At 68.8% G+C, this 114334-nt stretch carries 104 protein-coding genes, 3 tRNA genes and 2 pseudogenes (1 of these 109 cut by a window edge); 56 read left to right on the forward strand and 53 right to left on the reverse strand.

The window, feature by feature from the left end:
- Positions 1-100 precede the first annotated feature (100 nt).
- Positions 101-184, reverse strand: a tRNA-Leu gene (locus tag ACFSE6_RS11620).
- 395 nt (positions 185-579) lie between these two features.
- Between ACFSE6_RS11620 and ACFSE6_RS11625 the strand changes: the two genes are divergently transcribed.
- Genes ACFSE6_RS11625 through pknB form a run of 7 tightly spaced genes read left to right on the forward strand, consistent with a single transcriptional unit; the run spans position 580 to position 9418 of the window.
- The gene (locus tag ACFSE6_RS11625) at positions 580-1290 is read left to right on the forward strand and encodes an FhaA domain-containing protein (protein ID WP_388006896.1); all 711 of its coding nucleotides are present in this window, start codon (positions 580-582) and stop codon (positions 1288-1290) included.
- Positions 1291-1293: 3 nt separating this feature from the next.
- Positions 1294-1764 carry an FHA domain-containing protein FhaB/FipA gene (locus ACFSE6_RS11630; RefSeq protein WP_388006899.1) on the forward strand — a complete coding sequence of 157 codons (471 nt, stop codon included), beginning with the start codon at positions 1294-1296 and terminating at the stop codon, positions 1762-1764.
- A gap of 12 nt (positions 1765-1776) precedes the next feature.
- Entirely contained in the window at positions 1777-3105 is a 1329-nt protein-coding gene (locus ACFSE6_RS11635; protein ID WP_388006902.1) for a PP2C family protein-serine/threonine phosphatase, read from the forward strand.
- Positions 3105-4559, forward strand: coding sequence for an FtsW/RodA/SpoVE family cell cycle protein (locus ACFSE6_RS11640; RefSeq protein ID WP_388006905.1), 1455 nt, complete (start codon positions 3105-3107; stop codon positions 4557-4559). The genes ACFSE6_RS11635 and ACFSE6_RS11640 overlap by 1 nt, the downstream gene beginning before the upstream one ends.
- Positions 4556-6016 (forward strand): peptidoglycan D,D-transpeptidase FtsI family protein, encoded by a 1461-nt coding sequence (locus ACFSE6_RS11645; RefSeq protein WP_388006908.1) that lies wholly within the window; start codon positions 4556-4558, stop codon positions 6014-6016. The genes ACFSE6_RS11640 and ACFSE6_RS11645 overlap by 4 nt, the downstream gene beginning before the upstream one ends.
- Complete coding sequence (locus tag ACFSE6_RS11650; protein ID WP_388006911.1) at positions 6013-7506, forward strand: serine/threonine-protein kinase; 1494 nt, start codon at positions 6013-6015, stop codon at positions 7504-7506. Before ACFSE6_RS11645 ends, ACFSE6_RS11650 begins: the two co-directional genes overlap by 4 nt.
- A complete protein-coding gene (gene pknB, locus ACFSE6_RS11655) occupies positions 7499-9418 on the forward strand; it encodes a Stk1 family PASTA domain-containing Ser/Thr kinase (RefSeq protein ID WP_388006914.1) in 1920 nt (639 codons plus the stop codon). The genes ACFSE6_RS11650 and pknB overlap by 8 nt, the downstream gene beginning before the upstream one ends.
- 92 nt (positions 9419-9510) lie before the next feature.
- Here the strand turns inward: pknB and ACFSE6_RS11660 are convergent, their stop codons facing one another.
- Together ACFSE6_RS11660 and ACFSE6_RS11665 are read right to left on the reverse strand one after the other, a co-directional pair.
- On the reverse strand, positions 9511-10140 hold the full coding sequence (locus ACFSE6_RS11660; RefSeq protein ID WP_388006917.1) for an aminodeoxychorismate/anthranilate synthase component II: 630 nt from the start codon (positions 10138-10140) through the stop codon (positions 9511-9513).
- 67 nt (positions 10141-10207) lie between these two features.
- Complete coding sequence (locus ACFSE6_RS11665; protein WP_388006920.1) at positions 10208-10948, reverse strand: DUF881 domain-containing protein; 741 nt, start codon at positions 10946-10948, stop codon at positions 10208-10210.
- A 132-nt stretch (positions 10949-11080) separates the two neighbouring features.
- Between ACFSE6_RS11665 and ACFSE6_RS11670 the strand changes: the two genes are divergently transcribed.
- The gene (locus tag ACFSE6_RS11670) at positions 11081-11383 is read left to right on the forward strand and encodes a cell division protein CrgA (RefSeq protein ID WP_388006923.1); all 303 of its coding nucleotides are present in this window, start codon (positions 11081-11083) and stop codon (positions 11381-11383) included.
- Positions 11384-11667: 284 nt separating this feature from the next.
- On the opposite strand, the gene ACFSE6_RS11675 is transcribed toward ACFSE6_RS11670, so the two are convergent.
- The gene (locus tag ACFSE6_RS11675; RefSeq protein WP_388006926.1) at positions 11668-12507 is read right to left on the reverse strand and encodes a rhomboid family intramembrane serine protease; all 840 of its coding nucleotides are present in this window, start codon (positions 12505-12507) and stop codon (positions 11668-11670) included.
- Between the two features lie 10 nt (positions 12508-12517).
- Positions 12518-13039, reverse strand: coding sequence for a peptidylprolyl isomerase (locus ACFSE6_RS11680; RefSeq protein WP_388006929.1), 522 nt, complete (start codon positions 13037-13039; stop codon positions 12518-12520).
- A 165-nt stretch (positions 13040-13204) separates the two neighbouring features.
- Here ACFSE6_RS11680 and ACFSE6_RS11685 point away from each other — a divergent pair, with 165 nt between their 5' ends.
- Complete coding sequence (locus ACFSE6_RS11685; RefSeq protein WP_388006932.1) at positions 13205-14095, forward strand: hypothetical protein; 891 nt, start codon at positions 13205-13207, stop codon at positions 14093-14095.
- A 106-nt stretch (positions 14096-14201) separates the two neighbouring features.
- On the opposite strand, the gene ACFSE6_RS11690 is transcribed toward ACFSE6_RS11685, so the two are convergent.
- From ACFSE6_RS11690 to dnaA, 11 genes are all read right to left on the reverse strand, one after another.
- Positions 14202-14274 (reverse strand) — tRNA-Ala (locus ACFSE6_RS11690).
- Positions 14275-14307: 33 nt separating this feature from the next.
- The gene (locus ACFSE6_RS11695; RefSeq protein WP_388006935.1) at positions 14308-14448 is read right to left on the reverse strand and encodes a DLW-39 family protein; all 141 of its coding nucleotides are present in this window, start codon (positions 14446-14448) and stop codon (positions 14308-14310) included.
- Between the two features lie 144 nt (positions 14449-14592).
- Positions 14593-14666 (reverse strand) — tRNA-Ile (locus tag ACFSE6_RS11700).
- A 129-nt stretch (positions 14667-14795) separates the two neighbouring features.
- The gene (locus tag ACFSE6_RS11705) at positions 14796-15392 is read right to left on the reverse strand and encodes a DUF3566 domain-containing protein (protein ID WP_388006938.1); all 597 of its coding nucleotides are present in this window, start codon (positions 15390-15392) and stop codon (positions 14796-14798) included.
- The gene (gene gyrA / locus ACFSE6_RS11710) at positions 15389-17986 is read right to left on the reverse strand and encodes a DNA gyrase subunit A (RefSeq protein WP_388007651.1); all 2598 of its coding nucleotides are present in this window, start codon (positions 17984-17986) and stop codon (positions 15389-15391) included. The genes ACFSE6_RS11705 and gyrA overlap by 4 nt, the downstream gene beginning before the upstream one ends.
- Positions 17987-18235: 249 nt before the next feature.
- Entirely contained in the window at positions 18236-20272 is a 2037-nt protein-coding gene (gene gyrB / locus ACFSE6_RS11715; RefSeq protein WP_388007654.1) for a DNA topoisomerase (ATP-hydrolyzing) subunit B, read from the reverse strand.
- A 278-nt stretch (positions 20273-20550) separates the two neighbouring features.
- Positions 20551-20940: a DciA family protein gene (locus tag ACFSE6_RS11720; RefSeq protein WP_388006941.1), complete on the reverse strand. Its 390-nt coding sequence runs from the start codon at positions 20938-20940 to the stop codon at positions 20551-20553.
- A 253-nt stretch (positions 20941-21193) separates the two neighbouring features.
- Positions 21194-22423 carry a DNA replication/repair protein RecF gene (gene recF, locus ACFSE6_RS11725; protein ID WP_388006944.1) on the reverse strand — a complete coding sequence of 410 codons (1230 nt, stop codon included), beginning with the start codon at positions 22421-22423 and terminating at the stop codon, positions 21194-21196.
- A 24-nt stretch (positions 22424-22447) separates the two neighbouring features.
- Positions 22448-23380: a phosphogluconate dehydrogenase (NAD(+)-dependent, decarboxylating) gene (gnd, locus tag ACFSE6_RS11730; protein WP_388006947.1), complete on the reverse strand. Its 933-nt coding sequence runs from the start codon at positions 23378-23380 to the stop codon at positions 22448-22450.
- Positions 23381-23417: 37 nt separating this feature from the next.
- Positions 23418-24557: a DNA polymerase III subunit beta gene (gene dnaN / locus ACFSE6_RS11735; protein WP_388006950.1), complete on the reverse strand. Its 1140-nt coding sequence runs from the start codon at positions 24555-24557 to the stop codon at positions 23418-23420.
- A 476-nt stretch (positions 24558-25033) separates the two neighbouring features.
- The gene (gene dnaA / locus ACFSE6_RS11740; protein ID WP_388006953.1) at positions 25034-26488 is read right to left on the reverse strand and encodes a chromosomal replication initiator protein DnaA; all 1455 of its coding nucleotides are present in this window, start codon (positions 26486-26488) and stop codon (positions 25034-25036) included.
- A gap of 380 nt (positions 26489-26868) precedes the next feature.
- Between dnaA and rpmH the strand changes: the two genes are divergently transcribed.
- The 8 genes from rpmH (at position 26869) to ACFSE6_RS11780 (ending at position 36244) form a co-directional block, all read left to right on the forward strand.
- On the forward strand, positions 26869-27006 hold the full coding sequence (rpmH, locus tag ACFSE6_RS11745) for a 50S ribosomal protein L34 (RefSeq protein ID WP_388006956.1): 138 nt from the start codon (positions 26869-26871) through the stop codon (positions 27004-27006).
- Between the two features lie 7 nt (positions 27007-27013).
- Positions 27014-27400 (forward strand): ribonuclease P protein component, encoded by a 387-nt coding sequence (gene rnpA, locus ACFSE6_RS11750; RefSeq protein ID WP_388006959.1) that lies wholly within the window; start codon positions 27014-27016, stop codon positions 27398-27400.
- Positions 27397-27762, forward strand: a complete 366-nt coding sequence (gene yidD / locus ACFSE6_RS11755; RefSeq protein ID WP_388006962.1) for a membrane protein insertion efficiency factor YidD — start codon at positions 27397-27399, stop codon at positions 27760-27762. The genes rnpA and yidD overlap by 4 nt, the downstream gene beginning before the upstream one ends.
- Positions 27763-27775: 13 nt before the next feature.
- A complete protein-coding gene (gene yidC, locus ACFSE6_RS11760; protein WP_388006965.1) occupies positions 27776-28999 on the forward strand; it encodes a membrane protein insertase YidC in 1224 nt (407 codons plus the stop codon).
- Between the two features lie 130 nt (positions 29000-29129).
- Positions 29130-29603 carry a Jag family protein gene (locus tag ACFSE6_RS11765; protein WP_388007657.1) on the forward strand — a complete coding sequence of 158 codons (474 nt, stop codon included), beginning with the start codon at positions 29130-29132 and terminating at the stop codon, positions 29601-29603.
- 5 nt (positions 29604-29608) lie between these two features.
- On the forward strand, positions 29609-30247 hold the full coding sequence (rsmG, locus tag ACFSE6_RS11770) for a 16S rRNA (guanine(527)-N(7))-methyltransferase RsmG (protein ID WP_388006968.1): 639 nt from the start codon (positions 29609-29611) through the stop codon (positions 30245-30247).
- 3664 nt (positions 30248-33911) lie between these two features.
- Positions 33912-34841 (forward strand): ParA family protein, encoded by a 930-nt coding sequence (locus tag ACFSE6_RS11775; protein WP_388006971.1) that lies wholly within the window; start codon positions 33912-33914, stop codon positions 34839-34841.
- Positions 34841-36244: a ParB/RepB/Spo0J family partition protein gene (locus ACFSE6_RS11780; RefSeq protein WP_388006974.1), complete on the forward strand. Its 1404-nt coding sequence runs from the start codon at positions 34841-34843 to the stop codon at positions 36242-36244. The genes ACFSE6_RS11775 and ACFSE6_RS11780 overlap by 1 nt, the downstream gene beginning before the upstream one ends.
- A 149-nt stretch (positions 36245-36393) precedes the next feature.
- On the opposite strand, the gene ACFSE6_RS11785 is transcribed toward ACFSE6_RS11780, so the two are convergent.
- From ACFSE6_RS11785 to ACFSE6_RS11815, 7 genes are all read right to left on the reverse strand, one after another.
- Positions 36394-37365, reverse strand: coding sequence for a D-alanine--D-alanine ligase family protein (locus ACFSE6_RS11785; RefSeq protein WP_388006977.1), 972 nt, complete (start codon positions 37363-37365; stop codon positions 36394-36396).
- Between the two features lie 11 nt (positions 37366-37376).
- A complete protein-coding gene (locus tag ACFSE6_RS11790) occupies positions 37377-38747 on the reverse strand; it encodes an aminotransferase-like domain-containing protein (protein ID WP_388006980.1) in 1371 nt (456 codons plus the stop codon).
- A 174-nt stretch (positions 38748-38921) separates the two neighbouring features.
- Positions 38922-39248 (reverse strand): thioredoxin, encoded by a 327-nt coding sequence (gene trxA, locus ACFSE6_RS11795; RefSeq protein WP_388006983.1) that lies wholly within the window; start codon positions 39246-39248, stop codon positions 38922-38924.
- A gap of 73 nt (positions 39249-39321) precedes the next feature.
- Positions 39322-40353: a thioredoxin-disulfide reductase gene (gene trxB / locus ACFSE6_RS11800; protein ID WP_388006986.1), complete on the reverse strand. Its 1032-nt coding sequence runs from the start codon at positions 40351-40353 to the stop codon at positions 39322-39324.
- A 118-nt stretch (positions 40354-40471) separates the two neighbouring features.
- Positions 40472-44923: a lipid II flippase MurJ gene (locus tag ACFSE6_RS11805; RefSeq protein ID WP_388006989.1), complete on the reverse strand. Its 4452-nt coding sequence runs from the start codon at positions 44921-44923 to the stop codon at positions 40472-40474.
- Positions 44920-47238, reverse strand: a complete 2319-nt coding sequence (locus tag ACFSE6_RS11810) for a DUF6049 family protein (RefSeq protein WP_388006992.1) — start codon at positions 47236-47238, stop codon at positions 44920-44922. Before ACFSE6_RS11810 ends, ACFSE6_RS11805 begins: the two co-directional genes overlap by 4 nt.
- A complete protein-coding gene (locus ACFSE6_RS11815; protein WP_388006995.1) occupies positions 47235-47759 on the reverse strand; it encodes an NUDIX hydrolase in 525 nt (174 codons plus the stop codon). Before ACFSE6_RS11815 ends, ACFSE6_RS11810 begins: the two co-directional genes overlap by 4 nt.
- 29 nt (positions 47760-47788) lie before the next feature.
- Between ACFSE6_RS11815 and ACFSE6_RS11820 the strand changes: the two genes are divergently transcribed.
- Positions 47789-49306: a CCA tRNA nucleotidyltransferase gene (locus ACFSE6_RS11820; protein WP_465254146.1), complete on the forward strand. Its 1518-nt coding sequence runs from the start codon at positions 47789-47791 to the stop codon at positions 49304-49306.
- Positions 49307-49489: 183 nt separating this feature from the next.
- Here the strand turns inward: ACFSE6_RS11820 and ACFSE6_RS11825 are convergent, their stop codons facing one another.
- The 3 genes from ACFSE6_RS11825 to ACFSE6_RS11835 all read right to left on the reverse strand — a co-directional run bounded on the left by ACFSE6_RS11825 (position 49490) and on the right by ACFSE6_RS11835 (position 52756).
- A complete protein-coding gene (locus ACFSE6_RS11825; RefSeq protein ID WP_388007001.1) occupies positions 49490-50797 on the reverse strand; it encodes an MFS transporter in 1308 nt (435 codons plus the stop codon).
- A gap of 226 nt (positions 50798-51023) precedes the next feature.
- On the reverse strand, positions 51024-52115 hold the full coding sequence (locus ACFSE6_RS11830; RefSeq protein ID WP_388007004.1) for an inositol-3-phosphate synthase: 1092 nt from the start codon (positions 52113-52115) through the stop codon (positions 51024-51026).
- The gene (locus ACFSE6_RS11835; protein WP_388007007.1) at positions 52112-52756 is read right to left on the reverse strand and encodes a PadR family transcriptional regulator; all 645 of its coding nucleotides are present in this window, start codon (positions 52754-52756) and stop codon (positions 52112-52114) included. The genes ACFSE6_RS11830 and ACFSE6_RS11835 overlap by 4 nt, the downstream gene beginning before the upstream one ends.
- Before the next feature lie 176 nt (positions 52757-52932).
- Here ACFSE6_RS11835 and ACFSE6_RS11840 point away from each other — a divergent pair, with 176 nt between their 5' ends.
- From ACFSE6_RS11840 to rplI, 7 genes are all read left to right on the forward strand, one after another.
- The gene (locus ACFSE6_RS11840; protein ID WP_388007010.1) at positions 52933-54318 is read left to right on the forward strand and encodes an 8-oxoguanine deaminase; all 1386 of its coding nucleotides are present in this window, start codon (positions 52933-52935) and stop codon (positions 54316-54318) included.
- Between the two features lie 8 nt (positions 54319-54326).
- Positions 54327-54998 (forward strand): nucleotidyltransferase family protein, encoded by a 672-nt coding sequence (locus tag ACFSE6_RS11845; protein WP_388007013.1) that lies wholly within the window; start codon positions 54327-54329, stop codon positions 54996-54998.
- Between the two features lie 182 nt (positions 54999-55180).
- Positions 55181-57469, forward strand: a complete 2289-nt coding sequence (locus ACFSE6_RS11850; protein WP_388007016.1) for a transglycosylase domain-containing protein — start codon at positions 55181-55183, stop codon at positions 57467-57469.
- A 262-nt stretch (positions 57470-57731) separates the two neighbouring features.
- Positions 57732-58022: a 30S ribosomal protein S6 gene (gene rpsF / locus ACFSE6_RS11855; RefSeq protein ID WP_388007019.1), complete on the forward strand. Its 291-nt coding sequence runs from the start codon at positions 57732-57734 to the stop codon at positions 58020-58022.
- 43 nt (positions 58023-58065) lie between these two features.
- Positions 58066-58608 carry a single-stranded DNA-binding protein gene (locus tag ACFSE6_RS11860; RefSeq protein ID WP_388007022.1) on the forward strand — a complete coding sequence of 181 codons (543 nt, stop codon included), beginning with the start codon at positions 58066-58068 and terminating at the stop codon, positions 58606-58608.
- 59 nt (positions 58609-58667) lie between these two features.
- On the forward strand, positions 58668-58904 hold the full coding sequence (gene rpsR / locus ACFSE6_RS11865; RefSeq protein WP_388007025.1) for a 30S ribosomal protein S18: 237 nt from the start codon (positions 58668-58670) through the stop codon (positions 58902-58904).
- Between the two features lie 17 nt (positions 58905-58921).
- A complete protein-coding gene (gene rplI, locus ACFSE6_RS11870) occupies positions 58922-59377 on the forward strand; it encodes a 50S ribosomal protein L9 (RefSeq protein ID WP_388007028.1) in 456 nt (151 codons plus the stop codon).
- 235 nt (positions 59378-59612) lie between these two features.
- Here the strand turns inward: rplI and ACFSE6_RS11875 are convergent, their stop codons facing one another.
- A complete protein-coding gene (locus ACFSE6_RS11875) occupies positions 59613-60983 on the reverse strand; it encodes an MATE family efflux transporter (RefSeq protein ID WP_388007031.1) in 1371 nt (456 codons plus the stop codon).
- Positions 60984-61284: 301 nt separating this feature from the next.
- Between ACFSE6_RS11875 and dnaB the strand changes: the two genes are divergently transcribed.
- From dnaB to ACFSE6_RS11895, 4 genes are all read left to right on the forward strand, one after another.
- Positions 61285-62646, forward strand: a complete 1362-nt coding sequence (gene dnaB, locus ACFSE6_RS11880) for a replicative DNA helicase (RefSeq protein ID WP_388007034.1) — start codon at positions 61285-61287, stop codon at positions 62644-62646.
- Between the two features lie 317 nt (positions 62647-62963).
- Entirely contained in the window at positions 62964-63092 is a 129-nt protein-coding gene (locus ACFSE6_RS11885) for a hypothetical protein (RefSeq protein WP_388007037.1), read from the forward strand.
- Entirely contained in the window at positions 63085-63477 is a 393-nt protein-coding gene (locus tag ACFSE6_RS11890) for a tyrosine-protein phosphatase (protein WP_388007039.1), read from the forward strand. The genes ACFSE6_RS11885 and ACFSE6_RS11890 overlap by 8 nt, the downstream gene beginning before the upstream one ends.
- A gap of 14 nt (positions 63478-63491) precedes the next feature.
- A complete protein-coding gene (locus ACFSE6_RS11895) occupies positions 63492-63791 on the forward strand; it encodes a tyrosine-protein phosphatase (protein ID WP_388007042.1) in 300 nt (99 codons plus the stop codon).
- A 444-nt stretch (positions 63792-64235) separates the two neighbouring features.
- Here ACFSE6_RS11895 and ACFSE6_RS11900 read toward each other — a convergent pair whose 3' ends face one another.
- The 9 genes and pseudogenes from ACFSE6_RS11900 to ACFSE6_RS11945 form a co-directional block, all read right to left on the reverse strand.
- The gene (locus ACFSE6_RS11900; RefSeq protein WP_388007045.1) at positions 64236-65684 is read right to left on the reverse strand and encodes an ABC-2 family transporter permease; all 1449 of its coding nucleotides are present in this window, start codon (positions 65682-65684) and stop codon (positions 64236-64238) included.
- Complete coding sequence (locus ACFSE6_RS11905) at positions 65681-66445, reverse strand: ABC transporter ATP-binding protein (RefSeq protein WP_388007048.1); 765 nt, start codon at positions 66443-66445, stop codon at positions 65681-65683. Before ACFSE6_RS11905 ends, ACFSE6_RS11900 begins: the two co-directional genes overlap by 4 nt.
- A 24-nt stretch (positions 66446-66469) precedes the next feature.
- The gene (locus ACFSE6_RS11910; protein WP_388007051.1) at positions 66470-66853 is read right to left on the reverse strand and encodes a hypothetical protein; all 384 of its coding nucleotides are present in this window, start codon (positions 66851-66853) and stop codon (positions 66470-66472) included.
- On the reverse strand, positions 66850-67722 hold the full coding sequence (locus ACFSE6_RS18975; protein ID WP_465254147.1) for an ABC transporter ATP-binding protein: 873 nt from the start codon (positions 67720-67722) through the stop codon (positions 66850-66852). Before ACFSE6_RS18975 ends, ACFSE6_RS11910 begins: the two co-directional genes overlap by 4 nt.
- Positions 67723-67733: 11 nt before the next feature.
- Complete coding sequence (locus tag ACFSE6_RS11925; protein WP_388007054.1) at positions 67734-68498, reverse strand: hypothetical protein; 765 nt, start codon at positions 68496-68498, stop codon at positions 67734-67736.
- Positions 68495-69121 (reverse strand): hypothetical protein, encoded by a 627-nt coding sequence (locus tag ACFSE6_RS11930; protein WP_388007057.1) that lies wholly within the window; start codon positions 69119-69121, stop codon positions 68495-68497. Before ACFSE6_RS11930 ends, ACFSE6_RS11925 begins: the two co-directional genes overlap by 4 nt.
- 65 nt (positions 69122-69186) lie before the next feature.
- Positions 69187-69774, reverse strand: a complete 588-nt coding sequence (locus ACFSE6_RS11935) for a hypothetical protein (RefSeq protein ID WP_388007059.1) — start codon at positions 69772-69774, stop codon at positions 69187-69189.
- Positions 69775-69973: 199 nt separating this feature from the next.
- Positions 69974-70498: an RNA polymerase sigma factor gene (locus ACFSE6_RS11940; RefSeq protein ID WP_388007062.1), complete on the reverse strand. Its 525-nt coding sequence runs from the start codon at positions 70496-70498 to the stop codon at positions 69974-69976.
- A gap of 85 nt (positions 70499-70583) precedes the next feature.
- Positions 70584-71168: pseudogene (locus tag ACFSE6_RS11945) on the reverse strand (NUDIX domain-containing protein); the annotation flags it as partial.
- 135 nt (positions 71169-71303) lie between these two features.
- Here ACFSE6_RS11945 and ACFSE6_RS11950 point away from each other — a divergent pair.
- From ACFSE6_RS11950 to ACFSE6_RS11960, 4 genes and pseudogenes are all read left to right on the forward strand, one after another.
- On the forward strand, positions 71304-72764 hold the full coding sequence (locus ACFSE6_RS11950) for an ArnT family glycosyltransferase (RefSeq protein ID WP_388007065.1): 1461 nt from the start codon (positions 71304-71306) through the stop codon (positions 72762-72764).
- Between the two features lie 111 nt (positions 72765-72875).
- Positions 72876-73002 (forward strand): annotated as a pseudogene (locus ACFSE6_RS18980) (YnfA family protein); the annotation flags it as partial.
- 214 nt (positions 73003-73216) lie between these two features.
- A complete protein-coding gene (locus ACFSE6_RS11955) occupies positions 73217-73882 on the forward strand; it encodes a class I SAM-dependent methyltransferase (protein WP_388007068.1) in 666 nt (221 codons plus the stop codon).
- 33 nt (positions 73883-73915) lie between these two features.
- A complete protein-coding gene (locus tag ACFSE6_RS11960; RefSeq protein ID WP_465254150.1) occupies positions 73916-74458 on the forward strand; it encodes an AAA family ATPase in 543 nt (180 codons plus the stop codon).
- 108 nt (positions 74459-74566) lie between these two features.
- On the opposite strand, the gene ACFSE6_RS11965 is transcribed toward ACFSE6_RS11960, so the two are convergent.
- Entirely contained in the window at positions 74567-75199 is a 633-nt protein-coding gene (locus ACFSE6_RS11965) for an EamA family transporter (protein WP_465254148.1), read from the reverse strand.
- A 224-nt stretch (positions 75200-75423) separates the two neighbouring features.
- Positions 75424-75951, reverse strand: a complete 528-nt coding sequence (locus tag ACFSE6_RS11970) for a MarR family winged helix-turn-helix transcriptional regulator (RefSeq protein ID WP_465254149.1) — start codon at positions 75949-75951, stop codon at positions 75424-75426.
- A 124-nt stretch (positions 75952-76075) separates the two neighbouring features.
- Here ACFSE6_RS11970 and ACFSE6_RS11975 point away from each other — a divergent pair, with 124 nt between their 5' ends.
- Both ACFSE6_RS11975 and ACFSE6_RS11980 read left to right on the forward strand, forming a co-directional pair.
- Positions 76076-76747, forward strand: a complete 672-nt coding sequence (locus ACFSE6_RS11975; protein WP_388007080.1) for a TetR/AcrR family transcriptional regulator — start codon at positions 76076-76078, stop codon at positions 76745-76747.
- On the forward strand, positions 76744-77613 hold the full coding sequence (locus tag ACFSE6_RS11980; RefSeq protein ID WP_388007083.1) for an arylamine N-acetyltransferase family protein: 870 nt from the start codon (positions 76744-76746) through the stop codon (positions 77611-77613). Before ACFSE6_RS11975 ends, ACFSE6_RS11980 begins: the two co-directional genes overlap by 4 nt.
- Before the next feature lie 66 nt (positions 77614-77679).
- Here the strand turns inward: ACFSE6_RS11980 and ACFSE6_RS11985 are convergent, their stop codons facing one another.
- The gene (locus tag ACFSE6_RS11985) at positions 77680-78291 is read right to left on the reverse strand and encodes a TetR/AcrR family transcriptional regulator (RefSeq protein ID WP_388007086.1); all 612 of its coding nucleotides are present in this window, start codon (positions 78289-78291) and stop codon (positions 77680-77682) included.
- Positions 78292-78313: 22 nt separating this feature from the next.
- Here ACFSE6_RS11985 and ACFSE6_RS11990 point away from each other — a divergent pair, with 22 nt between their 5' ends.
- Entirely contained in the window at positions 78314-79597 is a 1284-nt protein-coding gene (locus ACFSE6_RS11990) for a cytochrome P450 (protein WP_388007089.1), read from the forward strand.
- A gap of 89 nt (positions 79598-79686) precedes the next feature.
- Here the strand turns inward: ACFSE6_RS11990 and ACFSE6_RS11995 are convergent, their stop codons facing one another.
- The 3 genes from ACFSE6_RS11995 to ACFSE6_RS12005 form a co-directional block, all read right to left on the reverse strand.
- Positions 79687-80139, reverse strand: a complete 453-nt coding sequence (locus ACFSE6_RS11995) for a GNAT family N-acetyltransferase (RefSeq protein ID WP_388007092.1) — start codon at positions 80137-80139, stop codon at positions 79687-79689.
- 124 nt (positions 80140-80263) lie between these two features.
- Positions 80264-80599 (reverse strand): YnfA family protein, encoded by a 336-nt coding sequence (locus ACFSE6_RS12000; RefSeq protein WP_388007095.1) that lies wholly within the window; start codon positions 80597-80599, stop codon positions 80264-80266.
- Positions 80596-81321, reverse strand: coding sequence for a MerR family transcriptional regulator (locus tag ACFSE6_RS12005; RefSeq protein WP_388007098.1), 726 nt, complete (start codon positions 81319-81321; stop codon positions 80596-80598). Before ACFSE6_RS12005 ends, ACFSE6_RS12000 begins: the two co-directional genes overlap by 4 nt.
- Positions 81322-81527: 206 nt before the next feature.
- Between ACFSE6_RS12005 and ACFSE6_RS12010 the strand changes: the two genes are divergently transcribed.
- Positions 81528-82127: a TetR/AcrR family transcriptional regulator gene (locus tag ACFSE6_RS12010; RefSeq protein ID WP_388007663.1), complete on the forward strand. Its 600-nt coding sequence runs from the start codon at positions 81528-81530 to the stop codon at positions 82125-82127.
- 8 nt (positions 82128-82135) lie between these two features.
- Positions 82136-83026 (forward strand): alpha/beta fold hydrolase, encoded by an 891-nt coding sequence (locus tag ACFSE6_RS12015; RefSeq protein ID WP_388007666.1) that lies wholly within the window; start codon positions 82136-82138, stop codon positions 83024-83026.
- Between the two features lie 55 nt (positions 83027-83081).
- Here ACFSE6_RS12015 and ACFSE6_RS12020 read toward each other — a convergent pair whose 3' ends face one another.
- Positions 83082-84224 (reverse strand): acyltransferase family protein, encoded by a 1143-nt coding sequence (locus tag ACFSE6_RS12020; protein WP_388007101.1) that lies wholly within the window; start codon positions 84222-84224, stop codon positions 83082-83084.
- Between the two features lie 144 nt (positions 84225-84368).
- Between ACFSE6_RS12020 and ACFSE6_RS12025 the strand changes: the two genes are divergently transcribed.
- Entirely contained in the window at positions 84369-84980 is a 612-nt protein-coding gene (locus tag ACFSE6_RS12025; RefSeq protein ID WP_388007104.1) for a TetR/AcrR family transcriptional regulator, read from the forward strand.
- Between the two features lie 309 nt (positions 84981-85289).
- On the opposite strand, the gene ACFSE6_RS12030 is transcribed toward ACFSE6_RS12025, so the two are convergent.
- Positions 85290-85463 (reverse strand): hypothetical protein, encoded by a 174-nt coding sequence (locus ACFSE6_RS12030; protein ID WP_388007107.1) that lies wholly within the window; start codon positions 85461-85463, stop codon positions 85290-85292.
- A gap of 126 nt (positions 85464-85589) precedes the next feature.
- On the opposite strand from ACFSE6_RS12030, the gene ACFSE6_RS12035 reads away from it, so the two are divergent.
- Positions 85590-86264 (forward strand): WD40/YVTN/BNR-like repeat-containing protein, encoded by a 675-nt coding sequence (locus tag ACFSE6_RS12035; protein ID WP_388007110.1) that lies wholly within the window; start codon positions 85590-85592, stop codon positions 86262-86264.
- A 366-nt stretch (positions 86265-86630) separates the two neighbouring features.
- On the opposite strand, the gene ACFSE6_RS12040 is transcribed toward ACFSE6_RS12035, so the two are convergent.
- The 5 genes from ACFSE6_RS12040 to ACFSE6_RS12060 are packed head-to-tail and all read right to left on the reverse strand — an operon-like array spanning position 86631 to position 91935.
- The gene (locus ACFSE6_RS12040) at positions 86631-88130 is read right to left on the reverse strand and encodes a sulfatase-like hydrolase/transferase (protein WP_388007113.1); all 1500 of its coding nucleotides are present in this window, start codon (positions 88128-88130) and stop codon (positions 86631-86633) included.
- Entirely contained in the window at positions 88127-88786 is a 660-nt protein-coding gene (locus tag ACFSE6_RS12045; RefSeq protein WP_388007116.1) for a DUF624 domain-containing protein, read from the reverse strand. Before ACFSE6_RS12045 ends, ACFSE6_RS12040 begins: the two co-directional genes overlap by 4 nt.
- On the reverse strand, positions 88744-89643 hold the full coding sequence (locus ACFSE6_RS12050) for a carbohydrate ABC transporter permease (protein WP_388007119.1): 900 nt from the start codon (positions 89641-89643) through the stop codon (positions 88744-88746). Before ACFSE6_RS12050 ends, ACFSE6_RS12045 begins: the two co-directional genes overlap by 43 nt.
- Positions 89633-90586, reverse strand: coding sequence for a carbohydrate ABC transporter permease (locus ACFSE6_RS12055; protein WP_388007122.1), 954 nt, complete (start codon positions 90584-90586; stop codon positions 89633-89635). Before ACFSE6_RS12055 ends, ACFSE6_RS12050 begins: the two co-directional genes overlap by 11 nt.
- Entirely contained in the window at positions 90583-91935 is a 1353-nt protein-coding gene (locus tag ACFSE6_RS12060) for an ABC transporter substrate-binding protein (RefSeq protein ID WP_388007125.1), read from the reverse strand. The genes ACFSE6_RS12055 and ACFSE6_RS12060 overlap by 4 nt, the downstream gene beginning before the upstream one ends.
- A 193-nt stretch (positions 91936-92128) precedes the next feature.
- Here ACFSE6_RS12060 and ACFSE6_RS12065 point away from each other — a divergent pair, with 193 nt between their 5' ends.
- A complete protein-coding gene (locus ACFSE6_RS12065) occupies positions 92129-92818 on the forward strand; it encodes a GntR family transcriptional regulator (protein WP_388007128.1) in 690 nt (229 codons plus the stop codon).
- A gap of 42 nt (positions 92819-92860) precedes the next feature.
- Here ACFSE6_RS12065 and ACFSE6_RS12070 read toward each other — a convergent pair whose 3' ends face one another.
- On the reverse strand, positions 92861-93730 hold the full coding sequence (locus tag ACFSE6_RS12070; RefSeq protein WP_388007131.1) for a CPBP family intramembrane glutamic endopeptidase: 870 nt from the start codon (positions 93728-93730) through the stop codon (positions 92861-92863).
- Positions 93731-94022: 292 nt separating this feature from the next.
- On the opposite strand from ACFSE6_RS12070, the gene ACFSE6_RS12075 reads away from it, so the two are divergent.
- Positions 94023-94631 carry an Lrp/AsnC family transcriptional regulator gene (locus ACFSE6_RS12075; RefSeq protein ID WP_388007133.1) on the forward strand — a complete coding sequence of 203 codons (609 nt, stop codon included), beginning with the start codon at positions 94023-94025 and terminating at the stop codon, positions 94629-94631.
- Here the strand turns inward: ACFSE6_RS12075 and ACFSE6_RS12080 are convergent.
- Together ACFSE6_RS12080 and ACFSE6_RS12085 are read right to left on the reverse strand one after the other, a co-directional pair.
- Positions 94547-95932: a cytosine permease gene (locus ACFSE6_RS12080; protein ID WP_388007136.1), complete on the reverse strand. Its 1386-nt coding sequence runs from the start codon at positions 95930-95932 to the stop codon at positions 94547-94549. The two genes, ACFSE6_RS12075 and ACFSE6_RS12080, sit on opposite strands and share 85 nt — an antisense overlap.
- A gap of 44 nt (positions 95933-95976) precedes the next feature.
- Positions 95977-96123 carry a hypothetical protein gene (locus ACFSE6_RS12085; protein WP_388007139.1) on the reverse strand — a complete coding sequence of 49 codons (147 nt, stop codon included), beginning with the start codon at positions 96121-96123 and terminating at the stop codon, positions 95977-95979.
- Between the two features lie 269 nt (positions 96124-96392).
- Between ACFSE6_RS12085 and ACFSE6_RS12090 the strand changes: the two genes are divergently transcribed.
- Genes ACFSE6_RS12090 through ACFSE6_RS12110 form a run of 5 tightly spaced genes read left to right on the forward strand, consistent with a single transcriptional unit; the run spans position 96393 to position 102660 of the window.
- A complete protein-coding gene (locus ACFSE6_RS12090; RefSeq protein WP_388007141.1) occupies positions 96393-98531 on the forward strand; it encodes a hydantoinase/oxoprolinase family protein in 2139 nt (712 codons plus the stop codon).
- A gap of 43 nt (positions 98532-98574) precedes the next feature.
- Positions 98575-100770, forward strand: a complete 2196-nt coding sequence (locus ACFSE6_RS12095) for a hydantoinase B/oxoprolinase family protein (protein ID WP_388007144.1) — start codon at positions 98575-98577, stop codon at positions 100768-100770.
- A 44-nt stretch (positions 100771-100814) separates the two neighbouring features.
- Positions 100815-101303: an acetone carboxylase subunit gamma gene (locus tag ACFSE6_RS12100; RefSeq protein ID WP_388007147.1), complete on the forward strand. Its 489-nt coding sequence runs from the start codon at positions 100815-100817 to the stop codon at positions 101301-101303.
- Positions 101300-102193: a beta-keto acid cleavage family enzyme gene (locus tag ACFSE6_RS12105; RefSeq protein ID WP_388007149.1), complete on the forward strand. Its 894-nt coding sequence runs from the start codon at positions 101300-101302 to the stop codon at positions 102191-102193. Before ACFSE6_RS12100 ends, ACFSE6_RS12105 begins: the two co-directional genes overlap by 4 nt.
- Positions 102190-102660, forward strand: a complete 471-nt coding sequence (locus ACFSE6_RS12110) for a thioesterase family protein (protein WP_388007152.1) — start codon at positions 102190-102192, stop codon at positions 102658-102660. The genes ACFSE6_RS12105 and ACFSE6_RS12110 overlap by 4 nt, the downstream gene beginning before the upstream one ends.
- Positions 102661-102663: 3 nt before the next feature.
- Here ACFSE6_RS12110 and ACFSE6_RS12115 read toward each other — a convergent pair whose 3' ends face one another.
- Entirely contained in the window at positions 102664-103527 is an 864-nt protein-coding gene (locus tag ACFSE6_RS12115; RefSeq protein WP_388007155.1) for a helix-turn-helix domain-containing protein, read from the reverse strand.
- Positions 103528-103626: 99 nt separating this feature from the next.
- Here ACFSE6_RS12115 and melA point away from each other — a divergent pair, with 99 nt between their 5' ends.
- From melA to ACFSE6_RS12160, 9 genes are all read left to right on the forward strand, one after another.
- Positions 103627-105003 (forward strand): alpha-galactosidase, encoded by a 1377-nt coding sequence (melA, locus tag ACFSE6_RS12120; protein WP_465254151.1) that lies wholly within the window; start codon positions 103627-103629, stop codon positions 105001-105003.
- Between the two features lie 97 nt (positions 105004-105100).
- Positions 105101-106405 (forward strand): ABC transporter substrate-binding protein, encoded by a 1305-nt coding sequence (locus tag ACFSE6_RS12125; RefSeq protein WP_388007161.1) that lies wholly within the window; start codon positions 105101-105103, stop codon positions 106403-106405.
- Positions 106389-107339: a carbohydrate ABC transporter permease gene (locus tag ACFSE6_RS12130; RefSeq protein WP_388007164.1), complete on the forward strand. Its 951-nt coding sequence runs from the start codon at positions 106389-106391 to the stop codon at positions 107337-107339. The genes ACFSE6_RS12125 and ACFSE6_RS12130 overlap by 17 nt, the downstream gene beginning before the upstream one ends.
- Positions 107336-108163, forward strand: coding sequence for a carbohydrate ABC transporter permease (locus tag ACFSE6_RS12135; RefSeq protein ID WP_388007167.1), 828 nt, complete (start codon positions 107336-107338; stop codon positions 108161-108163). Before ACFSE6_RS12130 ends, ACFSE6_RS12135 begins: the two co-directional genes overlap by 4 nt.
- 475 nt (positions 108164-108638) lie before the next feature.
- Positions 108639-109778, forward strand: a complete 1140-nt coding sequence (locus tag ACFSE6_RS12140; protein ID WP_388007170.1) for a P-loop NTPase family protein — start codon at positions 108639-108641, stop codon at positions 109776-109778.
- A complete protein-coding gene (locus ACFSE6_RS12145; protein ID WP_388007173.1) occupies positions 109775-111499 on the forward strand; it encodes an ABC transporter ATP-binding protein in 1725 nt (574 codons plus the stop codon). Before ACFSE6_RS12140 ends, ACFSE6_RS12145 begins: the two co-directional genes overlap by 4 nt.
- Positions 111500-111560: 61 nt before the next feature.
- Positions 111561-112055, forward strand: a complete 495-nt coding sequence (locus ACFSE6_RS12150; protein WP_388007176.1) for a hypothetical protein — start codon at positions 111561-111563, stop codon at positions 112053-112055.
- Positions 112055-113071 (forward strand): hypothetical protein, encoded by a 1017-nt coding sequence (locus ACFSE6_RS12155; protein ID WP_388007179.1) that lies wholly within the window; start codon positions 112055-112057, stop codon positions 113069-113071. Before ACFSE6_RS12150 ends, ACFSE6_RS12155 begins: the two co-directional genes overlap by 1 nt.
- A gap of 899 nt (positions 113072-113970) precedes the next feature.
- Positions 113971-114334 carry the start of a PepSY-associated TM helix domain-containing protein gene (locus ACFSE6_RS12160; RefSeq protein ID WP_388007182.1) on the forward strand. It continues 1055 nt past the right edge of the window, so only the first 364 of its 1419 coding nucleotides appear in the window; the start codon lies at positions 113971-113973; its stop codon lies off the right edge, out of view.

Below are 114334 nucleotides of genomic sequence, written 5' to 3' on the forward strand. Positions count from 1 at the left end.
CAACTATCAGCCACAGACAACACCACTACCGAAATGACGAATGGCCCGAACCCACAAACCGTGGGTCCGGGCCATTCCGATGTCCTGAGACATCACAACGTGCGCGAGGGGGGAGTTGAACCCCCACGTCCTCTCGGACACACGGACCTGAACCGTGCGCGTCTGCCTATTCCGCCACTCGCGCATGCGTGAACAGCAGAGAAAACGGTAGCACGCAGCCCGCCGCATCCACGACGCCCGGACAGACCACAGCCGGGTGATCCCGGACACGCCCGCGTCCGGGCCCGCGAGCCGGGCAGGACGGCAGACATCTCTTCTGACACGGCGCGGACAAGGCCCGATCCACGTCGACGAGAACGGTCAGTACGTCGAGTGGCAGCGGGTCCAGGGGTGACGCCGCGCTGATCGGCCGCGCCACCCGAGAGAATGCGGCCACGATCGTTACGATCGTCCTGCTGGGCGCATGCCTGCCGTTCGCCCAGCCCGGACACCAGTCCGGCACGGACGGACGGGACCTGTGCCCGCAGAGCCGGCGCCAGCCGGACACGATCCGGGCCTCGCCCCGGGAAGGAGTACTCGATGGGTGTCCTCGATCGCTTCGAGAAGGGCGTGGAACGCTTCTTCTCGGCGGCGTTCGCCAAAGCCTTCCGCAGCGAGGTCAAGCCTGTCGAGATCGCCTCAGCCATCCGCCGTGAGATGGACGATCGCGCCGCCCCCGTCTCCCGGGGACGTACGGTCGTGCCCAACGAGTTCACCGTCGAGCTGTCGAACGCCGACCACCAGCAGGTCACCGACTTCGGCGCCGACGCTCTCGCGGACGAGATGGTAGACGTCGCCACCGAGCATGCCGCCTCCCAGCGCTACTCCTTCGTCGGGCCGGTCGAGGTCCACTTCATCGAGGACGAGGCCCTGTCGACCGGCCGCTTCACCGTCCGCTCCGCCACCCGCCGCGGAGCCGTGGCGCCGGCCACGGCCGCCAAGCCGTCCTCCCGGCATCCGATCATCGACATCGACGGCGAGCGCTACCTGCTGACCGGCCCGGTGACCGTCATCGGCCGCGGCAGCGAGGCCGACGTCGTCGTCGACGACACCGGCGTCTCGCGGCGGCACCTCGAGATCAAGGTGACCCCGGCAGGCGTCATCGCCACCGATCTCGGATCGACGAACGGTAGTTACGTCGAGGGTCACCGCATCGACGCCGCCACCCTGGTCGACGGCAACACGATCACGGTCGGCCGCACGAAGATCATGTTCTGGACCGGCGCCGACCCCGATGACGACGGCGGGTGAGCCGTGAGCGAACTGATCGTCACCCTGCTGCGTCTCGGGTTCCTGGTCCTGCTGTGGCTGTTCGTCCTCGCGGCCCTCAACGTGCTGCGCAAGGACCTGTTCGGCACACGCGTGAATTCACGGGGGCCCGGACGGAGCCGGTCCTCGCGCCGGGACAACGGTGGGGCGCGGCCGGCACGCAACGCACCCACGCGCCTGGTCGTCACTCAGGGGCCGCTGGCCGGCACCACCATCCCGCTGGGGCCGTCCGCGATCCTGGTGGGCCGCTCGCCGGGCTGCACCCTCGTCCTCGACGACGACTACTCCTCCAACCGCCACGCGCGGTTCTTCCCGCAGGACGGCGGCTGGTGGATCGAGGATCTCGGCTCGACCAACGGCACCGTGGTCGGCGATCAGCGACTGACGGCGCCGGTGCAGGTGCCGCCGGGCACGCCAGTCCGCATCGGGCAGACCGTCCTGGAGCTGCGGCGGTGAGCGGGTGAGCGCATGAGCATCCAACTGCGCTTCGCGGCCCGCTCGGACGTCGGGCTGGTGCGTTCGGTCAACCAGGACTCCGGGTACGCCGGACCGCACCTGCTCGTCCTCGCGGACGGCATGGGTGGCCCGGCCGGCGGTGACATCGCCTCCTCGGTGGCCGTCGCCCACCTGGCTGAGCTCGACGACGCCCATGGGGCGGACGACCTCCTCGATCTGCTGCGCACCGCCATCAACGACGCGCACGACGAGCTGATGGCCCGCTCCGAGGCGGACCCCGAGCTCGCCGGCCTCGGCACCACGTGCATCGCGATCCTGCGCTCGGGGAACAAGCTCGCCATGGTCCACATCGGCGACTCCCGTGCCTATCTGCTCCGGGACGGCGACCTGGCCCAGGTCACGGAGGATCACACCTTCGTCCAGTACCTCGTCTCCACCGGCCGCCTGACCGAGGAGCAGGCCGAGCAGCACCCCCAGCGCAACGTCATCCTGCGGGCCTTGGGCGACAGCGAGGGCGAGGTCGACCTCGACGAATCGCTGCGGGAGGCCGTCGCGGGAGACCGGTGGCTGCTCGCGTCGGACGGGCTCTTCGGGTTCGTCTCGCACGAGACGATCGCGGAGACGCTCGAGGGCGTCGCTGAACCCGGCAGCTGCGCCGAGGCCCTCATCGAGCTGTCCCTGCGCGCCGGCGCTCCGGACAACGTCACCTGCGTCGTCGCCGACGTCGTCGACGAGGACGGGCCGGCCGAGGGTGACACGACCCCCCAGGTGGTCGGTGCCGCGGCCAACGCGCGCATGCGCGCCAGCCGCGGCGGCTCGTCGGCGGCCGCCCGTGCCGCGGCGCTGACCGCGTCCCCGGCCGAAACCGCGGAGGACGACGACGAGCTGGACCGGCCGAGCCGCGGACGCCGCTGGGTCGGTCGCATCGTTGCGACGGTGCTCGTGCTCGCTGCCCTCACCGGCCTGGGCTACGCCGGCTACTCGTGGACCCAGACGCAGTACTTCGTCGCCACCGACGGCGCCTACGTCGCCGTCTACCGCGGCATCCCCCAGGAACTCGGCCCGCTCCGACTCGCCTCCCTGCACGAACGGACCGATCTGCGCGTCGACGAGCTCCCTCCGATCGCCCAGGACCGGCTCACCACACCGATCACGCGGTCCTCTCTCGAGCAGGCCGAGCAGGTCGTCGAGACCCTGCGTGACTCCGTCCCGGAGCCCACGCCGACACCCGACGACGAGACGCCCACAGACGGGGAGAGCCCCACCGACGGCCGTTCGCCCGGTCGTTCGCCCACCGCCGAGAGCTCCTCACCTGACGAGTCGACGACGGGGGCGGGCTGATGGCCGTCGTCACCCACGAACGCCCCCGCACCGGCCGAGCCGCCGAGCTGGGCCTGCTCGTGATCGCACTGCTCATCGCCGTCGGCGCCTACGCCCAGGTCGCCCTGGCGATCGACGGCGAGCTGCCCGCGGACCTGGCCACCCGCGCCGGCGGCCTCGCCGTGCTCGCCGTCGTCATCCACCTGCTGGTGCGCTGGAAGGCGCCGTACGCCGATCCGGTCATCCTGCCCGTGGTCGTCGCCCTCAACGGGCTCGGCCTGGCGATGATCTACCGGATCGATCTCGCCACGGGCGAGTCCGGGGCGGCGGACCGGCAGCTCATGTGGACGTTGGTGGGCGCTGCCGCCGCCGTCGCGACGCTCTGGGTGATCCGCGACCACCGCGTGCTGCGCCGCTACACCTACACCGCGATGGTCGCGGGACTGGTGCTGCTCGTCCTCCCGCTGCTGCCGCTCATCGGCACCACCATCAACGGAGCACGGATCTGGATCCACCTGGGCCCGCTGTCCTTCCAGCCCGGTGAGATCGCCAAGATCGTGCTCGCCGTCTTCTTCGCCGGGTACCTCGTCACCAAACGCGACACCCTGACCCTGGCCGGCCCGCGGATCCTCTGGCTGCAGTTCCCTCGCATCCGTGACCTCGGGCCGATCCTGCTCGCGTGGGGCACCTCGATCGTCATCCTGGTGGGCCAGCGCGACCTCGGCACTTCGCTGCTGTTCTTCGGGCTGTTCGTCGCCATGCTCTACGTGGCGACCGAACGCTTGAGCTGGATCCTGCTCGGCCTGGTCCTCTTCGCCGCAGGCGCGGTGGCCGCCTCGCAACTGTTCGGTCACGTCGGCGCGCGCTTCGACGGCTGGCTCAACGCCTACGACCCGGAGGTCTACAACCGCTCACCCGGCGGGTCCGGCCAGTTGGTCAGCGGCCAGTTCGGCATGGCCTCCGGCGGGCTCATGGGCACCGGCCTCGGCCAGGGATATCCGGAGACGGTGCCCTACGCGAGCTCGGACTTCATCATCGCCGCGCTCGGCGAGGAGCTCGGTTTGGTGGGGCTGCTCGTCATCCTGCTCCTGTACCTCATCGTCGCCGAGCGCGGCATGCGCGCCGGGATCGGCGTGCGCGACGGGTTCGGCAAGCTCTTCGCCTCCGGGATGGCGTTCGTTTTCGCCTTCCAGGTCTTCGTCGTGGTCGGCGGCATCACGCGGATCATCCCGGTCACCGGGCTCACCGCCCCGTTCCTGGCGGCCGGCGGCTCCTCGCTGGTCTCCAACTGGATCATCATCGCCTTGCTGCTGCGGATCTCGGACTCCGCGCGGCGGCCCGCGCCCCCGCTGGAGCCGATCACGGACGACGGCGGGCGCTGCCCGGACGACGGCGCAGACGGGCCGGGTGAGCCCGGGCGACGCGGCGGGCCCGGTCCCGGTGACGACAGCAGGACAGAGGTGGTGCGGCTGTGAACCGCCCGATCCGACGTCTGGCGACCGTTGTCGTCGTCATGTTCCTCGCGCTCATGATGGGGGCGACGTCGGTCCAGTTCTTCCAGGCCGACCGACTCAACGCCGATCCGCGCAACGTGCGGACGGTCTACCGCGAGTACGGCCGCGACCGCGGACCGATCGTCGTCGCCGGTGAGGCGGTCGCCCGTTCCGAGCCGGTCGATGACAACTACGAGTACCAGCGCGTCTATCCGCACGGTGAGCTCTACGGCCACGTCACGGGGTACTTCTCGACGGCGCACAACCGACTCACCGGGCTGGAGATGAGTGAGAACGAGGTGCTCAACGGCACCTCCAGCTCGCTGCTGCTCCAGCGGATCCAGACGCTCGTCACGGGCAACCAGCCTCAGGGCGGGGCCATCGAGTTGACGATCGACCCGAACGCCCAGCGTGCCGCGGCCGACGCACTCGGGGACCGGCGCGGCGCCGTCGTCGCCCTGGACCCGGAAACCGGAGCGATCCTGTCGATGGTCTCCACGCCGGGGTTCGACCCGAACGCCCTGGCCACTCACGTGCGTGAGGACGCCGACGCCGCCTACGAGCAGTACACCTCGCAGGATGCGGGTAGCCCGTTGACCAATCGGGCGATCGGCGGCGACCAGTACCCACCCGGCTCGTCGTTCAAGGTCATCACGGCGGCTGCAGCCCTCGAGTCCGGCGAGGTGGCCGGCCCCGACGCGATGGTTCCGGGCCCGACCACGTTGGACCTGCCTCAGACGAGCCACGTGATCTACAACCCCGAGCGGCTGCCGTGCGGTGACGGCTCCGGCGAGGTCACGCTCACCCAGGCGTTCCGGCAGTCCTGCAACACGACGTTCGGTCAGCTCTCCATGGACATGGGCGAGGACACGCTGCGCGAGCAGGCGGAGGCGTTCGGTTTCGGTGAGGACCTCGACGTCCCGCAGTCGGTGACGCCCTCGCGCTTCCCGGACGATCCCACACCGCCCGAGCTCGCGATGTCGGGGATCGGCCAGGCCAGCGTGCGGGTCACGCCGATGCAGATGGCCATGGTCGCGGCCGCTGTCGCCAACGACGGCACCCAGATGCAGCCCTACCTCGTCGCCCGCGAGCTCACGGCCGACCTGGAGGAGGTGTCCTCGACCCAGCCGCGCACTCTGCGCGAGTCGGTCTCGCCGGAGACCGCGGACGCCCTGTCCACGATGATGGTCGAGGTCGTCGAGAACGGCACCGGCACCGCCGCCCAGATCCCGGGTGTGACGGTGGCCGGCAAGACGGGCACGGCGCAGGTGAGCGAGGGCGTCGAGGCACATTCGTGGTTCATCGGGTTCGCCGACGCCGGGGACGGGCCGGAGGTCGCCGTCGCGGCCCTGGTCGAGAACGGGGGCGACGGCGGTTCGACCGCGGGCCCGATCGCGCGCGAGGTCATGCAGGCTGTCCTGTCAGGGGGGTCAGGATGAGCGTGGACAACTCCATCAGGCCGGCCGCGCACCGAGCCGCCCCGGACGGGCCGCGGGCGCGCGGCTCGGCCGCCGCGCCGACTCCGCAGATCGGCCTCGTCCTCGGTGCGCGGTACGAGCTCACCGAGCGCATCGCCGTCGGCGGCATGGGAGAGGTCTGGAAGGCGCTGGACCGGCGCCTCGGCCGCGTCGTGGCCGTCAAGGTGCTCCGGCCGGAGCTCGTCGGTGACGAACAGTTCCTCGCCCGACTGCGGACGGAGGCACGCAACACGGCCGGTCTGCGGCACACCAACCTGGCGATGCTGCTCGACCACGGCGAGGCGGACGGATCCGGATTCCTCGTCATGGAACTGGTGACCGGCGAGACACTCGCGGAGCGGTTGCGCCGTGAAGGCACGCTCTCATCCGAGGAGCTGCTGCCCCTCCTCGCCCAGGCCTGCCGCGGACTGCACGCCGCCCACACCGCCGGGGTCGTCCATCGCGACGTCAAGCCGGCCAACGTGATGATCACGCCCGACGGCGTGGTCAAGCTGACCGACTTCGGCATCTCTCTGGCAGCGAACCAGGCCCCGATGACCTCGGCCGGCATGGTCATGGGCACGGCGCACTACCTGCCGCCCGAGCAGGCCACCGGCCGGCCCGCCACGCCGGCGGGTGACGTCTACGCCCTCGGCGTGCTGGCGTACGAGTGCCTGACCGGCGAGCGTCCGTTCACCGGCGCCAGCCAGGTCGAGATCGCCTTCGCGCACGTCAACGAGCCGGTCCCCGATCTACCCGGCTGGGTCCCGGAACCTGTCGGCGCCGCCGTCACCCGCATGCTCGCCAAGGACCCGGGGAATCGGACCGCCTCCGCGCTCGCCTGCGCCCATCAGCTCGAGGAGGTCCTCTCCGAACTGACGGGCGACGTCCCGCATACGCCGGCGGCGCGCCCGGCAGCACCACAGACACCACCGGCACATGAGCCGTCCCGGAGGCCCGCGGCGCACCGCGGCACCGAGGACCCGCGGCGCGGACCAGACGCCGCGGGTTCACGGCACGCCGCCGCCCCGGGCGCGGCGCGGCCGACAATGCCGCCCACAAGCCGAGCGACCACGCCACCGGCGACGCCGCGGCGACGCGCGCCCGGCCAGGGCGCTCTCGCCGTCGTCCAGCGCCTGGCCCTGCCGGCGGGGGTCTCCCGGCACAGTTCCGGTCGACGCGCCGCCGCTCCGGCCCGGCCCGAGCCACGGAACCGCCGACAGGCGCCCGGCCGGCCGGCTCGAGGACAGACGCGGCGTCGGCTGCTGGGCGGTCGCCTCCCGACGTGGCGCGAACTCTCGGCGGACCGGGTGTGGCTGGTCACGATGACCGTGGTGGTCACCGTGCTCTTCGTCATGCTGGTCCTCGTGGCGGTCACGGGCGCAGGTAGCCTGGTCGGCGCCGATCGCGACGGCGCCGGACCGCCGAGCATGATGTTCACCCCCAGCACCGTGAGGACGACTAGTGGCTGACGAGATACCCCGGGTTCTCTCGGGGCGCTACGAGGTCGGCGAGCTGATCGGGCGCGGCGGCATGGCCGAGGTCCACATCGGCTACGACAACCGCCTCTCCCGCACCGTCGCGATCAAGGTGCTGCGCTCCGACCTCGCCCGGGACGCCACCTTCCAGGCCCGGTTCCGTCGCGAGGCACAGTCCTCGGCCGCGCTGAACCACCCGGCGATCGTCGCGGTCTACGACACCGGCGAGGAAGAGGTCGCCGACGCCCACGGCAACAAGGTGGCGGTGCCGTTCATCGTCATGGAGTACGTCGAGGGCCACACCGTGCGCAACCTGCTCGCCGGCGGAGACCCGGTGCCGATCGACGAGGCGGTCGAAATCACCACCGGCGTGCTCTCCGCCCTGGAGTACTCCCACCGCGAAGGGATCGTCCACCGGGACATCAAGCCGGGAAACATCATGCTCACCCCCACCGGACAGGTGAAGGTGATGGACTTCGGCATCGCCAGGGCGATGGCCGATTCCGCGGCGACGATGACCCAGACCCACGCCGTCGTCGGCACCGCGCAGTACCTGTCGCCGGAACAGGCGCGCGGCGAGGTCGTCGACGCTCGCTCCGACCTGTACTCCACCGGATGCCTGCTCTACGAGCTGCTCACCGGGCAGCCGCCGTTCTCCGGCGACTCCGCCGTGGCCGTCGCCTATCAGCACGTGCGGGAGATCCCGAAGGCGCCCTCGGAGGTCACCCCGGACATCCCGGAGGTGCTCGACCGGGTGGTCCTGAAGTCGCTCGCGAAGGATCGCACCGACCGCTACGACGACGCTGCGCACATGCGCAGCGACCTGCTCGCCGCGGTCCGGGGCGGTTCCGTCGAGGCGCCCGCCACGGCCGTGTGGTCCGCGGCGGCTGCCGCGCCCGCCGCCGCGGCGACCCCGGCCCAGGCCACCCGCGCCATGAGCAGGACGCCCACCACGGGGGTGGCCACGCAGCAGCGGACCGATCCGGAGGAGGACGAGGAGAAGAAGTCCCGCTGGTGGATCTGGCTCCTGGCCCTGCTCGGGATCGCCGCAGCCGCGGGCATCGCCTGGTTCCTCCTCGATCCGACGGCGGAGGAAGAGCCGCCTCCACCGACGATGGTCGAGGTGCCGGATATGACCGGCATGGACCAGGTCGACGCCCGTCAGGAGCTGGAGTCGGTCAACCTCCAGGCCGCCATCGAGGAGCCGCAACCCTCGGACGACGTCGAGGAAGGGCTGTTCCTCTCCTCGGACCCCTCGGTGGGTGAGTCCGTCGAGGAGGGCAGCACGGTCCGGCTGGTCTTCTCCTCAGGGCCGGAGGACGTCGACGTGCCGGACATGATCGGCATGACGTCGGACCAGGCCCGCACGGCCCTGGAACAGGCGGGCCTGACGCTCGGCGGCGAGGAGTCGGGGGAGGATCCGGATCGCGAGCCCGGCACGGTCATGGCCACCGACCCCAGCGCCGGATCCACTGTGCCGCCCGGGACGGCGGTGACGCTGACCATCGTGAGCAACCTCGTCGAACTGCCCGATCTGACCGGGATGAGCGAGGAGGAGGCGATCTCCGAGCTGGAGTCCCGTGATCTGCAGTACGAGACCCAGGAGCAGGAGTCCGGTGACTTCGACCCCGGAACCGTGCTCGAGCAGTCCCATCCTGCGGGCATCGTCGAGCGGGGGACCACGGTCACGCTGACTGTCGCCGTCGAGCCGGAGGAGCCGACGGACGAGCCCACCGACGAACCGACAGACGAGCCGACGGACGAGCCCACCGGCGGCAACGGCAACGGCGGGAACGGGAACGACGGCGGCGGCAACGGCGACGGCGGCGGCAACGGCGGTGACGGGAACGGCGGGAACAACCCGACGAGCCCGGGCAACAGCCTGCTCGGACCCGGCGACGGCTGAGCACCGCTGCGACCCGACTCGGACACCTGACTGAACCGGGACACCTGCCTGATCGGGAGTCCGGACGGGTACCGCGGCCCGGGGCGCCCTGGTTAACGGCGCACGAGCGGGGCGAGGCCCTCGGATCGGGCCACCGCGCGCTCGTCGCCGGTGACCGCGAGCCAGTTCGCCAGCAACCGGTGACCGCCCTCGGTGAGGACGGCCTCCGGGTGGAACTGCACACCGGACAACGGCAGCGAGCGGTGCTGCAGGCCCATGACGATGCCGCCGCCGGTACGGGCTATGACCTCCAACTCCTCCGGCACGGTCTCGCGGACGACGGCGAGCGAGTGGTACCGCGTGGCGGTGAACGGACTGGCCAGACCGTCGAGCACGCCCGTGCCGTCGTGGACCACCTGCGAGGTCTTGCCGTGCATGAGCTCCGGCGCGTGGGTGACGACCCCGCCGAAAACCTCACCGAGGGCCTGGTGCCCGAGGCAGACGCCGAGCATGGGAACGCCCGCGGATGCGCACGCCTCGATGACCTCCATCGAGGCACCCGCCTCCTTGGGTGCTCCTGGACCGGGCGAGACGAGGACGCCGTCGTAGCGCCGGACTGTGCCGGAGACGTCCTCGACGGCATCGTTGCGCACGACGGTCGTCTCGGCGCCGAGCTGCTGCAGGTAGCCGACGATGGTGTAGACGAAGCTGTCGTAGTTGTCGACCACGAGGATGTGGCTCATCGGGACGCTCCACAGGCAGGGACGGTGCGGCAGAGCCCCATTCTCGCACCGGACCCCCGGCGGTGCGTCAGTCGGTCACCGGCTCCGCATGCTGGAACGCCAACGGGCCGGTGTACGCGGGCAGTTCGATCTCCGACTGTTCCGTGACCGACCAGCCGAGGCCGACCGCCTCGACGTACTGGAGATACACCTGGACCCCGGGGGAGGACTCCAAGCCGTCGCGCAGCTGCTCGGGCTCACCGACGGCCCGGATGACGTAGGGCGGGGAGTAGGTCCGGCCCGCGATGTGCAGGACGTTGCCGACGCAGCGCACACCGGTGGTGGTCACCACCCGGTGGCCCTGCACCGACATCGCCTCCGCGCCACCTGCCCACAAACCGTTCATCACAGCCTCGAGATCCTGCTGGTGCACGACGAGCGCGTCCGCGGCGAAGTCGCCGGAGTCCTCGTCCGGCAGTGGCGGCGCGTCCCAGAGCTGAACCTCGAGGCCCGGTCCCGCCACGGCTTCCAGCCCGGCGGATGCGGCCGAGACCTCCTGGTCACCGGGACCTGCCGCGTCCGTCCCGTGACCGGCGACCGCCTCGAGCTCGTCCCGTAGTTCGGCGTTCTCCGCCTCGATCTGCTCCAGACGCTCGGTCTCGGCCCGCGCCAGTCCCTGGAGGTCCTGCGGCTCGCGCGAGGTGTTCTCGCCGGCGAAGATCGAGGCGTTGGTGGCGACGAGCAGCCCGGCGAGCAGCCCGACGACGCCGGTGCCTACGGAGATCCGGCGCCTCCGTGGCCGCGGCGCTCCGGGAGCAGACTCGCTCACGCTTCCCCTCCCCGCGCGGCCGAGACCGTGCCACCGCGCTGGTGAGACTACGCTAGGTCACCGATCCCGTAGCCGGACAGGTGCACCACTCGCCGGAGTGTGCGTGCCGTCCGACCCGTGAGGAGTAGGTGCATGCCCGAGCCCAAGAAGCGCAAGAAGCCCACGTCCGAGGCCAAGGAGCGGCCTGCGGCGACCAAGGCGGCGCGTGAGGGCGGCGACAAGCGGCCCCGCAAGGCGCCGACGTCGGCCCCGATGCACAGCCCTCGCTGGTGGGCGCCGACGATGGTCACCCTCATGGTCATCGGCCTGATCTGCGTCGTCCTCACCTATCTCCTGCGTGGTGAGGCCCCGGTTCCCGGCATCGGAAACTGGAATCTCGCCATCGGATTCGGCGTGATGCTCATTGGGTTCTTCATGACCTTGAAGTGGCGCTGAACGGCGATCCTCAACCCCGTCGTCGACCGCTCGTCCACACCCCGCCGCGCGACCGCGGCGGGGTGTGCTGTATGTACCGCGGGACGGCCGGACCATGACCCCGCTCCGCTGTAGCCCTCTGACCTGCGCCTTCGCGCGCCCCAGGGCGGCCACGCGACGAATATCAACCGTGTAGTTCTCCACATGTGTGTCCACACCTGGGGATGGAGGGCATGACGGCTGTCCACAGGTGTGCACACAGCCGTGGAAAATCACATGGATGTGGTTCGCCCGGATGACGAGGCTCAGAGAGCGGCGTAGCGGAGTACCACTAGGCCGAGAAGAAGCACGGCCATGACGGCTGTGGCCGCGACGCCGAGCGCGGTGCGGTTCTCCCGTGGCGCGTAGGCGTAGACCACCGCGAGGAGTGCGCCGACGACGGCGCCGCCGAGGTGGGACTGCCAGGAGACGTTCGCGATGATGAACCCGAGGACGAAGTTGATGACGAGGAGGATGAGGATCTGGGTGGCATCGCGACCGAACCGCCGCATGACGATGAAGATCGCGGCGAACAGACCGAAGACCGCCCCGGAGGCACCGACGACGTACGTGCCCCACGACTGCTCCACCGGGTTGGCCAGCAGCAGCACGGCGGTCGAGCCGCCGAGCGCGGAGAGGAGGTAGAGGGCGGTGAATCGCCATCGGCCGAGAACCGGCTCGAGCGCCGTGCCGATGATCCACAGGGCGTACATGTTCAGCGCGAGGTGGAGGGTGCCGCCGTGCAGGAAGGCCGCCGTGAGGAAGCGCCACGGCTCTCCCTCGGCAAGGGCGGGCGTGAAGGCGAACATCCCCGTCACGTCCGGAAGGCGCTGGGCAAGGTAGACGAGCACGCAGACGGCGATGATCGTCAAGGTGACGACCGGCCGACCGGAGCGGCTGCGGCCGCCCAGCGTCGTGCGCACCTGGGGCGCCGCGGCCTGCGCCTGCCGGGCGCAGTCGACGCACCGGACGCCGACCGAGGCCGGACGCTGGCACTCCGGGCATACGGGCCGTTCGCACCGCTGGCAGCGGACGTAGGAGACGCGGTCCGGATGCCGGGGACACACCGGCATCTGCGGCTCGCCGGTGCCGTACTGATACGCCATGCCCGGAGAACTACTCGCTGACGGTCACCGACGTGATGGTGATGTCCTCGACCGGCCGGTCGTTGCGGCCGGTCTCGGTGGACCCGATCTGGTCGACGACGGCGCGGGAGGCGTCGTCGGCGACCTTGCCGAAGATGGTGTGCTTGCCCTGCAGCCAGGTGGTGGGACCGGTGGTGATGAAGAACTGGGAGCCGTTGGTGCCGCGGCCGGCGATCTTGCCGGCGTTCGCCATCGCGAGCATGTACGGCTCGGTGAAGTTCAACTCCGGGTGGATCTCGTCGTCGAACTGGTAGCCGGGACCACCGGTACCGGTGCCGAGCGGGTCACCGCCCTGGATCATGAAGTTCGGGATGACCCGGTGGAAGATGACGCCGTCGTACAACGGGCGGTTCGTCTCCTCGCCGGTCTCCGGATCGGTCCAGGTCCGCGACCCCGTGGCCAGCTCGGTGAAGTTCGCGACGGTCTTCGGCGCATGGTTGGGGTACAGCTCGACGGTGATGTCTCCGGCGGTGGTGTGCAGAGTCGCTTCCATGCCCACGATCCTCGCATGTCGCGGCAGATCGGGCGGCCGATGGCGGCGATCTGAGCTTCGCACAAGCATCTGAGCCGGAAAGCGTGCAAGATGGTGCCCTGTAGCACTGGCGGTACCACCTCCGGTCGCTGCCGGACTGTCCTTCGAGACGAGCAGGGAGAGCACATGTCGCGCAAGCGCAAGAAGATCGAGTCGGAGAAGGTGCGCAAGCAAGCGGCCGAACTCGGCGCGATCGCGCAGGAGCAGGCGGGTGCTGCCGCCAAGCAGGCCGAGCACTACCGCAAACAGGCCGCCGAGCTCGCCGAGCGGGGCCGCGAGTGGGCCACCCCGCGGGTCGAGGCCGCCGCGGACTGGGCCGGCCCGCGGGTCGACAAGGCGTGGAAGCGCACGGTCGCCGTGACCGCCCCCAAGGTCGAGGAAGCGACCGAACGCGTCCGGCCGGCCGTCGACGACGCCTACGAGCGGCTCACCGAGGACTACCTGCCACGGGTCCAGAAGGCGATGCACGACGCCGCCCAGGCCGCGTCCGGCGGTAACGGGATCAGCCAGAAGGCCGGCAAGGCGGGCGCTGCCGCCAAGGAGGCGCTCTCGAAGCCGCCGAAGAAGAGCCGCGGCGTGGCCAAGACTCTCGGATGGGTCGTGGTCGGCACCGTGGCTGCCGGGGCCGGGTATCTGCTGTGGCGCCGCAGCCAGCCCCTCGACGATCCGTGGGCCGAGGAGTACTGGAACGACTCGGCGGCGCCCGCTCCGACCTCCAGCCAGTCCGCGACCGACAAGATCAGCCATGCGGCCGCCACCGCCAAGGATCGCGCGACCGAGGCCGCCGGCAAGGTCAGCGAGACCGTCAAGGAGAAGGCCGAGGACGTCAAGGAGAAGGCGGCCGAGACGCGCGAGCAGGCTGCTCAGTCCGGTGACGAGACCAAGGCCAAGGCGGCCGGCGCCGCTGGTACGGCCGCGGAGACGGCTCAGGCCAAGGCCGACGAGGCCAAGGATGCCGCCGACAAGCGCTCCCCGGGCAGCTCGTCCGAGAGCGGCGGTACGACCAGCAGCAGCTGACCAGCGGCAGCTGGCACACCACACCACAGCGATCAGGCCCGGCTCCGAGGAGCCGGGCCTGACGTGCGTCTGCATCACCCCGTTCGCAGCGGTGACGTCGAAAGGGTGGAGCCAACGGGACTCGAACCCGTAACCCCCTGCTTGCAAAGCAGGTGCGCTACCAATTGCGCCATGGCCCCTTGCGCCCGGACGGCGCAGGCAAAGATGCTACGTCATCGCCGGGCCGGCGGTGTCTCCCCGAAGCTGTCGGTGACCTCGGCCCAGAGGTCGCGTTCCTCACGATCCTGACGGACCTTGATCCAGGCGACGTATCCGGCGGCGGCCGCCGCGGCGATAAGCAGTGCCCTCTTCATGACCTCAACTCTATCCGGCCCGCAGGAGACCGACACGCGCTCACAGAAGTGCCGCGGCACACGAACGACGAGTCGGCACAAGACTGACCACTCGGCACCACAGTGACGAGTGGGCACACGGGTGACGACTCGCGCGCAGGTGGGTGGGCCTAGCTGGACTCGAACCAGCGACCTCTTCCTTATCAGGGAAGCGCTCTAACCGACTGAGCTATAGGCCCCGACGTTCCCGTCCGACCGTGCCGGTCGCGGGGGGTCGTGCGCGGTGCGCGCCGAGCAAGACTATCCCACCGGGCCAAGGCGCCCCAAACGAGAACTCGGCCTGGTGACGAGATTCACGGGAGGGTGGCTCACTCGTCGGTCAGGGTCATGTGCAGACCGCCGACGAGCGCCGCCGTGATGTTGTAAAGGAACGCCATGATGGTGCCGAGCGCCGTCAGCAGCAGGACGTCGAAGACCGCGACGATCGTGGCAAAAGACATGACCCGATCGAACTCGAGGTAGTCCATGAGGGCGAGGAAGTCCTCGGACCCGATCGACTCGAGCAGGTCCTCGACGGCCGCGAAGAGCTGCATGGCGTCCAGGATCAGCCACACCACGGCGAAGGCGACGACGATCATGATGCCGATCGCCACCGACAACAGGAACGACAGCTTCATCACCGACCACGGGTCCACCCGCGAGATCGACAGCCGCACCTTCCGCGGGCCGGCCGCGACGGGCCGGGAGGCGCTGCCCGCACCCCCGGCCGGATCGGAGTCGGCAGGCGGAGGCGCCGCACTCGTGCGTGGGCTGTCGGCCGCGGACTCCGCCGAGCCCGCGGTCTGGGTGCCGATGCGTTCGCTCAGGCTCTGCCGCAGGCTCTGGGTGCGCGGGGCGGTGTCCCCCGGGTCCTCGCCCGGAGGCGGCGGTGGGGCGCTCGGCCCACCGGACGTCGTGCTGCTCATGCCTGTCCTCCGTCAGTGCCCTCGGTGTCCGCGGCGCTGGTCGCGTCGCCGTCGTCCATCCGCGACGCTACCGCGTCACTCTCCGCCGGTGAGGCTCCGGACTCGGCGGTGGCGCCGGTCGGCTCGATCCCGACCTCGGCATCCACCTCACGTTCGACGTTCCGGGCGACGGCGATGATGCGGTCGCCCTTGTCCGGTCGGGCGAAGGTCACACCCTGGGTGTTCCGGCCGGTGAGGTTGACCTCGGACACAGCAGAACGGACGACCTTCCCGCTGCCCATGATGACCAGGACCTCGTCTTCGTCATCGACGATGAGCGTGCCGACCAGGTCGCCGCGCTCCTCCACGAGGTTCGCCACCTTGATGCCCAGACCGCCACGGCCCTGGACCCGGTACTCGGCGACGGAGGTGCGCTTGGCGAAGCCGGCCTCGGTGACCACGAAGACCTGGGACTCGTCGCGGACCACGTCCATGGCGAGCAGCTCATCACCGTCGCGGAACTTCATGCCGGTCACGCCCGACGTCGCCCGGCCCATCGGCCGCAGCGCCTCGTCCGTCGCGGTGAACCGCAACGACTGACCCTTGCGGGAGACGAGCAGGAGGTCGTCGGTGGCGTCGATCAGCCGGGCGGCGATCACCCGGTCGGGGTTGCCGTCCTCGTCCTCACGCAGGTTGATGCCGATGACACCGCCGGTACGGTTCGAGTCGTACTCGCGCAGGCGAGTCTTCTTCACCAGGCCCCGTTCGGTGGCGAGGACGAGGTAGTCGTTCTGGTCGTAGTCGCGCAGCGGCACCACCTGGGCGATGGTCTCGCCCGGCTGGAACGCCAGCAGGTTCGCCACGTGCTGCCCCTTGGCGTCACGCCCACCTTCCGGGAGTTCGTACGCCTTGGCGCGGTAGACCCGGCCGAGATTCGTGAAGAAGAGCAGCCAGTGGTGCGTCGTCGTCACCCCGAAGTGCTCGACGATGTCGTCCTCGCGCAGTTGGGCGCCACGCACACCCTTGCCTCCGCGGCGCTGGGAACGGTAGCTGTCCACCCGGGTGCGCTTGGCGTAACCGCCGCGGGTGATGGTCACCACGATGTCTTCTTCGGGGATGAGGTCCTCGACGCTCATCTCGCCGTCGAACGGGAGAATCGTGGTGCGCCGCTCGTCTCCGTATCGAGCGACGACGGCGTCCAGTTCCTCACCGACGATGGTGCGCTGGCGCTCGGGTGAGGACAGAATGTCGTGGTAATCGGCGATCTCCGCCTCGAGCGCCTCGTACTCGTCGACGATCTTCTGCCGTTCCAGGGCGGCCAGCCGCCGCAGCTGCATCGTGAGGATGGCTTCGGCCTGGACCTGGTCGATGTCCAGCAGCTCGATGAGGCCGGTGCGTGCCTCGTCGACCGTCGGGGAACGCCGGATGAGGGCGATGACGTCGTCGAGCGCGTCCAGCGCCTTGAGCAGGCCCCGCAGGATGTGGATCCGCTCCTCGGCCTTGCGGAGCTTGAACCGCGTGCGCCGGACGATGACGTCGATCTGGTGGTTCACCCAGTGCCGGACGAACCCGTCGAGGCTGAGCGTACGCGGCACGCCGTCGACCAGGGCCAGCATGTTCGCCGGAAAGTTGTCCTGCAGCTGGGTGTGCTTGTACAGGTTGTTGAGCACGACCTTGGCCACGGCGTCGCGCTTGAGCACGATGACCAGGCGCTGGCCGTTGCGCCCCGAGGACTCGTCACGGATGTCGGCGACGCCCGCGAGCTTGCCCTCCCGCACACCGTCGGCGATCTTCTCGGCGAGCTTGTCCGGGTTGACCTGATACGGCAGCTCGGACACGACGAGGCACTGACGGCCGTCGATCTCGTCGACCTCGACCACGGCTCGCTGGGTGATCGAGCCGCGGCCCGTGCGGTACATCTCCTCGATGCCCCTGGTGCCCAGCACCGTGGCCCCGGTGGGGAAGTCCGGGCCCTTGATCCGGAGCATGAGCTCGCCCAGGAGCTCTTCCTTGGTGGCCTCGGGGTTGCGCAGGAACCACTGGACGCCGTCGGCCACCTCACGCAGGTTGTGCGGCGGGATGCGCGTGGCCATACCGACGGCGATGCCCTCGGAGCCGTTGACAAGCAGGTTCGGGAACCGGGCCGGCAGGACGGTGGGCTCCTGGGTGTGCCCGTCGTAGTTGTCCTGGAAGTCGACGGTCTCGGCGTCGATGTCGCGGACCATCTCCATGGCCAGCGGCGCCATCTTGCACTCGGTGTACCGAGGGGCCGCCGCCCCGAGGTTCCCCGGCGACCCGAAGTTGCCCTGGCCGGTAACCAGCGGGTGCCGCATCGACCAGGGCTGGACCAGGCGAACCAACGCGTCGTAGATCGCTGTGTCCCCGTGCGGGTGGTAGTGGCCCATGACGTCGCCGACCACGCGCGAACACTTGGAGAAGCTTGCGTCCGGGCGGTAGCCACCGTCGTACATGGCGTAGAGCACGCGGCGGTGCACCGGCTTCAGGCCGTCACGGACGTCCGGCAGCGCACGCGAGACGATGACGGACATCGCATAGTCGAGGTACGAGCGCTGCATCTCGACCTGGAGGTCGACACGCTCGATCCTGTCGCGCACGGCGACAACGTCCTCGGTGCCGTCGCTGCCGGTGGCGTGGTCGGGCGTATCTCCGGTGGGAGGCTGGGTCACAGGGTGTCTCTCAGTTCTTCTGGTGACTCATGTGTCGGTGGAGGTCGGGTGCCGGCACCCGCGGTCAGGTGCTCCTCATATGGCAGAACCCACGGGACATATCTGCGGTGCTCGCAAGCTCGCTCCTCATATGGCAGAACCCACGGGACATATCTGCGGTGCTCGCAAGCTCGCTCCTCATATGTCCAAGAACCGGACGTCGTGGGCGTTGCGCTGGATGAACGTCCGCCGCGACTCCACGTCCTCACCCATGAGGATGGAGAACATCTCATCCGCAGCAGCGGCGTCGTCGATGGTCACCTGACGCAGGGTGCGCGTCTCGGGATTCATCGTCGTCTCCCACAGCTCCTGATCGTTCATCTCGCCGAGGCCCTTGTACCGCTGGACGCCCCCCTCCTTCGGCAGCCGGTTGCCGGCGCGCGCGCCCTCAGCGAGGAGGGCATCCTTCTCGCGGTCCGAGTACACGTACTGGTGCTCGGCGTTCGTCCACTTCAGCCGGTACAACGGCGGCTGCGCCAGGTAGACGTGTCCGCCCTCGACGAGGGGCTTCATGTAGCGGAACAGCAAAGTGAGCAGCAGCGTCGCGATGTGCTGACCGTCGACGTCGGCATCGGCCATGAGCACGATCTTGTGGTAGCGCAGCTTGGCGATGTCGAACTCCTCGCCGATGCCCGTACCGAACGCAGTGATGAGCGCCTGGATCTCGGCGTTGCCGAGCGCACGGTCCAGCCGGGCCTTCTCGACGTTGAGGATCTTGCCGCGCAGCGGAAGGATCGCTTGGTGCTCGGGGTCGCGCCCCTGCACGGCGGAACCGCCGGCGGAATCACCCTCGACGAGGAAGATCTCCGAGACCCGGGCGTCGCGGCTCGAGCAGTCCTTGAGCTTGCCCGGCATCGACACCGACTCCAGCAGACCCTTGCGGCGCGTCGCCTCGCGGGCCTTGCGCGCCGCCAGACGGGCGGCGGCAGCCTGCTGCGACTTGCGGAAGATGTCCCGCGCCTCGTTCGGGTGCGAGTCGAGCCAATCGCCCAGGTGCCCGTACAGCTGGGTCTGGACGAACGTGCGCGCCTCGGTGTTGCCGAGCTTGGTCTTGGTCTGCCCCTCGAACTGCGGCTCGCCGAGTTTGACGGAGATGACAGCGGTCAGTCCCTCCCGGATGTCCTCGCCGACGAGGTTGTCGTCCTTCTCCTTCAGCAGCCCCTTGTCACGCGCGTACTTGTTCATCAGCGAGGTCAGCGCTGCACGGAACCCCTCTTCGTGCGTGCCGCCCTCGGTGGTGTTGATGGTGTTCGCGTAACTGTGCACGGACTCGGAGAACCCTGAGGTCCACTGCATGGCGATCTCCAGGGAGATCTCCTTGTCGGTGTCCTCCGCCTCCAGGCTGATGATCTCCGGGTTGATCGCCTCGACCCGCTTGGTCGAATTGAGGTGCTCGACGTAGTCGATGAGGCCGTTGTCGTACTTGAAGGTCACCTCGCGGTGGCCGGGACGGTGGTCGTCCTCGGTGCCCGCCTCGTCACCGGTGATCTCGTCGCCGACGTCGGTGACACCCGAGCGCTCGTCGATGAGCGTGATCTCCAGTCCCTTGTTGAGGAAGGCCATCTGCTGGAACCGACCACGAAGCGTCTCGAAGTTGTAGTCCGTGGTCTCGAAGATGTCGTCGTTGGCCCAGAAGGTGACGGCGGTACCGGTCTCCTCGGTCGGCTCGCCCTTGCTCAACGGGCCGGTGGGGATCCCGTCGACGAAACCCATGGTCCAGACGTGACCGTCTGTCTTGACCTCGACCTGGAGGCGGTGGGACAGCGCGTTGACCACCGAGACGCCCACGCCGTGCAGGCCACCGGAGACGGCGTACCCGCCGCCGCCGAACTTGCCCCCGGCGTGTAGGACCGTCAGCACCACCTCGACGGCGGGCTTGCCCTCGGACTCGATGACGCCCACCGGGATGCCGCGGCCGTTGTCGACCACCCGGACTCCGCCGTCGGGCAGGATCGTGACCTCGATCCGGTCGCAGTACCCCGCGAGCGCCTCGTCGACGGAGTTGTCGACGACCTCCTGCACCATGTGGTGCAGACCGCGTTCTCCGGTGGAGCCGATGTACATGCCGGGACGCTTGCGGACGGCTTCGAGCCCCTCGAGAACGGTGATGTTCTCGGCTCCGTAGGCCTGGTCGGGCGGTACGGTTCCGGGGCTGGAGACCGATGGTGCCGGCACTACCGGTGGAGCGTCCGTGTTGTCGGGATGATCGGCAGCTTCGGCACGGTGGTCAGCCACGTCGTAGGCTCTCCTCGTCTCGCGGGCAGCGCGCCGCCGCACTCAGGTTTCGGCACCCGGGTGTGCGGCCACCGCATGGACCCACGGCACGCTGACGCATGCTGTGGGCGGGTCGGTCCATTCTACAGCGCCGACGCGGAAAACTCCGAATATCCACAGCGTTATCCACAGCACCGTGTCGCGCTGCCGATGGAGGTCGATGTGACGCGACAGTCCGACTAGCCGTACGTGTCGCGGGGCCCACGACCACGTACCGAGCGCCGGCCGTACTTCCAGCTCGGACCGCCCGGACCGAGGACCGTGATCGAGGTGACGACACCGTCGCCGACCTCCTCGGCGAGGCGCTTCTCGAGCTGCGGGATCAGCAGGCGTACCTGTGTCGCCCACGCGGTCGAGGTGGTGCGCAGCACCAGCGCTCCGTCGTCGAAGGTCTCCACCTCGCAGTGATCGGCCACCTGGTCGCCGACCACCTCGCGCCAGCGACCGACCACGCCGCCGACGTTGACCGGCACGCTCCAGCCGCGTTCGAGCAGCATCCGCTCCGCGATTCCACCCAGTGGCTGCGGGTCGCGCCGGGACGGCCCGGGACCAGAGATCGCGTGGCCCATCCCCGGGCCTGGTCGCCACGATGACGGTTCGTCACCGCCGGCAGGATCGGCGGGGTCTGCCGCGCCCGTCGGACCGCTGGACGGGCGGCGCCGCCGGGTGCGCCGGTACCCCTGCGCGCGGGCCGCTTCGCGGGCCCGCTCCAGCGCGAGACGCGCGACGGCGTCGTCCTGCTCGTGATCGCCTCCTGAGGCCGAGGCGCCCGGATCTTCAGACCGGCCCGATGGGTCCGGTTCCGCAAGGGGACAGGTCTGGTCAGACACGGGTCACCGCCCCGTCGCGTACGTCGAATCGCGCGCCGGCCAGTCCGTCGGGCACGTCCTCGGCCACCGCAGCGGTGATGAGGACCTGCTGGCTCGCCGCGACCAGCTCGGCGAGCCGGGCACGACGCCGCGAGTCCAGTTCGGCGAACACGTCGTCGAGGATGAGGACGGGCTCGCCGTCAGGCCCCCACGGTGAGGTGTCGTCCTCACGGAGGACCTGGTAGGAGCCCAGGCGCAGAGCCAGGGCGTAAGACCAGGATTCACCGTGACTGGCAAAGCCTCGGGCGGGGAGCGTGCCGAGCGTGAGCGCGAGGTCGTCGCGATGGGGGCCGACGAGTGCGACGCCGCGTTCGATCTCCTTCTCGCGCAGCCGCCCCATGGCTGCGAGCAGTCGGTCCCGGACCGCTGTGGTGTCCCGCAGGGCTTTCTCGCGCTCGTCCACGGTCGCCCGCGCGGAATCGCCGGCCTCGCCCGGATCACCCAGCAGCGCCGTGTCCGGATCCGGAACCTCGTCGACGACGTCGATGCTCGCGCGGTAGTCGATCCGTGCCGGACCCTGCCCCGAACTGACCTGCTCGTACGCCGCTGCGACATGCGGTCGCAGGAGCCGCACCACCTCGGCGCGTGCCGCCACCAGTTGTGCGCCGACGTCGGCGAGCTGGGCGTCCCAGACCTCGAGCGTGCCGCTGTCTTCCCGGCCTCCGCGCCGACGTGCCGCTCCCGCCGATTTCAGTAGCGCCACACGTTGCCGCAGCACCTTGTCGTACTCGCTGCGCAGGGCCGCCAGGCGGGGCGTCAACAGGACGACGAGGTCGTCGAGAAACCGCCGGCGGCTCCCGGGGTCTCCCTTGACGAGCTCGAGATCCTCCGGCGCGAAGACGACGGTGCGGACCACTCCGAGAGCTTCGCGGGTACGCACGGCCGTGCGATTCAGCCGCGCGCGGTTCGCCTTGCCGGCGACGATCTCGAGCTCGACGACACTCGGGCGTTCGCCGTGAACCACCTTGGCACGCACGACCGCGCCAGTGGTGCCTTGGCGCACCAGGGCGGCGTCGGCCGCCACACGGTGGCTCGAGAACGTCGAGAGATAGGCGATCGCCTCGACCAGGTTGGTCTTGCCCTGACCGTTCGGGCCGATGAACGCCGTGACGCCCGGCTCCAGTGCGAGCACGAGCTCGTCGTAGGAGCGGAAGTCGTCGAGGGCGAGGTCGGACACATACATCCGCGCCCTCCTTCTGCGGTGGTCTCAGTCCTCGGTGGCCGCGGGATCCGGCGTCCCGGCAGTGCCCTGCTCGGCCGGCCGCACGGCGTGGCCCCCGAACTGCTGCCGCAATGCTGCCACCGCACGCATGGCGGAGGAGTTCGGCAGGCGCGAGGAGAACCGCGCGAACAAGGCGGCCGAGATCACCGGCACCGGTACGGCGTCGTCGATGGCTTCCATGATGGTCCAGCGGCCTTCGCCCGAATCCTCGACCCAGCCGGTGATGTCATCCAGCCCGGGATCCTCCTGGACCGCCCGGACCATGAGATCCAGCAGCCACGACCGCACCACGGTGCCTCGGCGCCAGGCGTTCATCACCGGTGCCACGTCCGGGATGAGGTCCTCGCGGGCCTCGAGGAGCTGGTAGCCCTCGGCGTACGCCTGCATCAGGCCGTACTCGATGCCGTTGTGCACCATCTTCGCGTAGTGCCCGGCGCCGACCGGACCGGCGTGGACGAACCCTTCCTCGCGCGGACCCTCCGGCCGCAGCGCGTCGAAGACCGGGAGCAGCAACTCGATGTCTTCGGTATCGCCGCCTGCCATGAGGCCGTAGCCGTTGTCCCGGCCCCAGATGCCGCCGGAGACACCGACGTCGACGTACTTCACGCCTTGTGCGGACAAGGTCGCGGCGTTGTCACGGTCGTCCTGGAAGTGGGAGTTGCCGCCTTCGACAACGACGTCGCCCTCATCGAGCAGATCGGCCAGGTCGCGGAGCACCGCGGCCGTCGGGTCCCCGGCCGGCACCATGACCCAGATCACCCGACGCGGAGACGGCACCGCCGCTACAAGATCAGCGAGGGTGGCGACCTCCGTGGTGTTCGGGTCCATGTCGAACCCGGTCACCTCGATCCCGGCGGCCCGAAGACGTTCGGCCATGTTCCCGCCCATGCGGCCCAGGCCGACCATGCCGATGTGCATATGGATCCCTCTTTCGAAGCTGGTGTCGCTATGTCGGTCAGCCCGCGAAACGGATCGGCATCAACAGATAGCGGAACGCGGACTCGTCGTCGCCCTCGAGCTCCGCCTGACCGGTCATGACGGCCGGCTTCGACGGATGGGTGAACGACATCCTGACGAACGGGGTGGTCAGCGCCCCGAGACCGTCGAGAAGGTAGAACGGGTTGAACGCGGTCGTGATGTCCTCGCCGGTGAAGGACGCCTCGAGCGCCTCGGAGGCCTGCGCGTCGTCCCCTTGCCCCGCCTCGAGGACCACCTGGCCTTCACTGAACGACATCCGCACCGGGGTGTTTCGTTCGGCCACCAGGCTGACGCGGCGTGCGGCGTCGATGAGCTGCTGGGTGGCGACGACAGCGTAGGACGTCGTCGAATCCGGGAAGAGTCGCCGCACCGGCGGGTAGTCGCCCTCGACCAGTAGCGACGTGGTGCGCCGTCCGCCGGCCTCGAATCCGACCAACGCGGCCGGGCCGGACGCACCGTCCGCAGCGAGCGCAACGTCGACCTGGCCGGCCGACGTCATCGACTTCGCGACGTCGGACAGGGTCCTGGCACGGACGAGGGCCGCGGTGGAGACCGACGGTGAGGCGGGGTGCCACGCGAGCTCACGCAGCGCGAGGCGGTAACGGTCGGTCGCCAGGAGCGTCATCTTCTCGCCCTCGATCTCCACACGTACACCGGTGAGCAGCGGCAGCGTCTCGTCCCGGCTGGCCGCGATGGTCACCTGTGCGACGGCCTCGGCGAAGACGTCGGCATCGATGCTGCCGGTGAGTTCCGGAAGCGCAGGAAGGGCGGGATAGTCGTCGACGGGCATTGTCAGCAGCGTGAACCGCGACGCGCCACAGGTGAGGACAACCTTGGATCCGTCGAGTTCGACCTCGACCGGCTTGGCGGGCAGGGCCTTGCAGATGTCGGCCAGCAGCCGTCCGGACACGAGGACCACGCCGTCGACCTCGACCTCAGCGGGTGTCTGGGATCGCGCCGAGACCTCATAGTCGAAACTCGACAAGGTGAGGGTGCCTTCGGTGGAGGCTTCGAGTCGGACGCCGGCGAGCACGGGCACGGGCGGCCGCGTCGGGAGGGAACGTGCCGTCCAGGTGACAGCCTCGGTGAGCACGTCACGTTCGACCCGAAACTTCACGATGGATGACCCTCTCTCGACGACGGTGCCCGCGCCGCGGGCGGTCGTGCACACGGCGCAGACAGCAACCTTATGCGAGTGAGCGGGAGGCTCGGTAGGTGGAACGACATCCGATGTGAGTCATCCGCGCCGGCCGGGCCTTGGTGGTTCTCCACATCTCGATCGGTCTTACAGGGTCATCAGCGTCATAGCCGTTGTGGACTCTGTGGAGATCGAGTGTTTCTGCTGGTCAGACGGCGGGTGGCGCTGTGGGCGGCGTGGTGATCACACGTGTGGGCGACGGCCGGTGGCAGTGGATCCTGACGTTCTGCACCACACACGTCCACCGGAAGCTTGTCATTCGTCCACTGTTCGGCGCGGGGTTGTCCACGTTCGTCCACAGACTTGTGCACAGCTGTGAATCGCGTACCCGTGAAGGCGCGGTGATGACAAGAGCCGTCTCGGTACGCGGGCGGGGACGTAGCCGCAATGTGAGCTCAGGAACTGCGCGCCTTCTGCTTGATGCGGTTCGTCAGTTCCGTGACCTGGTTGAACGTCGACCGCTTCTCGGCCATCTGCTCACGGATCTTGCGGTTGGCGTGCATGACGGTGGTGTGGTCGCGGCCGCCGAAGAGCTGACCGATCTTCGGCAGCGAGAGGTCGGTCAGCTCACGGCAGAGGTACATCGCGATCTGGCGCGCGTTGACGAGCACCCGTGACCGGTCGGCGGAACACAAGGCCTCGATGGTGATCGAGAAGTAGTTCGCCGTCTGGCTCATGATGAGCGACGGCGTGATGTCCTCACCCTCCGGGTCGGTGATGAGGTCCTTGAGGACCATCTCGGCGAGGGAGAGCTCGACCGGCTGACGATTGAGATTCGCGAATGCCGTGACGCGGATCAGTGCGCCCTCGAGCTCGCGGATGTTCGTCGAGATGCGCGAGGCGATGTACTCGAGGACCTCGGGCGAGGCCTGCAGATTCTCGTTGACCGCCTTCTTCCGGAGGATCGCGATCCGGGTTTCCAGATCCGGTGGTTGGACGTCGGTGAGCAGACCCCACTCGAACCGGGAACGCAGGCGGTCCTCGAACCCTTCGAGCTGCTTCGGGGGTAGGTCCGAGGTGATGACTACTTGCTTGTTGTCGTTGTGGAGCGAGTTGAAGGTATGGAAGAACTCCTCAACGGTCTGCTCTTTGCCACCCAGGAACTGGATGTCGTCGACGAGCAGGACGTCGACGTTGCGGTAGCGGCGCTGGAACGCTTCTGCCTTGTCGTCGCGGATCGAATTGATGAAGTCGTTCGTGAACTCTTCGGAGTTGACGTACCGCACCCGGATGCCCGGATACAGATTGCGACCGTAATGGCCGATGGCGTGCAGCAGATGCGTCTTACCGAGACCGGAACCGCCGTAGATGAACAAGGGGTTGTAGGCCTTGGCCGGCGCCTCGGCGACCGCCGTTGCAGCTGCGTGGGCGAACCGGTTCGAGGACCCGGTCACGAACGTTTCGAAGGTGTACTTCGGGTTCAGCCGTGCGGAGTCGATGCCGTCCTCGACCGAGCTGCCGCGGTCGGCGGCGGAGCGCTGGGGGAAGGGACGCTCCTCCGGTGCCCGGGCCGGGGTGCGGGCGGACGGCGGGCTGGGCTCCGGCTCAGCGTCCTGGGCCGGAGCGGCCGGCGCGGGAGCGTCCTCCAGGGTGGGATCGACCGTGACGGCGAAGCGGACCGGTTCACCGACGACCTCGGCCAGTGCCTCGGTGATGGGCACTCGTGCGCGGGTCTCAAGGAAATCCTTGGCGAAATCGCTCGGGACGGCGAGCAGGATGGTGCCGTCGATGACACCGAGAGGACGGGTCAGGCCGACGAAGGCGAGCTGGGCTCGGCCGATCTCTCCCCGGGAGGTGAGCAGGTCGACCGCCCGTGCCCAGCTCTCGGTGATCGGTTCGTTCTCCGGCAACTGAGTCCCCCCGGGCGTGTACGGTCGGCGTCTCCATCGACGAGGCTGAAGACAGCAGTGTCCCATGACAGTGCCTCGTCCACACAGTTGTCCACAAGTGTGGGTAAGTCCTCACCGCGCAGGACCCGCGAGACTGTGCGGCTCTGTTGGCACACTCGCGGTCGGGCTTCACGCGATGGTTGATGTGGCTCGGTCCACAGGTGTGCACGGCCGCCCGTGATTGACCCCCTCATCGGCCTCGCGTATCGTGAACAGGCCGTCTCGACGGATCTTGTGGTGTGCCCGCGGCGTGTGTCGTGTGTCGGACCTGAGAACGCGAGCAGAGCCTTTCTGCCCCGGAACGCGGGGCCTGACGAAGACCGAGCGTTTTGGAGTAAGCCGTGAGCAAGCGCACTTTCCAGCCGAACAACCGGCGCCGGGCCAAGGTGCACGGGTTCCGCCTGCGCATGCGCACCCGGGCCGGCCGCGCCATCCTTTCCGCGCGTCGCCGCAAGGGTCGCGCCAAGATCTCCGCCTGACCCGCGAGTGCTGCCGACCCGGAATCGGCTGCGCCGGTCGGAGGACTTCACCGACGCAGTTCGCCGGGGGGCGCGAGGCGGGGCACGGCGGGTCGTCGTGCATGTGGCGGGCTCAGGCCCTTCGGCGCCGGCGAGCGACCGGGACGAGAACCCGGTGCTCGTCGGCTTTGTCGTGCCGCGGGCGGTGGGTGACGCGGTCTCGCGCAACAGGGTCAAGCGTCGGCTGCGCCATGTCATGCGAGACCGTGTGAGCCAGCTGTGGCCTGGAACCAGGATCGTTGTCCGGGCTCTTCCCGCAGCGTCACGGGCCACGAGCGCCGAGTTGGCCCGGGACGTGGACGTCGCGTTGCACAAGGCGCAGCGTCGTGGAGCCAGATCGAGCGTGAACCGATGAGGACGCGGTCACGGAACCCGCTGACTTGGCTACTCGTTGTCCTCGTGCGGGGGTACCAGACGATCGTCTCGCCGTGGTTTCCCCAGACGTGCCGTTACTACCCCTCGTGTTCGGCCTACGCGATCACCGCGCTCCGACGGCACGGTCCGCTGAAGGGTACGGCGCTCGCCGTGGGGCGGGTGCTGCGGTGCCACCCATGGAGCGCGGGAGGTGTCGACCACGTTCCACCCCGCGGCCGGTGGTCGAACCGGGGCGGGACACCGGAGCCGGGTGTGCCCGGTGGTTCGGGTCCTGACGCCGGAGCACGTACCCTCGGGGCAGATACGCGTGGGGCGCGATCGCACGCGCCGCAGGATTACTAGGAGCACACACCGCATGGACTGGTTCGACACAATTCTCTACCCGATCAAGGTCGCCGTGGCCTGGATCATGGTCGGAGTGCACGACCTGCTCGTGTGGCTCGGCATGACCGAGGGGTCCGGTGCCGCGTGGGTGCTCTCGATCGTCGGTCTGACCGTGGTGATCAGGATCCTGATCATTCCGCTGTTCTTCAAGCAGATCAAAGCGCAACGCGGGATGCAGCTCGTCCAGCCCGAGATGCAGAAACTCCAGAAGAAGTACAAGGGGAAGACGGACCCCGCCTCGCGCCAGAAGATGCAGCAGGAAATGATGGAGCTGTATCGCAAGCACGGGACGAATCCCTTCGCGTCGTGCTTGCCAATTCTGCTGCAGATGCCGATCTTCTTCGCACTGTTCCGGGTATTGCACTCACTCGGACCGCTATCCGTCGGCGAGTACCCGCGCGATTCGATCGGGCCGCTGACCCAGGAATACGCCGCACAGGCGGAGAGTTCGACGCTCTTCGGCGCCCGGATTTCGGAGACGTTCCTCCAGTCCCCAGATATCACGGTCAAGATCGTTGCCGCGGTGATGATCGTCATCATGTCGGCGACGATGTTCTTCTCGCAGCGGCAGTTGACGATGAAGAACATGCCGCAGTCGGCTCTGGACAATCCGATGGCACGTCAACAACGCATGTTGATGTACATCTTTCCGTTCATCTTTGCCTTCTCCGGAGTGTATTTCCCGATCGGTGTCCTCATTTACTGGACCATTTCCAACATGTGGACGATGGGTCAGCAGTTCTACACGATCCGTCGTCAGCCGGCGCCGGGGTCGGAGGCATACGAGGCCCGACAGGAGCGGATCGCCAAGAAGCGGGAGCGCAAGGGCCTTCCTCCGCTGGAGGAGGAGAACAAGCAGCCGGACGATGGGGTGAGCGAGGGCTCGAAGCCGTCGGGTCAGCGGGTGCAACCGAAGCGCAAGGACCGCGCGAAGAAGTCGGGCGGGAGCCGTCCGGCGAGTACGTCTGGTACCGCGTCGGCCTCGAACGGAGAGCCGGCCGCGGCTGCGAGTGGCGACGCCGGGAGTGGGGAGTCCGCCGCTTCGGCAGCCTCTGCGGACGAGGGCCCGATCGGCAAGGATGGACTCACTCCTGCAGAACGGGCACAGAAGCGCTACGACGAACGGGCCGCGCAGCGACGGGCGGCCGCGGCGAAGAGGAAGGCCCAGGCGAAGAACCAGGGCCGTAAGAAGTAGGCGGCGGAACGGTCCTGATGCAGGACACATCGCTGAGATCGACGACGCCGCCCACGCGGCAACTGGAGGTACCACTGTGAGCGAGGAGACTGAAACCGTGACCGAGTCGGTGGGACAGGCTGAGGCCGACATGGTCAAGCGCCTCGAGGAGGAGGGCGAGATCGCCGCGGATTACCTCGAGGAGCTCCTCGACATCGCGGATCTCGACGGTGACATCGATATCGACGTCGACCACGGCCGGGCGGCGGTCGAGGTGGTCTCGGAGGAGACGGGATCACGGTGGCTCAAGCGCTTGGTGGGTAAAGATGGTGAGGTGCTCGACGCGCTGCAGGAACTGACGCGGCTAGCGGTCCAAGCGAAGACGGGCGAGCGGAGCCGGCTCATGCTGGACATCGCGGGCTACCGACGAGGACGCAAGGCGGAACTGACGCAGATGGCTGAAGCGGCGATCGCGCGTGTGAAGGAGTCGGGCCAGGACGAACACCTGGACCCGATGAATCCGTTCGAGCGGAAGGTCGTCCATGACGTCGTGGCTGCGGCGGGCCTGGTGAGTGACTCGGAGGGAGCGGAGTCGGACCGGCACGTCGTGGTGCACCCCGCCTAGCGCTGATGACTGCGCCCGAGCTGGAAGAGCCGCCGGCGGGGGTACGTGAGCTGTTCGGACTCGCGTGGGCTCCGATCGAGCACTTCGCGCAGATGCTCGCGGAGGAGGGTGAGCTGCGCGGGCTCATCGGCCCCCGCGAGCTACCGCGCCTGTGGAGTCGGCACATCGTGAACTCTGCGGCGGTCGAACCGTTCGTAGGTTCTGCAGCAAGCGTGGCCGACGTGGGAACCGGCGCGGGCTTTCCCGGCGTGGTTCTGGCCGTTATGCGTCCGGATCTCGACATCCACCTCGTGGAGCCGATGGAACGTCGGGTGAGATGGCTGACCGACGTGCTCGAGGAACTGGATCTCGACAACGTGACGGTGCAGCATGCCCGCGCTGAGGAACTGCACGGGCGGGCGACGTTCGATGTGGTGACCGCGCGAGCGGTGGCGGCGATGGACAAGCTTGCCCGGTGGACGTCCCCGCTGATCCGTCCCAGCGGCCGATTGGTGGCGCTCAAAGGTCAGCGGGCAACCGAAGAGCTCGAGGCTGCGAAGTACGTCCTGAGGAAGGCCAGGATGGACGACGTCGCGGTGCACGAGGTTCGACCTGTCGAAGCGGCAGAGGCCACGACCGTGGTCGTGGCAACCAAACGCCGTTGAGAACGATTAGCAACTAGCGTCTATTGGCGGGCGCGAGTGGTCACTGTCGCGCCGACTCGTCATTCCTGTGCCGAGTGGTCATTGTTGTGCCGAGTCGTCGATCGTGTGCGCCGAATGCCTGCCCTCTAGTTGGCGCGGCTACGGCGATCATGCTCGCGGCTTCTATCGTGGCGACGCACGGTTCCCAGGTTGAGCGATCGCCAGTTCGGTCGTTCAGCCTTCACCACCCGCCAGTCTGTGGAGATCGCGGTGCATGTGTAACGACGGTGAAGTCCCGCGAATGGTCGATGATGTGCCGGCTCTTCATACGCTGCCAGCATCGGCGGCCGACTGCGGGATCCGCCGGCGGCGGACGTCGGCCGGAACTCGCCGAGACCGGCGCCAGTCGGTGTCCGGCGTCGGCTCGCGACTGGCAAGCTGCGAAGGAGGCACATCGAGGGTTCCGTTTCACGTGGAACCCGCTGGTGCGCGGGGAACGGTGTGTTCGGTCGTGGCATGTCCTGAAATGGTGCGGGTCGTGTTAGCGGGAATGCCGCGCTACCCCCGGAAGCTCCCCGGGGTACTGCTGGGTGCGTGGAGGGACAGTGCGGAACAAGGTCGTCTCGCCAGTGTCTGGTGGGCAAGGCCAAGGTGCGTTTATCCCACAGGAGGCGTGAGCGGTGGGCAGCGTCGTTCCTTCTGCTGACCAGAAGGATTCGCCCGGGACGGTCGGAGGGGCAAATCGGGCACAGAGGCTGAGCAAGTTCTCGTAGCGTGTTGCCGCCTGTGACGTGGACTTGGGAGAGGCATGCGCCGCGTCGAACGTGTTGCGTAACGCCGATGGGTCACTCAGCGTGCTGGGGCGACCCGAGGGCGGAATGACGGACATTGCGTCGGGTTTCACGTGGAACGGTGGGATCGCTAGGCCTCAAGGGTCCACTCCCGTGATGGCGGTTACGTGCTGAGGTGCTGTGGTGGCGAGCATCCTCTTGCGGGCGGAGGCTCCCGACTGTGGCAGGCGCGTCTGGCGCGCATGGGGGGATGCCAGTGGGCTGCGCGAGTGGCGGATCTCGCGGAGGATGCCGACGCTAGTGGAGTTCGCTCCGAAACCGCGCGGCGACGCCGTCGGATGGATAGTGCGGTTTCACGTGGAACGACGTCGACCGGATGAGCCGTGCGAGGGCGGTGCGTACGCCGACATGGGGTCAGCGCCGCGTTCGTCGCGCTGGGAGACACGGCCTCGTTAACGAGTCTGATGCGTTGACGAAGAGTGCACGGCGGGGCTAGACATTGGCGCCGCCCGCCACCGGAAGGCGGTTCGAACGCCAGCATGCGTGGTCACGGATGAGGCCTGGGATTGAAGCGGCGGCGCGTGTGCCGGCAAGGGACGATGGTCGGATGCTCGAACGCACCGTCGGGCGATGCGCGTGGGCGTCGCGCCGCTGGTCGTCGGTTCGAAGTGGATTGGCTTGCTGTGTGCGGTTTCGGTGTAGGCCCCCGTCTGAGGCCCTCGGGCGGAATCCAGGCAGGTGGGTTCCACGTGAAACCGCGACGCAAGCGAGCCGGGTACGTAGTTCGCTACGAGGCGGAGGTACCGACACAAACGCGAGGGAAGCGAGGGCGGTACGTGGTATTGCCGCAGCGTCCGTGATCGTCAGGTGTACCGCGAAGGTGTGGTGGTGGAGGTGAACCCGCGACGACTGCGGTGGCACGGAATGCACGCACCTTGCAGAACCCCTGGGAAGGCCGTGGCTGGAGGCGACCCTCCCTCGCTAGGAGCGCGCCTGGCCACCTATGTGTTGGACTAGCGGTCCGTGAGGCAGGGCTTGCCCCGGCGGTAAAGGTGCCGCCGTGGGGACGACGCGATGCGTCCTGGGGCGCGGATCATGGGCGTACGAGTGCAGCCACGGAATGAGGACGGTTCGTTCCACGTGAAACGGGAAAGGGTTAGACGGAGGCCGGCGTGGCGATAAGTTCCGGTGGCAGTCGGAGTAGGTACCGGGCGCTACTCCGCCCGTACTGCTGTGGGCGATGGTTGAATCTCGGCACGATACACGTGACCCGACCACGGGGTGCGCTTGCCCGCCGTCATGTGGTGCGTACGCAAAGTCCGGGCCCTCGTCCCAGGAGATGCGGACCATCGCGGCTGGGAGTACATGCGGGATGGCCTCCACGACGTCGCGTCTCGACATCGTCGAGGACGTACTACTGGAACGGTGACCACGACCGTGTCCCTGTTAGGGCCGGGAGGGTGTGTTGGCCGTCAGGTCGGTTGCCTTAAGTGGGCGCTGCCTAGTGGACACTCCGGTACGGGGACTGCTGGAGCACGCGCAGGTTTGCAGCGATCGTGGTCGTGGTTTCACGTGGAACCGTCCAAGGTCTTGCTTGGCGTGGCCGGCGGGGAGAGTTGCTCCCGCCGCGGCTCTGACGAGATGCGGTGCGACGATCGGTCGATGGGGCGAACTCTCCCCCGCGACGGAAGTCGTGGGCGACCGCGAGCGATCGCCAGCCATGGGCGGACGTGTGGTGCGTCGCCGGCCGAATGCTTGCCCGATCGCCCATGATGTGTGGAGCGCGCGGATACTGGTTCGTCCGGACACCTGGGTCCCATTGCCGTCGCGGGCAGACTTGCGACACGTTTCACGTGGAACGGACCGGTCCTTGTTGGAGTGGGCGGGGAGCGGAACCCCAGGGTCTGGAGGACCCCGGGCCCGCGTGACCACCATGCGTGACCTCCGCGGCAGCGACCGCGCAGGTGCGTTCGGTGTGAGAAGGCAACTTCCACAGGTGAGGAGAGCGTGAGGCTGTGTTTCGGCATGGATGTACGCGGTCCGCCGTGGGGGCGGAGGCAGGCTTTGGCCTACCCGGACCGGCGCCAGATGCCGCAGAAGCGGGTTCCCTTCACGGGATCAAAGAGTTCGTTCCACGTGAAACTAGCACCCACGCCTTCCGAAACAGAGTACGTCCCTTCGTGTGTGGTCAAACTGTGACTGCTGGTCCGCCGTGACTGCCCAGTTGCGCGCTGAACTCGCGTCTCGGGTGGCGCCGTCGGCGGGCGTACGGGTGCGTCCGGAGCGGCTCTCGGAACTATCTGCGCTTAGTCGGTGTCGACGATGCCGCACGTGAGGCGTCCTCCCGAGAGCCGCGGCCGTGGCGCGGTGTGTGCCCTCTGGTTTCCCGCGAGGAACGACAGGAAGCCAGAACTCGGACCGGCGGACGCGCTCCGGGCGCCCTGATTCACGTGAAACGGTTGTGTGCCGCTTAAGTCCGATCGGCTTCGCTCCGAACAGTTCACCAGGCAGCTGTGCCGCGAAGGGCGCGATTCACCAGGGATGAACGGCCATGGGAGCACCAGGAGTGGGGCGGAGGATTGAGGGGCCTCTGACATGGCGCGCCGAGATGCCCTGCGCCGGCGATGACAGAGACGCTGTGGGCTGGACGCTTTCCGGCGGTCACCACAGCGGAAACGTGCGTCACCAGGCGTGGGGTTTCACGTGGAACAGCGACCCGCCGCAGCGATGCGCGGAGCGCGGCAGAAGCTCATTTACGATAGCGGGAGATCGTCACGCCGAGTGAAGGGTGCGCTGTGCCTCCGCAGGACGAACCAGCTGCACAGAATGGTATTTCCGCAGGTCAGAGCGGTAGCGGGCCGGACGATAGGCGCCGCGCGGCTCTTCTGCGAAGCGTGCCCGTCGTCGACGACACCACTCCTCTGGCAGCCCAGCTCGCCGAAGACGCGAGGAAGCGGATCGAGCTGCATGGCTCCACGTTTCTCAGGCCGGTGGAGACGAGGATTTTCACCATCGCGAATCAAAAGGGCGGAGTCGGGAAGACCACGACAGCAGTCAATATCGCCGCGGCGCTGGCAACAGGCGGACTCAACGTCCTCGTGATAGATAACGACCCGCAGGGCAACGCCTCGACCGCTCTCGGCCTCGAGCATCACGCGGGCACTCCGTCGATCTACGACGTCATCATCAATGACACGGCCCTGGGCGACGTGATCCAGCCTGCCGAAGACATCCCCGGCCTGTACGGGGCGCCGGCGACCATCGACCTCTCCGGTGCGGAGATCGAACTGGTCTCGATGGTCGCGCGCGAGAATCGGTTGAGGAACGCGATCCGCGACCACGTGGAGAAGCGCGAATCGGAGGGGCTTCCGCGCTTCGACTACATCATCATCGACTGCCCACCGAGCCTCGGCCTGCTGACGATCAATGCGTTCGTGGCGGCAAGGGAGGTCATCATCCCCATCCAGTGCGAGTACTACGCACTCGAAGGCCTGAGCCAGCTGCTCAAGAACATCGACCTCATCCGGGGCCACCTCAACCCAGACCTGCACGTGTCAACAATATTGTTGACAATGTTTGACAAGCGGACCAACCTTGCGCGCGAAGTTGCCGCCGAAGTTCGGCAGCACTTCCCCCGCGAGACCTTGGATGCCACCATCCCTCGCTCTGTCCGCATTTCCGAAGCGCCCAGCTACGGCCAGACAGTGCTCACCTACGACGCGGGTTCGACGGGAGCGCTGGCCTATCTCGAGGCCGCGAAGGAGATCGCGGAACGCGCTACCACCACTACCGGGCAACCGGCCGCCGCCGAGAAGGAGAACTGATGAGCGAGAAGCGTCGAGGCCTTGGCCGTGGGATCGGTGCCCTGATCCCATCCGCCCCACCTGAGGGCGAGGCAACCGACTCAGGCCAGCAGGCGGGCACCGCCGCGACGGCGACGATCGCACGCCCGGTCGATGTCTTCTTCTCGGGCTCTGGATCCGCGGAGTCCGCGGACGACCCAGCGGCGAACGAGTCCCCAGAGCAGACAAGCTCGGGACGCTCCGAGAACCGCTCGGCACGGTCCCTGATGGAACCTGGCCAGAAGCGGAGCAAGTCGAAGGCCGGGAGCAAGGCTTCAGGTACCCGGTCCAACCGAGGACGCGCGTCGGCAGCGAACACGGCCGCCGCCGACGCGGACGACGACGCGGACGGCTCGACCGAGCAGGTCGGTACCCCGACCGAGAAGGCGGCAGCTCCTTCTCGGAAGAAGGCGACAACCGGACGACGGACCGCGGCGTCGTCCTCCTCCGGCCACGACTCCTCCGGCCGCGACGCGACGGACGACACGTCCGCGACCGGCGACGGCGCAGCGGCAGGTTCTGCAGAGCCCGAGCTTGTCCCGGTCCCCGGAGCGACGTTCGCCGAGCTCCCGGTCGAGGCGATCATGCCGAACCCGCGGCAACCTCGTGAGGTCTTCGACGAGGAGGAGCTCGAAGAACTGGCTGCGTCGATCCGGGAGGTCGGAGTTCTGCAGCCGGTCGTCGTGCGCCCCATGGCGGAGCCGACCGAGGACGGCGTCGCCTACGAGCTCATCATGGGCGAGCGGCGGTGGCGCGCTGCGAGGGCGGCGGACAGCTCGACCATCCCTGCCGTCATCCGTGAGACGAGCGACGCCGACCTCCTCCGCGACGCTCTGCTCGAGAACCTGCACCGGTCCAACCTCAACCCGCTGGAGGAAGCCGCAGCGTACAACCAGCTGCTGGAGGACTTCGGGTGCACGCACGACGAGCTCGCTACCCGGATCGCACGCTCGCGTCCGCAGATCTCGAACACTCTGCGGCTGATGAAGCTGCCTCCGTTAGTGCAACGACGGGTGGCCGCCGGCGTACTGTCGGCCGGACACGCCCGCGCGTTGCTCGGTCTCTCCGACGCCGCTGCCATGGAGCGATTGGCGCAGCGGATCGTCGCCGAGGGTCTTAGCGTCCGGGCTACCGAGGAGATCGTCGCGCTGGGTGACGAACCGGTGGCGCCGGAGATGCGGCGTCGGCCGCGGACGAACGCGCACACCGAGCAGCTCGACCGACTTGCGACGCGCCTGTCCGACCGCCTCGACACCCGAGTCAAGGTCAATCTCGGCCAGCGCAAGGGAAAGATCGCCATCGAGTTCGCGTCGGTCGAGGACCTCAACCGGATTCTCGACTCGCTCGCGCCGGACGTCGAACACGTGGAGCCGAACACCGACTGAGCGGCGCCCGCCCAGCCGAGCCACGCGATGCCGAGGGACAGGGGATCGCAGTTGCCCGCGACCCGCAATGTCCGACCTGCACAGCTTTGACGAGTGGGCACGGATCCGACAAGTGGGCACAAGATTGACGAGTCGACACGAGGGGGTGGTCAGGGCCGGACGGCGGCGGTGCTGACGATGTCCACGTAGATGTCGGCGAGGTCTCGCGGGTCGGCGATCGCAGCCTGGGGGAAGAGGGAGGTCTCGGTCATCCCGGGGGCGACGTTGACGTCGAGGAACCAGGCGACGCCGTCGTCGTCGAGGATCATGTCCGTCCGGGACACGTGTCGCAGGCCGAGCGTCCGGTGGACCGCGACGGCGAGCTCCTGGACCGCTGACGTCTGGCCCTCGTCCAGCCTGGCCGGAGTGAAGAACTCGCTCCGGCCCGGGTTGTACCGCGCGTCGTAGTCGTACGGACCGTCCGTGACGATCTCGACGGCGGGCAACGCGCGCGGTTCGCCCTCGACGTCGATCACCGAGACCGCGACCTCGACGCCGCGGACGGCCCGCTCGAGCAGTGCGACGTCGCCGTAGGCGAAGCAGGCCACCATCGCCTCCGGAAGCTGGTCGGTCGAGCTGACCTCGGTGACGCCGAGCGCAGATCCACCGGCGGCCGGCTTGACCATCAGCGGCAGGCCCAACGTGTCCTCGACAGCGGAGAGCACTGTGCGGGCACCGACCTCACGGAACACCGATTGCGGCAGGGCCGCATGGTCGGGCGTCGGAAGACCGGCCTGGCGCAGCAGTGCCTTGGCGACGGGCTTGCTGGAGGCAAGCCGGCACGCGGCCGCCTCGCTGCCCACGTACGGGACGCCGACCAGATCGAGCAGGTTCTGCAGCGACCCGTCCTCGCCGGTCGAGCCGTGCACCAGCGGCCAGACGACGTCCGGCCGGATGTGACGCAGATGCGGCAGCAGCTCGGAATCGACGTCGAGGACATGGACCGCGAGCCCCGCGTCCCGCAGCACACCGGCCACCCGCCGACCGGACCGGATCGAGACGTCGCGCTCGTGCGACAGGCCGCCCGCCAGCACCGCGACCGACGGCCGGGTGCGCGCACCGGCGGATGACTGCTCGCTCATGGACACCTTCCTCAGACCTGATCGGGGGACGGGAAGTCGACACTGTCCCCGGGCCGCGGTGGATGGGGATGCGGGCCGGTGCCGAACATCTGGACCAGCTCGGCCTCGTCCCGGACGACGTCGGCGAGGCGCCGCACGCCCTCGCGGATGCGTTCCGGCGTCGGGTAGCAGAACGACAACCGCATGTTGCCGTGCCCTTGGCCGTCCGCGAAGAACGCGGTACCGGAGACGTAGGCGACGAGGTTCGTGACCGCTCGCGGCAGCATCGCCTGCGCGTCGAGGCCGCTGGGCAGCGTGACCCAGGTGTAGAAGCCGCCCTCCGGCACCGTCCACGACGCCTCGGGTAGGAACTCCGAGAGCGCGGACAGCATCGCGTCGCGGCGCTCGCGGTACATCGCACGGTAGTTCTTCACCTGGCTGTACCAGTCGTAGGAGGACAGGTACGTCGCGATGGAGAGTTGCCCCATCATCGTCGGCGACAGGATCGCCGCCTCGGAGGCGAGCACGAGCTTCTCTCGCACCGCGTGCGGCGCCAAAGCCCAGCCCACCCGGTACCCCGGCGCGAAGGTCTTGGAGAACGAGCCGAGGTAGACCACGCCCTCGGCGTCGTAGCTCTGCAGCGCCGGCATAGGGTCCGCGTCGAAGCCGAGGAGTCCGTACGGGTTGTCCTCGAGGATGAGCACGTGGTGGCGCCGGCAGATCTCCACGATCCTCGGCCGCCGCTCCTCGGAGAGCGTCACGCCCGCAGGGTTGTGGTAGTTCGGCACCGTGTAGAGCAGTTTGACGGGGCGGCCGGCCTTCTTCAGCTCGGTGAGTGTCGCGTCGAGGAGGTCGGGTACCAGGCCGTCGTCGTCCATCGGCACGTGCACCACGTCGGCCTCGTAGGCACGGAACACGCCGAGAGCCCCGACGTAGCTGGGCGCCTCCGCGACGACGACGTCCCCCGGGTCGAGGAAGATCTCCGCCACCAGATCCAGTGCCTGCTGCGATCCGGTGGTGACGACGACGTCGTCGGGGTGGGCGTGGATGTGGTCGTACCGCATGACCTCGACGATCTGCTCACGCAGCTCCTCCTCGCCCTGTCCGCCGCCGTACTGCAGCGCCTTCGAGCCCCGCTCACGCAGCAACTTGGCCGTCATCTCGGACAGGAAGTCCAGCGGAAGCCCCTCGATGTTCGGCATCCCACCGGCCAGCGAGACCACCTCGGGCCGATTCGCGACGGCGAAGAGCGACCGCACCTCGGAGGCGCGCATGCCGTGGGCCCGATCGGCGTAGGCGGAGAACCAGGGGTCGAGCCGGGTGCCGGCGGCAGCGGCGGCGGCAGCGGCGGCGTCCCGCCGACCGTGCTCGCCGTGCCCTGCCTGCACACCCGGTGCGTTCATGATCCTGCCTCTCGTCGGTGACTGCGCCGTATCCGTCGGCGTCGAGGGCAGTCTCTCACCGGCGCGGCGTTCGTCGTGTCGGCTGTCCGGCGTGGCTAGATCGCGCGGGACGGGAGGACATCACCACGGCGACTGGGCGTCGCTCCGCGGCAGAACTGACGCAGCGCTGACCGCTCAGCCGAGGTACTCGGAAAGCTCCTCGGTGAACGTCCTCTTCGGTTTGGCGCCGACGATCGACTTCACCAACTCACCGCCGACGTAGACGTTGAACGTCGGGATCGAGATGACGCCGTACTTCGCCGTCGTCTCCGGGTTGGACTCGGTGTCCAGCTTGGCGAACGTCATGGCCTCGCCGTGCTGTGCCGCGACCTCTTCGACGATCGGCGACATCTGCTTGCACGGCCCGCACCAGTCGGCCCAGAAGTCCACCAGGACCGGCTTGTCGGACTGCAGCACCTCGCGATCGAAGGTGCTGTCGGTGACCTCGGTGACACTGCTCATCGCACACTCCTTCCGTGCTGTCGGGCGCGGCGTACCGTCCGCGGCGACGGGCCCACGGACGGTACGCCGATGCTCAGACCAGCGCGCTCTCGGCCTTGGCGGTGTCCGCCTCGGCGCCGTCGGTCTGGGCGGCCTCGGGCTGCGGACGGCCGGCCTCGTCGAGGTCGGCGAGGTACCGCTCGGCGTCCAGTGCTGCGGAGCAGCCGGTCCCGGCGGCGGTGATCGCCTGGCGGTAGATGTGGTCGACGGCGTCGCCGCACGCGAACACGCCGGGCACGTTCGTCTCGGTGGTCGGGTGCTTGACGAGGATGTAACCCTCCGGGTCGAGCTCGACCTGTCCGGCCAGGATCTCGGTCCGCGGGTCGTGCCCGATGGCCACGAACAGGCCGGTGGCCTCGATCTCGCGCTCCTCGCCGGTGACGGTGTCCCGCAGCGTCGCGCCGGTGACCTTGTCCTCACCGTGGATGGCGACCACCTCGCTGTTCCAGGCGAAGTCGATCTTCTCGTTCGCCATGGCGCGCTCGGCCATGATCTTCGAGGCCCGCAGCTCGTCGCGCCGGTGGACGATCGTCACGCGGTCGGCGAACTTCGTCAGGAACGTGGCCTCCTCCATCGCGGAGTCCCCGCCACCGACGACGAGGACGTGCTTCTCACGGAAGAAGAAACCGTCGCAGGTGGCGCACCAGGACACGCCCCGCCCGCTCAGGCGCTTCTCGCCCTCCAGGCCGATCTCACGGTAGGCGGACCCGTTGGCGAGGATGACGGCGCGGGCCGTGAGGGTCTCGTCGTCGTCCGTGGTGACGGTCTTCGTCTCGCCCGTGAGGTCGACGGAGACGACGTCTTCGTAGCGGATCTCGGCACCGAACCGCTCCGCCTGCTTCTCCATGTTCGACATGAGCTCGGGGCCCATGATCCCCTCCGGGAAGCCCGGGAAGTTCTCCACGTCGGTGGTGTTCATCAGCGCACCGCCGGCGGTGATCGCCCCGGCGAAGACCACCGGCCGCAGGTTGGCACGTGCCGCGTAGACCGCGGCGGTGTAGCCGGCCGGGCCGGATCCGACGATCACGACGTCCCTGAACTCGGGCGTGTTCTCCTGTGCAGCCATGTCGTCCTCACGGGGTTGATGGATGTCCGTCGATGGAACCGATGGTAGGCGCCCATTGTTCCCGCACCGAAGAGTGGGTCCGCCAGGCGGAAGCGGCTCAGCCGACCCTCAACCGACCTCAACCCACCCGCAGCTCGGCCAGCTCGACGCGATTGAGGCCGTCCGACTCCGCCACGGGTAGCCGGGTGAACCACAGCACTAGGGTGTCCGTCTGGACCGGCTCGTCGAACTCGAACACGCTGTCCGGCCCCATCTCCCCGCTGGCCAGTGGTTCGCCGTCGGTCGGGTTCTCGGCGGAGGTGTCCCGGATCTCGACGTTGCCGCCCTGCCCCATGAGGTCGATCTCCACGCGCCGCACGGTCGAGGTCTCCTCGAGGTCGACGGCGAGCCCGATGCCGGATTTCATGCCGTACTCGGGGTCCACATAGGAGCGCGAACGCCAGAACGTCTCGGCGTCGCCGTCGAGCGCACGCGGGGTGAGCTCCGGGTTCTCCTGACCGTCGCCCTCCGGATCGAGGACGCCGAGATCGGCGATGACCGGCTCGACCTCCTCCGTGGGCTCCTCCGTCGTCGTCTCTTCCTCGGTCGGCTCCTCGGTGGTCTCTTCCTCTGTGGTCTCCTCGGCCGTCGGCGTGACCTCGTTGTCGGGCAGGGAGATGCGCGGCGGCGGCGCAAGGATGGTCCGCAGTGAAATGAGGAAGAGGATCACGACGAGTGCGACGACGCCGACGATCACCACGGGCGTGGGGTTCATGCGCCGTTCTGCGAACGGCACCTCGGGCCCGTCGATCTCGGAGAGCAGGTCTGGCTCCCCGTCCTGCGGCGGCGCCTGCGTCCCACCGGCGGTGGGCGCGGCGGCAGCAGCTGCGGCGCCGTAGCCGGTCCGGTCCGTGGCCTGGTCCGGCTGTCCGGGTGGAGGTGCGTCCGGCTGCTCGCGTTCGGTGCGCCGCGCCGCGGCCGAGTTGCGGGCGGCGGCTGCCGCCTGCCGTGTGCGTTCCGCAGTGCGCTCCGCGCCGCCCCGAGCCTTGCCGAGGGCGTTGCGCAGGGCCTCCGCGGTCGCTGCGGCGGCGACGGCGGCGGCGCCCTGCCCACCGCGTCCGTGACCGGCTGGATGGGCAGCCTCGTCACCAGCTGCTTCTGCGGAGGAGACGAGCTCGGGGAACGGCGCGGGCGGGGCGGACGTGTCCGGCGGCCCGGGCGGGGACCAGGAGATCGTACGCGCCGGGGTGACCAGCTGGGCGTCGGTCGGCAGCTCGAGACGGCCGACGACCTCGGACCAGTCGGGGACATCGGTGGAGAGGTGACGCTCGCCGGCGGGCAGGTGGAGCGTGCGCTCGGGCTGTGCCGTCTGGTCCGGTTGGTCCGTGTCCGCCGGTGCGCCCTCGGACGCCGGCGCGTCAGCGGGGGCGTCGGTGTCGGCCTCGCCGGCCGACGTCGTCTCTCCCGACACGTCGTCGGCGGGCGGCGGTGGAGGCGGTGGCGGTGGAGGTGCCTGTCCGGCCTCGTCCGCGGACGTGCGAAGAGGCGCTGACTCCCGGCCGCGCACCGGTGACCAGGTCGGTCTGGTGCTCGGGCGTGTGGCGTGGCTGAGGCCGATCCCGGCCGCAGCCGCGCCGCCGGCGGCGGCTCCGAGGCCCGCAGCCGCGCCATCCGCGCCATCCGCGCGAGCCTCGTCATCCGGATCCTCGACGTTCTCGGCGTCGCCCGTGTCCGCACCCTCCTGGCCGGTGTCGGGCTCGCCCGCCTCGGTCTCGGATGCCGGTTCCTCGGGCTCTGTGCCGGCCCGCGGCACGATGGTGGCGGCCATCGCCTGCGGATCAACGCCGGGCCACGGCGCGAGGAGGCGCAGCAGTTCACCCGTGCTCCGTGGCCCCTCACCCGCCAGGGTCCGGGCGCACAGGTCGTCGAGGTCTCCTGGCGTGTCCGGGCGGAGCTCGCGGGGACGTGGTGCGTCCTCGGTAGGGCGGTGACCGGTCAGCGCCAGGTACAGCAGGCGCACGATGTCCGCGGCGTCGCGGTGGTCGGCCTCGAGCGGGGAGTCCGCGAACTCCTCCGGGGCGCCGAGGAGGACGGCGTCGGTGCCGAGACCGGAGACGAGGACGTCGCCATCCGGAGTGACGTGTACACATTCCGGGCGCAGCGCGAGGTGACGTACTCCGTGGCGGCGGGCGGACTGCAGTGCCGCCGTTGTCTCTCCCACCACGGCACGCGCCTGTTCCGGTGGGAGTCCGGCGGTGCCGGCCAGCGTACCCAGGTCCGGGCCGGAGACAGTCCGGGTGACGACGTAGGAGGCCGACTCGTCGGTGCCGACGTCCAGGACGGTGACCAATCGGTGGTCGTCGACGAGCGAGGCGCGGCGTGCCGCGTCCAGCACGTCTGCGACCTTCGTCCCCGAGGTCGGTAGGACCAGGACGTCGACGTCGGCCTCCAGCGTGAGGTCGCGGGCGCGACGTTTCTCTATGCCACCGACGGTCGTCTCGAGCGACTCGCCGAGCTCATAGCGTTCCCCGAGGACGGAGCGCTCCGGGTGGGCGTCGTCCGTGCCCTGATTCAGTGCCGTCCCCCCCGTCCCTTCATGCGTCACACCAGCACCATCGCTGTCGAGTGTACGCAGCGCAGGCGCGGTTTCCGGGCTGGTGGCGCGGGTCGTCGCCGGCGGTGTCGCACCGTCATGGGTGAGGTCGGCACGCTCCGGGTCGGTGGCGGTCTCCGCCGGTGGTGGCGGAGGTGGCGGCGGCGGAGGTGAGCCCGCGCCGGATCCGTCCGGACCGCCAGCGCCCGGTCCGTCACCGTCCGGTCCGTCGTCGGGGGGCGGCGGGCTCGCCGGGGAGAGCTTCCGGCCCGCGCGCACGACGGCCCCTCCCGGGCTGCCGGGGATCCGGCTGCCGACGCCGACGAGCACAGCTCCGGCCGGGGCGGCCAGGAGCTGCAGCTCGCCGACCTGCAGCGCGCGGAGCAGCGCGAGATAGATCAGTCCAGCGACCGTCCCGACGAGGGCGATGCGCCACAGCGCCCCGAGCACCCCCATCTGTGGACCGGTGCCGAGCACGTGCAGCAGCCCCCAGGCCGCGACGGCCGCAGGAATGAGGGCGAGGACGAGACGCAGATGCGTGCGCAGCACGCGAGCACCGTCGACGGTGTACAGGTGTAGCCGCAGCCCGAGGAAGGTGAGGAGTGCGGCCACCGTGTTCGAGACCGTCATCGCGACGCCGATGCCCACGACCGTCCACTGCGCCGGCAGCAGCATGGACACCGCGGCGCCGACGGCGAGGATGACGAACATCGGGATCTGGAGCCGGAAGAGGCCCTTGGCGTCCTCGAAGGCGTAGAAGACCCGCTGGCACATCGTGAAGATGCCGACCGCCACCAGCCCGGGCACCATCGCGACGACGACGTGGCCGATGGAACGGACCTCGTCGAACGAGACGGTCGCCGCCACGACCCGGACCACCGGCTGGGCCAGGACCATGAGCAGGCCCGCGGCGAAGACGGTGAACACGGACACCGTGCGCAGGCCCTTGGACAAATCGGCGCGCACCGCACTCAGGTCGGCGGCCGCTGCGCTCGCCGACATCCGGGTGAACAAGGCCGTGACCAGCGAGACGGTCACCAGTGAGGTCGGCAGGGTGAAGATGAGAAAGGCGGTGTCGTAGGCGCCGTTGCCGGCCACGTCGCGCGCACCGTCCCCGGCGCGGAAGGCGTACGCGGCGGCGTTCGAGATGACGACGTAGGCCACCTGGTTCGCGGCCAGCGCCGCGAAGACCCACATCGCCATCCGGCTGGCGCTGCCCAGACCCGAGCCGCGCAGTCCCCAGACCGGCCGGTACCGGAAGCCCGACCGATACAGCGGGACGAGCAGCACGAGCGCCTGCGCGACGATTCCCAACGTCGCAGTGCCGGCCAGCAGTGCGGTGCGGCTCAGTCCCCAGACGCTCGCGTCGTCGCCCCCTGCGGCCGCCGTCCCGCCGAAGACCAGTAGGTAGACGGCCAGGCCGGCTATGGCGACGAGATTGTTCAGCGCCGGCGCCCACATGTACGGCCCGAAGACGTTGCGGGCGTTGAGCACCTGCCCGAACAGCGTGTACGTGCCGTAGAAGAACAGCTGCGGGATGCACCAGTACCCGAAGGTGACCGCGAGGTCGTACCACTGCGGTGGCAGATTGGCCGCATACAGCGAGATCAGCAACGGCGATGCCAGGGTGAGCGCCACGGTGACGACCGCGAGGCCGGCCATGCCGACGGTCAGCAACCGGTTGACGTAGGTTCGTCCGCCGTCGGCGTCGTTCTTGATCGCCCGCACGATCTGCGGGACGAGGATCGCGTTGAGCACCCCACCCGCGATGAGCATGTAGATGAGGTTCGGGAGCTTGTTGGCCACCGCGAACGCGTTCGCGGCGCCGTAGTTGATCCCGACGGCGGCACCCAGGAGCAGCGGCGCCTTGACCATGCCGAGGACCCGGGAGACCAGCGTGCCGGCGAACATCAGCGCCGACGAGCCGGCCACGCCCCGGCGCGGACCCGCCGCGGGGTCGGGGGCCTGGTCCTGGTCCGCCCCCGGCCCGGCGCTCACGGCTCGACCTCCTCCGCGGTCGCGGGGTCGGCGCGGCGGCCACGCCGGACCGTCCGGACGAGGCCGACGACCAGCATGACTCCCAGCAGGCCCGCGACGGCGGCCGTGCCGACGCTCTCCCAGTCGGCGCGGACCCGGACCTGCAGATCGCTCGGTGTGCCGATGGTGCGACCGTCCGCCCCGAGCAGCTGGACCTCGACGGTGACGTTGCCGCTGCCCACCGCTCGGACCGGCACCTGTGCCGTGCCCTGGGACTCGGCGGGGACGGTCACCTCGACCTCCTCATCGGCCTGCAGACGCTGGTCGGAGGGGACGAGCCGGACCTTGACGGTGGCGTCGACCGGCAGGTCGTTGCGGATATGCACCGGCATCGACGCCGAGTAGTTGATGACGTTGAGGGACGAGGACTGCAACGGCGCGAGCTGGTCGTCCAGGGTCGCGACCCGGTCCGAGACCGACGAGAGCAATGATTCGCGACCGTCGGTGTCCCGCCGCCACGCGGCCGAGAGCAGCGAGGAGAGGTTCTGATCGACCGGCTCGAGCAGGACCTCGGACGGGTCGGTGATGGCCGCGAACGCCTCTGCCCGGTCCCGGATATCGTCCATCTCGTCGAGGTTGTCGCCCGAAAGCTCCTGATCGGAGACGCGCTGTTCCGGCAGCGTGTCGCGGTCCAGTTCGGGCGCATCCATCTCACGGATCTCGCTCAGTCCGGCCGGTTCGATCCACGGGGCCGACAGCAGGGTCTCGAGGTTCTCGCCGAGCCGGTCGACGTCAAGCCGGGGACTACGGGAGGCATTGAGAGCGATGGCGCGCTGGTCGTTCGGCCGCTCCCGCGTGATGACGGCCGTGTCGGCGAGGAGGAGCTGGCGGGAGTCCAGGGCGTTGAGGCGGCGGGTCTGACCGCCGTCGTCGACCGGGGGGAGCCGTCCGGCGAGGATGGCGGAGGCGACATCGTCGGTCAGCACGGCCGGGAAGGACCCGTCCCGGCCGACGTCGAGGTCGGCGCGTCCGGTCGGGGTGTACGTCAACTCGTCGAGCGGTGTCGTGGCGGAGACCGGGACGACGGCGGTCGTCGCGCCGGCCCGGGCGGCGGCGGCGAGGGTTGCGACGTCCGGTGTGCGGGTGGCCGGCCAGGCGAGCGGCTGGGCGTCCGAGATGCCGGCCGCGTCCGCTGCCGCGATCGCGTTCTCGGTGGCGCGGCCGAGGCGGTGGCCGGCGCCGAGGTGGGCGAGGGCGGCGATGTCGGCATCGGCCCACGGCAGTACCGCCACCTCCCGGCCGGACTGCGCAGCGAGTGCGGCGAGGGCCTCGCGCAGCGTGGCGGCGTCCGTGGCCGATTCGTCGGTGCCTTCTTCGTCGGTGCCTTCTTCGTCGGTGCTTTCCTCGTCGAGAGTGCCGCCGTCCGTGGGCTCGTTCGTCGCCGTGTCCTCCTCCGACGGCGTCTCCTCCGCGTCCGTCGTGTCCTCGGTGGCCTCCTCGTCCTGCGTCGTCTCTTCGTCGGTGCCGGTCTCGTCCGGGGACCGGGTGGTCGGGTCGTCGGGCGTCCCGTCGTCGCTGGTCTCCTCGTCGGCCGTCGCGTCCTCGGCCGGGTCGTCCGGCGCGGCGAACAGCTCACCGTCGACGGCGGCCGTCACCCCGGGCTCGTCGATGGCCTCGAGCAGCTCGAGCAGACGCGGCGCTGCGGTTTGCGCAACCGCGTCGTCGCCCGGATCGGCCCCGGCAGCGGCCCGCTCGGTCGCCGAAGCGGTCACCGGCACGACGGCGCTGACGCGGGTGGGCTGCGCCTGTCGCGCTTCGCCGGGGTACCAGAGCGCCACGCTCCGGTCGACACCCGAGATGGTGGTCTGACCGCTCGCGTCCGAGACCGCCACCTCGACGCCGTGCGGACCCCAGCCGGACGAGGTGTTGAGGATGCCGAGGTCGTCCGGCTGGAGCTCCAGGGAGAATTGCGTGGACGAGCCCGCCGGGATCTCACCGAGGTCGTCGACGGCCAGGGTGGAGGTGATGGCGTAGCTGTCGGGGTCCATCCAGCGTTGCAGCGCGATGCGCGAGATCGGGGCGTACCGCTGCATGTTGAGCTGGAGCTCGGCGACGTCGACGTCCTGACCGCCGTCGTTGACGACCCTGCCCGAGACGGTGAGCGGCTCACCCGGCCGCAGGACCGCCGGTGCCATGTCGGTGATCTCGACCGTCAGACCGCCCTCGACGTCCTCCGGTGCGCCCGCGGCCGGTGCGGCGATCGTTCCGGCACCGACCACACCCAGGGCGACCGCGAGCGCGGCCATCGGGCGCCGCACCGCCCGCAGCCACCTCATGCGCGACCGGCCAGCACGTCCCGCGCCGTCGCGACCACGCGGCGTTCGTTCGGGTAGGCGAGCCGTCGCGCCACCTCGGACAACGCCACCCAGGCGACGTCCTCCGCCTCCCGGTCAGGGTCGTTCTCGACGGTGAGGGAGCCGCCGGTCGCCTCCAGCAGATAGTGGTGCACCACCTTGTGCACGCGTCTGTCCGTCCCGGCGAACCAGTAGTCGATCGTGGCCAGGTGCCGCAGGATCTGTCCCGTGATTCCGGTCTCCTCCGCGATCTCCCGGACGGCCGCCTCCTCGGGCGTCTCTTCGCCCTCGAGATGTCCCTTCGGCAGGCACCACTCGAGCCGACCGGCACGGTTACGGCGCGCGATGACCGCGGCGAACGCGCGGCCCTCCTGCACGTCCACGACCAGGCCGCCGGCGGAGGTCTCGTCCACCACCGGCAACGTCGAGGTCCGCGTGTTCGCCGCCCGGCTCCGCGACGGCCGCGGAGCCCGGGGGCGCGGCACGGGGAAGGCGGCAGGCATGTGGCCACTGTAATTGGCAAGACACGCCGATGCGGCGAGGCCTCCCGCGTCCCCTGCCGGGTGTGTGTCGGCCGGAGCGGTCATGGCACCCTTGGTCGGTGCCCAGCCCGACCGACCGCCGACTGGCGCTTCAGAAGCGCGCTCTGTCCTCGATCGCCGCCCTTCCCGCCGCCGTGCGAGAGCTCGGCGAGGCCTTCCGTGACGCCGGCCACGAGCTCGCCCTCGTGGGAGGGCCGGTGCGCGACGCCTTCCTGGAGGCGGTCTCCCACGATCTGGACTTCGCCACGTCCGCCCACCCGGAGCAGACGGCGACGTTGCTGGACGCGTGGGCGGACTCCTCATGGGACGTCGGCAAGGAGTTCGGCACGGTCGGAGCGCGTCGCGGCGACCTCGTGGTCGAGGTGACGACCTACCGCACGGAGGCTTACGAGATCGGCTCACGCAAGCCTGCCGTCGAGTACGGCGACACCCTCGAGGGCGACCTGTCCCGGCGCGACTTCACCGTCAACGCGATGGCCGTCCGCCTGCCCGAGATGACCTTCGTCGACCCGCACGACGGCCTCGGCGCGCTCGCGGACCGGGTGCTGCGCACTCCGGGGACGGCGGTGCGATCCTTCGACGACGATCCGCTGCGGATCATGCGCGCGGCACGGTTCGCCGCCCAGCTGGGGTTCTCCGTGGACCCGGACGCGGTGCGCGCCATGCGCGAGATGGCCCCCCGCCTGGAGATCGTCTCGGCCGAGCGGGTGCGCGCGGAGCTGGAACGCCTGCTCATCTCGCCCCAGCCGCGCCGCGGTCTCGAGCTCATGGTGGAGACCGGGGTGGCCGACGTCGTGCTTCCCGAACTCTCCCGGCTGCGCGAGACGGTCGACGAGCACCGGCGGCACAAGGACGTCTACGAGCACACCCTCACGGTGCTGGACCAGGCGGTCGCGCTGGAGACGGGGCCGGACGGTCCGGTCCCTGCGCCGGACCTCGTGCTGCGGCTGGCCGCGGTGATGCACGACGTCGGGAAGCCGGCCACCCGCCGGTTCGAACCGGGCGGAGGCGTGAGCTTCCACCACCACGAGGTGGTCGGCGCGAAGCTCACGTCGAAGCGGCTCAAGGCGCTGCGCTTCGACAAGCAGACCATCAAGGACGTGAGCCGGCTGGTGGAACTGCACCTGCGGTTCCACGGTTACGGCGGCGGCTCGTGGACCGACTCGGCGGTGCGGCGGTACGTCACCGACGCCGGGCCGTTGCTCGAGCGGCTGCACCGTCTCACCAGGGCCGATTGCACCACGAGGAATCGGCGTAAGGCGGCGCGGCTGTCCGCGGCCTACGACGACCTCGAGGAGCGCATCGCCCGGCTGCGTGAGGAGGAGGAGCTGGCCAAGATCCGTCCCGATCTCGACGGCCGCCAGATCATGGAGATCCTCGACCTCGCGCCCGGCCCTGCGGTCGGCGAGGCGTACCAGTACCTGCTCGACCTGCGCATGGAGCAGGGACCGCTCGGGGAGGACGCCGCCCGCGAGGCGCTGCTCGCGTGGTGGAACGCCCGCCCCTGACCCCACCCCCAGCGACTCGTCACCTTCGTGCCCAATTGTCAAACATGTGCCGACTTGTCATCTCTTGACGTCGAGATACCGGCACACGATTGACGAGTGGGCACACCGTTGACGATTCGGCACATGATTGACGAGTCGCGGGGTTGGGCGCTCGGGGTTGGTGGTGCCGGGGCCGCTCGGGGCTCACTCGTGGGCGAGGACCGGCGCCGGACGGTCGTTCACCCGTACCGTGCCGACCCGGTACGCGACGGCGATGAGCACGAACGCGACGGTCAGGGCGACGAAGACCGCCCGTGACCAGCCCGTGTCCGGCAGGGCGACGGCGGCCAACGCGGCCGCCCCGACGAATGCCGCGTTGTAGAGCACGTCGTAGAGCGAGAAGGCGCGGCCACGGAAGGTGTCGTCCGTGTCGCGCTGGACGATCGTGTCGACGGCGATCTTGGCCCCCTGGACACCCAGCCCCATGAGCACCGCGCCGGCCATGATCACCGGCAGCTGCGGCGTCGTCGCCAGCAGCGCCTGGCTCAGGCCGGACAGGGCGAGGCAGACGACCACCCAGGTCGCCGGCCGCATCCGCTCGTGCGCGATGGGGCTCAGCACGATGGCCAAGCCGTTGCCGGCGAAGGAGACGGCGGTGAGTGTGCCGAACATCGCCAGGCCCGCCTGGGCGTCGGTGGGGTCGACGAGCAGGTTCCGGGAGATGAGCAGCAGCGCCAGGAAGTTCAGCCCGTACAGGAAGCGGTGCAGCGACATGGCCGCCAGCCCCATCCCCGGCGTTCGGCGCGCAACCAGGTACCGGGCGCCGGCGACCATGTCCGCGGCGGTGGCCCGGACCTCGGCCCACAGGTCCACGGTGGCGTCCGCCTCGCGCGGGCCGAGCTGATCCCGGCCCATGCGCAACGCCAGAGCGGACGCACCGCCGAACAGTGCGCCGGCGATGACGAGCACGATCCCGTTGCGGACCGCCCCCTCCGGCGTGAGCCAGCTGGTGACGAACCCGATCAGCGCACCCACCGCGGCGCTGACCGCACCGAGCGTCGGGGTGATCGAGTTGGCCATGAGCAGGTGTTCGCGGGGGACCACCCGCGGCAGTGCCGCGGACAGCGCCGCGAGCAGAAACCGGTTGATGCCGAGAGTGACCAGGGCGAGCACGTAGACGGCGACGCTGACGCCGTCGGTCATCATGAGCACGGCGAGCACGACGGCGAGCAGCACGCGGACCGCGTTGCCGTACAGCAGTACTTGGCGTCGGCGCCACCGGTCCAGCAACGGTCCCGCGAACGGGCCCACCACCGTGAACGGCAGCAGCAGCACGGCGAACGCGGCCGCCACCGAGCCCGCCGTAGCCATGTTCTCCGGGCTGAAGAAGAACAGCGTGGCCAGGCCCGCCTGGAATGCTCCGTCCCCGCACTGAGACACCAGGCGGACCGCGAACAGCCGCCGGAATCCTCGGTTGACCGCGACAGTGCGCAGGTCGGACAGGACACTCATCGGGCAGCGCTCAGGACATGGAGCGTGGATGGCACCGCTGCAGGCTATCCGGTCGGCCCGTCGGTCGCGTCACGCTGTCGTGTTGCTGCACTTGCGGCGGCCTGGGTTCGTTCCTCACCCCGGCCGCCGCAGCGTGCTCGTCACCGCTCCATCAGAACCGTCGCGTTCCTCGCACTCCCTGGAGTCGCGGGTTCGTCCCTCACCCGCGACTCCAGAACCGTGCTCGTCACCGCTCCATGTCACCGCGGATGAAGGCCTCCACGCTCTCGCGCGCCAGGTCGTCCGCGCGCTGCTCGGGCGGGGACTTCATGAAATAGCTCGACGCCGAGAGCAGCGGCCCGCCGATCCCGCGGTCCAGGCCGATCTTGGCCGCGCGGATCGCGTCGATGATGATGCCCGCGGAGTTCGGGGAGTCCCAGACCTCCAGCTTGTACTCGAGGTTGATCGGCGCCTCGCCGAACGCCCGGCCCTCGAGGCGCACGTACGCCCACTTCCGGTCGTCGAGCCACTCGACGTAGTCCGACGGCCCGATGTGCACGTTCCGGTTGTCGACCTGACCCGCCAGCGAGCCGGTCACGTTCGAGGTCACCGCCTGGGTCTTGGACACCTTCTTCGACTCCAAGCGGTCCCGCTCGAGCATGTTCTTGAAGTCCATGTTGCCGCCGACGTTGAGCTGGTACGTCCGGTCCAGGGCCACGCCGCGGTCCTCGAACAGCTTGGCCAGCACGCGGTGGGTGATCGTCGCGCCCACCTGTGACTTGATGTCGTCGCCGACGATCGGGACGCCGGCCGCGGTGAACTTCTCGGCCCACTCCTTCGTCCCGGCGATGAACACCGGCAGCGCGTTGACGAACGCCACGCCGGCCTCCAACGCGCACTGGGCGTAGAAGCGCGCGGCGTCCTCCGACCCCACCGGGAGGTAGCAGACCAGCACGTCGACCTCGGCGTCCCGTAGCGCCTTGACCACGTCCACCGGCTCGGCGGTCGACTCCTCGATCGTCTCCCGGTAGTAACGCCCCAAGCCGTCCAGCGTGTGGCCGCGCTGGACCGGCACTCCGAGCGGCGGCACGTCGCAGATCTTGATCGTGTTGTTCTCCGACGCCGTGATCGCCTCCGAGAGGTCCTGCCCCACCTTCTTGCCGTCGACGTCGAACGCGGCCACGAACTGCAGGTCGCCCACGTGGTAGTCACCGAAGCGGACATGCATCAGTCCCGGCACGGTCTCCTCCGGGTCCGCCCCGGAATAGAAGTGGACCCCCTGCACCAACGAGGAGGCGCAGTTCCCCACGCCGACGATGGCGACCTTGATGGCACTCATGCTTGCTCCTTGTTCCGTGGCTGATCGGTCGCGGCGCCGTGCTCGTCGCCGCTCGTGGTCGTGCCCCCGGTGGGCGGGGGTGAGGAGTAGTCGTAGGCACCGCGCGTGCCGCGTTCGGTGTCGATGACGCGTTCGAGCCACTCGACCTCGCGGTCGACCTGCTCGAGCCCGTGACGGGCGAGTTCGGCGGTATAGGCGTCCATGCGCCGCGACGTCCGCCGGAAGGACTGCTGCAGACGCTCCCGGCGCTCGACCATCCGGGCACGCCGGCCCTCGAGGATCCGCAGCCGGGTGCGGGCGTCAGTGCTGCCGAAGAGCGTGAAACGCACGTCGAACGCGTCGTCGTCCCAGGCGGTCGGTTCGGCGGAGGACAGGACGGAGTCCAGATACTCGTGGCCGGCGTCGGTGAGCTGATAAACGATCCGGGCGCGACGGCCACCTCGGCCCGACGCGGACGGCGCCGAGGAGATGAGTCCGCGTGAGGTCAGCGACTTCAGCGCCGGGTACAGCGACCCGTAGGACAGCGTGCGGAACGCACCGAGCGCGACGTTGAGGTGCTTGCGCAGCTCATAGCCGTGCACCGGCGAGTCCCGCAGCCGCCCGAGGATGGCCAGCTCGAGCACCTGGGCACGTGTGCTCATGACCCTCCCGACGCCGACAACACTCGCTGCAATATATCGCGCCGATACGTTGAAGCGACAACTGATGCTGTCGTGGCGGCTGACTGGCTGCGTCAGTTCCCGCTCGGGGCGCACGATGGTCACCGAATCCGCCGGATTTCGTCCCTCAGCAACACGCAGAATCGGAGAGATCGGACATGACCGAGGCCGCACCGATCCGCCGCACGGCTGAGCCAGAAGTCGACGAACTGATCACCGGCGCATTCATCGCCGTCGACGGCGATACGGAGTTCGAAGACGGGTGGGTCGCCATATCCGACGGCCGGATCCGCGCAGTGGGCGCTCGGTCGGATCCGTGGCCGGCAGCCGCGCTCCGGACCGACGCCGGGGGGCGGCTCGTCACGCCGGGCCTGATCAACGCGCACCACCACATGACCCAGAACCTCACTCGGGCCTACCGCCCGGCGGTGAACGGCACGTTGTTCGAATGGCTGACGACCCTCTACCCCTTGTGGGCCACCCTCGACGAGGAAGACGTCTATCTCGCGACCTACGTTGCCGCGGCAGAACTCCTTCTCGGTGGGTGCACGACGTCGTCGGACCACATGTACATCCATCCGCGGGCGCACCTCATCGACGCCCAGGTCGCGGCCACCACGGAGATCGGGTTCCGATTCATGGCGAACCGCGGCAGCATGACCCGCTCGGTGGACGACGGCGGACTCCCGCCGCGTGAGGTCGTCCAGGACGAGCAAGCGATCCTCGCGGACAGTCAGCGAGTCATCGAAACCTTCCACGATCCGGCACCCGGGGCGCTCACCCGTGTGGCGCTCGCACCGTGCGCCCTTTTTGCGGTGTCCGAGCCGATCATGCGCGCTACGGCCGATCTCGCCGAGCACTACGACGTGCGCCTGCACACCCATCTTGCCGAGGACACCGACGAGGACGACTACGCGATCGAGGTCTACGGCTGCCGCCCGGTCGAGTATTTCGAACGGGTCGGCTGGGCGAGTCCGCGGACCTGGGTGGCGCACTATGTCTACGGCTCGGACGAGGAGAATCGTCGGCTGGCCGCCGCGGGCGTGAGTGTCACGCAGTGTCCGAGTTCGAACATGATCCTTGCCGGTGGCAGTGCCGACACTGTACGGCTGCGTTCACTCGGCATGGCGGTCGGTATCGGGTGTGACGGCTCGGCCTCGGCCGACTCGGCCGACCTGTGGCAGGAGACCCGTAACGCGATGCTTCTCGGCAAGTATCGGCACGGACCGGCGGCGATGACAGCCCGCGACGCGCTCGACATGGCAACCCGCGGCAGCGCCCACGCCCTCGGTTGGGCGGACGAGCTCGGCCACCTGAGGCCAGGAGCCTGCGCCGACCTTGTGATCTGGGACAGCTCCCCGGTGGCTCAGGCGGGCGCCCTGACCGACCCGGTCGAGGCATGGCTGCGATCCGGACCGTCTCGGGCCTGGCGCACTTACGTGGCCGGCCGTGCGCTGGTGGCCGACGGTGAGCTCCAGCTGCCCGATCTGGAGGACGTGCTGCACCGGCATCGCGCCGCGGCGGCACGAATCCAGGGCGTATAACGGGACACATGACAGCCGCGAGCCGGCCGGGCGCCGACGTCGTCGGGATCGTCCTGGCCGCCGGGGCCGGCCGGCGGATGGGCCGGCCGAAGGCGCTCGTCCGTGGCGACGACGGGGTCCCGTGGCTGCGCCGGGCCGTCACCGTTTTGAAGGAAGCCGGTGCCTGGCCGGTCCGGGTCACGCTCGGCGCCGGTGCGGACGAGGCCTCGGCGCTGCTTCCGGCGGGGGCGCAGGAGGTCCGGGTTCCCGACTGGGCCGAGGGTATCGGCGCCTCGCTACGTGCCGGCCTCGCCGCGGCCGGGTCTACCGACGCCGTTGCGGCGCTTATCACCCTGGTGGACCTGCCCGCGCTGCGCGTCGACGCCGTGCGCCGCGTGCTGGGAGCCGCGCCGGAACCGGGGGAGTCGTCAGGACCGGGTGCGTCGGCGTGGCCGGCTGCGTCGGTGGGGCCGGGCGGCGGACTCGGACCGGCGGACCGGCTCGGCTCGGCGGTCTTGCGCCAGGCCGTCTACGCGGGGCGCCCGGGACATCCGGTGCTCATCGGCCGCGACCACTGGGCCGATCTGCGCGCCCAGCTCGACGGCGACGTCGGCGCCCGGCCCTACCTGCGCAGCCACGGCGTCGTCGAGGTGGACTGCACCGACCTCGGCGGCGGGGACGACGTCGACACCCCGGCGTGATCTCCGGCACGCCGTGAGGTGCAGCACTCACCACGACGTAGCGCGGACCTCTCGCGCATACTGAGGACGTTGCGTCCCGGCTGCGGCGACCAGGCCGCGCCCCCGGCGAGCGGTCCGGGCACTCCTCAAGCCGCACATTCGTTCCAGACGGGTGTCCGGCACCGTGAAAGGTTGAGAATCGCGTGGCACGCACACCAGCACATCACCGACCCCGCAACGCGGGGTCCGGCGGGCGCCGCTCGGGCTCGACGTCGAAGCGGCGCGTCCTCAACTACCCCCGCCGCGGCAAGGGACCCGTCATGCGATGGCTGCCCGGGTGGCGGTTCGTCCTCGGCGCTTTCCTCACCGTGGTCGCGCTCGGCGCCGGCGCGTTCGCGCTCGCGTACGCGACGATCGATGTGCCCGAGCCCGACGACTTCGCGCTGGCCGAGTCGACCACCGTCTACTACGCCGACGGCGAGACCGAGATGGGCAGCTTCGCCGAGGTCGACCGCCAGGCGGTGCCGCTCGACAGTCTGCCGGAGCACGTGGCGCACGCCGTCGTCGCCTCCGAGGACGGCAGCTTCTACGAGAACCCGGGTGTGGATGCCCGGGGCCTGGTGCGTGCCCTGTGGAACAACGTGCGTGGTCTGCCCACACAGGGCGGCTCGACCCTGACCCAGCAGTACGTGGAGCGTTACTACGTCGGCGAGACCACGACGAGCTACATCGGCAAGTTCCGCGAGACGATCCTCGCGCTCAAGACCGATCAGTCGCAGACCAAGGAGGAGATCCTCCAGAACTACCTCAACACCATCTACTTCGGCCGCGGGGCCTACGGCATCGAGGTCGCGGCGCAGGAGTACTTCGGCAAGTCGGCGTCCGAGCTGAACGTCTCGGAGTCGGCGCTGCTGGCCGGTGTCATCCCGGCACCCTCGGCATGGGATCCCGCCAACGATCCCGAGGCCGCCGAGCAGCGGTGGAACCGGGTGCTCAACCTCATGGTCGAGGACGGCTGGCTCAGCCAGGCCGACCGTGAGGCCGCCGAGTTCCCGGAGACGATCGCTCCCAACGAGGAGAACATCTACGGCGGCCCCAACGGCTATCTGCTGCAGATGGTGCGCAACGAGCTCGTCAACGAGGCCGGGATGAGCGAGGAGGAGATCGACACCCGCGGCCTCGACATCGTCACCACGATCGACGAGCGCAGCCAGGAGGCCGCGGTCCAAGCCGTGGACAACCTCCCGGAGGACCGGCCGGAGAACAACCACGTCGCGCTCGTCTCGATCGATCCGCGCAACGGCGGGGTGGTCGCGCTCTACGGCGGTCCGGACTTCGTCGAGCAGGGGCAGAACGACGCGACGCAGTCGCGCGCCCAGGGTGGGTCGACGTTCAAGCCGTTCACCCTCGTGGCGGCGCTGGAGAACGGCCTGACGCTGGACTCGACGTTCCCGAGCTATTCGCCGATGGAGATCGAAGGCTACGACTTCGCGGTCGAGAACTTCGACTCCCCGGTCAACCGCGGCTACATCGACGTCACCGAAGCCACGGTCAACTCGGTCAACACCGTGTACGCGCAGATGAACGTCGAGGTCGGTCCGGAGAACACGGTCGACGTCGCCACCCGTGCCGGCCTGCCCGAGGACACGCCGGGTCTGGTCGCGACGCCGTCGAACGTGCTCGGGCCGGCCTCACCCCGCCCGATCGACCTGGCGACCGCCTACGCGACCTTCGCCTCCCAGGGGGTGCGCCACGACACGCACATCCTCGGCGAGGTGCGCGACGCGGACGGCAACACGATCTATCAGCCGGACACCGAGGGCGAACGAGTCTTCGACCAGGACGTCATGGCCGACGCCACCTATGCCATGCAGCAGGTGGTTGAGCGAGGCACCGGCGTCACTGCGAGCGAGATCGGCCGCCCGGCCGCCGGGAAGACCGGCTCGTCCAACGCCTACCGATCGGCCTGGTTCTCGGGCTTCGTCCCGCAGTTGTCGACGACGGTCGCGATGTTCCAGACCGGCGAGGACGGTTCGGAGGAGGTGCTCTCCGGGTTCGGCGGCCAGTCGATCATCTCCGGCAGCACCTTCCCGACCCAGGTGTGGCGCGACTACATGGCGGTGGCCACCGAGGGCATGCCGATCGAGGAGTTCCCCCCGCGCTCGGAGCCGGTCTACACGCCGCCGCCGGTGACCGAGCAGCCCGAGGCGCCGGAGGAGCCCACCGAGGAGGAGACGACGGAGGAACCCACCCTGGAGGAGGAGACCTCCGAGGAGCCGACGACGGAGGAGCCGACCACCGAGGAGCCCACCGAGGAGCCGAGCGAGCCCACCGACGAACCCACGGACACGCCGACGGAGTCGCCGACGACCCCGGAGCCCGAGCCCACGCAGGAGCCGACCCAGGGCCCGACCGACTCGGGAACCGGTCGCGGTGGTTCTCGAGGCCCGTTCGACGATCTCCTCGGCGGTGACGACTCCGACGGCGGCTGACTGACGCCCTCATCGACGGCGGCAGTTCCTACGGCGAGCGCCAGGAGGAACAGGCGCGGCGCGTAGGACGTGCCGCGGTCGGCGGTCCGGAGCTGCGCCGGTGTCCACAGATGTGTGACGAGGCTCGCTCGCCGTGGGCGGGCGGGCCTACGGTAGGCTTGTCCGCTGGCCCCCTCGCCCGGCGGGTGGGCCGCAGCACGCTGCAACCCTCCTGTCACGGAGAGACCGTGACCGCACAGTCCAGAGGAGGTGGGGTACAAGCATGCGTCAGTACGAACTGATGATCATCCTCGACCCGGAGGTCGACGAGCGGACGGTCGCCCCGTCGCTCGACAAGCTTCTCTCGGTGGTCAAGAACAACGACGGCACCGTCGACAACGTCGACATCTGGGGCAAGCGTCGGCTGGCCTACGACATCAACAAGCGCTCCGAGGGCATCTACGCGGTCATCGACATGACGACGACGCCGGATGTCGCCAAGGAGCTCGACCGCCAGCTCGGTCTGAACGAGGCCGTCCTGCGCACCAAGCTCATCCGCCCGGACGCTCGCTGAGCCGAGCGCTCGCCGAGCAACCTTCAACCCAGGGAGCACACGCATGGCAGGCGAGACCGTCATCACCGTCGTCGGGAACCTGACGGCGGACCCGGAGCTGCGTTTCACCCCGTCGGGTGCGGCCGTGGCCAGCTTCACCGTGGCGTCGACGCCGCGCACCTTCGACCGCCAGGCGAACGAGTGGAAGGACGGGGAGACCCTGTTCCTGCGCTGCTCGGTCTGGCGTGAGGCCGCGGAGAACGTCGCGGAGTCGCTGACCAAGGGCACGCGCGTCATCGTCCAGGGCCGGCTCGTCCAGCGCTCGTTCGAGACCCGCGAGGGTGAGCGCCGCACGGTGGTCGAGATGCAGGTCGACGAGGTCGGTCCCTCCATGCGCTACGCGACCGCCAAGGTCACCAAGTCCCAGCGGGGCGGTGGCGGCTTCGGCGGCGGCAACCAGGGTGGTTTCGGCGGCCAGCAGGTCGGCGGATACGGCGGCCAGCAGCCGCAGCAGGCCGGGGGCTACAACGCCCCGGGCGGCGGCCAGGCCGACGACCCGTGGGCCACGGGCGGCTCGAGCGCGTTCAACGACGAGCCCCCCTTCTAACGACCAACAGGACCTGAGTGGCGGCCTCGCCGTCACCTGCACATCGAGGAGCATCAACCATGGCGAAGCCCGTTCTTCGCAAGCCCAAGAAGAAGGCAAACCCGCTGAAGTCGGCCAAGATCGACCGGGTCGACTACAAGGACACCACGCTGCTTCGGAAGTTCATCTCCGACCGCGGCAAGATCCGCGCGCGTCGCGTGACCGGTGTCTCCGTCCAGGAGCAGCGCCTCATCGCCAAGGCCGTCAAGAACGCCCGCGAGATGGCTCTGCTGCCGTACTCGAGCTCGGCTCGCTGAGGGAGGGGAGTTTCGCGATGGCAAAGCTGATCCTCACCCAGGAGGTCTCGGGTCTCGGTGCCGCCGGTGACGTGGTCGAGGTCAAGGACGGGTACGCCCGGAACTACCTCGTGCCGCGTGGCCTGGCCACGAAGTGGACCAAGGGCGGGCAGAAGCAGGTCGACGAGATCCAGGCGGCCCGCCGCTCGCGCGAGATCGCGACGCTCGAGGAGGCCCAGCACGTCCGTGACCGGCTGCAGGCCGCGCCGGTCACCGTGAGCGAGCGCGCCGGCGAGTCCGGCCGTCTCTTCGGTGCCGTGACGGCCAAGGAGATCGCCGAGGCCGTCAAGGCGGGCGGTGGGCCGGCGATCGACCGGCGCCGGATCGAGGTTCCGGACCCGATCAAGTCGGTCGGCGAGCACCGGGCGTACGTGCGCCTGCACGCCGACGTCCGCGCCACGGTCGACATCCACGTCGTCCCGGCCAAGGCCTGACGCCTGGTCAGCGCCGGCTGACGGCCGGACACGCGAGCCGCGGGTCGGCGCCTGGTGCCGGCCGAAGCAGCAAGCACGGCCCGGTCCCTGCGGGGGCCGGGCCGTTTCGCTCGTCCGGGCACGTTGGGAGGGCGCTCGCGGCCCCGTCGCGATCGAGGTTGCAGGATCCGCGCGTTTTTCGACGATTTCCGCAACTTCGTTCGGCTCGTGCGCGGAATCTCCGACGCAGCGCCGCTCAACGCTCCGCGCCGAGCACCATCCACCTCGTGCCGCGGGCACGGACGCCGGTGGTGACCGCCCGCGCGAGCATGAATCCGCCGCCGAAGGCCGCCCACAGCCACGCCAGACCGGCTGCGCCGTCGCCGGCGAAGGCGTGCACCGCCCACGCCATGGGCAGGTAGGCCACGAGGGTGATGACGCCCGCCCAGGCCAGATAGGTCCCGTCGCCGGCACCGATGAGGACGCCGTCGAGCACGAAGACCCACCCGGCGATCGGCATGCAGGCTCCGATCACGGCCAGGCCGACGGCGGCCGCGAGCCGGACCTCGGGGTCACCGGTGAACAGCGGCGCGAGCCACCACCCGGCGGCGGCGAACACGACGCCGATGAGTACCCCGGCTGCGACGCCCCACTGTAGGCAGCGCCGCAGCAGGGCCCGGACGGCGCCGGGGTCACCTGCGCCGAGCGACTGGCCGACCATGGCCTGCGCGGCGATGGCCAAGGCATCGAGCGCGAACGCCGACAGGCCCCACATGGCGTTGACCACCTGGTGCGAGGCGAGAGTGACGGCGCCGAGCGAGGTGGCCACCGCGATGGTGACCACGATCGCGGCGCGCAGCGTGAGCGTGCGGATCAGCAGCGGGAGGCCGGCGCGAGCGGAGGCCCAGATGCCGGCACCATGCGGCGCGAAGGCCACGTCCATGCCTCGGGCACGGCGCAGGATCACCGCGACGAGCACCACGGCCATCGCCGTCTGGGTGAGTGCCGTGCCCAGGCCGGAGCCGGCCACGCCCATCCCGACGCCGTAGATGAACAGGGCGTTGAGGCCCACGTTGCCGAGCGCACCGGCTACGGCGACGACGAACGGTGTGCGGGTGTCCAGCAGCCCGCGGAGCGTCCCGGTGGCCGCCAGGACGAGCAGCATGCCCGGCAGGCCCGGGGCCGACCAGCGCAGATACGCGACGGCGTGGGGAACGACGTCGGCAGGGGCGCCGGAGACCAGGGACGGGGCCGCCACCATGAGGACGGCGGCGGTGCCGACGCCGAGCAGCAGGGCCAGCCACATGCCGTCGATGCCGGCGGAGACGGCGCCCGAGCGGTCTCCGGCGCCGACGCGTCGGGCGGTGGCGGCTGTGGTGGCGTAGGCGAGGAAGATGAAAACCCCGACGGCGGTGGTCAGGATCGTCGAGGACAGCGAGAGCCCGGCGAGCTGGGCGGTGCCGAGGTGGCCGACCATGGCGGAGTCGGCGAGAACGAAGAGCGGTTCGGCGACGAGGGCGCCGAGGGCCGGGATCGCGAGAGCGAGGATCTGCCGATCCAGGGCGCGTCCGCGGAGCCGGTGAACCTCAGGTTCAGGGTTGTCACTGGTGCCGGGCGTGTCGTCCACCGATGTGCGTTCCTCTTTCCTTCCACAGTCTGTGCACAGGGTTGGGGACGCCGTTTCGCGGGGTCAGGCGGAATCCCACCCGTCGTACCCACAAGGTTGTCCCCAGCCTGTGCACATCAGGGTGGGCAGGGTCCACAGGGCGTCCACAGGATAGGGGTGCTGCGTGCACATCCCCAGTTCGATCTCGGGAGCTCGACAACCTAGTCTCGCGAGGTCGCACGATGGGGCAGCCGGAGCTCGGTGTGGGTGGCGACCGATAGATCTGGGTGGACGTTGTGGGCTGACAGGGGGTGCGGAGCAGTTGACGATCGCTGAGGAGCGCACCGCGACCGACGGCCGCGAGGGGTTCGACCGGACCCCGCCGCAGGACGTCGCGGCGGAGCAGAGCGTGCTGGGCGGCATGCTGCTCTCGAAGGACGCCATCGCCGACGTGGTCGAGGAACTGCGGGCGAACGACTTCTACCGCCCCTCGCACGAACTGATCTACGAAGCGATCATCGACCTCTACGGTCGCGGCGAGCCTGCCGATGCGGTCACCGTCGCCGCCGAGCTGACCAAGCGCGGCGAGATGGGCCGCGTGGGCGGAGCGCCGTACCTGCACACCCTCATCTCCTCGGTGCCGACGGCGGCCAACGCCGGCTACTACGCGCGCATCGTTCGGGAACAGGCGGTGCTGCGGCGCCTGGTCGAGGCGGGCACGAGAATCGTCCAGCTCGGCTACTCCACCGAGGGCGGCGACGTCGACGACCTCGTGGACAACGCACAGGCCGAGGTGTACTCGGTCACCGAGCGCCGCACCTCCGAGGACTACGTCCCGCTGCGGGACGCCATCAACCCCACCATGGAGGAGATCGAGGCGGCCGCCGATCGCGGTGAGGCGATGGTCGGCGTGCCCACCGGCTTCGCGGACCTCGACGGGTTGACCAACGGTCTGCACCCCGGGCAGATGATCATCGTGGCGGCGAGGCCGGCCATGGGGAAGTCAACGTTCGCCTTGGACGTGTGCCGCGCGGCGTCGATCAAGAACGGTTTGACGTCGGTCATCTTCTCCCTCGAGATGGGGCGCACCGAGATCACGATGCGGCTGCTGTCCGCCGAGGCGCAGGTGCCCCTGCAAAACATGCGCAAGGGCACCATGCGCGAGGAGGACTGGACCCGCATGGCCACGGCCATGAGCAAGGTCTCCGACGCGCCGCTGTTCATCGACGACAGCCCGAACATGTCGCTGATGGAGATCCGGGCGAAGTGCCGCCGGCTCAAGCAGAAGCACGACCTCAAACTCGTCGTCGTCGACTACCTGCAGCTCATGACGTCAGGGAAGAGGGTCGAGTCCCGGCAGCAGGAGGTCTCCGAGTTCTCGCGTGCGCTGAAGCTGCTTGCGAAGGAGATCGAGGTCCCGGTCATCGCGGTCGCGCAGCTCAACCGTGGCCCGGAGACCCGTACGGACAAGAAGCCGATGATGAGCGACCTTCGCGAAAGCGGCAGCCTCGAACAGGATGCCGACGTCGTGATGCTGCTGCACCGCGAGGACGCGTACGAGCGCGAGTCACCGCGAGCAGGTGAGGCCGACGTCATCGTGGCCAAGCACCGCAACGGCCCTACCGACACCATCGTCGTGGCGTTCCAGGGCCACTACTCGCGGTTCGTCGACATGGCGCGGTAGCCGCGCTTCCCTTGTCGATTTGCAGCGAATTCTGCACGATCGGCGCTCGCATCTTGCATGGCAGCCCCTTTACCCGTGCTCACCTAGTTGCTGGTCGTGGATGATGGCGTCCGTGGAGCACCGGGGTATCTACGGGCTGTGGCGGGACGAGAGCGGCCGTGTCGTCGTCGTCCGCAAGTCGCGTGGGCGCTACCGCGGACTGTTGGACCTGCCCGGCGGCAGCCCGGAGCCGCAGCGCACCGCTGAGCATTGCCCTGGGACTCTTGCCCGAGCCGCTTGGGCACGCCTGAGCCAGACGCGCTGACTACGTTGCAGTGGTGAGCACCACGGCTGACTTCTTCCGTCGATGGGCACGGCTCGAGGCCGACGGCGTTTCGTCGCTCTATTACCAGTGGGCCACCGGCGCCGCGGACGACACCGCCGTGCTGGAGTCATCCCATGCGTGATCTCGACTGGGACGGCGGCCGAAACCTCCGCGATCTGGGCGGCCTGCCGACGCCACTGTCCCCGACCGGTGCGACAGTGGCAGGACGGGTGGCCCGCGGCGCACGCCGGGAACTCATCACGACGAAAGGCTGGCTGGCAGCCGCGGAGTGGGGCATCCGGTCGATCGTCGACCTGCGCAGCCCCGCGGAGGTCGGGCCACTCGACGGCGACGCCAGTGACGCGCCACCCGACGTCGACGTCGTGCTCGCACCGACGGAGGACCAGACCCATCCCGAGTTCCGGGCCGCGTGCCTGCCCATCCTCGACTCGCCCGAGTACTGGCAGCACAACGTGCGCATTCTTCCCGGCCATGTCCGTGGCGCGCTGGAGGCGATCGCGAGGTAGCGCCGGGCACGCTCGTGCACTGCGCCGCCGGCCGCGACCGCACCGGCATGGTCTCCGCCCTGCTCCTCGCCAACGCCGGCGTCAGCCCCGAGGACGTCGTCGCCGACTACGCGGTGGCCGTCCGGACGATGGCCGGCGCTCCCGCACACGGCGGGCCAGGCCACGACCGGCAGGCGGCGTGGTGCGATGCCGAGGTGGCGACGTTCCTCGACGCCAATCTGGACCACGTGAGGCTTTTTGCCGCCGCACCGCAGAATGTCCTCGACAGGCTCGGCGTGACAGACGAGACGCGCTCGCGGCTCCGCGCTCTCTAACCGAACCATAGGGACCTCTCCGTCGACCGATGCCCCACGTCGAACCACGATGAGCCCTGGCTGACCCGGAGAAACGGTGCGCTTACCGCGCCAGTGGGGGCAACGCACTTTGTACGGCATCACTGCCAAGGCCAGGATCATGCAAAGTAGCCCGGCGTGTTGGTGCAATCTGCACTGCATCCGCTGGGTCCGAGCAGATCACACCACCGAAGCTGACCGGCTGCTCTCCGAACTCGGAGAACATGATCGCCGTGCCATCACGCACCACCATGAGCCGCACGCAGTCATACGCTCCCGGCCCGACGGCGCGATGGATCGTGCGGGTGCGGGCCGACAATGGCGGGCAGAGTCGTGCGGCCACTCATTGCTGCTGTCTGGACCAGTGCTCTGCTTCGGTAGCGGCCATCGGTGCGGACGCGCGCGAGATCACGTGGATGTGCCTGGTCATGCTGCTCTCGCGGGAGCGTTGCGCATGGCGCGTGTGCTCAGGAGCCAGGTGAGGACGGCGAAGGCGGAGGCGATCAGCGCTGCGATCATGAATCGTTGCGGGGTGTCGGCGGAGAGCGGCCATGCTGTAGGTCCCAGAATCCACAGCCAGGTGTCGGCGAGCACGTCGCCGCCGAGCGTGATCCCGACGGTGGTTAGGATCACGGTTGCGCCAAGCGCCCACCCAACGCCGAACCGGACGGTGAGCCAGAGTGCTCCGAGTACGCCAGCCGCGCCGAGGATGAGCCAGAGCACACCAGATTGGGTGATGGCGAGCAGGGATGCGGCGTCGCCGTGGCCTCGCCGCACGGCGTTGGCGAGAGCGGTGGCGGTCACCGCCGCGGACACCGTCGAGACGCAGAGCAGCAGCCAGGTCTGCACGGCGGCGGGAACGGTCGCTTTACGTAGCATGAGTACCTTCCATCCCGGAGCGAGTGCCAGCCAGGTGAGGACGGCGACGATGCAGGCGCCGAAGGGCAGCATCGCGTAAGTGTGCAACCCGAGCAGGTACGAGTTCGGATATACCGCGGCCGTCACGATCGCGAGCAGGACCGCGGCAGCACACAAGGGCACAATGGCGCGAGAACGCACGACGGCGCGGACCGCTCCGAGCGTGCTCTCGCGCGTACTGCGTGGCCCGACCGGGCGATTGTCTGCGCGGTGTTCCACGCGGAGAGTGCCCCGCGACAGCACTCGCAGGACCAACACGATCCCGGCCAGGAAGATGCTGAGCGCGAGCGCCAGGGCGGGTGATTCGGTTGCGAGCGGGTCGCCCGCTGCGAGAGGTTCGGCGTTCTGGTGCGCTCCGACGATCGGCAGCATCGCACGCACGGCCCAGGTCGGCGGGATCGCGTACCAGGCCGTCGATTCAGCTGCGAGAGTACCGATGGCCTGCCAGATCCAGGCTGCGAGGAACACGGGGATGGTGCCCCATCGTTCGCTGAGCACGAACGCGAGCGCGAGGACGCCGAGTGTCGTGACCCAGCATACGAGACCGGCCCACACGATGCGTGGAGCGTCGGTGGGGGCTCCGACAGCGAGGGAGAGCGGGATGACCAGCCAGAACGCGAGCGCGTGGAACAGAGCAGAGAGTCCGGTGAGGACGATGAATCGGGCGACGATGATGATTCGCGGGCTGGTGGCGCGCCAGATGGTGCCGCCGTCTCGAGCGGCGCTCTCGCGGGCGGTGGTCAGGCCGGCCAAGAGCGTCAGGAGCGGTGCAGCCATGCCTGTGACGTAGAGGGTTTGCCACAGCAGCGCCGCCCGTTCCTGGCTCTCGGGCGTGATGAGAATCCCGGCGAAACTGATGCCGGCGATGACGACACCGACCCAGGGCAGTGCGGCTGCGGCGGAGCCTTTCGCGCGGATCACCTCCGCCCGGATCGCAGGCACGAGCGCGCCGATCACGCCGGCTCCTGCCGTGAGGCGTTCAGCATGGTGAGTTTGAGGAATGTCTCCTCCAACTGTCCGGGTGCCGCGAAGTCTGCGAGCGGGCCCTCGTAGCGACAGATGCCGTCGGCGAGAACGGAGATGTCGTCTGCGAGCTGCACGATCTCGCCGAGCTGGTGGGAGCTCACCAGGACCGTCCGGCCCGCGGCGGCGTAGGCGCGGAGCAGCTGGCGCAGCTCGGCGATGCCCTGAGGGTCCAGACCGTTCTGAGGCTCGTCAAGGATGAGCACGTCTGGTTCGGTGAGGATGGCGATGCCGAGCGCGAGACGGGCTTTCATGCCCATCGAGAAGTGGCGGGCGCGTTTGCGGCCTGTGCTGGCGAGCCCGACGATCTCGAGCACCTCTTCGATGCGGGCGCGTGTGACCCCGGTGAGCCGGGCGTGAACGAGGAGGTTGTCGAACGCGCTCAGGTGCGCGTAGATCGCGGGGCCGTCGATGCTCGCACCGATACGTTCCCGCGTCGCACGGTTCTTCGTGCCCGACGCCGGAGGCTGGCCGAGAACGTCGATCGTTCCCGCGTCGGGCTCCATGAGTCCGAGCAGCAGCCGGAAAGTAGTGGATTTGCCCGCCCCGTTCCGGCCGAGCAGTGCATGGACTCTCCCCGCCCTGACGTTCAGGTCGAGGCCGTCGAGCACGATCGTGTCGCCGCGTTGCAGGCGGACATCGGTGCAGCGGATTGCCATCCGGGGCGCTTGAGTGTTCTCGGGCAGGGCTGTCATAGGGTGCCTCCTGTCTGACGCGGGTCAGGCGTCGCAGACGGTGAACGCGAACGTGCGCAGCGTCCCGATCGAGCCGTCGGAGATGTCTCCGATCGGTGGCAGCTCGGCGTTCTCATCGACCGAGTTGAGGGCGTATTCGGTGCCGTCGGGCGCGGTGAAGCGCAGCACGGGATCACCCTTGCCGTTCTTCTCACAGCTGACGGTGCCGCGATCGACATCCAGGTTCCACGAGTGGCCGAAGTCATCGGCAGACACGTCTTGGGGGTTGCTGGTCGCGGTGCGGGTGGGGCCGTCTTCGGGGAAATCCTCGGAGTTCATCATCCCGTTGCATCCGGCGAGGCCGAGGGCGAGCAGTGCCGCGGCTCCCGCCGCGGCGGACATGCGGATGGTCGTGCGGTGGATGTTCATGCGTGCTCCTTCGGGATCGTGAGGGCCATGTAGCCGTCTTCGAGGTTGGGTTCGACGGGCGTCGCGTCCGCAGGCGGGGTGTCGGTGACGATCCGGTACTGCGTGCCAGCGCCAGTCGTGGTGGCGTTGACGACGGTGACGTGCTCGGGCGGTGGTGCGGTGCGGGACGCGGTGAGCCAGGTGCGGCCGCGGGCGGTGTCGATCAGCCCGTCGGTGGGTCCGTCGTAGCGCAGGCGTCCTTCTCGGAGGACGAACACGTAGGGGCAGGTCTGCGCCACGTCATCGAGGATGTGCGTGGACAAGATCACCGTGCGGTTCTGCCTGAGACTCGCCAGCAGAGTGCGGAACCGCATCCGTTCCTCGGGGTCCAAGCCCGCGGTGGGCTCGTCTACGACGAGCAGCTCTGGGTCGCCCATGAGTGCTTGCGCGATGCCCACCCGCCGACGCATACCGCCGGAGAACCCGCCGACCTTGCGATCTTTGGCGTCGTTCAGGCCGACCTGGGCGATCAGCTCACGGGCCTGCCGTCTGCGCTCGCTCGCGTTGTCGATGCCTTTGAGGACGCCGACGTAGTCGAGGAATTCGAGCGAGGTGAGGTTCGGGTACGGTTCCACGTCCTGCGGCAGATAGCCGAGCGACTTCTTCATCGCCCGGCGTGCCCCGGCATCGGCGAGATCATGGCCGTCGATGAGCACCCGGCCTCGGGTAGGCTGGACGATCCCGCACAGGATGCGCATCAGCGTGGTCTTCCCGGCACCGTTGGAGCCGAGAAGCCCGATCATGCCCTGCGGCAGGTCGAGGGTGACGTCATCGAGAGCTGCGGGCTTCTTTCGGAAGTCTTTGCCCAGATGGTCGATGGAGATGAACATGCGGGTTCCTTTCAACGCTTGGCCATGCGCCCGGCCAGCGCAGACCCGGCGGAGAGCAGAAGGACGATGATGACGAGCTGTGCAACCAGCGAGAGCGTCGCGGTCCAGACCGTGCCGTCGAACGCGAGCGAACCGGCGGGCGGGTAGATCGGGTCGATGTCGAAGTAGCCGCTGGCGACCGCGTCGCCGATCACGGTGAAGACCGTGCCGTTCGGCGTGGGCAGTGGGAGGATCGAGGACGAGAAGATCAGGAAGAACCAGACCAGCACGCCCGCGATACGGTCGAGCGCGCGGGGCAGGATCGCGCCGAGCAGCGCCGACAATGACATGGCGATCAGCACGCCGGGGGCGATGATCGTCGCAGTCACCGCCACCGCCACCGGGATCGACCAAGGATGCCCGCTGAGCGTCTGCACGACGCCCATGACCACGAGCACTGCCAGCGCCGGAACGACGACGACGACGAAGGTGCCGAAGATCCTCGCTGTGCGCAGGGCGAGGGGGCGTACCGGGGTCGAGGCTTCGAGTTCGCCCATGCCCAGCCGTGAGGGGGCGGTGAAGAAGTCGGCGAACGCGGCGGCGTAAGCGACGCCGGCGAACATCACGATCAGTTCCGCGGAGAACGCAAGGTCCTCGATGCCGCCGGTACCGGGCCGGGCCGGGGAGATGACCGCGAGCAGGGTGGCGAACGCGGTCAGCGGGATCGCGGTGAACCACAGCGCCTTCTGCCGCCGAGCGACTTTCGAGTGCGTGCGAGCGAGTGCGAGAACCGTCATGCCGCGACCACCTTTGCGATGTTGCGTTCCGCGTTCGCGAGCCGGTGCCAGACGGCGACGAGGAGTCCGGCCGAGATGATGAGCGGGATACCGCGCTGTTGCGGCAGCGGTAGGACGTAGGGGTCCCAGAGCATCGCGAGGAACGTCCATGCCGCCACGACCGCGATGGTGGTGGTCGCTGCCGTGCCCGCGAACGCCGCGGCCACCAGTGCGACGACGATCATGATCACGACCGCGCCGGCGGGCGACGCTACCGACGCCCATCCCTCGTCGCGTGGCCAGACAGGCAGCGCGTGCAGGGGGAAGAACATCAGCACCGCACCGACCAGCCCGGACAGTGCCACCAGCCCGGCGCGAAGAAGCTGAACCTGACGGAACCCGGTCGGCGTGGACTCGTGCAGCTCGATCAGCGGGTCACCCGTGAGGGCGACCGCGGCACAGATGCCGGTGGCGATCACAAACACCTGCGCGAGCCAGTTCACTAGTGTCATCGCCTGAGACGGCGGCCAGGATTCGGCGGCGAACCAGCCGGCGAGGGCGACCACGGCCCCGGCGAGGATCGGTCCGCACAGCACCATCAAGCCGACACGTCGACCCTGTGCGTGGATCGCTGCTCTCGTCACTTCCTGCTCCTGAACTCTTGAGAATCTGCACCTACAAGGTCAGTAGCGGGGTGAGGCGGATCGGTTCACGCGGATTGCAGTCCGCTGATCGCGGCCCGCCGAGCCGTCGTGACGGCCGCGACCAGTAGGGCCGCGCCTGCCCCCAGCAGGCCGAACGGGGTCAGCGCGTTCCACAGAACCCCGGACAGGCCGAAGAAGAAAATCGCTTCGGACACCGGGGCGGCCATCGGGATGAGCACCAGCCCGGCGGCGATGCCGGCCCAGGGTGCGACCCAGATCGAGGCGAACGTCGCGGCTCCCGCGACCAGCGCGACCGGGAACAGCCAGCTCGCGACGACCTCCGGCAAGCCGCTCGTATACCCCCAGGCCGATACCAGGCCGGATGCCGCAAGCCCGGTGACGGCGTCGACGACCAGCACGAGAGCGATCCGCGCGAGCACCACCACCTGCGGGCCGAGCGGTGTCGCCAGGGCGATCGCGTCGGGCTTCGCGGACGACAGCGCCATCGTCACCGTGACCGCGATCCCGGCGAGTATCACCGAAGCAAACCCGGTGTCGCCAGCCGATCCTCCCTGCGTCACCCCGAAGAATCGAGCCGCGAAGATCGCCATCGTCATAGTCACCAGAGCGACCGGCAGGATCAGCCACGGCACGACCCGCACCTGCGCCCATGCCAGAACCGCTGCCAACTTCGCGCTCCGCCGGGCAGACCACCGGGGAGCATCCATCGGAGATGGTGCGCTCGCGATCCGACGCCGGATCAGATCGAACGCGGGCGCCTCGCCCTGTTCGCTCTCCCAGCGGCGCAGCACCTCACGGAAGGGCTCATCACAGCCGGACCCAGGACTGTGCTCAGTCATCGTTCCTCCTCAGCTCCTCGCGCAGCAGGCGCCGGGCGCGAGACACCCGGCTCTTCACCGTTCCGCGCGGGATGCCCACCAGCTCTGCGATGTCCTCGTACGGCAACTCATGCACCCAAGCCAGCCGAACGACCTCGCTCAAATCGGAAGGAAGAGATCCCAACGCCGCCAGAAGCGCATGGGTCTCTTCGGCGGACGCCACCAGGTCGGCAGGATCGCCGTCGTCCGCCGGGATCGCGTGCTCGGTCTCATCGAGCGGCACCTGGGTCAGACGCTTGCGCCGGGTGTACGCGTAGATCTGCCGCTTCGCGATCCCCAGCAGCCAGGTCAGCACCCGGCTGTCGTGCCGGAACGCGCGCGCCGATCGCCAGCAGCCCAGCCACACGTCAGCAGTGGCCTCCTCTGCGACCCCGCGGTCCGGCGTCCGAGCCGCGACGAAGCCGAACACCACCGAGCCGTACCGCGCGTGGAGTTCAGCGAGGGCGCGCTCATCGGCGGCACCGATCCGGAGGAGCAACGCCTCATCCGTTTCGACCGCTGAACCTGACCACGCCACTCTGTACTCTCCGCCTCCCACGACCTGGCACTGCCCATCGCAGCTCTCACTCAGTCAGTAGCGCCCACCGGCCAGCCGGTTCACGAGCACTAATCGACCAGGGACGAGCGGTGACTCGCCTCCAACGTAAGCCGCGCGTTCCCGGCGTCGCGTAGCACTCAGGTAGCGTCAGCATCATCCGTGAGCATGATCGTGTGAGCGGGGAGCAAAGGGCTCGAGAGCGTGCACCAGACACACGACGGTGCCGGCCGCCATGCCCCGGACGCCGCTCTACGGGTGAAGTATCTGGGCGTGACCAATGGCAGTCATCCCGATGGGTTCTCTCGTGTGATGCGACGACGAATACCTGCCATCTGCCCGGACGCGAGACGTTGCTCGACAACACCAGACTCGATCCATGCGGCAGCTTGAACCTGTGCTGGGTCGAGCTCGAGATCGGATCGGCCTCTTTGGAGACTGGGACGACGAACAGGTCGAGCAACGCCGACGACTCCGCGAACCGGCCGACCCACCTCAAGTCCCGAGGCGTGACCGTCAGGCCGGTCTCGTCATGAAGCTCGCGGACTGCGGCTTCGGGACTCGCCTGGCCGGCAAGCGCGCTCTCGCCAGGAAACTCCCATGCAAGGGGGAATCCTTCGTGGGGGTGCGCTGAGCTCTCTCTTCAGGCCGCTGCCAGGAGGAGCCCTCGTCCTCGAGTCGCCGACCGGCACTGTGCTCCTGCCCCGAATCTCGGTACGCCCGTTGCGTGCCCGGCAGACTTGGCGGCATGCCCGGTCGGAGCTTCGAGTGGCACCCGTTCGCCCGGGCGCACGTGATCACGGCGATGGTCGCCCTGGCAATCGTCCTCGCGGTGCTGAGTCCGGAATACGGCTACCACCGCGACGAACTTTACTTCCGGATGCTGCCGCCGGCCTGGGGATACGTCGATCAGCCGCCGGTCACACCCTTGCTGGCTCGGGCCGCGGTCTTCCTGTTCGGCGACAGTGTGGTTGCGGTGCGGATCGTGGCGCTGGCGTGCGCGACGGCATCCTTGCCGCTGTTGGCGCTGATCACTCGGGAGGTCGGCGGTTCGCGGCTTGCCCAGGCCCTCGCCGTGTGGGGGATGGCGGGGGCGACGCTGACGTTGATGTTCGGGCACGTCCTGCTCACCACCAGCCTCGACCTTGTGGTGTGGCCGGCGGTGCTGCTTTTCGCGATTCGTGCCGTGGGCCGCGACGACGGCCGATGGTGGCTCGCGACCGGCACGGTGATCGGGGCGAGCACCGCCAACAAGCTGTTGGTGGTGGTCCTGATGATCGGCATCGCGGTAGGTCTTGCGCTGCTCGGTCCGCGCCGGTGGTTCGCCTCGCGATGGCTCTGGGGTGGTGTGGCGATCGCCGGGCTACTCGCCGTCCCGAGCGCGTTCTACCAGGCGACGCACGGCTGGCCGCAACTCGCGATGGGTGCGGCGCTCAGCGGCGACAACTCTGGCGAGGTCCGGATCATGATGTGGCCGATGCTGGTGCTGCTTGTCGGCCCGGTGCTCGCCGTCTTCTGGGTGGTCGCCGTCGTCCGCCTGCTCCGTCGGCCGGCGTGGAAGCCGCTGCGGTTCCTCGTGATCGTGTTCGGTGTCGTCGTGCTGTTCGTCTTCATCGGGGGGACACAGTTCTACTACACCGCCGGAGTACTCGGTGCGCTTGTAGCGGTCGGTGCGGCAGGTGTGGCCGAGTGGGCTCACTCGCGGAGTCGGCGGATCGTGATCAGCATTCTCCTCGCCGTCAACGCAGTCGGTTGCGCGATCTCCGCCCTGCCGCTCCTGCCGGTGCAGATTTTCGGTGCGAGCGGCCTGGCGGCGGTCAACTCCGCCGCGGCCGACCAGGTCGGTTGGGAGCGCTACGCGGAGCAGGTGCGAGCGGTGGCGGCGTCCGTCGACGCTGATGTCATTGTCGCGAGCAACTACGGTGAAATGGGCGCGCTGGACCGCTTCGGATCGGGCGACGTACCAGTGGTGAGTGGGCACAACGCGCTGTGGGAGATGGGCCGGCCGGCGGACGATGCGGACACCGTGGTCATCGTCGGAGGCCAGGCGAGTCGCGCGCAGCGGTGGTTCGGCTCGTGCGAGGTCGCCGGCGAGCTGGACAACGGGGTGAACGTCGAGAACGAGGAACAGGGCATGCCGGTGTTGGTGTGCACCGACCCGCACGAGCGGTGGCCTGAGCTATGGGACAGGTTCCGCCATCTCGACTGATGTGTGAATCCCTGGCTTCCGTTACCGCGCCTTTGCGGCTGAGCCCCGAGCCACCCACGGCGCCTGGCCGACTCGGCCGCGTACAACCGCCCGACGCACACGGCGCTCGGCGTGCTCGCGGCCTACGGTGGCGTCCTCGTCGACGGCTTCCGCCCCGGACCGCTGGGACCTCATCGTCGTCACCATCTGCCTCATCGGCATCGCCATCATCATGTACCCACCACGACCCGCCGAGTGACGCCCACCTTGCACGACGACCCGCCACGCTCGAGATCGTGCAAAGTAATCAGGGGTGTCTGTTCAATCTGTGCTGCAAGTCGACATTTGTCGATGCACCGCGAACCGGGCGGAAGCCGACTCCGTACCTGATGTAGGTTTCCGCGCTCTGGACAGGCCGTATGGTGTTGATCGCGGGACCAGGGTTGGCCGGAAGCGTCGAAGGGGTCCAGCCGATGTCGGGCGACACCAGCATGTCGGGCGGGCGCGGTGTCGATCTTCCCCGTCCGCGTTTCAGCCGGTTCTACGCCCGGATCAGCGAGGCGCTTGAGGCGGAGGGGTTGGCCGAGTTGCGCCGCGAGATGCTCGCCGAGCTCACCGGCACGGTGCTGGAGGTGGGCGCGGGGAACGGGATGAACTTCCGGCACTACCCCGGCGGCGTGACCGATGTGATCGCGGTCGAGCCCGAACCGCACCTTCGCTCGTTGGCCGAGCGTGCGGCGAAGTCCGCGCCTGTCGCGGTGGTCGTTCGCCCGGGTACTGCGGGGCGTTTGCCGCTGCCCGACGCCAGTGTCGACGCAGCTGTACTGTGTCTCGTCCTGTGCTCGGTCGATGACCGCCCGGGGGCGCTCGCCGAGATCCGGCGCGTCGTGCGCCCTGGCGGCACGCTGCGCTTTCTCGAGCACACGATCGCCGATTCGGCGGCCTTGCGAATCGTCCAGCGCATCGCGGATGCCACCGTCTGGCCTCTACTCGCCGGTGGCTGCCACACCGCCACCGATCCGGTCGCGGAGCTCACAGCAGCGGGCTACGACATCACCACGTCTCGCCGCCTGCGGTTCCCCGACAGGCGATTCACCCAGCCCTCGAGCCCACACGTCCTGGGCATCGCCAGCCGGTGATCCCGGACGGGGATGATGCGTCAGGATGGCGTGATGCAGGCCCACACTCCGACGGATGTCATCTTCATCGGCGGCCGATCCGGCGTGGGCAAATCGTCTCTCGCCGCCGAGGCGCACCAGATGTTGGCGCGTGCCGACGTCCGCCACGCCGTGATCGAAGGGGACAACCTTGATCAGGCGTATCCGGAGCCGTGGCGTGCGGGCGTCGACCTCGCCGAGCAGAACCTCGCGGCGATGTGGAAGAACTACCGAGCGGCTGGCTACTCGCGCCTGATCTTTACGAACACCGTCAGCGTACTGAGGGTTCGGGAGCTGGCAGCCGCGCTCGGCACAGAGGTCCAGCCCTTCACCGTGTTGTTGACCGCGACTGATGCGACCGCAGCCCACCGACTCGCACAACGCGAAGTCGGCACTGCACTGAAGCAACATATCGACCGCAGCAACGCCGCAGCCCGAAAGCTCGACGCCGCCCCCGACACAGTCCTGCGAATCACTTCCGACGGGCGCTCGGTGAGCGACGTCGCGCGTGAGGTCCTTGCAAGGGCCGGTTGGCTGTGTTTGCGCAAGCTGGCATGAAGCTGCCCAGTTCACCCTGCCCTTGCTGGGTCGAGCGTTCGCACGATGGCCATACGTCACGGCGTGACGTGTGAATCTCGTTCGCCACGCCCTGTGCGCGTGTCCGTATCAGGCCAGCGCGATGAGGACTGTCGCGCCGAGTGCAGCCACCAGTCCGACGGCCTGAGACCGATGAATCCGTTCGCTGAGAAACAACAGTCCCACGATCACCGGGACGACTGGGTATAGCGAGGACAGCACGACGGACACCGTGACGAATTCGGTTCGGAGCGCATACAGGTAGGCGGCCAGTGCGGCCGCGGCGAGCACGCCCGCGCCGAGGCTGAGGGTCAGAGCTGACAGGGACGACGTGGCGGGTTTTCGCGCAGGTGCGTTCCGAATCAGGACGACTGCCGCCAGGAGGATCGTCATCACAGCAGTGGCGCGACCGCTGAGAATCGGCCAGAGGCCTGAGGCCGGATCGGCCTGCGCGAGGCATAAATACTGAATCGCGATGCCTCCGCTTGCGGTGAGTGCGTCATAGATGGAATGCCGCGAAACAGAGGTTGCGCCGAAGGTTCCTTTGCTGATGGACCAAAACGCCGGCAATGCGATAAGGATGCCGACCCACGTAACAAACGCAGGTCGTTCACCGAGGAAAGCTACGCTGACGACCACGGGCAGCGTGACGCCGCCGACGGCGCTGATCGGCACGACGACCGACATTGCGCCGCGGCTGAGGCCGCGAAAGAGGAACGTCATGGCCAACCCGGTACCGATGCCGGATCCTGCCCCCAAGCGGCGGCGACGCCGGGTGTGGGCGGGGGCCCCGTCGCAAACATGATGATCGCGGTCAAGCAAAGGCCGGCGAGCTGTCCGAGCAGAGCGACACGAACGAACGAGAGCCGTCGAGATGCCAGGCCGCCGATGACATCCGAGACCCCGTAGCTCAGCGCGGAGGCCAGTGCCAGAACGATGCCCACGCGTCAGGTCTCTTCAGCGCGCTCGCACTCACCCACGGGGCAGGGGGCAGACCGCGTGCAGCTCTTACGATCGCAGAGTCGGCAGATGCGCTGCCCCTCGCCCACCTCGGCGTAAACGTGCGCCAGCAGCTTCTCCAGCAAGCCCGCCAACGTCTGCTGATCGCTCTCGTCGAGCTTCGAGACGACGCCAACCAGTGGCGTGTTGCGGCCAGTGAGCAATTGTCGCGCCAACGCACTTCCCAGGCGGGTCGGCCGAACGGTTACCCATCGTCGATTGACGGAGCTCGGCACCTTGGCGACGAGGCCGGCGGTCTCGAGTGAGTCAACCATCCGCGCAGCAGCCGGCTGGCTCAGCTTCACCCGGCGGCCGAGTTCACTCACGCTCAGGCCGGGATGTGCCGCGAGCGAGACCAGGGCTGCAGCGCTGCTGGTGCTCAGCCTTCTTGCCTGGGTCGCCGCACTCAGGGAAAGGTCCGTCAGCGCCAGGGACGCCGCCCCAAGGAGGTTCGCAGTACGCTCCACGTCATGCATAGTGCATGATGACATGCGCCATGCATGATGTCACCCCTGACGTTGGTGAACGACCAGGTTCATCGATTCCGACATGTGGTTTACTTAACTAAGTAAACCCTGTGCCACAAGGAAGACCACTCCCGTGCAAGCCCCATCGACAGCCGCGACCGCTCGGCGGACGCAGATCATCGCGGCCACCATCGAGGTCGTCGCTGAGGTCGGGTATGCGCGGACGACCTTTGCTCGCATCGCCCGCCGCGGCGGCCTGAGCAGCACGCGGTTGATCTCCTACCACTTCGCCAGCAAGGCGGAGCTGATGCGCGCGATCGTCGATGACACGTACCGCTCGATCAACGACTTTCTCCTCGACCGAGCGCGGACCGACGCTGCCTCCCGCCCGATCCAGCCACCGGAGGATGGACGGCCCGTGTCTCCGCCACTGTCGGCGTCCGCGGAGTTACGGGCGTACATCAGGGGGGTCACCGCCTACGTCGATCAGCACCGTGCCCGGATGCGGGCGTTCGGGTCGATCGTCTCCGCCGTGCACGACGACCCGGACAGCCCGGCCTTGGCGCAGGCCGATCCGGACGGTGCGGTGATGATCTATCTGACGAGGCTGCTCCGGCGCGGTCAGGATCTCGGTGAGTTCCAGACGGCTGATCCCCTCGTCCTCGCCTCCATGGTCCAGCGCACCTTGGAAGGATTGCCCCAGCTCCTGCGTCACCGACCAGACCTGGACACACAGGTTTACGCCGCCGAACTCGCCGACGCGGTGACCCGGGCCGCCGGTGAGCGGCACGGAACGACGACATGACGACGCCGATGCCCACCAACCAACTTCGGGAGATGCTCCGGCGGATCGGTCTCCAGCGGCCGGTCCGCGTCGATGCGGGCTCCCTGCGCGACCTCCACCGGGCGTGGCGCCAGCAGGTTCCCTACGAGAACGTCGACATCCAGCTGGGCCGTCCGATCAGTCTTGATCAGGACCGGCTGCACGAAAAGATCGTCAAGCGGCGCCGAGGTGGCTATTGCTTCGAACAGAACGGCGCGTTGGCGGTGCTCCTGCGCGCCTCCGGGTTCCAGGTGACTCTGGTCGAGGGTGCCGTGCTCCGCGAGCAACGGGGAGAGGACACCTGGGGCAACCACAACGTGCTTCTGGTCGACGTCGGCCTCGACCGTTGGGTCGCTGATGGTGGGATCGGAGACGGATTTCTCGACCCGATCCCGTTACGGGAAGGAGTGCACCATCAAGATGGGTACGACTACCGGCTGGAGCGTCTTGACTCCTCGACCTGGCGCTTCCACCACCACCCCGGCGGCTCGATCGCGTCCTACGACTTCCGGACCGAACCACGCACACTGGCCGACTTCTCTGCCCGCAACCTTGCGCTCTCGACGTCACCGGACTCGCCATACGTCCGGCTCCTGGTGATCGCTCGTTCGGTCGGCGGGGAGACCTTGCTCCTGGTGTCCCGTACCCTCCGGCGGATCGGCCCTGACGGGGCCAGCGCCCGGACGATCCCCGACAAGGACGAGTTCGCCCGGGTCCTCGCAGACGAGCTGCTGGTACCGGTCGGCGACATCGGGGCGGACGGCGTCGATCGTCTCTGGGCCGCTGCCAGCGAGCAGCACGACGGCTGGCTGCAACACAGCCGCGCCGTACGCGGGCGTGACCGATAACCGTCACCCGTCTCGCATGACACGGCGGTCACCCCGGCCTGCGACCGAGAGCCCTCGATTCAAGGTTCACTCACCGGCCGCAAGTGAGGCACCGGCAGCTCCCGCGGCAAGGACATACCGTGCGGCGTAGGCACTCACCGTGGGATCGGGTGCGCAGACCTGGCCGAACAGCAGGCCGTCGATCGTCGCACTGACAAATCGCGCGCCGGCCTCGGACTGGGCCCCGGGGAGCGAAGCCGCTATCCGGGTGACGAACGCGTCGCGGGCGACGCGGACGCGAGCTTGCAGATCGGGATCGCCCGCAGCGTGCAGATACAGGTGGAACCGGGCTCGGACCCGGTCCGGATCCCGAAGCGCGGCGTCGACGACCTGTTGGGCGCGATCCAGCAGGTCGCGGGAATCTGTGGCCTCGTCGCGCTCGTCGGGGTCGACCTCGAGGACCAGCGGCAGCTCGACGTCGACGAGGTGCGCGAGCACAGCGTCGACCAGCGCGGCACGGGTGCCGAAGTAGTACTTCGCCGAGCCCTGGGCCAGCCCGGCCCTTTGCTCCACCTTGCGATGGGTCAGCGCCCGCATCCCACCGTCGGCAAGCTGCGTGATGGCCGCCTCGATGAGCCGCGAGCGGGCTTCGCGCCCCCGGTCGGTGCGGCCCGCCTCGCCACGTGCGGTATCTTCCACAGTTGTGGAAGATACGCGATTGGTGTCCTCGCTGCTAGGCGACTGGTTGGTCCGGCGGGCGCAGCGTCCGGTACCGGTCGTCCGGGCGCGGGTAGGTCGGCAACGGCTTGTGTATCTGCTCGGGCCGGAGGCGAACAAGATGATCTTCGGCCACGACGAGCTCTTCCGGGTCCGGGAGGCGTTCGCTTCGCTCGAGGTCGTCGACGGCCCGACGTCGGTGGTGCTCTCGGACGGGCCGGACCACGCGCGGCGGCGCGGGCTGATCCGGCCATCCCTGGCGCCGCGGCGGATCGACGGCTACTTCGATGCCATGGCGTCCTCGGCGGACGAGGCACTGGACGCGGTTGAGCCCGGCGCCGTCGTCGACGCCTACGCCCTCTTTCGGCGAGCGATCCGGCGCTCCACTCTGCGGGCACTGTTCGGCGAGCGGCTTGCCGGCCATGCCGAAACCTTGGGCGACGTTCTGCAACCGCTGATCGACCTGTCGGACACGCTGCTGCCGGTGCTCACCGCGAAACGGCGACTGAACACTCCAGCCTGGCGCCGAGCGATGCGCGCCCGGGACACGCTCGATGCGTTCATCGATGAGCAGATCGACGGCGAACGCCGACGAGGCGACAGTACGTTCCATGACCGCGGGCGCAGCGCGTTGTCGACGCTTGTGCACGGTCGCGACGGCGCCGGCTCCGGCCTGAGCAACCCCGAGATCCGGGACCAGGTCGTGACGATGATCGCCGCCGGGTACGAAACCACCAGCGCCGCGATGGGTTGGATCGTCTACCTCCTGGCGACGCACCCGGACTGGCAGCATGACGCGCGTGCCGAGGCCGCCGACGTGTTGGGTGGCCGGCGCCCGGAGCCGGGTGATCTCGAGCGGCTCCCGCTTCTGCGCGCGATCGTCGACGAGACGTTACGGATGTACCCACCGGCGATGATCTCCGCGCGATATGTGGTCACCGGGTTCGGCTTCGCGGGACGAACCGTCCGACCAGGCGACCTGGTGCTTTTCAGCCCGTACGCCACCCATCGCGATCCGCGGGTGTACGAGGGTCCGCGTGACTTCCGACCCGACCGGTGGCTCGAAGGCGACCGGCGTTCGTCGCACGAGTATCTGCCGTGGGGTGGCGGCAAGCATCGCTGTCTCGGATCCGGTCTGGCGACCACCGAGCTCACGGTGATGCTCGCGCGGCTCCTGGCTCGAGGCGCGTTCGAACTGCGCGGCGGGCCGCGAACCACCCGCAGCTTCGCCGCCATGCGGCCCCATCCAGGTGTCCGGATCGCCTTCATCGAACGGGGCCGAGCGTGACGTCCTGCGCGGCACGCTCGGAACCTTGGTGCCTCAGCTCCGAGCGGTGGAAGGACAGACCGTGACCGTCATCTCGGCCGCGATGCGACTTAAAGCCTGAACGCCATCCGAGCTAGCGTCCGGCCTGGGATCGACCCACTTGGGGATCTCCCCACGGTGACGGCACCGAACCGGGCGTAGAACGCCTCCGCCCCCGGGTCGGCGTCGAGACCGACCTCCCGTACGCCTTGTGCCCGGGCACCGCCGAGCGCGGATCTCAGCAGGGCGGCGCCGACGCCCGTACCGATCCACGGCAGGTCCACGAACAACGAGTGGAGTTCGCCCCGCTCGCCGCGCAGTACCAGCAGGCTGAACCCGGCGACATCGCCGTGGACCTCGGCCACGGTCACGTCGCGCAACTGGTCCTCGCTCACGGCCAACTCCTCACGGCAGCTCTCGAGGAACTCGGCAGAGTAGCCCCAATACCCCTTGGACCGCAGTGCAAGGGCCGAAAGCAGATGCCCCTCTCCGGGGTGTGCGGGACGGAGGGTCGGTTCGGTCACAAACCGCCACCCTAGGGTGCCACTGACACTCGGACACGTCCTTTTCCGGCTAGTGCGCGATCGGTCAGTCGCCCGATGCGCCGGTCTGCGACTCCGTCGTGACGATGGCGGCAGCGGATCGCCGTCAGACCGATCGCGGGGCGTACATGATGACCGCGACCCCGACGAGGCAGATCAGTGCGCCGGTGACGTCCCACCGATCGGGTCGGAAGTCATCGACGAGGACGCCCCAGAGCAACGATCCGGCGACGAAGACCCCACCGTAGGCGGCGAGGATGCGACCGAAGTGCGCGTCGGGCTGGAGCGTGGCGAAGAAGCCGTAGAGGCCGAGGGCGATGACGCCGGCACCGATCCACAACCAGCCGCGGTGCTCGCGGACGCCTTGCCAGACGAGCCAGGCGCCGCCGATCTCGAAGAGGGCTGCGACAGCGAAGAGGATGATGGACCGGGTCACGGTCATCGGGTGGCCTCCTTGCCGGGGACAAGGTCGTCGAGCATGGTCCGCGCCTCGGGCGGGGCGGTGATGGTCAGGTCGAATGTGGTTCCGCGCAGGTCGATCCGGAAGCCGAAGAAGCCGCAGCAGCTCTGCTCGGCGGCCGCGAGCGCAGCAGCCCGTTCGAGCTCCGCCGTCGGGAGGTTCACCCGGATCCCGCCGGGAACGCTTCTCCGCGGAGCTTCGGTGAGCAGAGCGTGCCAGTCCTTGAGACGTGCCGAGTAGTCACTTCCGTCGAGCGAGCAAGCGATCGGAGTCGTTGTCTCAGTTGCCAACGGGAGGTCGGAATCGTTCCGGTCGAGGAAGGAGCACGTGGCATCGCATGGGCCACTCCGGTTGGGCAGCGCGTCCAAGCGTTCGAGAGCGGCAGCGAGCTTGGTGCGCAGGGCTTCGAGCGCGGCGATGCGCTCGTCGACCTGTGCGCTGTGCTCGATGAGCATGGGGCGGTATGTGGCGCGGACGCTGTGACACGGCTCGGACTCCCAGGCGGTGACGAGCTCGCGAACCGACTGCAGCGGTAGGTCGAGATGTTTGGCCTGGTTGATGAACGCCAATCGGTCCACCGCGGCCTCGCCGTAGACCCGGTAGCCGTTACTCGCTCGGTCCGCAGGTAGCAGACCCGCACTCTCGTAGTAGCGCAAGGTCGACGTCGGCACACCGGTCCGCGCCGCCAGCTGCGAGATTCTCATGGACTCGACGCTAAACCTTCGAGTGGGCTCGAAGGTCAAGGTCACCAGCACTCCTGAAGGGCACCCTCACGCCGAGACCGACGCGCGGCGTCCGCAGCGCGGTTACGATACGAAACGTGCCGTATACAAATGACCGAACTGGTGGATCGCCCGGTCGTCCGCGAGACCCCGAGCTGGAACGACGGATCACGTGGGCCGTGCTCGAGATGCTTGGCGAGCACGGGTACGAGGGCGTCACCTTCGAGGCAGTCGCTCGTCGTTGCCAGACGTCGAAAGCCAGCCTGTACCGGCGGTGGAGCTCCAAGCGAGACATGGTGATCGCCGCCGTCAAGGCGGGCCCCGCTCAGGAGTCCACCACCGGGCTGCCCCACGGCGCCTCCCTCCGAGAGGACCTGCTGATGTTGTGCGGCCGCCTCGAACGCACCATGGCGGCCGCCGACAGTTCGACGGCAATGATGCTCCTCCAGGCCGGACTCGAGGATCCCGAACTGTGCGACGCGATCGAGGAGTCCGTCGGCCCGACGGGGGCCAGGTTGCCGCAGCCGATCATCGACGCCGCGGTGGCGCGCGGCGAGCTGCCGGAGGGGGTGAGCCCGTTCGCGTTCGAAGAGGTCGTCGGAGCCGTCCTGCTCCTCCGCAGGGCGAACGGACTCCTCGTCGACGAGGAGTACCTGAGCGCGCTGATCGACACCGTGATCGTGCCCGCCCTCGCCGCCTCAGCGGCCAGCACCGCCACACTGCCCGCCGGGATCTTCTCCGGCCACCCCGAGACCCGCCCGACCGACCCGCCCCAGGAGACCCCGTGAGCGCATCCATGACCATCGACAGCTTCGACTACCGCACCCTGGCGGGTGACGGCGGGGTGGACATCAACGTCGCCGTCGGTGGCCACGGGCCGGCGGTCGTCCTGCTCCACGGGTTCCCGCAGACCCACTACATGTGGCGCCACGTCGCGCAGAGCCTGGCCCGTGACCACACAGTGGTCGTCCCCGACCTTCGCGGCTACGGCGACAGTGACAAGCCCCCGGCCGAGGACCCGACCACCTACTCCAAGCGCACCATGGCGGCCGACGTCGTCGCGATCGCCCGCGAGCTCGGGGTCGAGCACTTCGGCCTCATCGGACACGACCGCGGTGCACTCGTTGCCGTGCGCGCCGGACTGGACCACCCCACCGCCGTGGATTACCTGGGCATCCTGGACGTCCTGCCGACCCTCGACACCTGGGGCGTCCTCCACGGCGTCGACGCCAAGGTCGCCTGGCACCTCTACCTCATGGCACAGCCCCCGGGCCTGCCCGAGAAGATGATCGCCGCCGTCGCGCCCGAGTTCTTCGGCTCCTTCCTGGACGCCTGGGACCCGACGGGCGCGACCTTCAGCGCCGAGGAGCGCGACTACTACGTCACCAGCTCGACCGCCGCGATCGACTCCATCGTCGCCGACTACCGCGCCACCGCCGGCATCGACCTCGAGATGGAGGCCGCTGACCGGGAGCGCGGGGCGCAGTTGACGATGCCGGTCGGGGTCATCTCCCAGGACTGGGGCTCCCAACTCGGCTTCGACGCGTCCGACCTCTGGCGCGCGTGGGCGCCCGATCTGACCTACCAGGCCACGACAAGCGGGCACTTCATGGCCGAGGAGAACCCGGAGGAGATCACCCGCTTCGTCACCGGCATCGAATCGCGAGCAGCGGTCGCGCCCCGCTGACCGGTTCGCCGCCCGAGGGCCGCCGGGCGAAGCGTGCGGCGCGCGGTCGCCTTGCTCACGCGATCCTACGCACGAGGCGACTGCGGCGGAGCAGAGCGGCCAGGCCCCAGCAGGCGGGCAATGAGAGCGACGCGAGTGCTGCGAACTTGACTATCGCTGGAGCGGGCACCTCCCGGAGCAGGAGCGCAACTACGACAAGGACGGCCGGGTGGATGACGTAGACGGCAAAGGCGTTGTCCGACAAGAACTGCCGTTTTGGCCCTCGGCCCGGTGCGAATCGGCGGAAGGCGACCAGGACGACGGCACTGATGCCGACACCAAGGACCGCCATTGCGAACCCGCCGGCTATGCCAGCCACCACCGGGTCCGGTGACAGCGCGAACGGTGCCAGGAGGAGGAGTGCAACCAACGAGACGCCGCCGCCCAGAGTGGCGATTGACGACGGCATGCGTTCCAACCAGCGTCGCCGGGCCGCAAGCACGCCGGCGGAGAACATCAAGGCGTACTGGGGGAGAAAGGCGGGAGTGGGCAGTCCGACGACAGGCCAGTAGGTGCCGTCCGGAACAATCTGACGCCACAGTGCCATCAGGACGCCCATGATCAGGATCAGGCCCGTCACCGTACGGGCTGCGACCATGCCGGGCAGCCTGCCGTCCGACGCGGATAGTCGTGCACACCGTCGAACCGGAACCCACCGCCGGCAACCGGCATAGAGCAGCGAGAAGATCAGGAGTACCTCGAGGAACCAGGTCGGTCCGGGGTCCATCGTGGTCATGTAATGCGTCAGGTACGGCAGTGCACTGTCGCTGTAACGCCAAGACCAATAGTCGGCCACAGGGCGGACGACAACCATGAACACAAGGATCGGTACACCGAGTCGGATCAACCGTTCCCGAGCAAACCCACCGGGCCCCTTGCGATCGACGGAGGCAGGCACGAAGTACCCAGAGATGAGAAAGAAGAGGCCCATGAAGTAGCTCTGATTGGCGACAACCAGGATGTCCAACACCGAACCCGACGGGTCCCTCGACGGCTCGTTGTAGAACCAGATCGGAATGTTGCCGTAAGTGAGGGCGCAATGATGGGCGACGACCAGCGCGGTCAGCGCGATGCGCACCGTATCGATCCAGTACAGGCGGCCCTGCTCAGCAGGTCGACGGACGGCGGATGCCGAACTCGCAGGATGCTCGGAGTTCATCTGTGTTCCTCAGTGTCGGGCTCTGTGGCCGGCGGAACGCACTGACGCGTCCCATGCGGGGCGAAGGTGCAAGGACAAAAGCAATACGGTCGTATTGGGAACAAGGCGATGCTACCGTATCGCGATACGTGCGGAAGGAGTCGCGTGGGCCGGGGACGCGGTGAGCAGCACGAGGCGCAAGTCCGCTTGCTGGGTGATGCAGCGCTACGCGTGCTTGCCCGGGATGGGCTCCCCGGCCTGACGTTCCGGACGGTCGCCACCGAAGCGTCCGTCTCCCCGGGCCGCGTTCAGCATTACGCCCGGTCGAGTGCTGGATTGCTTGCCCTGACGTTCCAGCGCATCCGGGAACTGACCGCCGAACGCGTGCGGGAGGCGGTTACTTCCCTCCCCTCACCCGCTCCCGCCGACGTCGTCGAGGCGACGCTGCTGGCCCTGATCCCGCAGGGGGAGCGGGACCGGACAATGCTCCGCGTTGCCGCCGCCGTGGAGCTGCACGCACTGACCGACCCCGAACGGGCCGAGGAGTTGCGAGGTGGCCGCGCTGAGTTGATCGGCTTTCTTGCCGATCAACTGGCGCGCCTCCCCGAGGCGGCGGCAGCCGACCCGAGACATCTCACCCGCACGGCAACCGCCCTGCTCGCAACGGCAGAGGGCTTGTCGACGCTCACCCTCACGAACGCCATCGAGGCCGGCGAGGCGCGGCAGACGGTGGCCTCCTCGATCCGCGCTTTTCGCAGTCAGCTCACCGGCACGTAGGCGGGTCTCACTGTGAACTGAGCCTGTCGGGAAGAACACGGTCAACAGCTTCATCGTTTTCGACGGCGCAGCGTCTGTGAAAGGTTTCGGACGTCGTCCGCCCGGTCTACGCTGTCCTGGGTGAGTGACTCGACGAGGATGTGCTGGAGCACGCCCATGGGGCTTTCACTTCGTCCGAAGCAAACCACCGACCGGTGGCGCAGCGGGGTATTGGGAGCGCTTACCGCGGCGCTGGTGGCCCTTCCCGGGGTCGCGACAGCTCCGGCGGTGGCCGCTGGGGAGTTTTCCCCGGCGTCGACCTCCTGGACCTCACCGGACCGTGGGTGGGTCCTGGGTTGGAGGCCCTGCGGTGACGATCTGTGCCCGCACCTTCTCCGCACCACCGATGGCGGCGAAACCTGGATCGAGGCCGGCGTCCCCGATCTGCAGGTACCGGAAGGCGGCGATGAGGTCAGGGTCTTTTTCGCCGAACGCGGAGGCCACACGTTCGGGGTCATCACGACGGGCGAGGAGCTATACGTCTCCCGAGATGACGGCCGGACATGGCACAGTAGGGACCTCGGAGTCGACCGGATCGGAGCGGTCGACGCCACCGCATTCCACGTCTATGTGGCCGGACTGTCCGAGGGCGGCTCCGGGGTGCGAACGCAGTACTTCCGCACTCCGGTGCTGACCGAGCGGTGGGAACCCGTTCGCGAGCTTGCTGCCACCGGCCTAGGAACGGCCGGCTCGACCCAGACGGACCTCGCATCGGACGGCTGGGTCCTACAGGCGAGCACTGCCACGTTCGACGGGGTGAACCGCGTGTGGATCTCGCGCCCGCCCGGCCGGTTGGTCGACGCGAGCCCGTGCGAGAGCCTCGCAAGCACCCATGTGGGCGTAGCCGATCTGCGCCGGCAGTTCGTGCTTTGTAGCTCCAACCCCGGTATGGGGTACATGGACAAGGAGTTGCAGGTGACGACCGACGGTGGCGAGACTTTCGAGCCCGTGGCAATGGCGCCGCGCGACGGACTGACCAGCGATTTCGCCGTCGCCGACTCGGAGACGATCGCTATCGGCGCCACCGCAGGCGATGCCGGGATCGTCGAAGCCTCCTTCGACGGCGGAGCGAGCTGGGAGTTCACCCTGTTCGAACCGGACACCGGGCCAGTGACCGACTTGGACTTCCAGGACGCCGAGCACGGCACGCTCGTCGCCGGTCAAGCCGCACTCGGTACCTCTCAACTGTTCCGCACCGTCGACGGTGGCCACACCTGGCAGCCGGTGGACGTCACCGTCGGCTGAACGACTGCGGCACCGGAGTATGCGGCGGCGCTCGCCGAGCGAGCAAGCGGGTGCACGTCCAGGAAGCGTTCCTAGAACTGCTCTATGAGGTGAATCCGGCCAAGAAGCCGGTCTCGACCAAGAGTCTGCTGCGTGGTGATGAGTGGCCGGCGCACCATGGCCTGCGCCCCGAGGAATCCGGGCAGGGGGGACCAAGTCTGAGTCGCGCAATAGCGCAGGAGGACGGCGTCCCGCGGACGTGCACCCAGCACACGTCACGCTCACGCAGGTGGATGAGGCGGTGTGGGCTCGCCGGATCGTGCGCGTCATTTGCAGCACACTCACCGTGGACAGCAATGCGCCCTACCGCTTCCGGGCCAGGCTGCGTTACTTGAGCTCTGGTTCCGGTTCGAACCGCCCTGTCCGCCGACCTTCGTGGACGTCGGTGACCGTAAGCGTGCGCGTGTAGTCCTCCCCGTCAGGGCCGATCAGACCGAGATCGTGTTTGGCCCGCAGGGCCGTCGCTTCCGGGTCCACCTGTGTCCGCAGCAAGGCCTCAAGTTCCGCGACGATCTCCTGGTATCGCGGGTCGGCGGCCAGGTCGTTCATCTCCTGCGGGTCGGCGGCCAGGTCGTACAGGCTCGGGCGCTCGTTGCAGTAGTGCGTGTACTTGTAGTCGCCCTTTCGGATCATGTACCAGCTGTCTTTGAAGAAGTTGCCGTGGAATTCCGAGAAGACGAACTCGCGCACCTGTTCCCCGCCTCGAGCGAGCGGAAGCAGGCTGTGGCCACGGCGATCTGACTCCGTCTCGAGGCCGGCCATGTCGAGGACGGTGGGGTAGAGATCGACGAGCGAGACCGGCTCTTCGCATGCCTCTCCCATCGCGAGCCCCGGTCCACGCACGATCAACGGCACGCCGACGGAGCCCTCGTACGAGCATTGTTTGTAGAACAAGCCGTGTTCGCCGAGACTCTCACCGTGGTCCGAGGTGTAGATGACGTAGGTGTCGTCGTAGAGGCCTTGGACCTTCAGCTCGTCGATGATCTGACCGATCCGGTCGTCCAGGGCGGTGATCATCCCGTAATAAGCCGCGACGGTGCGGCGTACGTCCTCTTCGGTGAGGCCGTCGATGCCCTGGCCGCGTTGGAAGTGCCGCAGCGCGGGGTGAAGCGACTCGTTCGGGAACGAAGCATCGAAAGGGAGCTCGATGTTGTCAGGGTAGTAACGATCGAAATACTCCTGCGGTACACAGTACGGCCAATGCGGGAACAGCAGTCCGACGTAGAGCGCCCAGGGCTGGTCACGGTCACCGCGTCCCTTGTCGCGGAGGTAGTCGACGGCCCAGTCGGTCACGATTCGGTCATGGTCGTAGAAGCCGTACTTGTCGTTGTGCCCGTCACTGCCGTCGGTGATAAGGCCGGCGCGGACGCCGGAGTTCATGATGTGTGCGCGCTTGTCCGGCCGGACGTAGCCGTCGAGTCGGTCCAGCAGCGGCGTGCGCCGCGGGTAGGGCGACCAGGCTGGGCGTCGTTCGATGATCTTGTGCTCGCCGAAGCCCGCGTCCTGGTAGTCGCCGCACAGATCCAGCTTGCCCAGCATGGTGGCCGGGACGCCTGCGGACTCGAGGCGGTGTGCCCAGGTCGTCTCCGCGCGATCGAGCGGGATGTACAGGAACCAACTGTCGACGTCGCTGGCGTACTTGCCCGTCATGAAGCTCATCCGGCTGGGCACGCACACCGGGGAGTTGCAATACGCGTTGGTGAACGCGGTTCCGCTCGCCGCGAGTGCGTCGAGGTTGGGGGTCTCGACGTACGGATGCCCTCGGTAACCGGACATCAGCGGGTGGTGCTGGTCGCTGCAGATGACGAGGATGTTGGGGCGGGTCATGCCTCTCCTGGGAGCGAGTGTGCCGGTCGGGGTACGGGTGCGGTCGGGTGCTGCGAAGCGCGCCGTCGGCACGCTTCGACGGCGCCTGCGGCGGCCACAGCGGACACCGCTAGCACGGCCGGGTGGGCCGTCGACGCGAGCGCGATCCCGACGGCTGCGGCACAGGCGACGACGGCGGTCAGCGGGGACCGTGCGGTCAGTCGGACAGCGCGTCTTAGCGCCTCGCGCACGGTGACGTCGTCGGCGGCGAGGCTCGGCAGCCAGAACACGGTCAGCGTTCCCGCGTTGAGCAGGACGGCGAACATCAGCGTGAGGAAGATTCGCCGATGCTCGCCGAACTGGCCGGAGATGGCGATGTTCGCCCAGGCGAGCACGGCGGCAGCCGCGATCACAGCACCGATGAGCTGGCTCCGCCAGAACAACTTGCGGATGTGCTGTGCAAACGCCCGCGCCGACGGTGGCTCGCCAGCCGTCTGCCAACGATGCATAGAGGCGAGCAGGGCACCGGTGGCTGCCGGCATAGTGACTAGTGGCACGGCTAGGAGGAGCCACATGACGTTGAGGTAAAGCGCGCTGAATCCGGTCTGGACCCAGCTCGAGAGCCGATCCGCGATCACATCTTGCTCCCGGTGGTGGCGATGCCGTCGACGATCCACCGCTGGAAGCCGAGAAAGAGCGCAAACGCCGGGACCAGCGAGAGCAGGCTCATGGCGAAGAGCGGCCCCCAGGACGACTCTCCGGTCGCATCCATGAACATCCGCAGCGCCAGGGGAACGGTGTAGATCTGCGTGTCGCCCAAGTAGATCAGCTGTCCGAAGAAGTTGTTGTATGACCAGATAAAGCTGAAGATCGCCGTCGTGACCAGGGCAGGCCGCAGCAGCGGAAGAATGATGTGCCAGAAGATGCGGGGTGGTCCGCAGCCGTCCAGGCGGGCCGCCTCATCCAGCTCGATGGGCAGTCCGCGAATGAACTGGACCAGCAGGAAGATGAAGAAGGCCTCGACGGCGAGGAACTGCGGCACGATGAGCGGATAGAACGTGTTCACCAGGCCGAGACGGTTGAAGATTGTGTACTGCGGCACCAGGGTGACGTGTACCGGCAGCATCACGGTGAGCAGCATGACCGCGAACCAGAAGCGGCGCAGGCGGAAGTTGAGCCGTGCGAACGCGTAGGCAGCGAGCGAGCACGAGAGGACGTTGCCGATCACGGCGGCGAGCGAGATGAACAGCGAGTTCGCGAAGAAGACGTCGAACGAGACGCCTAGTTCAGTCCACCCCTCCGCATAATTGGCGAAGTCCCAATCGTGTGGCAGCAGCTGCGCGGAGCTGAAGATCTCCGTGTCATGCTTGAACGAGCTGGTCGCGAGCCATAGCAGCGGGTAGATCATCACCACCGAGCTGAGGATGATGACGGCGTGGCCCGCCAGCCGACGCCGGCCGCTCGCCCGGTCCATCGGCCGGGCGGGCGCGGCCGATGTGCCGACGGCGGCATGTTCGACGACGTCACTGCTCATGGTGCACCCACAACCTGCTGAGGGAGAAGTTGGCTGCGGTGAGTACCGCGATGATGGCGAGCAATACCCATGCCAGCGCCGAGGCGTAGCCCATCCGGAAGTTCACGAACCCCTCTTGGTAGAGGTACAGCGTGTAGAACAAGGTTGACTCGGACGGCCCCCCGCTGCCGTCGCTGATGATGTACGCGGGGGTGAACGCCTGGAATGACTGGATGAGCCGCAGCACCAGATTGAAGAAGATCACGGGCGTGAGCAGTGGCAGCGTGATGGAGACGAAGCGTCGAACGGCGCCCGCCCCGTCGACGGCCGCGGCGTCGTAGTACGTCGCCGGGATCTGACGTAGTCCGGCGAGGAAGATGACCATCGGTGCACCGAACTGCCACACATGCAGCACGATGAGGGTCGACAATGCGGTGCCCGGGTCGGCGATCCACGCCGGGCCGTCGATCCCAACCGTGGCCAGCAGGGTGTTGACCAGCCCCTGACCGCCGAATACCTGCCGCCAGAGCACGGCGACAGCCACACTGCCGCCGAAGAGCGAAGGCAGGTAGAAGACCGAGCGATAGAAGTCCAGTCCTCGCAGGCCGCGGTTCAGGCACATCGCGACTGCGAGCGCGAAGGCCAGCTCGAGCGGCACACCGACCAGGACATAGGTGAACGTGACCTTCAGCGACTGCCAGAACTCCGGGTCCGCGGTGAACATCCGGATGTAGTTGTCGAGCCCCACCCATGCGGGTGTGGTCAGCAGATCGAAGTCGGTGAAGGACAGGAGAAGCGAGGCGACCAGGGGGCCGAGGGTGAGCAGGAAGAAGCCCAGGAACCACGGCAGCAGGAACAGGTAGCCCCAACGGTTCTCGGTGCGGTCGGTCCGTCGTTGCGCTCGCAGGGCTGGCTGGTGCGGCACGCTTTCGCCCGGGCGGGGGCGGGTGGTCATCGTGCTCATGAGAGGATCCGCTCCGCCTCGGTGAAGAACGTGCGGACGGCGTCAGCCAGGGGCAACCGCCCGAACCCGACGTCCTCGTTGAGTGTCGGCAGCACCTGCGTGAAGAGCTCGCCGGCACCTGCGGGTTGGGGGAATACCGGTCGCGGCTCGGCGGAACGGGCACGCTCGAAGTCATCGATGGTGCGACGCACCACGGCGTCGGCACCTTCGCGTGCACGCCCGCGCAACTCGGGCACCACCGGGATGCCGTGCTCGATCACGAGACCGTCCACGCTGCCTTCATCGGTCAGCACGAAAGAGCAGAAGTCGCCGGCGAGCTGCGCAACCTCGGGGGTGGTCCGCGCGGAGATCGCCCACCACTCGATCGGGACGACCATGACTCCGGGCGGGCCGCTCGTATCGGCGAGCGGAAACGGCAGCAGGCCGAGCTCGTCATCGGTCAGCCCCTGCAGTCCGAGCATGCCCTTGGCGGACGCCGTGGAACTGACCGCGGCTTCCCGGGTGATGACGGGAAAGTTCTCGAAGCCACCGCCCTCTGCAGAGCGTGTCATAGGCACGCACGCCTCAGTCTCGCGGAGCTCCTGCCACCAGGCCAGCCACTCGGCGATCGTCTCCTCGCTGAAGCCGAGACGGCCGTCCCGGGTGAACGGATCCTCGCCGCGCGTGCGCGCGAATGCTTGCAACGCCCAGTGGCTGCCGCCGAGATCTGAGGTTCCGTAGGCGGTTCCGCCGCTCGCGTCGCGGACCTCGTGACAGAACGCGGTGTAGTCCCTCTGGAGCCACGAGTCGGGTGGAGTCGACACGCCCACCTCTCGCAGGAGGGAGTCATTGAACACCAGAGCCGGCGCGGTGGACAGCCCGGTCGGGATGAAGTGCACCTCGTCATCGAACGTGCAGGATTCGAGGACCTCCGGCTCGATCCGCTCGATGAGGTTGGGAATCAGGTCGGTCAACGCGGCCACGGAACCCCGGGCGGCGTACTCCGCCTGGCGCGCCAGCTCGATCTGGAAAACGTCCGGGGGGTTGCCGCCGGCAGTCTCGGTTGCCAGCTTGTCCCAGTACGGCGCGTAGGCAGTGTGTCGGGTGTTGATGACGATGCCGTGATTTCGCTCCTCGAACCGTCGAGCGGCGTCAATGGTGTACCGCGCCCGGTCGCCTTCGACGTACCAGAAGAAATCCAACGCGTTCTCGTTCGTTCCGGCAGCGGGGGTGAGACCGGCCTGGACGCCGCTGCACCCCGCGGCGGCAGCCAGCCCAAGGATGCTCAACCCACCGCCGACGAATCTGCGCCGACTCATTCCAGCGTTGACCAGCACACCGTCCGGCGTGCTGGTGTGAGCTTGCGTCACGTCGCCTCTCTCCCTTGAGTCGCGGATTTGCGGGACGACTGCTGCGTCCCGGGGCTTGGCCCGCGGGAGCGCCGCCCGACGTTATAGAATCCTATAGGATTAGGTCTAGTACTACAGAACCTGGACAAATTAGATCGGCCAGATGCCTAGCTGTCAAGATTGATTCCGACCGCTGGAGGAAGGGAGTGGATCGATGGCAGAAGCTGCAGAAGCTATGTATCGGGTGTCAGCAGCAGCGACGTCGAGCGATGAACGCTCCGACGTTTACCAGCAGTTGAGAGACCGCCTCCTCATCGGTGACATCCCACCGGGCGCACGCCTGAACATCGAGAAGCTCGCGCGCGAATCCGGGGTGTCGCCGACCCTGGTCCGCGAAGCGCTACTGCGGCTGGAGGGTGACGATCTCGTCGTCAGAGTCCACAACAAGGGCTACCGAACCACCGAACTACTCAACGTGCGAGAGCTGGAGGAGCTTTTTCAGCTGCGGCTACTTCTTGAACCATGGGCGGCGCGTCAGGCCGCGGCGCGAGAGCTAGGTGGGCCGTCCCGTACCCTCTTGGAGCAGGCGCACCAGATGGCCCAGGACGCGGAGATCGACGGAATTGACCGTCAGCGGCTGATCGAACATGACATGGAGTTCCATGACGGCATCGTCCGCGGGGCGGGGAATCGAGCCGTCCAGCGAGCCTTCGAGCGCACCCACTGCCACCTGCATCTGTTCCGGCTCTCGCCCCCGCACCTCGATGGGCGGCACACCGCCCACGAGCACACGGCTATCAGTGAGGCAATCCTTGCGGCGCAGCCTCGAGCGGCGGAGGCCGCCATGCGCGATCACCTGACGGCGTCCTATGAACGGTTCATTCGGACGGTGCCGCTAGCGTGACCGGCATTGCCTTAACGGTTGTCGCGGGGAGCGGCGTGTGCCCTAGCTCAGCAGGGCAGCGGCCGCCTGCCACCCGTTCGCGAGGATGTGGGCCACCACGACGGCCGTCAGATTGCGGTAGCGCCACCAGAGCACGCCCATGAGCAGCCCGAACGAGCCTTGCGCGACGATGAATCGAGCGCCGTCCAGGAGCGGCTGGCCGGTCCCGTGGGACGCGAAGTGCATGAGTGCGAACGCGAGCGTCGCGACGGCGATGCCCGGCCACGGTCCGAGCCACGCCTCGAGCCGCGTCTGCAGCCACCTGCGGTAGAAGAGCTCCTCCGCAACTCCCGCCGTCAGTGCCGTCATGACGGCTGAGACGAGAAGAACCACCGGATCGATCCCGCCGGCGTCGTAACGAGGGTTCCACGGGGCAACCTGTGACAGAAGCGTCCACGCGGCGACGACGACGGCCGGCGCCCACCACCGCCACGCCCGGGACGGCCGGTCGATGCGGACGCCCCCCAACGCGCCGACGATCACCGCTGCGACGCTGACGAGCATCAGGACCTTGACGAGGCCGTACGAGAGGCCGGAAAGTCCGCCGACGGCGGCGACGACCGGGAACGCGACCGCCACCCCGAGGAGGGCGAGGCTGGAACGACGCAGCGCCTGCGACGCGGTGGCGAGCGCAGGGAGCGCCGGTGGCCGCCACGGGATGACGAGTGCGAGCGCGATACCGGCGAGCGCCGGTGCCAGCACCACCCACCATGGCACCACCGGCGCACCGGGATCGGCCGAGACGGGGGCGCCGGTGGGGTAGACCACCAGCACGGTGACGAGGGAAGCGAGCCCGAGGAGGATGCACACGGCGAGGAGCCATCGCCCCACCCGTTCCGGGAACGTCGACAGGTGGAGCTGGCGTTGGCGCATGTGCGCCAGCCTCCAGGAGTTGCCGAGGTGCCTCAACCGACTCCCGCGGATGCGAGATCGGTCAAGCGCACCGTCGCGGTCAGGATCTGTCCGCGCTTCGCCGCGCCGTCGCACGTGGCGCAACTGTCGTCACCGAGGCATCGTCGTTCTACGGCGGATACGACATCGCCCGGTTCCAAGCCCCGTGGCACAACCTGTGGTGGCTGTTCTCGCCGACCGCCGGCTGAGCCGCCGCGTCCCGACTCGAAAAGGCGAGAGCCCTGGCGTCAGGCCGTGGACTAAACTTGGCACTGTGCGACGGGCCCGCAAGACCACTGCCGCTCCTGGTGATCCCGCCTTGAGTCTGGATGCGATCGACACCCAGATCCTCAACATGCTCCAGCTCAACGGGCGAGAGTCCTTCCGCGAGATCGCGCGAGCGGTCGGCGTATCGGAGGGAACTGTCCGGAGCCGGGTTCGCAGCCTCCGCTCCAGCGGGATGGTGACGATCGCCGCGATCGCCAACCCCTTCAAGCTGGGATACAGCGTGATGGTCTTCTGCTTGCTGAAGACCGAGGTGGGAAGCCAGCAGGCGGTGATCGACGCGATGGCCCCATGGGACGAGATCACGTATATCTCTTCCTGTACCGGCCGCGCGGACCTGTACGTGCAGATGGTGTGCCGCGACCACGAGCACCTCTGGGAGATCCTCAACGAACGTGTCCCCGCAGTGACCGGCATCCGCTCGGTCGAGACGTTTCACGAGATCAAGATGCACAAGGTGTCCTACGTCTACCCGGACCACGTGGACTCGCCCGACGCCGGTCCGCTCGCCAATCAGGCGGTCCGGTCTGCGGCGACTTCCCCGGTCGACGACGACGCCCGCGACGACATCGGCAGCACCAGCGACAGCACGACGTAAGTGACCGCACCCACGGCAAGCGCCGGGAGTGACGCCGTGAGGTACTTGAAGAGCTCCGAACGCGGCTCGTAGGTGACCGGGTTCAGCAGTAGCTGATAGGTGACGCTACCGAGGACCAGCGCGATGATCCCCGCCGGGTTGAAGCCTGCCACATACCAGTAATCCGATCCTCGGTCGTGGCGGTAGAGCGCGGAGACACGGAGCGAGGACAACCTCCGCAGGACGTACCAGTCCGCGATCTGGATCCCGACCATGGGCGCGATCATCAGTCCGACGAACGCCATGAAGCGGTCGATGTTGTCCGAGAATGGCCCGGAGAAGAACACCGTCACCAGCATCATCGGGGCTAGCACACCCGCCGCGATCCACTTCCACCGGACCCGGCTGCCGATCCAGGGCACCTGGGAGACCCCGAGCGAGGCGACGTAGGCGCCGATGAGAGTCGAGCCCAGGTTGGCGAACGCGATGAACACCAGCACGACGACGCCGCCGGTCGTCCCCGCGACCTCGATCGCCCAGACCGTGGCGTCGGCGTGCCCGGTCATCAACGCCGCGTAGAGGCTGACGGCCGCGACCACGACCCACGCCACGCCGAGCCCGAGCATCGACGGCAGCAGTGCTTTGCGACCGCTGTCGACCATCCGCACCATGCCGCCCATGTAGGACCACCAGCCCCAGGTGCTGACGATGAGCAGCTCGACGACGGAGGTGTAGTTGAGCAACCGGTCCGGCCAGGCCGCGATCGGGGCGGCGTCGAGTATGTTGGCCAGTCCGTACTCGCTGAAGAGCACGTAGAACAGCCAGACGGCGATGACGCACATCCCGACGGCGACCACGGGGCCCACCCGCTGCAGCGACGCTGCGCCGCGGCTGACCATCCACCACACGCCCACGATGCCCAGCACCGTGGTGACGGTGGCGATGGCCGAACGGCTGCCCTCGTCGGCGACGCCGGATGCGATGAGCACGGAGGCGACGGAGCGACCGAAGAACAGCATGAGCACGCTGTTCCAACCGAGCGCCGTGCAGTACTGCATGAACAGCCCGAGATAGCTGCCGCGGCTGCCGAGCTGCGGCTTCGTCGAGATGACTGTCTCGATGCCGTAGGTCGTGCTGCTGGGGACCGTGGCGAGCGTGACGAGCATCTGTCCGATGAGGCCGCCGGCGAGCATCGCGACTGTGCCCATCTTGGCGTCGAGATAGGACGCCGCAGACCCTCCGACGACGAATGACCAGGTCGCGATGCCTGCGGTGGTGCAGACGGCGCCGAGGACGAAACCGCTCCAGTTCCGTTGCCGCACCGGCAGCGGAAGGCTCGACCGCGCGACACGGATTCCGGGGGAGCTCACAGCCACCCCCAGACCAGCAGGGCGACCGGGGCCAGCAGTCCCAGGCCGACGAGGACACCGTAGTCGGTGCTGGAGAGCCCCACGCCGAGCGGGAACGCGTCCAGCTCGTCGGCGTCGAGCTCGGTGATCTCGTCTTCTGACACTGTCCGGTCACCCTCCATCGTGCGATTGACATACGTCAGTTTGTGAATGGCGTGCACCCGATCTTGGACAGTGTCACGCAGTACGCGTTACGTCAAAGGCGCTGGTCAAGTAGCAACAGTGCGTAGCAAAAGGTCACTTGCAGTGCGCGTTCCGTTATGGGGCGGGCTTGACTCAAGCCGGGGCGGCCAGGCAGCGTGTTTCGCGAACCGCACTGAACCACACATAGAGCTACGCATTGCGTAGTTCATCTCCGACGAAAGGATGCCTCGTGGACGATTTCCGTCCCCTCGTCCTGGGAATCGACGCCGGTGGCACGATGACCGACACGCTGCTCGTCGACGAACAGGGCAGGTTCGCGGTCGGTAAGGCATCGACAACCCCGCACAACGAGTCCGAAGGTTTCCTGGAGTCAGCGGAGGACGCTGCCGGCTATTGGGACCTCGGACTTCGAGAGACGTTCGAGCAGCTCTCCGTGGTGCTCTACTCGGGCACCGGCATGCTCAACACGCTGCTGTCCCGCACCGGGCGCAAGCTCGGACTTCTGGTGACTCGCGGCATGGAGGACGCGGTTCTCATGGGGCGCGGTCTTCAAGCTTGGTCCGAGTACTCCTACTCCGACCGGCTGCACGCCGTGACGCACCAGCACCCGGAGCCGCTTCTGCCTCGCCACCTGGTACGCGGTGTCACCGAGCGGATCGACCAGTTCGGCAACGAGATCGCGCCGGTCTACGAGGAAGAGGCCGCCCGCGCCGTCGAGGAACTGCTGGCGCAAGGGGTCGAGGCGATCTGTGTGTGCTGCGTATTCTCCTACGTCGACAACGCACACGAGCAACAGATCGCCGGCATCGCGCGCCAGGTCATCGCCGATCACGGTGCGGACATCCCGGTCCTGTGCTCGGCGACGGTGCGCCCGGTGATCCGGGAGCAGTCCCGCCTCAACAGCGTGCTCATCGAGGCGTACGCCGCCGACCGGGGACGTGACCAACTGCTCGGCGTCGAGGAGGCCTCGAACCGCAACGGCTTCCGGTACGGGGTCCAGACCGTGCTCTCCTACGGTGGCCTGGCGAGCATCCGGTACCCGCGACTGCACGAGACGATGATCTCCGGCCCCGTCGGCGGCATTCTCGGCGCGAAGTACATCGGCGACATCATCGGTGCCGACTCGGTCGTCGTGAGCGACATGGGCGGCACCAGCTTCGACATCAGCGCCATCACTGCGGGCAACGTGCCGATCGACAACGAGCCCACACTCGCACGGTTCAAGCTCAACCTCCCGACCATCGCCATGGACACCATCGGCGCCGGTGCCGGGACGATCATCAAGGTCGACCCGCTGACCAAGAAGGTCAGCCTCGGGCCCGAGAGCGCCGGCTCGACACCCGGGCCGGTGGCGTTCGATATGGGCGGCACTGAGCCGACGATCTGCGATTGCGACGTCGTCATGGGGCGTCTCAACCCCGACAATTTCCTCGGCGGCAAGGTCCGCCTCAACGTCGAGAAGGCCGAACAAGTCTTGCGCGAGAAGGTCGCCGATCCACTGGGCATCGATCTTTACGAGGCCGCCGAGGGCATGGCGAACCTCCTCGAGATGGATGCGCGGGAAGCCATCCGGCAGATGATCTCGGCCCGGGCCGTCGACCCCACCGAATACTCCCTCATGGCGTACGGCGGTTCGGGCCCGCTGCACATGGCTGAGTACAGCCGGGGGCTCGGGTTCAAGAACGTCCTCACCTTCCCCTTCGCCGCGGCGTTCTCGGCCTTCGGGTGCACCACGGCCGACTACCTACGGCGTTACAGCCGATCGGTGGACCTCTCGGTCGCGCCCGACGCGAGCCGGGAGGAGCGCGATGCCGTCCGGGAGGAGATCAATCACGTCTGGTCGCAGCTGCACGAGGCCGCGGTCTCCGAGATGTCCGACGAGGGCCACGCGCACGATGCGGTGCAGCTGCAGATGTTCGCAATGATGCGCTACACGGGCCAGCTCGAGGATGTCGAGGTGCCGATCGGCCTTGAGCGACTGCGGACAGACGCCGACCTCGACACGCTCGTCGAGGAGTTCGAGCGCCTCTATGCTGCGATGAACCGGGCGGTCGCCCAGTACCGGGAAGCGGGCCACAGCATCAAGGAACTGGGCCTCGTCGCCAAGGTCGACAAGATCAAGCCACGCGTTGTCAAGGCGCCGCTGGAAGGCCCGACGCCGCCGGCGGAGGCGTCCAAGGGCACTCGCCCGATGTACTACAACCGCGAGTGGCGCGACGCGTCGCTCTGGGAGATGGACCTGCTGCGGCCGGGCAACGAGATCGCGGGGCCGGCCGTCATCGAGCACCCGGCCACCACTCTCGTGGTCCCTGCCGGTGATCAGGTCTGGCTCGACGAGTGGACGATCCTCCACTACGAGCACGGCTGAGCACCCGCGCACCCGTTCGAGCTCCGGAGACGAAGGAACGCCAATGACTCTCACCGACCCCACCACCGAGAACCCGACGCTGCACGACCGGTTGCTCGCGGGCGACCGGATCTTTGCCGAGACCGGCAACTACGCGGGCATCGACACGCTCGAGCTGCGCGAGGACGACCCGATCAAGTACGAGAGCCTCCATGTGAAGCTGCGCTCCACCGTGGTCAACGCGCGCGACATGGCGCGGCGCATCTCCGCCTCGCCCGGCGTGCGCGAGGTGGGCGAGAGCGTGGTGGCGCTGTTCACGCCGGAAGGTGATGCGATCGCGCTGTCCACCGGAATCATGGTGCACGTCCACACCGCGAGTCGGTTCATCAAGTGGATGATCCAGAACGACTACGAGGAGTCCCCCGGCATCCGGCACGGGGACATCTTCGCCAACAACGACGCCTTCATCGGTACCGTCCAGGCTCCCGACGTCATCGACGTCACCCCGATCTTTCACGAAGGGGAGCTCATCGGCTGGGTCGCCGCCGTCTGTCACGAGCTCGAGGTGGGTGGCATCACCCCGGGAGGCGACGTCGCCCTGGCGCAGGAGCGGTACACCGAGGGCCTGTTCGTCTGTGCCGAGAAGGTGGGGGAGAACGACGAGCTGCGCCGCGACTACCTCATCCGGCTCGAGCGGAACCTGAGGATGCCGATCTACTGGGTGCTCGACGAGAAGGCGAAGGTGGCGGCCTGCCTGGAGGTGCGCGACCAGGTGCTGGACCTGGTCGATCAGGTCGGTGTCGACTATTACAAGCAGGCCACCAAGGAGTTCATCGAGGAGGGACGGCGCGGCCAGCTCTCCCGGATGCGGCAGCTGACGGTGCCCGGCCGCTACCGCGGCCACACCTTCTTCGGCCACGTCACCGAGGGCAAGAACGGCGTCCTGCCCCTCGGCAACAAGAACTGGCTCTACGCCATCCCGATGGAGATGGAGGTCTCCGCCGAGGGCAAGCTGAGCATTGACTTCGACGGCACCAACTCCTGGGGCTACCACTCGATGAACTGCACACCCGCCGGCATGGACGGCGGGATGTTCGTCACGCTCACCCAGCACATGAACTACGACGGCAAGGTCAACGACGGTGCCTGGCTCGCCACCGAGCTCAACCTGCCGTCGGGGACATGGACCAATCCCGAACGTGAAACCGTTGCGACCGCCACCTCGTGGGCGCTGTTGTTGCCGGCGTACGGCGTCTTCCAACGCATGCTGAGCCGCGGCTTCCTGGCGCGCGGCTTCAAGGAAGAGGTCTTCGTCGGCCAGGTCAACAGCCCGATGATCGAGATGGGTGGCGAGAGTCAGTACGGCGGGCAGTTCGGCATCGCCCTGTTCGAGTGCGCGGCAGCCGGCAGCGGTGCCCTGGGCATCAAGGACGGCCTGGACACCTCCTACGTCGGTTGGAACCCCGAATCCGACATGGGCAACATGGAGGTCTGGGAACAGGACATGCCCATGGTCTACCTCGGCCGCAGCATCAGCCCGAACTCCGGCGGCTTCGGCCGCTACCGAGGTGGCTGCGGGTTCGAGTCGCTGTGGCTGGTCAACAACTCCTCCCAACTGATCGCCGCGACCTCCGAGCACTCCAGCCGCGTCTTCGACAACGCCGGAATGTGCGGCGGCTACCCGGCACCGACCGTGCAGCTGCACCACTCGACCCACGATGCCGGGATCCCGGAGCGGGCGGCCGAGCGCAAGCCGCTCCCGCACTCGCTGGGATCCGACCCGCACGAGTCGGACCTGGCCAAGTTCGCCGACGGCACGACGCACGTCGAGGAAGGCCCCTACCTCGCCACGCCGCTGCGCCACGGGGACCTGTTCGCCCACTCCTACAACGGTGGCGGCGGGTACGGCGATCCGCTGGAGCGGGACCCCGGCGCCGTCGCACGCGACGTCGCCAACGGGTATGTCACCGCTGATGTGGCAGCGGCGGTCACCGGTGTCGTGGTCGAGGGGACCGAGGTGGACGAGGAAGCCACGCGAGCGCGTCGTGAGGGCATCGTCCGCGGCCGCCGGGAGAACAGTGTGCCGGTGAGCGAGTGGATCCAGCAGCAGAGCCAGCGGATCCGGCGCAAGGATCTCGCCCCCGAGGTTGCGGAGATGTACCGCGACAGCATGTCCCTCTCGCGCAGGTTCGCCGCGGAGTTCCGCGAGTTCTGGCAGCTGCCCGAGGACTTCGAGTTCGAGGCGCAGCCGACACGGTGAGCGGTACGGACCCCGAAGCGACCCAACCGACAGAAGGCGGAGCAATGACGAGCTACGACACCCACGCGATCGGCGACCTGATCGATGGGACCCTCCCGTGGCCGGCCACAAAACAGATGATGAGCGGCTACAAGGACGACACCCGGTTCGACACCTACCTGGAGGTGCTCCAGCAGCGGGTCCCGTGGCCGGAGGAGATTCTGCTGCCCATCGGCGAGCACCTGTACATCGTGAAGGGAGCCGAGGGGCGCGTCGTGAAGTGCGACTGCGGTCACGAGTTCGGCGACTACCGGGAGAACTGGAAGCTGCAGGCGCGGATCCGCGTACGGGACGACCAGGAGTCGATCGAGGAGATCTATCCCGGGCGGTTCGCCTGCGACGCGAGTTGGATGGAGCTGCGCGAGTTCCTGTGCCCGGGATGCCTCACGCTCCTCGAGGTCGAGGCCGCGCCGCCCGGGTTCCCCGTGGTCTTCGACTTCCTCCCCGACCTCGAGGCCCTCTATCAGGACTGGCTCGGGAGGCCGGTGCCGTGAACCGCAACGTCATCATCACCTGCGCCCTGACCGGCGCCGGAGACACCGTCGGCAAGTCCGAGCATGTGCCCGTCACGCCCGAGCAGATCGCCCGGTCAGGCATCGAGGCCGCGCGTGCCGGGGCGGCGATCGTGCACGTCCACGTGCGCGACCCGCAGAGCGGCCAAGGTTCGCGTGAGGTGGAGCTCTACCGCGAAGCGGTCGACCTCATCCGTGCCAGCGAGGTCGACGTCGTGGTCAACACGACGGCCGGCATGGGCGGCGACCTCTACCTCGACGCGAAGCAGCCGACCACGATCCTGCCCGAGACCGATCTCGTCAGCGGTGTCGAACGACTCGCGCACGTGGGCGAGGTCGATCCCGACATCTGCACGTTGGACTGCGGGAGCCTCAACTTCGGCGACGGGAGCCTGGTCTACGTCGGCACGCCCGACATCCTGCGCGACGGCGCGAAGCGGATCCAGGAGCTGGGCGTGCGGGTGGAGATGGAGATCTTCGATACGGGGCAGCTGTGGTGCGCCAAGCAGCTGGTCGACGAGGGCCTGATCGACGCTCCCGCCATGTTCCAGCTGTGCATGGGCATCCCGTACGGCGCCCCGGCGGACCCGCGGCTGCTGGCGACGATGGTCGAGCAGCTGCCTGCCGGCGCCGTCTGGTCCTCCTTCGCGCTGGGCCGGATGCAGATGCCGTGGGTGGCGCAATCCGTGCTGCTCGGCGGCCACGTCCGGGTGGGTCTGGAGGACAACCTGTATCTCAGCAAGGGGGTGAAGGCGACCAACGCTCAGCTGGTGGAGCGCGCGAGGACCATCATCGAGTCGATGGGCGCCTCCGTGGCCACACCCGACGACGCCCGCGAGGTCCTCGACCTGCCGGGCGGGACGCCGCGGTGAGCGCGGGGCCTGCGGCACTCTCGCCGTGGTGGGAACTGGTCCGCGACGAGTGGATCGACTACAACGGCCACCTCAGTGAGGCCTACTACGTCCTGGTGTTCGGGCACGCCACCGACTCCGTGATGGAGCAGGTGGGTCTCGGCCCCGACTACCGCGCGGCGCAGGGCGCCTCGCTCTACACGGTGGAGGCGCACGTGCGTTACCTGGACGAGGTGCTGTCCGGGGCCGAGCTGGAGGTGCGTTCGGCGGTGATCGGCGCCACCGACAAGCTCCTGCGGATCTGGCATGAGATGTGGTGCGCGGACACGTTACGGGCGAGCGAGGAGATTCTCGGCGTTCACGTGGCGCAGGGCCGATCGGCGCCGTTCCCGGCGGACGTGGTCGAGCGCATCGACGCGCTGGTGACCGAGCCCGTACCGGACGCCGGCCGGGCGATCGCTGTCGGTCCGGCCTCCTCAGCTCGTTGAGCCTCAGCGCAGCCGGCGCCGGTACTCGCCGGGCGAGCAGGCGCACATGCGGCGGAAGTGTTCGTAGAAGCTGCTCTGCGACGAGAACCCGGCCGCGTAGCCGATCTCGCCCACTGTCTGCGCCGTCGTGATGAGCAGCCGTTGCGCCTCGGCCACCCGGCACCGCAGGAGGTAGCCGCCGACGGTCGTGCCGACGATCCGCCGGAACAGGCCCATCGCGTAGGTGGGCGCGAGGTGGACCGTCCGCGCGACGTCGGAGGGGCTGATGGGGTCGCGGAACGAGGCCGCGATGTATCGCGCCATGGTCGCGACGTGCTCCACGGCGGCCGGCCGTTCGCCGTCGACGGTCGGGGAGCCGCCCTCCTGGCGGCCGCGCGGTGATTGCCGGTGGCGGGTGAGGATTCGCCGGACCACCGCTTGAGCCTCGAGCAGGGCGATCTCGGTGTGGTCCCCGGTCAGTTCGTCGCGCCACGACTCGAAGAGCGCCTCGATATCACCGGGGACGGCCGTCACCGGCGCGATGACGGGGTCCATCCGCAGCAGGGTGGAGACGTCGTCCTCCGGCAAGGACCAGCTGAGCACCGTGGCGAGCGGGATGTGCACCCAGCACACGTCGCCCCGGTGGGGGTGGATGAGGCGGTGCGGGGTGGCCGCCCAGAACACGGCGACGTGCCCCGCCTCGACGGACACGCGCGAGCCGCCGAACAGATAGTCCAGACGCCCGCGCAACACGACGTTGACCTCGAGATCGTCGTGCCGGTGTGGCCGGTCCATGGTGGGCGGATCCCCCCGACGGACCCAGAGAGCGGGGTCCATCTCGATCACCCCGGCGGAGACGCGAGGGGTCTCCGGTGCGTCCTTGCCCACCCGGCGGAGTCTAGCGACACACCTGAGGATCCCGGAGGATCTGTGCTCGATCACGGAGGTTTCGCCGAGTGACGCAGCCCTAGCCTGACCGTCATGGCGATGACGACGACGCAGCCCAAGATCACCATCATCGGCGCCGGCGGGTTCGTGTTCCCCTTCCGCCTCATCGGGGACCTCCTCAGCTTTCCCGCGCTACGGTCGGCGCGCCTGACCCTGATGGACATCGACGCCGACCGGCTCGCCCGGGTCGCCGGTGCCGCCCGGGACCTCGTCGACCACCACGGGTTCGACGCCGTCGTCGAGGAGACGACGGACCGGCGCGAGGCGCTCTCCGGGGCGGATTTCGTGATCATCACCTTCCAGGTGGGCGGGATCGAGTCCTACCGCCACGACGTCGAGATCCCGCGCCGCTACGGCGTCGACCAGACGGTCGGCGACACCGTCGGCCCGGGCGGGGTGTTCCGTTTCCTCCGCTCGGTGCCGGCCTACGAAGCCATCGCCGCCGACGCCCGGGAGGTCTGCCCCGACGCCCAGTTCATCAACTACGCCAACCCGATGGCGATGGCGACGGCGTTCCTGAACGCCCAAGGGCTGCGCACCGTCGGCCTGTGCCACAGCGTGCAGGGCACGACGCGCATGCTCGCCCGCACCCTCGACGTCCCCTACGACGAGGTCAGCTACCGGTGCGCCGGGATCAACCACCAGGCGTGGGTGCTCGAGTTTCGCCGCGGAGGCGAGGACCTGTATCCCCGGCTGCGGGAGACCATGCGCGCCCGGCACCTGCGCGGCCAGGCGGCCGCCGGCCTCGTCGCGGACGACGGTGACCACAGCGAGGCGGCCGAGGAAGCCAGCACCTACGAGGGCGGGAACGAGCAGGTTCGCACGACGATCATGGACGCCTTCGGCTACTTCCAGACCGAGTCCAGCCACCACGCGTCCGAGTACCTGCCGTACTTCCGCAAGACCCCCGAACTCGTCGAGGAGTACATCCCCCAGCGCTGGGACTACTACGAGATCTGCGCCGGTCACGACGAGAGCGGTGACGTCGATGCCCAGCTCACCAAGCTCAAGGAGCACCTCGCGCCGTCGGTCGAGTACGGCGCCAGCATCGTCAACGCCATGGTGACCGGAGCCCCGGCCGTCATCCACGGGAACGTGCCCAATGAGCCGGGCCTCATCTCCAACCTTCCCGAGGACGCCTGCGTCGAGGTGCCGTGCCTGGTCGACGCCGGCGGCGTCCAGCCCACGGCGGTCGGTGAGCTGCCGTTGCAGCTCGCCGCGCTCAACCGCACCAACATCGGTGTCCAGACGCTGGCGGTCCGGGCGGCACTGCGGTCGGACCGCGAGAACGTCTACCACGCCGTCGCACTCGACCCCCTGACCGGGGCGCTGCTGACCCTCGAGCAGATCCACGCGATGACCGACGAACTGCTCGAGGCGCACGCGGCCCTCCTCCCCGAGCCGCTGCGCCCGTAGCGGGTCAGCGGTCCGTCTGTCGCCGGTCCGCATCCATGCCTGACCGGTCGGCATCCATTCACACCGTCGTGCGAGGCCTCGAGGGAGAGGACCAGCCATGCACATCACCGGAAGGCAGCCGCCAGGTACCGGCCTCAGCCGGCGCCGGTTCCTGGCGGTGGCCGGGATCTCGATGGCCGGTGCGCTCGCCGCCTGCTCCGGCGAGCCGACCGGGACCACGCACCTTCGGCTCTCGTCCTGGAACATTCCGCTCGACCTGGAGTCCTACCAGCGCATCGCGGACGATTTCGTCGCTGACCATCCGGGCACGAGCGTGGCCGTCGAGGTGACCACGGGGCAGTTCCACCAGTGGTTCATCACCAGGCTCGCCGCAGACCTGGCACCGGACATCATCCGGATCACGCCGCAACAGATCGGGCGGTACGCGGCGAACGGAAGCCTGCTGGACATCTCCGCCGCCGTCCCGGACAGCTACCGCCAGGACTACTCCGACGCCTTCTGGGCGATCGGTGCACGCGAGAACGGCCTGTTCGGCGTCTTCCAGCACACCGACAACTTCATCACCTACTACCGCCGCGACGTCATGGACCGGATCGGCGTCACCCCGCCGACCTCGCTGGCCGACGCGTGGCGGTGGCCCGAATTCCTGGAGATCGCGCGGGAGGTGCAGCAGGCCACCGGCCAGTACGCCTTCGGGTACGGCTGGTCCGGCTCCGAGACCGCCTACCGCTGGCTGCCGATCATCTACCAGAACGGCGGCGCGTTCCTCGGCGACGACGGCGAGACACCCAGCATGGACACCCCCGAGGCGGTCGGCGCGCTCGAGTTCGGACGGCGCTGGTACGCCGACGGGCTCGTCTCCCCATCGAACATGTCCAAGTCCGGTGGCGGCGACGTCGCCCGCAACCTCTTCCTCACCGGCCAGATCGGCATGATGCTCAACAACCCGGAGTCCATCGCCCAGCTCGACGAGGAGATGCCGGGCGAGTGGGGCACCGCCCCGATGATCCGGAACGTGGGCGAGGCGTCCGACCTGGGCGGGAACGCCCTGGCGGTGACGAAATCGTCGAAGAACCCCGAGCTGGCGGCCGAGCTGGTCGCGTACCTGACCAGTCGGCAGAACGTCATCCGGTTCTGTCACGACGGCAACTGGCTGCCCGCCCGGTCCTCGCTCACCGCGGAGGACATCGACTACGCCGACAACGTCGAGACGATGCAGCGGTTCATCGACCAGGGCACGACCATCCCGATCGAGCTGGTCCGCGCCGAGACCGGCCAGTACTTCAGCTCGCTGAACATGGTCTTCGCCGACTACGCCGACCTGTGCTTCCTCGGCGAGCTGACACCGCGCGAGACGTCCGAGCAGATGATGGAGGCGATGCGCAGTGTCACGCAGCGATGACGCCATCCGCGTCCGGGAGCCGGCCGCGGCGGCACCGACACACCCCTCCGGACACCGACGCCGCGCCACCGGCCGCCGCGCGGTGGCGCCCTATCTCTTCATCGGTCCGGCGGCGTTGCTGTTCCTGTCCTTCTCCCTGGTGCCGATCGTCATCGCGGTGACTCTGAGCTTCCAGGAGACGGCCACCCTCGGGGAGGGGGAGTGGGTCGGGCTCGACAACCTCGCCACCATGACAGGCGACGGCCTGCTCCGCACCGCACTGGTGAACACCGTCGTCTTCACCGCCGGAACCGTTCCGACGGCGATGCTCGCCGGTCTCGGCCTCGCCGTCGCGCTGAACCGCCCCCTCCCCGGCCGGTCGTTGCTCCGGGCGGCGTTCTTCGTCCCCATGGTGGCCGCCGGCGTCGTCGTCGGGGTCGTGATGTCGTGGATCTTCAACGGCGATTACGGGGTGCTGAACAACCTGCTCGAGATCGCCGGTCTCGACCGGGTCCCGTGGCTCACCTCACCCAGGTTCGCGATGCTCACGCTCGTCGTCGTGGTGGTGTGGACCCGGATCGGTTTCTGCATGATCATCTACCTGGGTGCGCTCCAGTCCGTCCCGTCGGAGCTGCACGAGGCCGCCGCCATCGACGGCGCCTCCCCCTGGACGCGGTTCCGGCGGGTCACCTGGCCGCTCCTCGGGCCGACGACGTCGATCCTGCTGATCCTCAACGTCGTGTTCTCGATCCAGGCGTTCGACGTCATCTACGTGATGACCGGCGGCGGCCCAGGGTTCTCGACGACCGTGCTGATCCAGTACATCTTCCGGTCGGCGTTCGCCGACGCCCGGATGGGTTACGCATCGGCGCTGGGACTGCTCCTCGTCGCGATCCTGCTCGTCTTCACCCTGCTCAGACATCGTGCGTCCCGACGGGCGGAGGAGTTGCTATGACCACCACGCGCAACCGCCGGTGGCTGCTCACGGCGGCACTGGCCGCGCTCGCCGCGATCATGGTCTTCCCGCTGTACTGGATGGTGGTCTCGGCGCTGACCCCGGGCGGGCAGTCGCAGAGCCGGGAGTTCTATCTCTGGCCGGACGAGCCGACGATGGCCAACGTCGCGGAGGTCTTCGCCACCCAGCCGGTATGGCAATGGCTGACGAACTCGCTGCTCGTGGCCGGCGTCGGGACCGCGTTGAGCGTCTGCGTCTCCCTGCTCGCCGGCTACGCGCTTGCCAAGTTCCGCTTCCGCGGCCGGGGCCTGATCTACGCCGCGTTCCTCGTCACGATCATGATGCCCATCCAGGTCACGCTGGTGCCGGCCTTCCTCGTCGTCGCGCGCATCGGCCTGGTGGACTCACCCTGGGCGGTCATCCTGCCGACGTTGTTCGACGTCGTCGGGATCTTCATCGCCCGCCAGTTCATGCTCGGCGTGCCGGACCCGCTGCTCGAGGCCGCCAGGCTCGACGGCGCCGGGGAGTTCCGCACGTTCCGCAGCGTCGTCCTGCCCACCTGCGGTCCACTGATCGGCGTGCTCGTGATCCTCGGGTTCATGACGCGGTGGAACGACTTCCTCTGGCCGCTCGTCGTGCTTCAGGGCAACGAGAACCTCACGGTGCCGGTCGGGCTCTCGACGCTGACGAACAACCCGGCGTTCTCCTCGCCGTGGGGCGCGGTCATGGCCGTCGCCACGGTGACGGTGCTGCCGTTGCTGGCGGTGTTCCTCGTCTTCCAGCGCCAGTTCGTGCAGGGGATCGCGAACACGGGCATCAAATAGCGCCTGAACTCCTCTGCTCGGCGGCACGGTCTCGGTCGGTGCCCGCGGCGCGCGGCTCCTCCCTGGCGGCGGCCATGCCCACCGGGTGATCCTGCGGTCCGGGAGGTGTGCGGCCCTGCCTCGCGGGTGGCCCCATGCGACGACGCAGAATGGCGTTCCGCTTTCTCGCAACCGGGAGAAGGCCAGGAGAAGAATTGTCGGAAACGGCAGGGTGGATGCCTGGTGAACGATTCATAAATTTGGCTGACAAGTATTCGTCGCCGGATTGTCGATCGACCTGTGCACCAGCCGGAACCGTTGTCACGACACCGCAAGAGCCGACTCGCCGACAGTGCGTCGAACGGAGGTCTGAGGTGGCGCCGAGAATGCGGCGAAGAGATGAAAGAACTCTCATCCGGACCTCATGGTGAATTCATCGTGGATCGATGGACTTTTTGTCGTCCGAAATATTCGTGGTCCGGCCCAGGGAGCCTCCATGCGGTCAGCATCGATCACCCACCTCACGTCCCAGAACCTCGCCCGCCCCGCCCACACCGGCCGGCCCGGACAGTCCGATGTCCCGGTCGTGCTCTCGCCCGCCGGCCTGGCCCACGCCCTCGTGGCCTACTCGGCGAGCCGGGTGGACCTCACCCGGGCACGCGCAGTTCTCACCGACGGCGTCCCGCGTTTCGGGGACCTCGTCCTGGCAGCCGTCACCGGCGTCGGACAGCATGCCCGGCTGGAGAACCAGCACGGGCGGAAGGCACCGCTCACCGAAGGGGTGCAGGTCGTCGCCGCGTACGGGACGCGGTACGCACCGGACCAGTTCGAGGCCGTCGTGCCGGACGACCTCGGGCCGTGCGAGCTCGTCGCGGCCGGCGGGATCGCCGGGCGCGTCCTGAGCCAGCACGCCCAGGTCAAGGACGCGACCCGTATCGAGCCGATCGGCATCCTGCTCGACGCGGGCGGCCGGCGCCTGAACACTACCGACGGCGCATGGTTCCCGACGACGCCGCACAGCGGCGTCGACCCCGTGGTCATGCTCGTCACCGGCTCGTCCATGAACTCCGGTAAGACGACGACAGGTGCGATGCTCTGCCGTGGCCTGCGGGCGGCGGGGTTCCAGGTCGGCGCGGCCAAGGTGACCGGAACCGGTGCCGGCAACGATATGTGGGCCTTCCACGACAACGGGGCACGCCCCGTCGTGGACTTCACCCACGCGGGCTATCCCAGCACCTGGCAGGTCCCCCTCGAGGAACTCGTGCGGATCTATGAGCAGAGCGTGGACCACCTCGCTGCCGCCGGCTGCGACGTCGCGGTGATCGAGGTCGCGGACGGGATCTACCAGCCGGAGACCGCCGCGCTCCTGCGCCACCCGGCCGTGCGCGCCCGCCACGACGGCATCCTCTTCGCCGCCACGGACCCGTTGTGCGCCACCGCGGGGTACGGCTGGCTGCGTGAACAGGGGTTCGAGCCGCTGGCCGTCACGGGAGTGCTCAGCGCGTCCGTCCTCGGCACGCGGGAGTTCACCGCCGTCATCGACCACCCGGTGTGGGACTCCTCGGCCCTCAGCGACGCCACCCGAGCCGCACACCTCGTCCGGACGCTCCTCGAACGGCGAGAGGCCGCCGGATGACAGACCTGCCGAGCCCCATCGCCCGCGGCCGGCGCCTGCTGTTCGCCGCCCTGGTGGCCATCGGCGTGGGCCAGGCCGCAGGCGCCGTCGGCCTCGCCCAGATCGTGCAGTGGGCGTTCGACCGGCTCGTCGCGGAATGGGCGGCCGGGACGCTCACACCACCGACGGCCGGCGAGCTCGTGCTCCTCCTCGGCGGTCTGCTCGGCGCGGTGCTGATCACCGCCGTGTGTCGTGCGGCCGAACGCGTGACGGCGGAGCGTCTCGGCCAGCGGTACGTCACCCAGGTTCGGGCGCTGCTCTTCGATCACCTCACCACCGTTCCGGCGCGCGCACTGCGTGGGCGGCGCTCGGGTTCCCTGCTCATGCGGTTCGTCGGCGACCTGAACGCGCTGCGCTCCTGGGTCAGCCTCGGCCTCGCCCGGCTGACCGTCGCCGGTGTCGCGGTCGGGCTCGTCGTCATCACCCTCGCGCTGACCGCGCCAGGGCTGACGTTGGCGGTGGCGGGCGTCCTGACGCTCGGCGCCGCCGGTACGGTCCTGACCAGTCACCGACTGGTCGTGACCTCCCGCCGCGCCCGCCGGCGGCGGGCACGCCTGGCCGGCGAGGTCTCCGAACGGTTGATCAACGTCGGGGTTGTTCAAACCGGTGGGCAGACGCGGCGGGAGAGCCGCCGGGTCGGCCGCAAGAGCAGACGTGTCGCCGAGGCCATGGTGGACCGGGCACGGGCCGCAGGAGCGGCACGCGCCGTCGCCGAGGCGACAGCGGGGCTGGCGACCGTCGCCGTCGTGCTCGTCGGGGCGGTCGAGGTCCGGCAGGGCTCCACGAGTCCGGGTGCGGTGGTCGGCGCGCTCGCCGTCGTCGGCCTGCTCTCGGCGTACCTGCGCGATCTGGGGCGGGTCGCCGAGTACGCGACCGGCGCGCGGGTGGCCCGAGAGGCCGCACGCCGCTTCCTTGCCCTGGAGCCGCTCGCGGACGACCCGGCGCTGCCGGACCTTCCCGACGGCGCGGGACGGCTCGAACTGCGGGACGTCCACCTCGACCCCGGGGTCCGGGGGATCAGCGCCGTCGCGCAGCCCGGGCAGGTCGTCGCGATCGTCGGCCCGAACGGTGCCGGCAAGTCGAGTCTGGTCGCGCTCGCGGCCCGGCTCGTCGACCCGGACAGCGGCACCGTTCTGCTCGACGGGAAGGTGCTCAGCGAGGTGAACCTGCAGTCGCTGCGGCACGAGGTCGGGGTGATGAGCCCGGATCTGCCACTGATCCGAGGCTCGGTTCGCCGTAATGTCACGTACCGGCACCCGCGGGCGACGCTGCCGATGGTTGTCGCCGTGTTCGAGGCGTGCGGTCTCGGCCCGGTGATCGCCGCCCTGCCCGAACGCTGGGAGACCGGGGTCGGCGAGGGGGGCGGCCTGCTGTCCTCGGGGCAGCGCGCCCGCATCGAACTCGCGCGCGCGATGCTCGGCGACCCGCGCCTTCTCGTGCTCGATGAGGCGGACGCCCATCTCGACCGCCAGACCCAAGAGATCCTCACTGCGGCGGTCCGCGCCCGGCGCGGCACCACCCTCGTGATCACGCACCGGCCCGATCTCGTGCGGATCGCCGACGTCGTCTGGCATCTGAGCGAGGGCCGGCTCGTCGAGCAGGGGCCGCCGGGCGAACTGCTCGAACGCGGCGGCCCGACTGCACGCCTTCTCGCCACGACCGACGAGGCGGTCGCTCGATGACCGAGCCGGCCGCCGTGAGTCCGCCCGCGACGTCGCGGGCTGGAAGTCAAGGAGGAACACCATGACCGAATCCAAGGCGCTGGCCCTCGTGCTCGGCGCGGCGCTGGTGGCGGCGGTCGCCGCACCCGTGCGGGAGAACTGGCGCACCGACAAGCATGACGACTTCCCCCTCTCGTACTATCCGATGTTCTCCGCGCGGCGCCGCCCGCACGGACACGTGGTGCACGTACTCGCCGACTACGCGGACGACTCCAGCCGGAACGTGAGCTACCGGCGCCTGGGCGCCGGCGGCTTCAATCAGGTCCGCCGCCAGATCGCCCGGCGGGCAGCCTCGCGCAGCGGTGCCGAGGAGCTTGCCCAGGACGTGCTCCGCCGTCTCTCGGCCGACCCGGACGTCCCGAGCGGGATCCGCGTGGTCCGGTCGACCTACGTCTACGACGACTTCTTCGCCGGGCGCCGCGACCCCAGCCGGCGACGGGTACTCGGCCGGGCGAGCACGTCCGCGACCACCGGCACCGGCGGCAAGGGCGAGAACGACGAGCGGAAGGCGGGATGATGCGACGACGGACGAGACCGCGCGCGTGGGCCGCTGCGGCGGCACGGCGCCTGTTCGAAGCGGCGCCGCCGCAACGGCTCGCCGGATCCCGGATCGTGCTCGGTGCCTACACCCTCGCCTACCTCCTTCCCCGTCGGCGCATGTTCGCCACGGTGCATCGCACCGACCCCGCGCTCTTCGCGCCTGTCGGTCCGGTCCGCGTGCTCCGGCGGCCACTTCCCGCGCCGGTCGCCGACGGCCTGGTGCTCGCCGAGCTTGCGGCGGCCACGGCGTTCACCGTGGGGCTGTGCCACCGGGTGACCGGCCCGGCGCACGCCGCCCTCCTGCTGTGGACGGTGAGCTACCGCAACTCGTGGTCGATGATCTTCCACAGCGACAACACGACCGTGCTCCACACCGTGATCGCAGGGGTGAGTCCCTCGGCCGACGCCTGGAGCGTGGACGCTCTCGTCCGGGGGCGTCGAGGCGCCCGGACGCCGGCCCCGCACTGGTGCTACGGCTATCCGGCACACGTCGCCTCCGGGGTGACGGCGGTGACGTACTGGCTCGCCGGGATGGCGAAGGTGACCGGACCGCTGGGCTGGCGCTGGGGGACCGGTGCGGCACTGCGGAGCCAGGTGGCGGCGGACGCCCTGCGCAAGGAGGTGCTCGGGTCCTCGGCCGCCCCGCTCGGCAAGGCCTTGTACGGCCACCGCACACCGTGGGCCCTGGCGGCCGGCCCGTCGTTGGCGATCGAGCTCGGCGCGCCGGTCGCGCTGCTCCACCCGCGTCTGGCCAGGCTGTGGGCAATCTCCGCCCTCGGCATGCACTGGGGCATCAAGGCGCTCATGGACATCACGTTCCGTTACCAGCTCTCGGGCGTCGCCTACGCCTCGCTGGTCCCCTGGGAGGAACTCGACCGGCTGTCGCGAGTGGGCGCCGGGTCACGTCTCGTAAGATCACGGTTCTGCCGTGCCGACGAGGCGGCGGAACCGAAGCGAAAGTGGCATTGTCGCGGGCGGCGTATCGGCACATAGGCAGGACTTGCGTCGTCCGATAATGTGCGGGCATGCCGGATCCGCAGCATGGCGGTATCCGCCTGGCACGTGCCGGGATGGTCAACGCGGGGGTATTTGCCCTCACTACCGGGGCACACCTCGTGGCTGGGGGGAGCCTGCCTGAGCCGTTGGTGCTCTTCCTCCTGGGTGTCTTCGTTCAGCTCGGCTGCGTGGCTGTCGTCCGGCGGCTGTCCTTCCCGGCAGTGCTGGCGGCACTTTCCACCGGACAGGTTGTGCTCCATCTCGCGTATGAGGCTGCCGCTGCGGGCAGCGGACGCGGCGCCGGTGGAAGCCTCGCCACGTCCGTCGGTGATCACACGGGGGCTGCTGGCTCGCCCCCGGCGGGTCCGGTCGGTCACGGTGCCCAGCTGGAGCACGACTCCGTCGTGATGTTCGCCGGGCACGCCGTGGCCACGATTCTCAGCGCTCTGCTCCTGATCCACGGGGACCGGGCATTCCAGCATCTGCTGCGGTACACCGCTCCCGCGATCGTCTTCCGAGTTCCGGTGTTGAACTGCCGAGCAAGGTTTCGACGGGTCCGAGTGACCGCGACCGGGCCGCTCCTTCCGGCTTCACCACGGATCTCGAGCGACACTGCGAGCCGACGTGGGCCACCGCGATCGCCCGTTCACGACACCGGCTGTGCGCAGACGTCACCCGTGCCGATGAGCGGCACGGCGTGCTGACGGCCCGGGGCCCGGATCGCAAGCTCGGACGCACCTGACGTCTGCCGGCGCACGCCTGCGTACAGCGCCGTACCGACTCAGAAGGACGATCATGCGTGCCCGTTGTTCAGTTCTGACCGGCGTCGCCGCTCATCGCGTATCGACGCCAGCCCACCCCATATCCCTCGGTGACCGCAGTCCGGAGGTCGGACGATGGTGACCACCGATACGCAGTCTCGTGCCTCCGAGCAGAACCGTCCGGACCGACCGCCGTGGTTCGGCGACCTGCTACGACGCCTGCACTTCTACGCCGGCATCCTCGTCGGCCCCTTCATTCTCGTCGCCGCCCTGAGTGGCGCCGGCTACGCAATCACCACCACACTCGAACAACTCGTGTACGACCACGAGCTGCATGCGCCCGGCACGGGGACACCCCTCCCGCTTGCAGAGCAGGTTGCCACAGCCGAAGAGGTCGTCGGTGAGGACGGCGAACTCGTCGCAGTCCGGCCGGCGCCTGAACCGGGCGAGACCACCCGCGTGATGTTCACCGGCGAAGGCCTGGTCGAGAGCCAGACAC

Source organism: Georgenia deserti (genome assembly GCF_042680605.1).
GTDB lineage: Bacteria > Actinomycetota > Actinomycetes > Actinomycetales > Actinomycetaceae > Allobogoriella > Allobogoriella deserti.

What these genes read in the sequence shown, in the direction of transcription:
- ACFSE6_RS11625 (WP_388006896.1), top strand. Translation starts at nt 580, where the DNA reads ATGGGTGTCCTCGATCGCTTCGAGAAGGGCGTGGAACGCTTCTTCTCG.
- ACFSE6_RS11635 (WP_388006902.1), top strand. Translation starts at nt 1,777, where the DNA reads ATGAGCATCCAACTGCGCTTCGCGGCCCGCTCGGACGTCGGGCTGGTG.
- ACFSE6_RS11640 (WP_388006905.1), top strand. Translation starts at nt 3,105, where the DNA reads ATGGCCGTCGTCACCCACGAACGCCCCCGCACCGGCCGAGCCGCCGAG.
- ACFSE6_RS11650 (WP_388006911.1), top strand. Translation starts at nt 6,013, where the DNA reads ATGAGCGTGGACAACTCCATCAGGCCGGCCGCGCACCGAGCCGCCCCG.
- ACFSE6_RS11660 (WP_388006917.1), bottom strand. Translation starts at nt 10,140, where the DNA reads ATGAGCCACATCCTCGTGGTCGACAACTACGACAGCTTCGTCTACACC.
- ACFSE6_RS11670 (WP_388006923.1), top strand. Translation starts at nt 11,081, where the DNA reads ATGCCCGAGCCCAAGAAGCGCAAGAAGCCCACGTCCGAGGCCAAGGAG.
- ACFSE6_RS11675 (WP_388006926.1), bottom strand. Translation starts at nt 12,507, where the DNA reads ATGGCGTATCAGTACGGCACCGGCGAGCCGCAGATGCCGGTGTGTCCC.
- ACFSE6_RS11680 (WP_388006929.1), bottom strand. Translation starts at nt 13,039, where the DNA reads ATGGAAGCGACTCTGCACACCACCGCCGGAGACATCACCGTCGAGCTG.
- ACFSE6_RS11685 (WP_388006932.1), top strand. Translation starts at nt 13,205, where the DNA reads ATGTCGCGCAAGCGCAAGAAGATCGAGTCGGAGAAGGTGCGCAAGCAA.
- ACFSE6_RS11695 (WP_388006935.1), bottom strand. Translation starts at nt 14,448, where the DNA reads ATGAAGAGGGCACTGCTTATCGCCGCGGCGGCCGCCGCCGGATACGTC.
- ACFSE6_RS11705 (WP_388006938.1), bottom strand. Translation starts at nt 15,392, where the DNA reads ATGAGCAGCACGACGTCCGGTGGGCCGAGCGCCCCACCGCCGCCTCCG.
- ACFSE6_RS11720 (WP_388006941.1), bottom strand. Translation starts at nt 20,940, where the DNA reads ATGGGCCACGCGATCTCTGGTCCCGGGCCGTCCCGGCGCGACCCGCAG.
- recF (WP_388006944.1), bottom strand. Translation starts at nt 22,423, where the DNA reads ATGTATGTGTCCGACCTCGCCCTCGACGACTTCCGCTCCTACGACGAG.
- gnd (WP_388006947.1), bottom strand. Translation starts at nt 23,380, where the DNA reads ATGCACATCGGCATGGTCGGCCTGGGCCGCATGGGCGGGAACATGGCC.
- yidD (WP_388006962.1), top strand. Translation starts at nt 27,397, where the DNA reads ATGAGGACGCGGTCACGGAACCCGCTGACTTGGCTACTCGTTGTCCTC.
- yidC (WP_388006965.1), top strand. Translation starts at nt 27,776, where the DNA reads ATGGACTGGTTCGACACAATTCTCTACCCGATCAAGGTCGCCGTGGCC.
- ACFSE6_RS11765 (WP_388007657.1), top strand. Translation starts at nt 29,130, where the DNA reads ATGGTCAAGCGCCTCGAGGAGGAGGGCGAGATCGCCGCGGATTACCTC.
- rsmG (WP_388006968.1), top strand. Translation starts at nt 29,609, where the DNA reads ATGACTGCGCCCGAGCTGGAAGAGCCGCCGGCGGGGGTACGTGAGCTG.
- ACFSE6_RS11780 (WP_388006974.1), top strand. Translation starts at nt 34,841, where the DNA reads ATGAGCGAGAAGCGTCGAGGCCTTGGCCGTGGGATCGGTGCCCTGATC.
- ACFSE6_RS11785 (WP_388006977.1), bottom strand. Translation starts at nt 37,365, where the DNA reads ATGAGCGAGCAGTCATCCGCCGGTGCGCGCACCCGGCCGTCGGTCGCG.
- ACFSE6_RS11790 (WP_388006980.1), bottom strand. Translation starts at nt 38,747, where the DNA reads ATGAACGCACCGGGTGTGCAGGCAGGGCACGGCGAGCACGGTCGGCGG.
- trxA (WP_388006983.1), bottom strand. Translation starts at nt 39,248, where the DNA reads ATGAGCAGTGTCACCGAGGTCACCGACAGCACCTTCGATCGCGAGGTG.
- trxB (WP_388006986.1), bottom strand. Translation starts at nt 40,353, where the DNA reads ATGGCTGCACAGGAGAACACGCCCGAGTTCAGGGACGTCGTGATCGTC.
- ACFSE6_RS11810 (WP_388006992.1), bottom strand. Translation starts at nt 47,238, where the DNA reads ATGAGGTGGCTGCGGGCGGTGCGGCGCCCGATGGCCGCGCTCGCGGTC.
- ACFSE6_RS11815 (WP_388006995.1), bottom strand. Translation starts at nt 47,759, where the DNA reads ATGCCTGCCGCCTTCCCCGTGCCGCGCCCCCGGGCTCCGCGGCCGTCG.
- ACFSE6_RS11820 (WP_465254146.1), top strand. Translation starts at nt 47,789, where the DNA reads ATGCGGCGAGGCCTCCCGCGTCCCCTGCCGGGTGTGTGTCGGCCGGAG.
- ACFSE6_RS11825 (WP_388007001.1), bottom strand. Translation starts at nt 50,797, where the DNA reads ATGAGTGTCCTGTCCGACCTGCGCACTGTCGCGGTCAACCGAGGATTC.
- ACFSE6_RS11830 (WP_388007004.1), bottom strand. Translation starts at nt 52,115, where the DNA reads ATGAGTGCCATCAAGGTCGCCATCGTCGGCGTGGGGAACTGCGCCTCC.
- ACFSE6_RS11835 (WP_388007007.1), bottom strand. Translation starts at nt 52,756, where the DNA reads ATGAGCACACGTGCCCAGGTGCTCGAGCTGGCCATCCTCGGGCGGCTG.
- ACFSE6_RS11840 (WP_388007010.1), top strand. Translation starts at nt 52,933, where the DNA reads ATGACCGAGGCCGCACCGATCCGCCGCACGGCTGAGCCAGAAGTCGAC.
- ACFSE6_RS11845 (WP_388007013.1), top strand. Translation starts at nt 54,327, where the DNA reads ATGACAGCCGCGAGCCGGCCGGGCGCCGACGTCGTCGGGATCGTCCTG.
- rpsF (WP_388007019.1), top strand. Translation starts at nt 57,732, where the DNA reads ATGCGTCAGTACGAACTGATGATCATCCTCGACCCGGAGGTCGACGAG.
- ACFSE6_RS11860 (WP_388007022.1), top strand. Translation starts at nt 58,066, where the DNA reads ATGGCAGGCGAGACCGTCATCACCGTCGTCGGGAACCTGACGGCGGAC.
- rpsR (WP_388007025.1), top strand. Translation starts at nt 58,668, where the DNA reads ATGGCGAAGCCCGTTCTTCGCAAGCCCAAGAAGAAGGCAAACCCGCTG.
- rplI (WP_388007028.1), top strand. Translation starts at nt 58,922, where the DNA reads ATGGCAAAGCTGATCCTCACCCAGGAGGTCTCGGGTCTCGGTGCCGCC.
- ACFSE6_RS11890 (WP_388007039.1), top strand. Translation starts at nt 63,085, where the DNA reads ATGCGTGATCTCGACTGGGACGGCGGCCGAAACCTCCGCGATCTGGGC.
- ACFSE6_RS11905 (WP_388007048.1), bottom strand. Translation starts at nt 66,445, where the DNA reads ATGACAGCCCTGCCCGAGAACACTCAAGCGCCCCGGATGGCAATCCGC.
- ACFSE6_RS11910 (WP_388007051.1), bottom strand. Translation starts at nt 66,853, where the DNA reads ATGAACATCCACCGCACGACCATCCGCATGTCCGCCGCGGCGGGAGCC.
- ACFSE6_RS18975 (WP_465254147.1), bottom strand. Translation starts at nt 67,722, where the DNA reads ATGTTCATCTCCATCGACCATCTGGGCAAAGACTTCCGAAAGAAGCCC.
- ACFSE6_RS11925 (WP_388007054.1), bottom strand. Translation starts at nt 68,498, where the DNA reads ATGACGGTTCTCGCACTCGCTCGCACGCACTCGAAAGTCGCTCGGCGG.
- ACFSE6_RS11950 (WP_388007065.1), top strand. Translation starts at nt 71,304, where the DNA reads ATGCCCGGTCGGAGCTTCGAGTGGCACCCGTTCGCCCGGGCGCACGTG.
- ACFSE6_RS11955 (WP_388007068.1), top strand. Translation starts at nt 73,217, where the DNA reads ATGTCGGGCGACACCAGCATGTCGGGCGGGCGCGGTGTCGATCTTCCC.
- ACFSE6_RS11960 (WP_465254150.1), top strand. Translation starts at nt 73,916, where the DNA reads ATGCAGGCCCACACTCCGACGGATGTCATCTTCATCGGCGGCCGATCC.
- ACFSE6_RS11965 (WP_465254148.1), bottom strand. Translation starts at nt 75,199, where the DNA reads ATGACGTTCCTCTTTCGCGGCCTCAGCCGCGGCGCAATGTCGGTCGTC.
- ACFSE6_RS11970 (WP_465254149.1), bottom strand. Translation starts at nt 75,951, where the DNA reads ATGCATGACGTGGAGCGTACTGCGAACCTCCTTGGGGCGGCGTCCCTG.
- ACFSE6_RS11980 (WP_388007083.1), top strand. Translation starts at nt 76,744, where the DNA reads ATGACGACGCCGATGCCCACCAACCAACTTCGGGAGATGCTCCGGCGG.
- ACFSE6_RS12000 (WP_388007095.1), bottom strand. Translation starts at nt 80,599, where the DNA reads ATGACCGTGACCCGGTCCATCATCCTCTTCGCTGTCGCAGCCCTCTTC.
- ACFSE6_RS12005 (WP_388007098.1), bottom strand. Translation starts at nt 81,321, where the DNA reads ATGAGAATCTCGCAGCTGGCGGCGCGGACCGGTGTGCCGACGTCGACC.
- ACFSE6_RS12010 (WP_388007663.1), top strand. Translation starts at nt 81,528, where the DNA reads ATGCTTGGCGAGCACGGGTACGAGGGCGTCACCTTCGAGGCAGTCGCT.
- ACFSE6_RS12015 (WP_388007666.1), top strand. Translation starts at nt 82,136, where the DNA reads ATGACCATCGACAGCTTCGACTACCGCACCCTGGCGGGTGACGGCGGG.
- ACFSE6_RS12020 (WP_388007101.1), bottom strand. Translation starts at nt 84,224, where the DNA reads ATGAACTCCGAGCATCCTGCGAGTTCGGCATCCGCCGTCCGTCGACCT.
- ACFSE6_RS12040 (WP_388007113.1), bottom strand. Translation starts at nt 88,130, where the DNA reads ATGACCCGCCCCAACATCCTCGTCATCTGCAGCGACCAGCACCACCCG.
- ACFSE6_RS12050 (WP_388007119.1), bottom strand. Translation starts at nt 89,643, where the DNA reads ATGAGCAGTGACGTCGTCGAACATGCCGCCGTCGGCACATCGGCCGCG.
- ACFSE6_RS12055 (WP_388007122.1), bottom strand. Translation starts at nt 90,586, where the DNA reads ATGAGCACGATGACCACCCGCCCCCGCCCGGGCGAAAGCGTGCCGCAC.
- ACFSE6_RS12065 (WP_388007128.1), top strand. Translation starts at nt 92,129, where the DNA reads ATGGCAGAAGCTGCAGAAGCTATGTATCGGGTGTCAGCAGCAGCGACG.
- ACFSE6_RS12070 (WP_388007131.1), bottom strand. Translation starts at nt 93,730, where the DNA reads ATGCGCCAACGCCAGCTCCACCTGTCGACGTTCCCGGAACGGGTGGGG.
- ACFSE6_RS12095 (WP_388007144.1), top strand. Translation starts at nt 98,575, where the DNA reads ATGACTCTCACCGACCCCACCACCGAGAACCCGACGCTGCACGACCGG.
- ACFSE6_RS12100 (WP_388007147.1), top strand. Translation starts at nt 100,815, where the DNA reads ATGACGAGCTACGACACCCACGCGATCGGCGACCTGATCGATGGGACC.
- melA (WP_465254151.1), top strand. Translation starts at nt 103,627, where the DNA reads ATGACGACGACGCAGCCCAAGATCACCATCATCGGCGCCGGCGGGTTC.
- ACFSE6_RS12125 (WP_388007161.1), top strand. Translation starts at nt 105,101, where the DNA reads ATGCACATCACCGGAAGGCAGCCGCCAGGTACCGGCCTCAGCCGGCGC.
- ACFSE6_RS12135 (WP_388007167.1), top strand. Translation starts at nt 107,336, where the DNA reads ATGACCACCACGCGCAACCGCCGGTGGCTGCTCACGGCGGCACTGGCC.
- ACFSE6_RS12140 (WP_388007170.1), top strand. Translation starts at nt 108,639, where the DNA reads ATGCGGTCAGCATCGATCACCCACCTCACGTCCCAGAACCTCGCCCGC.
- ACFSE6_RS12145 (WP_388007173.1), top strand. Translation starts at nt 109,775, where the DNA reads ATGACAGACCTGCCGAGCCCCATCGCCCGCGGCCGGCGCCTGCTGTTC.
- ACFSE6_RS12150 (WP_388007176.1), top strand. Translation starts at nt 111,561, where the DNA reads ATGACCGAATCCAAGGCGCTGGCCCTCGTGCTCGGCGCGGCGCTGGTG.
- ACFSE6_RS12155 (WP_388007179.1), top strand. Translation starts at nt 112,055, where the DNA reads ATGCGACGACGGACGAGACCGCGCGCGTGGGCCGCTGCGGCGGCACGG.